The sequence below is a fragment of the Pseudomonas sp. LBUM1673 genome (assembly GCF_059695645.1).
Window position 1 is genome coordinate 1885148 of record NZ_CP166780.1, and the last position, 114902, is coordinate 2000049.

The 114902-nt window shown below is 57.8% G+C and carries 108 protein-coding genes (2 of these 108 running past the window's edge); 81 read left to right on the forward strand and 27 right to left on the reverse strand.

All coding sequences use genetic code 11. The annotated features are described in order from the left end of the window. On the reverse strand, positions 1 to 444 hold the start of the coding sequence (locus ACA044_RS08590; RefSeq protein WP_497445975.1) for a HamA C-terminal domain-containing protein. The gene continues 1176 nt to the left of window position 1, outside the view; 444 of the gene's 1620 nt are visible here — the first part of the coding sequence; its start codon is at positions 442 to 444; the stop codon falls past the left edge of the window. Between the two features lie 374 nt (positions 445 to 818). Here ACA044_RS08590 and ACA044_RS08595 point away from each other — a divergent pair, with 374 nt between their 5' ends. The 6 genes from ACA044_RS08595 to ACA044_RS08620 all read left to right on the forward strand — a co-directional run bounded on the left by ACA044_RS08595 (position 819) and on the right by ACA044_RS08620 (position 5988). After that, positions 819 to 1961 (forward strand): HNH endonuclease signature motif containing protein, encoded by a 1143-nt coding sequence (locus ACA044_RS08595; protein ID WP_497445976.1) that lies wholly within the window; start codon positions 819 to 821, stop codon positions 1959 to 1961. Positions 1962 to 2513: 552 nt separating this feature from the next. Next, positions 2514 to 2675 carry a hypothetical protein gene (locus ACA044_RS08600; RefSeq protein WP_497445977.1) on the forward strand — a complete coding sequence of 54 codons (162 nt, stop codon included), beginning with the start codon at positions 2514 to 2516 and terminating at the stop codon, positions 2673 to 2675. A gap of 389 nt (positions 2676 to 3064) precedes the next feature. After that, a complete protein-coding gene (locus tag ACA044_RS08605; RefSeq protein WP_497445978.1) occupies positions 3065 to 3280 on the forward strand; it encodes a hypothetical protein in 216 nt (71 codons plus the stop codon). 155 nt (positions 3281 to 3435) lie between these two features. Beyond that, positions 3436 to 4197 (forward strand): competence protein CoiA family protein, encoded by a 762-nt coding sequence (locus ACA044_RS08610; protein ID WP_497445979.1) that lies wholly within the window; start codon positions 3436 to 3438, stop codon positions 4195 to 4197. 175 nt (positions 4198 to 4372) lie between these two features. Next, on the forward strand, positions 4373 to 5425 hold the full coding sequence (locus tag ACA044_RS08615) for a DUF4062 domain-containing protein (protein WP_497445980.1): 1053 nt from the start codon (positions 4373 to 4375) through the stop codon (positions 5423 to 5425). Between the two features lie 116 nt (positions 5426 to 5541). Next, complete coding sequence (locus ACA044_RS08620) at positions 5542 to 5988, forward strand: hypothetical protein (protein WP_497445981.1); 447 nt, start codon at positions 5542 to 5544, stop codon at positions 5986 to 5988. Between the two features lie 50 nt (positions 5989 to 6038). Here ACA044_RS08620 and ACA044_RS08625 read toward each other — a convergent pair whose 3' ends face one another. Together ACA044_RS08625 and ACA044_RS08630 are read right to left on the reverse strand one after the other, a co-directional pair. Continuing rightward, a complete protein-coding gene (locus ACA044_RS08625; RefSeq protein WP_497445982.1) occupies positions 6039 to 7220 on the reverse strand; it encodes a hypothetical protein in 1182 nt (393 codons plus the stop codon). A 55-nt stretch (positions 7221 to 7275) separates the two neighbouring features. Next, positions 7276 to 7974, reverse strand: coding sequence for a helix-turn-helix domain-containing protein (locus ACA044_RS08630; RefSeq protein WP_497445983.1), 699 nt, complete (start codon positions 7972 to 7974; stop codon positions 7276 to 7278). Positions 7975 to 8001: 27 nt separating this feature from the next. On the opposite strand from ACA044_RS08630, the gene ACA044_RS08635 reads away from it, so the two are divergent. The 3 genes from ACA044_RS08635 (at position 8002) to ACA044_RS08645 (ending at position 10110) form a co-directional block, all read left to right on the forward strand. Then, complete coding sequence (locus tag ACA044_RS08635) at positions 8002 to 8364, forward strand: hypothetical protein (protein ID WP_497445984.1); 363 nt, start codon at positions 8002 to 8004, stop codon at positions 8362 to 8364. A 26-nt stretch (positions 8365 to 8390) separates the two neighbouring features. Then, entirely contained in the window at positions 8391 to 9437 is a 1047-nt protein-coding gene (locus ACA044_RS08640; protein WP_497445985.1) for a hypothetical protein, read from the forward strand. Positions 9438 to 9543: 106 nt separating this feature from the next. After that, positions 9544 to 10110 carry a hypothetical protein gene (locus tag ACA044_RS08645; protein WP_497445986.1) on the forward strand — a complete coding sequence of 189 codons (567 nt, stop codon included), beginning with the start codon at positions 9544 to 9546 and terminating at the stop codon, positions 10108 to 10110. A gap of 194 nt (positions 10111 to 10304) precedes the next feature. Here ACA044_RS08645 and ACA044_RS08650 read toward each other — a convergent pair whose 3' ends face one another. The 5 genes from ACA044_RS08650 to ACA044_RS08670 all read right to left on the reverse strand — a co-directional run bounded on the left by ACA044_RS08650 (position 10305) and on the right by ACA044_RS08670 (position 15138). Next, positions 10305 to 11864 (reverse strand): hypothetical protein, encoded by a 1560-nt coding sequence (locus ACA044_RS08650; protein ID WP_497445987.1) that lies wholly within the window; start codon positions 11862 to 11864, stop codon positions 10305 to 10307. Positions 11865 to 11873: 9 nt separating this feature from the next. Further along, on the reverse strand, positions 11874 to 12161 hold the full coding sequence (locus tag ACA044_RS08655; protein WP_497445988.1) for a hypothetical protein: 288 nt from the start codon (positions 12159 to 12161) through the stop codon (positions 11874 to 11876). 487 nt (positions 12162 to 12648) lie between these two features. After that, positions 12649 to 13488 (reverse strand): hypothetical protein, encoded by an 840-nt coding sequence (locus tag ACA044_RS08660; RefSeq protein ID WP_497445989.1) that lies wholly within the window; start codon positions 13486 to 13488, stop codon positions 12649 to 12651. A 1-nt stretch (position 13489) separates the two neighbouring features. Further along, on the reverse strand, positions 13490 to 13915 hold the full coding sequence (locus tag ACA044_RS08665; RefSeq protein WP_497445990.1) for a hypothetical protein: 426 nt from the start codon (positions 13913 to 13915) through the stop codon (positions 13490 to 13492). 467 nt (positions 13916 to 14382) lie between these two features. Then, entirely contained in the window at positions 14383 to 15138 is a 756-nt protein-coding gene (locus ACA044_RS08670) for a bacteriophage abortive infection AbiH family protein (RefSeq protein WP_497445991.1), read from the reverse strand. 351 nt (positions 15139 to 15489) lie between these two features. Between ACA044_RS08670 and tmk the strand changes: the two genes are divergently transcribed. The 8 genes from tmk to ACA044_RS08710 all read left to right on the forward strand — a co-directional run bounded on the left by tmk (position 15490) and on the right by ACA044_RS08710 (position 21936). Further along, the gene (gene tmk, locus ACA044_RS08675) at positions 15490 to 16188 is read left to right on the forward strand and encodes a dTMP kinase (protein ID WP_497445992.1); all 699 of its coding nucleotides are present in this window, start codon (positions 15490 to 15492) and stop codon (positions 16186 to 16188) included. Next, the gene (locus ACA044_RS08680) at positions 16181 to 17167 is read left to right on the forward strand and encodes a DNA polymerase III subunit delta' (protein WP_497445993.1); all 987 of its coding nucleotides are present in this window, start codon (positions 16181 to 16183) and stop codon (positions 17165 to 17167) included. Before tmk ends, ACA044_RS08680 begins: the two co-directional genes overlap by 8 nt. 43 nt (positions 17168 to 17210) lie before the next feature. After that, complete coding sequence (locus ACA044_RS08685; protein ID WP_497445994.1) at positions 17211 to 17567, forward strand: PilZ domain-containing protein; 357 nt, start codon at positions 17211 to 17213, stop codon at positions 17565 to 17567. 15 nt (positions 17568 to 17582) lie between these two features. Continuing rightward, positions 17583 to 18374: a TatD family hydrolase gene (locus ACA044_RS08690; RefSeq protein WP_497445995.1), complete on the forward strand. Its 792-nt coding sequence runs from the start codon at positions 17583 to 17585 to the stop codon at positions 18372 to 18374. A 392-nt stretch (positions 18375 to 18766) separates the two neighbouring features. Further along, positions 18767 to 19405, forward strand: a complete 639-nt coding sequence (locus tag ACA044_RS08695) for a TetR/AcrR family transcriptional regulator (protein WP_007942012.1) — start codon at positions 18767 to 18769, stop codon at positions 19403 to 19405. Between the two features lie 139 nt (positions 19406 to 19544). Continuing rightward, entirely contained in the window at positions 19545 to 20513 is a 969-nt protein-coding gene (locus ACA044_RS08700) for a GTP 3',8-cyclase MoaA (protein ID WP_497445996.1), read from the forward strand. Between the two features lie 240 nt (positions 20514 to 20753). Further along, complete coding sequence (locus ACA044_RS08705; RefSeq protein ID WP_497445997.1) at positions 20754 to 21359, forward strand: DUF4823 domain-containing protein; 606 nt, start codon at positions 20754 to 20756, stop codon at positions 21357 to 21359. A 16-nt stretch (positions 21360 to 21375) separates the two neighbouring features. Next, complete coding sequence (locus ACA044_RS08710; RefSeq protein WP_008067797.1) at positions 21376 to 21936, forward strand: DUF1285 domain-containing protein; 561 nt, start codon at positions 21376 to 21378, stop codon at positions 21934 to 21936. Between the two features lie 58 nt (positions 21937 to 21994). On the opposite strand, the gene ACA044_RS08715 is transcribed toward ACA044_RS08710, so the two are convergent. Next, complete coding sequence (locus ACA044_RS08715; protein WP_497445998.1) at positions 21995 to 22867, reverse strand: lipase family alpha/beta hydrolase; 873 nt, start codon at positions 22865 to 22867, stop codon at positions 21995 to 21997. A 250-nt stretch (positions 22868 to 23117) separates the two neighbouring features. Here ACA044_RS08715 and ACA044_RS08720 point away from each other — a divergent pair, with 250 nt between their 5' ends. From ACA044_RS08720 to ACA044_RS08765, 10 genes are all read left to right on the forward strand, one after another. Continuing rightward, a complete protein-coding gene (locus tag ACA044_RS08720; protein WP_497445999.1) occupies positions 23118 to 23834 on the forward strand; it encodes a FadR/GntR family transcriptional regulator in 717 nt (238 codons plus the stop codon). Between the two features lie 132 nt (positions 23835 to 23966). Continuing rightward, a complete protein-coding gene (locus tag ACA044_RS08725; RefSeq protein WP_497446000.1) occupies positions 23967 to 24842 on the forward strand; it encodes an SMP-30/gluconolactonase/LRE family protein in 876 nt (291 codons plus the stop codon). A gap of 273 nt (positions 24843 to 25115) precedes the next feature. Next, complete coding sequence (locus tag ACA044_RS08730) at positions 25116 to 25934, forward strand: SDR family oxidoreductase (RefSeq protein WP_497446001.1); 819 nt, start codon at positions 25116 to 25118, stop codon at positions 25932 to 25934. A gap of 128 nt (positions 25935 to 26062) precedes the next feature. After that, a complete protein-coding gene (locus tag ACA044_RS08735) occupies positions 26063 to 27067 on the forward strand; it encodes a substrate-binding domain-containing protein (RefSeq protein ID WP_497446002.1) in 1005 nt (334 codons plus the stop codon). 64 nt (positions 27068 to 27131) lie between these two features. After that, a complete protein-coding gene (gene araG / locus ACA044_RS08740; protein WP_497446003.1) occupies positions 27132 to 28676 on the forward strand; it encodes an L-arabinose ABC transporter ATP-binding protein AraG in 1545 nt (514 codons plus the stop codon). A gap of 9 nt (positions 28677 to 28685) precedes the next feature. Beyond that, positions 28686 to 29654 (forward strand): L-arabinose ABC transporter permease AraH, encoded by a 969-nt coding sequence (gene araH, locus ACA044_RS08745; protein WP_497446004.1) that lies wholly within the window; start codon positions 28686 to 28688, stop codon positions 29652 to 29654. A 219-nt stretch (positions 29655 to 29873) separates the two neighbouring features. Then, on the forward strand, positions 29874 to 30590 hold the full coding sequence (locus tag ACA044_RS08750; RefSeq protein WP_497446005.1) for a GntR family transcriptional regulator: 717 nt from the start codon (positions 29874 to 29876) through the stop codon (positions 30588 to 30590). After that, positions 30587 to 31585, forward strand: coding sequence for an ADP-ribosylglycohydrolase family protein (locus ACA044_RS08755; RefSeq protein ID WP_497446006.1), 999 nt, complete (start codon positions 30587 to 30589; stop codon positions 31583 to 31585). The genes ACA044_RS08750 and ACA044_RS08755 overlap by 4 nt, the downstream gene beginning before the upstream one ends. A 220-nt stretch (positions 31586 to 31805) precedes the next feature. Further along, positions 31806 to 33272, forward strand: coding sequence for a purine-cytosine permease family protein (locus ACA044_RS08760; RefSeq protein ID WP_497446007.1), 1467 nt, complete (start codon positions 31806 to 31808; stop codon positions 33270 to 33272). Then, positions 33265 to 34194 carry a PfkB family carbohydrate kinase gene (locus tag ACA044_RS08765; RefSeq protein ID WP_497446008.1) on the forward strand — a complete coding sequence of 310 codons (930 nt, stop codon included), beginning with the start codon at positions 33265 to 33267 and terminating at the stop codon, positions 34192 to 34194. Before ACA044_RS08760 ends, ACA044_RS08765 begins: the two co-directional genes overlap by 8 nt. Positions 34195 to 34311: 117 nt before the next feature. Here the strand turns inward: ACA044_RS08765 and ACA044_RS08770 are convergent, their stop codons facing one another. After that, complete coding sequence (locus ACA044_RS08770; protein WP_497446009.1) at positions 34312 to 34692, reverse strand: Rho termination factor N-terminal domain-containing protein; 381 nt, start codon at positions 34690 to 34692, stop codon at positions 34312 to 34314. A gap of 98 nt (positions 34693 to 34790) precedes the next feature. Continuing rightward, positions 34791 to 35045, reverse strand: coding sequence for a hypothetical protein (locus ACA044_RS08775; protein ID WP_497446010.1), 255 nt, complete (start codon positions 35043 to 35045; stop codon positions 34791 to 34793). Positions 35046 to 35532: 487 nt separating this feature from the next. On the opposite strand from ACA044_RS08775, the gene ACA044_RS08780 reads away from it, so the two are divergent. The 6 genes from ACA044_RS08780 (at position 35533) to ACA044_RS08805 (ending at position 41379) form a co-directional block, all read left to right on the forward strand. Continuing rightward, positions 35533 to 36015, forward strand: a complete 483-nt coding sequence (locus tag ACA044_RS08780; RefSeq protein WP_497446011.1) for a GNAT family N-acetyltransferase — start codon at positions 35533 to 35535, stop codon at positions 36013 to 36015. Positions 36016 to 36206: 191 nt separating this feature from the next. Next, positions 36207 to 37199, forward strand: a complete 993-nt coding sequence (locus ACA044_RS08785) for a 2-dehydro-3-deoxygalactonokinase (protein ID WP_497446012.1) — start codon at positions 36207 to 36209, stop codon at positions 37197 to 37199. Between the two features lie 19 nt (positions 37200 to 37218). Then, on the forward strand, positions 37219 to 37839 hold the full coding sequence (locus tag ACA044_RS08790; RefSeq protein ID WP_497446013.1) for a 2-dehydro-3-deoxy-6-phosphogalactonate aldolase: 621 nt from the start codon (positions 37219 to 37221) through the stop codon (positions 37837 to 37839). 47 nt (positions 37840 to 37886) lie between these two features. Continuing rightward, the gene (gene dgoD, locus ACA044_RS08795; protein ID WP_007903915.1) at positions 37887 to 39035 is read left to right on the forward strand and encodes a galactonate dehydratase; all 1149 of its coding nucleotides are present in this window, start codon (positions 37887 to 37889) and stop codon (positions 39033 to 39035) included. 169 nt (positions 39036 to 39204) lie between these two features. Continuing rightward, on the forward strand, positions 39205 to 40515 hold the full coding sequence (locus ACA044_RS08800) for an MFS transporter (RefSeq protein ID WP_497446014.1): 1311 nt from the start codon (positions 39205 to 39207) through the stop codon (positions 40513 to 40515). 60 nt (positions 40516 to 40575) lie between these two features. Beyond that, entirely contained in the window at positions 40576 to 41379 is an 804-nt protein-coding gene (locus tag ACA044_RS08805; RefSeq protein WP_497446015.1) for an IclR family transcriptional regulator, read from the forward strand. 15 nt (positions 41380 to 41394) lie between these two features. Here ACA044_RS08805 and ACA044_RS08810 read toward each other — a convergent pair whose 3' ends face one another. Next, entirely contained in the window at positions 41395 to 42447 is a 1053-nt protein-coding gene (locus ACA044_RS08810) for an NAD(P)-dependent alcohol dehydrogenase (protein WP_497446016.1), read from the reverse strand. Between the two features lie 192 nt (positions 42448 to 42639). Here ACA044_RS08810 and ACA044_RS08815 point away from each other — a divergent pair, with 192 nt between their 5' ends. Next, positions 42640 to 43530, forward strand: coding sequence for an AraC family transcriptional regulator (locus tag ACA044_RS08815; protein WP_497446017.1), 891 nt, complete (start codon positions 42640 to 42642; stop codon positions 43528 to 43530). A 183-nt stretch (positions 43531 to 43713) separates the two neighbouring features. On the opposite strand, the gene ACA044_RS08820 is transcribed toward ACA044_RS08815, so the two are convergent. After that, positions 43714 to 45378, reverse strand: coding sequence for an electron transfer flavoprotein-ubiquinone oxidoreductase (locus ACA044_RS08820; protein WP_497446018.1), 1665 nt, complete (start codon positions 45376 to 45378; stop codon positions 43714 to 43716). Between the two features lie 547 nt (positions 45379 to 45925). Between ACA044_RS08820 and ACA044_RS08825 the strand changes: the two genes are divergently transcribed. The 10 genes from ACA044_RS08825 (at position 45926) to ACA044_RS08870 (ending at position 55757) form a co-directional block, all read left to right on the forward strand. Next, positions 45926 to 46675 carry an electron transfer flavoprotein subunit beta/FixA family protein gene (locus ACA044_RS08825; RefSeq protein WP_159994520.1) on the forward strand — a complete coding sequence of 250 codons (750 nt, stop codon included), beginning with the start codon at positions 45926 to 45928 and terminating at the stop codon, positions 46673 to 46675. A 15-nt stretch (positions 46676 to 46690) separates the two neighbouring features. Continuing rightward, complete coding sequence (locus tag ACA044_RS08830) at positions 46691 to 47620, forward strand: electron transfer flavoprotein subunit alpha/FixB family protein (RefSeq protein WP_497446019.1); 930 nt, start codon at positions 46691 to 46693, stop codon at positions 47618 to 47620. Positions 47621 to 47713: 93 nt separating this feature from the next. Then, complete coding sequence (locus ACA044_RS08835; RefSeq protein ID WP_497446020.1) at positions 47714 to 48520, forward strand: substrate-binding periplasmic protein; 807 nt, start codon at positions 47714 to 47716, stop codon at positions 48518 to 48520. A gap of 39 nt (positions 48521 to 48559) precedes the next feature. Continuing rightward, positions 48560 to 48916, forward strand: coding sequence for a DUF4398 domain-containing protein (locus ACA044_RS08840; protein ID WP_497446021.1), 357 nt, complete (start codon positions 48560 to 48562; stop codon positions 48914 to 48916). Continuing rightward, positions 48913 to 49725, forward strand: coding sequence for an OmpA family protein (locus tag ACA044_RS08845; RefSeq protein ID WP_497446022.1), 813 nt, complete (start codon positions 48913 to 48915; stop codon positions 49723 to 49725). Before ACA044_RS08840 ends, ACA044_RS08845 begins: the two co-directional genes overlap by 4 nt. 365 nt (positions 49726 to 50090) lie before the next feature. Beyond that, entirely contained in the window at positions 50091 to 51530 is a 1440-nt protein-coding gene (locus ACA044_RS08850; RefSeq protein ID WP_497446023.1) for an aminotransferase-like domain-containing protein, read from the forward strand. Between the two features lie 87 nt (positions 51531 to 51617). Next, on the forward strand, positions 51618 to 52091 hold the full coding sequence (locus ACA044_RS08855) for a translation initiation factor 2 (protein ID WP_497446024.1): 474 nt from the start codon (positions 51618 to 51620) through the stop codon (positions 52089 to 52091). A 166-nt stretch (positions 52092 to 52257) separates the two neighbouring features. Next, on the forward strand, positions 52258 to 52512 hold the full coding sequence (locus tag ACA044_RS08860) for a YkgJ family cysteine cluster protein (RefSeq protein WP_497446025.1): 255 nt from the start codon (positions 52258 to 52260) through the stop codon (positions 52510 to 52512). A gap of 41 nt (positions 52513 to 52553) precedes the next feature. Further along, positions 52554 to 53156, forward strand: coding sequence for an START domain-containing protein (locus ACA044_RS08865; protein ID WP_497446026.1), 603 nt, complete (start codon positions 52554 to 52556; stop codon positions 53154 to 53156). 507 nt (positions 53157 to 53663) lie between these two features. Continuing rightward, a complete protein-coding gene (locus tag ACA044_RS08870; protein ID WP_497446027.1) occupies positions 53664 to 55757 on the forward strand; it encodes an LTA synthase family protein in 2094 nt (697 codons plus the stop codon). A gap of 58 nt (positions 55758 to 55815) precedes the next feature. On the opposite strand, the gene ACA044_RS08875 is transcribed toward ACA044_RS08870, so the two are convergent. Next, complete coding sequence (locus ACA044_RS08875; protein ID WP_497447187.1) at positions 55816 to 55974, reverse strand: DUF3309 family protein; 159 nt, start codon at positions 55972 to 55974, stop codon at positions 55816 to 55818. 287 nt (positions 55975 to 56261) lie between these two features. Between ACA044_RS08875 and ACA044_RS08880 the strand changes: the two genes are divergently transcribed. From ACA044_RS08880 to csrA, 3 genes are all read left to right on the forward strand, one after another. Beyond that, positions 56262 to 57077 (forward strand): SDR family oxidoreductase, encoded by an 816-nt coding sequence (locus tag ACA044_RS08880; protein WP_497446028.1) that lies wholly within the window; start codon positions 56262 to 56264, stop codon positions 57075 to 57077. A 65-nt stretch (positions 57078 to 57142) separates the two neighbouring features. Further along, positions 57143 to 57475 (forward strand): YnfA family protein, encoded by a 333-nt coding sequence (locus ACA044_RS08885; RefSeq protein WP_497446029.1) that lies wholly within the window; start codon positions 57143 to 57145, stop codon positions 57473 to 57475. Between the two features lie 153 nt (positions 57476 to 57628). After that, on the forward strand, positions 57629 to 57814 hold the full coding sequence (csrA, locus tag ACA044_RS08890) for a carbon storage regulator CsrA (protein ID WP_497446030.1): 186 nt from the start codon (positions 57629 to 57631) through the stop codon (positions 57812 to 57814). Positions 57815 to 57819: 5 nt separating this feature from the next. Here csrA and ACA044_RS08895 read toward each other — a convergent pair whose 3' ends face one another. The 5 genes from ACA044_RS08895 to mnmC form a co-directional block, all read right to left on the reverse strand. Then, the gene (locus ACA044_RS08895) at positions 57820 to 58047 is read right to left on the reverse strand and encodes a YheU family protein (RefSeq protein ID WP_003199186.1); all 228 of its coding nucleotides are present in this window, start codon (positions 58045 to 58047) and stop codon (positions 57820 to 57822) included. Between the two features lie 184 nt (positions 58048 to 58231). Then, positions 58232 to 59422: an osmoprotectant NAGGN system M42 family peptidase gene (locus ACA044_RS08900; protein ID WP_497446031.1), complete on the reverse strand. Its 1191-nt coding sequence runs from the start codon at positions 59420 to 59422 to the stop codon at positions 58232 to 58234. A 164-nt stretch (positions 59423 to 59586) separates the two neighbouring features. Further along, entirely contained in the window at positions 59587 to 61335 is a 1749-nt protein-coding gene (gene ngg / locus ACA044_RS08905; RefSeq protein WP_497446032.1) for an N-acetylglutaminylglutamine synthetase, read from the reverse strand. Positions 61336 to 61338: 3 nt separating this feature from the next. Beyond that, on the reverse strand, positions 61339 to 63111 hold the full coding sequence (locus ACA044_RS08910; RefSeq protein ID WP_497446033.1) for an N-acetylglutaminylglutamine amidotransferase: 1773 nt from the start codon (positions 63109 to 63111) through the stop codon (positions 61339 to 61341). A gap of 122 nt (positions 63112 to 63233) precedes the next feature. Further along, the gene (mnmC, locus tag ACA044_RS08915) at positions 63234 to 65216 is read right to left on the reverse strand and encodes a bifunctional tRNA (5-methylaminomethyl-2-thiouridine)(34)-methyltransferase MnmC2/FAD-dependent 5-carboxymethylaminomethyl-2-thiouridine(34) oxidoreductase MnmC1 (RefSeq protein WP_497446034.1); all 1983 of its coding nucleotides are present in this window, start codon (positions 65214 to 65216) and stop codon (positions 63234 to 63236) included. A 327-nt stretch (positions 65217 to 65543) separates the two neighbouring features. Here mnmC and pap point away from each other — a divergent pair, with 327 nt between their 5' ends. Both pap and ACA044_RS08925 read left to right on the forward strand, forming a co-directional pair. Next, on the forward strand, positions 65544 to 67067 hold the full coding sequence (gene pap, locus ACA044_RS08920) for a polyphosphate:AMP phosphotransferase (protein ID WP_497446035.1): 1524 nt from the start codon (positions 65544 to 65546) through the stop codon (positions 67065 to 67067). 104 nt (positions 67068 to 67171) lie between these two features. Next, positions 67172 to 68356 carry a thiolase family protein gene (locus tag ACA044_RS08925; RefSeq protein WP_497447188.1) on the forward strand — a complete coding sequence of 395 codons (1185 nt, stop codon included), beginning with the start codon at positions 67172 to 67174 and terminating at the stop codon, positions 68354 to 68356. Positions 68357 to 68477: 121 nt separating this feature from the next. Here ACA044_RS08925 and ACA044_RS08930 read toward each other — a convergent pair whose 3' ends face one another. Beyond that, on the reverse strand, positions 68478 to 68672 hold the full coding sequence (locus tag ACA044_RS08930) for a DUF6316 family protein (protein ID WP_497446036.1): 195 nt from the start codon (positions 68670 to 68672) through the stop codon (positions 68478 to 68480). A 201-nt stretch (positions 68673 to 68873) separates the two neighbouring features. Here ACA044_RS08930 and ACA044_RS08935 point away from each other — a divergent pair, with 201 nt between their 5' ends. Next, positions 68874 to 69833, forward strand: coding sequence for a DMT family transporter (locus tag ACA044_RS08935; protein ID WP_497446037.1), 960 nt, complete (start codon positions 68874 to 68876; stop codon positions 69831 to 69833). A 130-nt stretch (positions 69834 to 69963) separates the two neighbouring features. Here ACA044_RS08935 and ACA044_RS08940 read toward each other — a convergent pair whose 3' ends face one another. After that, positions 69964 to 71358: a class II fumarate hydratase gene (locus tag ACA044_RS08940; RefSeq protein WP_497447189.1), complete on the reverse strand. Its 1395-nt coding sequence runs from the start codon at positions 71356 to 71358 to the stop codon at positions 69964 to 69966. 193 nt (positions 71359 to 71551) lie between these two features. Between ACA044_RS08940 and ACA044_RS08945 the strand changes: the two genes are divergently transcribed. From ACA044_RS08945 to ACA044_RS08975, 7 genes are all read left to right on the forward strand, one after another. After that, the gene (locus tag ACA044_RS08945; protein WP_497446038.1) at positions 71552 to 72076 is read left to right on the forward strand and encodes a DUF2059 domain-containing protein; all 525 of its coding nucleotides are present in this window, start codon (positions 71552 to 71554) and stop codon (positions 72074 to 72076) included. A gap of 12 nt (positions 72077 to 72088) precedes the next feature. After that, complete coding sequence (locus tag ACA044_RS08950; protein WP_497446039.1) at positions 72089 to 72385, forward strand: BolA family protein; 297 nt, start codon at positions 72089 to 72091, stop codon at positions 72383 to 72385. A 319-nt stretch (positions 72386 to 72704) separates the two neighbouring features. After that, entirely contained in the window at positions 72705 to 73646 is a 942-nt protein-coding gene (gene trhO / locus ACA044_RS08955; protein WP_497446040.1) for an oxygen-dependent tRNA uridine(34) hydroxylase TrhO, read from the forward strand. Positions 73647 to 73682: 36 nt separating this feature from the next. Next, entirely contained in the window at positions 73683 to 74285 is a 603-nt protein-coding gene (locus tag ACA044_RS08960) for a DsbA family protein (RefSeq protein ID WP_497447190.1), read from the forward strand. After that, a complete protein-coding gene (locus ACA044_RS08965) occupies positions 74278 to 76104 on the forward strand; it encodes an ABC transporter ATP-binding protein (RefSeq protein ID WP_497446041.1) in 1827 nt (608 codons plus the stop codon). Before ACA044_RS08960 ends, ACA044_RS08965 begins: the two co-directional genes overlap by 8 nt. A gap of 202 nt (positions 76105 to 76306) precedes the next feature. Beyond that, positions 76307 to 78766, forward strand: a complete 2460-nt coding sequence (locus tag ACA044_RS08970) for an EAL domain-containing protein (protein WP_497446042.1) — start codon at positions 76307 to 76309, stop codon at positions 78764 to 78766. Positions 78767 to 78843: 77 nt separating this feature from the next. Next, entirely contained in the window at positions 78844 to 79605 is a 762-nt protein-coding gene (locus ACA044_RS08975) for an iron-containing redox enzyme family protein (RefSeq protein ID WP_497446043.1), read from the forward strand. Positions 79606 to 79742: 137 nt separating this feature from the next. Here the strand turns inward: ACA044_RS08975 and ACA044_RS08980 are convergent, their stop codons facing one another. The 5 genes from ACA044_RS08980 to ACA044_RS09000 all read right to left on the reverse strand — a co-directional run bounded on the left by ACA044_RS08980 (position 79743) and on the right by ACA044_RS09000 (position 84758). After that, positions 79743 to 80669 (reverse strand): GGDEF domain-containing protein, encoded by a 927-nt coding sequence (locus ACA044_RS08980; RefSeq protein ID WP_497446044.1) that lies wholly within the window; start codon positions 80667 to 80669, stop codon positions 79743 to 79745. Positions 80670 to 81044: 375 nt separating this feature from the next. After that, positions 81045 to 81785 (reverse strand): YciK family oxidoreductase, encoded by a 741-nt coding sequence (locus tag ACA044_RS08985; protein ID WP_497446045.1) that lies wholly within the window; start codon positions 81783 to 81785, stop codon positions 81045 to 81047. A 206-nt stretch (positions 81786 to 81991) separates the two neighbouring features. Beyond that, positions 81992 to 82663, reverse strand: coding sequence for an N-acetylmuramic acid 6-phosphate phosphatase MupP (mupP, locus tag ACA044_RS08990; protein WP_497446046.1), 672 nt, complete (start codon positions 82661 to 82663; stop codon positions 81992 to 81994). Between the two features lie 4 nt (positions 82664 to 82667). Beyond that, positions 82668 to 83366, reverse strand: coding sequence for a bifunctional 2-polyprenyl-6-hydroxyphenol methylase/3-demethylubiquinol 3-O-methyltransferase UbiG (gene ubiG / locus ACA044_RS08995; RefSeq protein ID WP_497446047.1), 699 nt, complete (start codon positions 83364 to 83366; stop codon positions 82668 to 82670). Between the two features lie 57 nt (positions 83367 to 83423). After that, complete coding sequence (locus tag ACA044_RS09000) at positions 83424 to 84758, reverse strand: TRZ/ATZ family hydrolase (RefSeq protein WP_497446048.1); 1335 nt, start codon at positions 84756 to 84758, stop codon at positions 83424 to 83426. Positions 84759 to 84866: 108 nt separating this feature from the next. Here ACA044_RS09000 and mtnA point away from each other — a divergent pair, with 108 nt between their 5' ends. The 17 genes from mtnA (at position 84867) to ACA044_RS09085 (ending at position 104618) form a co-directional block, all read left to right on the forward strand. Continuing rightward, positions 84867 to 85943 carry an S-methyl-5-thioribose-1-phosphate isomerase gene (gene mtnA, locus ACA044_RS09005; RefSeq protein ID WP_497446049.1) on the forward strand — a complete coding sequence of 359 codons (1077 nt, stop codon included), beginning with the start codon at positions 84867 to 84869 and terminating at the stop codon, positions 85941 to 85943. Between the two features lie 426 nt (positions 85944 to 86369). Then, complete coding sequence (gyrA, locus tag ACA044_RS09010) at positions 86370 to 89039, forward strand: DNA gyrase subunit A (protein WP_497446050.1); 2670 nt, start codon at positions 86370 to 86372, stop codon at positions 89037 to 89039. 313 nt (positions 89040 to 89352) lie between these two features. Beyond that, positions 89353 to 90438: a 3-phosphoserine/phosphohydroxythreonine transaminase gene (serC, locus tag ACA044_RS09015; protein ID WP_497446051.1), complete on the forward strand. Its 1086-nt coding sequence runs from the start codon at positions 89353 to 89355 to the stop codon at positions 90436 to 90438. Beyond that, complete coding sequence (gene pheA, locus ACA044_RS09020; RefSeq protein WP_007899727.1) at positions 90438 to 91532, forward strand: prephenate dehydratase; 1095 nt, start codon at positions 90438 to 90440, stop codon at positions 91530 to 91532. Before serC ends, pheA begins: the two co-directional genes overlap by 1 nt. Positions 91533 to 91544: 12 nt before the next feature. Next, positions 91545 to 92657 (forward strand): histidinol-phosphate transaminase, encoded by a 1113-nt coding sequence (gene hisC / locus ACA044_RS09025; RefSeq protein ID WP_497446052.1) that lies wholly within the window; start codon positions 91545 to 91547, stop codon positions 92655 to 92657. A 28-nt stretch (positions 92658 to 92685) separates the two neighbouring features. Further along, positions 92686 to 94893 (forward strand): bifunctional prephenate dehydrogenase/3-phosphoshikimate 1-carboxyvinyltransferase, encoded by a 2208-nt coding sequence (locus ACA044_RS09030; protein ID WP_237886295.1) that lies wholly within the window; start codon positions 92686 to 92688, stop codon positions 94891 to 94893. Further along, entirely contained in the window at positions 94890 to 95579 is a 690-nt protein-coding gene (gene cmk, locus ACA044_RS09035; RefSeq protein WP_447793417.1) for a (d)CMP kinase, read from the forward strand. Before ACA044_RS09030 ends, cmk begins: the two co-directional genes overlap by 4 nt. 120 nt (positions 95580 to 95699) lie before the next feature. Continuing rightward, a complete protein-coding gene (rpsA, locus tag ACA044_RS09040) occupies positions 95700 to 97391 on the forward strand; it encodes a 30S ribosomal protein S1 (RefSeq protein WP_258699691.1) in 1692 nt (563 codons plus the stop codon). A gap of 215 nt (positions 97392 to 97606) precedes the next feature. Beyond that, positions 97607 to 97885, forward strand: a complete 279-nt coding sequence (locus ACA044_RS09045) for a hypothetical protein (RefSeq protein ID WP_497446053.1) — start codon at positions 97607 to 97609, stop codon at positions 97883 to 97885. A 150-nt stretch (positions 97886 to 98035) separates the two neighbouring features. After that, a complete protein-coding gene (gene ihfB / locus ACA044_RS09050) occupies positions 98036 to 98332 on the forward strand; it encodes an integration host factor subunit beta (RefSeq protein ID WP_007899751.1) in 297 nt (98 codons plus the stop codon). Between the two features lie 27 nt (positions 98333 to 98359). Next, on the forward strand, positions 98360 to 98599 hold the full coding sequence (locus tag ACA044_RS09055; protein WP_497446054.1) for a LapA family protein: 240 nt from the start codon (positions 98360 to 98362) through the stop codon (positions 98597 to 98599). Between the two features lie 228 nt (positions 98600 to 98827). After that, on the forward strand, positions 98828 to 99904 hold the full coding sequence (gene rfbB / locus ACA044_RS09060) for a dTDP-glucose 4,6-dehydratase (RefSeq protein WP_497446055.1): 1077 nt from the start codon (positions 98828 to 98830) through the stop codon (positions 99902 to 99904). Next, positions 99901 to 100794, forward strand: coding sequence for a dTDP-4-dehydrorhamnose reductase (gene rfbD / locus ACA044_RS09065; RefSeq protein WP_497446056.1), 894 nt, complete (start codon positions 99901 to 99903; stop codon positions 100792 to 100794). The genes rfbB and rfbD overlap by 4 nt, the downstream gene beginning before the upstream one ends. Then, on the forward strand, positions 100791 to 101681 hold the full coding sequence (rfbA, locus tag ACA044_RS09070; protein WP_497446057.1) for a glucose-1-phosphate thymidylyltransferase RfbA: 891 nt from the start codon (positions 100791 to 100793) through the stop codon (positions 101679 to 101681). Before rfbD ends, rfbA begins: the two co-directional genes overlap by 4 nt. A 56-nt stretch (positions 101682 to 101737) precedes the next feature. Further along, a complete protein-coding gene (locus ACA044_RS09075; protein ID WP_497446058.1) occupies positions 101738 to 102661 on the forward strand; it encodes a glycosyltransferase in 924 nt (307 codons plus the stop codon). Then, positions 102658 to 103620, forward strand: coding sequence for a UDP-glucose 4-epimerase family protein (locus ACA044_RS09080; protein WP_497446059.1), 963 nt, complete (start codon positions 102658 to 102660; stop codon positions 103618 to 103620). Before ACA044_RS09075 ends, ACA044_RS09080 begins: the two co-directional genes overlap by 4 nt. Continuing rightward, positions 103617 to 104618: an MraY family glycosyltransferase gene (locus tag ACA044_RS09085; RefSeq protein ID WP_497446060.1), complete on the forward strand. Its 1002-nt coding sequence runs from the start codon at positions 103617 to 103619 to the stop codon at positions 104616 to 104618. Before ACA044_RS09080 ends, ACA044_RS09085 begins: the two co-directional genes overlap by 4 nt. Before the next feature lie 80 nt (positions 104619 to 104698). On the opposite strand, the gene ACA044_RS09090 is transcribed toward ACA044_RS09085, so the two are convergent. Further along, the gene (locus ACA044_RS09090) at positions 104699 to 104926 is read right to left on the reverse strand and encodes a hypothetical protein (protein WP_497446061.1); all 228 of its coding nucleotides are present in this window, start codon (positions 104924 to 104926) and stop codon (positions 104699 to 104701) included. Between the two features lie 169 nt (positions 104927 to 105095). Between ACA044_RS09090 and ACA044_RS09095 the strand changes: the two genes are divergently transcribed. The 7 genes from ACA044_RS09095 to ACA044_RS09125 all read left to right on the forward strand — a co-directional run. Next, the gene (locus ACA044_RS09095; protein WP_497446062.1) at positions 105096 to 107546 is read left to right on the forward strand and encodes a glycosyltransferase; all 2451 of its coding nucleotides are present in this window, start codon (positions 105096 to 105098) and stop codon (positions 107544 to 107546) included. Then, positions 107543 to 108637 carry an NAD-dependent epimerase/dehydratase family protein gene (locus ACA044_RS09100; protein ID WP_497446063.1) on the forward strand — a complete coding sequence of 365 codons (1095 nt, stop codon included), beginning with the start codon at positions 107543 to 107545 and terminating at the stop codon, positions 108635 to 108637. Before ACA044_RS09095 ends, ACA044_RS09100 begins: the two co-directional genes overlap by 4 nt. A gap of 13 nt (positions 108638 to 108650) precedes the next feature. Next, entirely contained in the window at positions 108651 to 109598 is a 948-nt protein-coding gene (locus tag ACA044_RS09105) for a glycosyltransferase (protein WP_497446064.1), read from the forward strand. Then, positions 109595 to 110731 carry a glycosyltransferase gene (locus ACA044_RS09110; RefSeq protein WP_497446065.1) on the forward strand — a complete coding sequence of 379 codons (1137 nt, stop codon included), beginning with the start codon at positions 109595 to 109597 and terminating at the stop codon, positions 110729 to 110731. Before ACA044_RS09105 ends, ACA044_RS09110 begins: the two co-directional genes overlap by 4 nt. A 75-nt stretch (positions 110732 to 110806) precedes the next feature. Further along, on the forward strand, positions 110807 to 112207 hold the full coding sequence (locus ACA044_RS09115) for an MBOAT family O-acyltransferase (protein WP_497446066.1): 1401 nt from the start codon (positions 110807 to 110809) through the stop codon (positions 112205 to 112207). A 10-nt stretch (positions 112208 to 112217) separates the two neighbouring features. Next, the gene (locus tag ACA044_RS09120) at positions 112218 to 113414 is read left to right on the forward strand and encodes a hypothetical protein (RefSeq protein ID WP_497446067.1); all 1197 of its coding nucleotides are present in this window, start codon (positions 112218 to 112220) and stop codon (positions 113412 to 113414) included. Between the two features lie 97 nt (positions 113415 to 113511). After that, positions 113512 to 114902, forward strand: the 5' portion of a protein-coding gene (locus ACA044_RS09125; protein ID WP_497446068.1) for a capsular polysaccharide export protein, LipB/KpsS family. 637 nt of this gene lie beyond the right edge of the window; 1391 of the gene's 2028 nt are visible here — the first part of the coding sequence; the start codon lies at positions 113512 to 113514; its stop codon lies beyond the right edge, outside the window.

The window sequence follows — 114902 nt, forward strand, 5'->3', positions numbered from 1 at the left end:
GAATTTTTTGGCCAGTTTCTGGCCCCGATCAGTGGCAGCGTCAGGTTTGACCCGTTTGTCCAATGCCTTGGTGAAGTACTCCAGTGCTTTAGCGATGTCTCGCTTCGATACAATCCTGAAGCAGGCCAAACCAGGTCGGACGTCGCATTTCAATGATTTCTGGAAAAGTGAGGAGTCAGCCTTTTGCTTTTCCAAGGCAATGCTTTCCGTCAGGTTCCACTTTTTGTCATTTTCCGTGGTCTTGACCTGGATGTACTCGTTGACGGTCTCTCCCGCCTGTTGCGAGATCGCGACGATGTCATCGGCAGTCTCACACTCCACCTGCAGGTAGGTGCTGTCGCGAAGCATCTTCAATATAAAGGTTACGGCAACGTGATCCTGGTATTTGAAACCCTGCCGAGCCGCAGGCCCACCTTTGTTTGACGGGCTGGGAATACTCACCATGACATCCTTGTATCGACGGAGGAAGGTTGACGGCCTGGCTTTGCCGAGACGGCGCAGAAGCTTGCTGGCACATCGGCTGATGGCGCCAAGCTACCATTATTGGCAATTGTCCGACTATCCCCAGTTCGGTGAAGACAGAGCAGGTAAAGCTATTTTGCTCGGGGTCACGATGTTAGGCCCCCGAGCAAATTGGCCGTCGAACAGGAACGGGTATTTATGTGGCCGTCGTTGTCTCAAACGGCCCTGTCGTTATCTACCGCTAGTTCAACGTTACAATGCACGGACTCTGAGCGTAGATTCGTACCAATCTACCAAGGGGGGCACGCTATCTTTTTAGCCATAGCCGCAGATCTAACTCCCAGAGAGTGGCAGTCATGAATTCCAACCGAACAGAGCTCGCCCTCATTGCTCGTGGCATCAACAGCGAACTTGCAAAGCAGCTGCGCAAGACGGGCATGACGTTGTCAAAACTCAGGTCTTTGAAGGACGACGACTTCAAGGATTTGGGGCTAAGCGCGTTGGAAATTGCCTCTGTTCGAAAAGGCGCCAGGCCTCCTGTTCCGACTGCCGACCTGGTCAAGGTGCTTTTTGCCAATCGTTGGCTTTGTTGCGTCTGTCGGGACTCCAGTCTACCCATCGTCGTACACCATATTCGGCCTTGGGCAGAGAGCCGAGACCATTTCCCGGAGAACCTGGCAGTAGTTTGCTCTGTGCATCACAGCGAGGCGCATGCGGTGCGCTCCCTGGATATGGTGCTTTCGCCCGACCGTTTACGTAGTCTCAAGCTAGCTTGGGAGCAAAGAGTTGAGCACCTGGATCGGCTGGACGTTCACAAGTCCACACAGAGCCAAGGATGTCACTGGTGGTACTTCAATCATCTACGGCTTTTTGAGGTGGCCCAAGAGGCTGGAGTGAAGTTTTCGAAGCTTGCAGGCTTTCAGGAGGCGCGTAAGTCAGGATTCTGTGCGAAGGATGGTGCCGTGGTAAGGGAGCGAGGTGAGGGGGTACTGCACAGTGGTGCTAGCGCTCGGTACCTTTACCTTTACATGACTGAAATGCTGAGCGCCGCGCTCCAATCAAATGTCGTCAGGCACATCTCTGATGATCTAGACCGGGGCAAACTCACAGGCATGCTCATCGAGGGCGATCTCATCTTTGTTCAAGGCTGGTACTCCTTGACCGAGTTGGGCCCTGATGCACCCGGAACAGAGCCGGTAATGGGCAAGCGATCAGTGAACAATGTTGAAATCAGGTTCGTGTTTGATCGCAATGAAGGTACTTCTAACTCTGCCAGGGCTCTATGGCTACGGGGCTCGCAAGACTTGGGATGCCTCATACTGATCAATCGTTTAGAGCGATCAAAGGGGAAGGTGGTCATTTCCGGTACCGTATTGGCTATCCGCAACGCTCATCCTGATATCAAACAACGCAGGTACGATGCCGGGCTATACACCTCTGGGCTGATAGGCGGATTTGAGGTCGAATCCGAAGAAGATGACGTTGAGTGGATTACTTAACCGGAGGGCTAATTGATGGCCGCGGCAAGGTATCTGTGTCCGCAAGCAGCCATACGAGTCGGCAAATTGAGCTGTGTGATTTCAGTGGGTATTCATGCGCAATGCCTTTGCGATGAAACCCATTGATATTGCCATCCTCTTGACCCCGCGATAGGTGAGTGTCGGATTTGTCACGGGCAGGTGGCGTCATGGCGGTGATTTTTATGCATTCGTCACCGCTGCCAGGACTGAACCAGGTGTGCCCCCACTGACCAAAGTGCCACAGAGGGCTCCCGCCTAATCAGCGAATAGGAACGCATCCCGAGGGGGCTGCCCTACGAATACCGCTATCTTTAACTCAATAGGAACATTGAGTGTAGGTGGCAAGGTGGCGGCCCAACACCTGACCTCATCATCCCAGCCGGCCTCACAAAACGAAGTGTCTGGCCAAAAGTTATGAACTTCATGGTAGTCCAACTGCTTCGCAATGTTCCGTTCCGCCTCACCGATTAGGCACCACGCTGTGCTCATCCGGATCCTCCAGTTTGGAGACGACAATAAGTGCAAAGGGGCGTGATAATCAAAGCCGAGATTGTCAACATCGGCACCAAAATCCCGCAGCGCGTCGATCTTATCGACAACGTCTCCCTCAGCCATCAAATCAGCCAAGCGAAAAAGAGACCCAAGGGATTGAAATTTGCTGATCTCCCTGCTTTTAGTTCTTTGGCGGTGTAAGTAGTCCTTATAGGGTCTCTTTCTTTCAAAAGATCTGGGTAAGAAACGAAAACAAAATTTGACATTTGAGTGGCCTTTTTTATTGTTGTTTTAGGTCGGCGTACCGGTGGAGCAAACTCTGGCGCAACTGTGGATAAGAAGTTTCGGTAGGCTTATAAGTGATTGTCGAGAATTGGAGTCAGGCAGCTGACGAATCCACATCGATGTATTGAACTGGCCTGTAGAACTCCAGCCTAATGGGTTAATTAGGGTAATGTTTCTGAGCGCTTGGCAGAGGTTTGTGTGCTTTTTTTGCTGCGGTGATGGAAAGTCTGGTCTTGCTATTGCTCAATAGAAATCTCGCTCAACATAATAAAAGTAAGAGCTAAGGCGCAACATGGAATAGCGTTATGGGTATCAGAGATGTTGAACAACTGAATGCTGACCTGCTTAGAATATTCGGATGGCAGGTTGAGATTGCAGAGCAGCAAAATGCTTTCGAGGGGCCGGGGAAGCATTTAAAGCTTTATCGGGTATCCCGGCCTGGCCAACCTGATTGCAAGAAGGTGTACATCGGCCCGATGCCAATCGAAATGCCCGGCTTCGCAATCCATAACGCCGGGTAGCTTTGCCGCGATTTCTATCTCCTTGGCTACAAACAAGGGCGGCGTGATGAGGGTCGATTCAGGCGGCAAAAGCGCAACCGTCGTCAATAAGGATTGAGGTTGCCAACGGTCGATGTGACTGGCAGGATTTTGGATCCATCCTGTCGGAGTTTCCGATGTTTAAAGCACTGCACCCAACTCAGTCTTCGCCTATCTCCATCCGTGACTACATCCATTTGTCTCGATCTTCACCGTCCATTGGCGATGCACGTTGTCCAGCCTGTGAGCAGCCGCTGCTCGTTAAAGGGGATACTGACCCTAAGACGGCCATAAAAACCCATTTTGCGCACCGGCGAGATCCGAACGCACCCATCTGCCCCATTAAAAGCGAAGGCGCTATCCGTTATGAGGTACTGACTGACGCTTTACCGGACACCGAGTCTTCCGCCGCTCTACGCACTCGTTTCTTCGAAAATTGGACGTATCATTGGCACCAGTTCAAAAAATATGTCCGCACCGTAGACATCAAGGACTTTGCCTCAGCACTAAGGGCTGTCGATACAAAAGGGGTCTGGAAGTACCGAGATATTGAAGAGCATGAGGTGATCATTGCCATGCTAGCCACCATGGACTTCGAGCCTGTTACAGACAAGAAGGGCAATGTGCTCAGGTCGCGCTGGGTACGCTTCTGGTTTCGCAGCGACGTGGCAAATCTCCAGGAATTCTGGAACTTGGGGGATGGGCAGAAGGTGATGATCCGAGCTGAGTACGAACTCCCGGCGAAAGCCAAAATGATCAGTGAAGACAAATTCCGGGATTTCAGCGTGCTGGAGGTTGATTCTGACTATCTAGAAAACGAGGCGTACGCGCAGGTACCTGAGTTCGTCAAAATCGTGATGTCGGAGCGTTTCCCGAGAATGATCGCTGCCTCTGCCTGACGAGTTCGGCATCAGTGTCTTTGCGGAGGCGTCTGACCGGGCCGAGGGTAGACGCGGAGCAGGGGCATCGCGGTCATGCGCGGGGGGATGCGGCGCTGACACTGCACGCTGGCCAAACGGTATGATGAACGGTGCTCTAAAAATCTGAACGCGCAAGCATTGATCGGGGATCCCTATGAAGGTGTTCGTCAGCTCCGTTGTACGCAATTTTGAGCCATATCGCGCGGCAGCCAGGAAGGCTGTCTCACTGCTCGGTCATACTCCAGTGATGTGCGAGGACTTCGGCGCAAGGCCTTATTCCTCCCAGGAGGCCTGCATGACCGAGGTCGACCAGGCAGATGTGGTAGTGCTCATTCTTGGATCGGATTTTGGCTTTCAAACCAGCAGTGGGGAGTCGGTAACGCAGCAAGAATTTCGCCGAGCCAAAGCTGGCGGGAAGCGGATTCTGGCATTTCTGCAGGACGCTCCTGCCGAAGGCCCCCAAGCAGACTTCCGCTGGGAAGTTTCCGACTATGTTGATGGTTTGTTTCGAGCAACCTTTACGAACGAACATGAGCTTTCGGACTCAATCATTTGGGCCCTCAATCAGCTGACTGTCAGCCGTCAAGCCATTACAGAGCAAGACTTCGTCCAGCGGTTACAGCAGAAAAATGGTGACGGGCGCAGGAGCTACCGTAATGAAGAGGCGCGCCTTGAACTTGCCTTTCTGCCGCAACCCGCAACGACGGGAACTTTGCGCATCGTACATACCCAGCATGACGCCTTCTTTTTGAAGCTCTGCCAAGCTGGACTGAGCACGCTCAAGGCAGGTTATGAAGATTTTGATAACGCCGAACTTACGGGCCTGGACACGAAAGGAGTGGTGTGGAGGCACCATGATACCGGCATGAGCTGGTTGTCGATTTCCCTGGTCAACCCCGATACATCCAGCAACCCCTTCAACTCCTACTACATCTCTCCCTCTTTTGTGAGGAAGGCGGCGCAGGCAGCTTTTGATGTTTTAAACGAAGGGAAGGGCGGGTGGTTCCAGCTCGGTTTGTATGGTGTGGCCCATAAGCAGTTTGCTGAGCCACCAACGGGCTCCAGCAGAAGCTTTTCGATGCCCCATCGTCCAGAGCAGAGCCTTGAGGAGCGCCAGTTAATGATTCCGGCTTCACAGGCCGCCTACAGTCGCTGGCTTGAGGATGTTACGTTCCAGTTCGGGCGAAAGCTTAACTCCTCTACATGAGAGACTTGAGTCATAACGTTGGCACCGTGGCGATTTTCTAGCACTGTTTTTGACTTGGCCCTCTGCGAGGTATCTGTAATTCTTTCAATCGACCATTCATAGGGGGCGAAACAAAGATGATCAAATACCATCCGTTCAGCCAGGCGCTCATTGGTGTGCCGGGGAGGGCGCAATTCGTCGTTGCCTGCGCCTCAATGCCCGTCATATCGCTTCTCGCACTCAATCACCAGGGGATTTTGACAGTCGACACCGCGTGTCTCGCTCTGCAGGTCAATTTAGGCGTTTTGGCCGTCATGCCGTTTGTTCACGCCATGCTCCGCGATAAGTGGAAAGCGCAATACGAAGAACGTCGTTTGGACGTTACCCTCAAGCTACTCAACCCTGACTTGAACGAGAGGACTCGTCGGAGACTGGAGGGGTACAGTGAGAATCTTAAGCATCAATACCATTTGGCGCTGGACTGGGTACCGACATACAAGGCCATTGATAAGATCAAGTGGAGTCTAGGCTTGGCGATATCGGGCTTGCGAGGAAGCCACCCCACAGCGCTGGCGAAAGAGTGAGCGGGTCGAACTAGCTACCCACTAGTTGTTCGCCATCTTCGAATCTTTGGTTAAGGCTGCCGAGTTTCCAACGCCTTAATCAAAGATCCCGTTGATGAATGAACCTGTGTCCCAAAGCGCTTGGCGAGCGGCTGCAGTATGCTGGCCATGTACGCATCAGCTCGGAAGAATGAAACGTAGGGCACGTAAAGCGCGTGGATAACATCGACGAAATCGCTGTGCTTCATTACTCGGGTTCCCGTTCCGAAGGAGTTGCGAACCGAGCTGTAGAGCCCTCGCAGGCATGTCGACAAACCCGGACAGTACTCGTCGACAAGGGAAATATCTTTGCAGGGTGGAGCGTCTGGTAGCCAAGTTGAGAGCAGTTGATTGACGATATCAAGAATGCCCTCATTCTGAGCTTTGACCCAGAAGCTATTATTGAAACTGCTCAATGTGGTTGCTCGCTCGTCTGCAGGCATACTGGTCAGCACGGTGCGTAGCTTTTCAAAGTTCGTCTCCATCGTCGTGATCAAGTTTTGCGCCGGGCGCCTCACCCACTCACCAATTGCTCCCAGCTTATGGTGGTGCTCCCGAAACCACTGTGCCATGTAGGTCGGGTCACGGAGGCTTTCCAGAAGTGCCTCATCAGCTTTTTTCCGGCTTGCTTTCCCCATCACAAAATTATGAAGCACTTGAGCGTCCTTTGGCCGCATCGGAAACGTTTCAACAAACTCATCAAGATTTGGCTTTCCGAAGTGGTTCAAATTCGATCGAAAATTGCCTGACTTGCTCAATGTGGTCGCCCTGAGAGCGCGGCGCCCCTTTCGATTGAGCGATGCGTCTTGAGCCTGTTTATCCAAGGTGCCAGCGACATCAAGACTGTCCAGCGGACTTACTAGTGCACCAAACTCGGGGAACCATTGGCCGTTTGCGTCCATGGCCTGGATCCGGTCGGCACGATGGGCCACCAGACTCTCAAGTTCTGCCTTGATCAATCGGTCGAACGAGATCATTGCGTTTCGTTCACATAGATCTCTCAAGAGTCCCGTACGCCGAATGGCGGCATCGGCATACGCCTGATCCATCGGCGCCATTTCTGAAATATGTGCTCCTGAAAAAGCGAAGACAGCATTGCCTGACGCTTTGAGCGACAGGAGTTTTAAGCGAACCTGTGCTTCTGACTCCGTCAGATGCATTTTGCTGAGCGCTGAATAGTCATTGCTGTCCAGATAAATGATGCTTTCAGGCATGGCACGTCTCTTTTTTGACTTCGGGATAACGATTTAGGCCCCGGAACGTAGCAAGTTAGCCAGGAAAATTCATTTTTTTCGACACTGCGAATTCTGCTGGGGCACTGCCCCACTCGAAAGCTATCAAGTACGACACGTTGACGTTCAACGGCTTTGCGTCTTTCTGATCTGCGGCGAACTTTAGACGCACCTCGCGAGTTGCGTACTGGAGTGAAACCTGGAGTCGTTGCAGCTCATCGAGCAAAGTTTGCATCTCGTCGTAAATTGCAAACTTGCTGCTTTCCGAATACTCGCTTGCACAATCTCGATAATCACGAAAGTAGTCTACGAGCGATGCGAAAACCTCGTGCGCCTCACGCTTCATCTCAAATCCAGGCTGGGAAATGTCCATCTTGGAAGTTTCTGCGAGCTTCGCTAGTTGATGCCCCGTAGTCAGGGGGAGCGCTGGCAGCGTGACGTAGTCGCGTTCGAATTTGTCCTTCTCTTTCTTGATTTCTTCTTCAGTGGGAATGATGAAAGGCTTGTTGAACGCGTCGATATCTACTATTTCGAAAGCTCTAGCCAGTGCGCGGCGCGTGTCGAAGCTTGCGGATTTTGCGTTTTCAACACGCTGGATAGTCCGTACATTGAGGCCCGCCAGCTCCGCGAGAGTCTCCTGTGACCATTGAAAAATCTCCCGCATTTTCCGGATGAGGGCAGCAAACTCGTCAAGGTTCAGCATGCGTGGTTGGCCGGTGGTGTTGGTGGTATCCATGGTTTAGCTCCATCAGGTTGTCGGTGGGTGGATGATGAAGAAACGGTGAATGACGCAACACGACAGGTGCCCGACAAGGCAGTGGTCGTGCGTGACTTCATCCCTGACCTTGATGACGGTTTCCAGTTATCAAGGAGCTGGCTAAAAAGGATCGGAAAATCTTTATTGGCCGTTGGGTCTTTGCGTGATTCCAGTCAGAATGCCTGCCGCAGCGGGTCTGAGCCAGCATTACGCTTCAGCGCCGGTAGAGAGCTGCGGGACGATTGGAACGGATTGAAATACGCAAGCGATACCCCAAACGCCTTAACGCGTAAGCGGCCTGATCTTTCAGTTGCCAGTGTGCGCTGGGCTTTGTTGTCTATGCGTATGATTTGCAGAGATTGTGCCTAGTTAACCATGTGTTGGAGAGTCTCCTGATGTCGGCGATGCAGCGTACAAAATTCAAACTCCTCGTGCATGAGGCTGACGGACAGAAATACGAAGATCTCTTCGTCAAAATAATGAGCTATAGCGATCCTGGATTTAAAGCGGTTAAACCACATGGGAATATAGGCGATCGGGGTAATGATGGTTGGGTGTCGGGAGGCGGGCGATATTATCAGTGTTACGCGCCGGAGGATCTTCCCAACAACACTGAAAATGCTATCGCTAAAATGAAGCACGACTTCGCGACCCTTAAGGGGTATTGGGAGAAAACGTCTTCAGTCAAAGAATTTTTCTTTGTGCTCAATGACAAATTTCGCGGAGCGCCGCCGTACATATATACAGCTGTTCAGGAGCTGAAAACAGCTCATGGATTAACACATGCTGAAGTGTACGTCGCCAGTCAGCTCGAAGCGAAGTTGTTCTCTCTACCTGATGACGTAATCGAGCTTTTACTCGGGGCCTTGGGGGAGGTTAAGAGTGCTGCCGATACTATTTATTCCCACTTGCTCGATCAAGCCACAGGACGGCTGTATTTGCATTATTGGATGAACGTCAGTGACAACCTGATCGCGGGCAGTATTGAGGGGCAACTTATTGACGATTTCTCTGAATTCACCAGTCTTGTTTTTCGAACGGATTTTCCGGGGGCGGACGTTGGACTGGAGAGTGCAATTACTGAGTTAGCTAAGAGGGTTGATGCGCTCGTGGAACACTTTACAAATTCTAATCATGCTGCGCTAAGTCCTGACCAAAAATGGTGGTATCAGGATAAAAGTTGGAAGCAGACTTGGCGCTCTCAAGAGGTATATCAATTGATGTATGAAGAGAGCGATGCATGGCGCAGTGACTTGTTCAAGGTTCACTGTAACATGGTTTATGCGCTTAACTTGTTTGCTGTTGAAGTCAGAAAACGTTTGCTTCCAAGCTATTTGTTAGGAGGAAAGTTTGTGGTTAATGATTCGATGGGTACCTATAATAATCTGATGGGCTATCAATACATGCCTGCATCATTCGATGAGGTGGAAGAGAAAGATTAATGTGCTTGGGGAGCGGCGCCCCCGCTCTAAAAGTGTCCTCGCATTAAGGTGGTTAGGTGCGAAGGTGTCTGCGAAGCTTCACGGCGGCTGTTAAAGGAGAGTAATTGTGGGTATTTCTCGGAAGGTTTTGTACGAACTTTTCACTGCCGCTTTCGAGCAGTTCTTGATAAAGGACGCGTCGAGTATTAGCAACAGTGCTTCCGAACGACACCTCTGCGCACGTTTAGGCATTCAGTTCGAAATGTTGCTGGCCAGCTATAACCTTCAGGCGTATTACGCTGATGCGGAATACAACCGAAAACAGAATGGTCGAATCAAGACTATTCTGTCCGGCGAGCTTGAAGTTATCCCCGTTACCTGCGACCTCATATTGCACAGTCGTGGGGAGCAGGGTAGAGACAATCTCATTGCCATCGAAATGGCAAAACCCGATAAAACGGCTGAGCGGGTACGCTCGGACAGGCTGCGACTCATGGCGCTGACCAAAAGGAGCTTTGATGATGTGTGGTCATACGATGGCAAGGTTCAGCCTGAACACGTGTGCGGTTATCTGTTGGGAGCGTTCATCCTGATCGATGGCTCAAAAAATCGGGCCTCTGTTGAGTTTTTCGAAGACGGCGTACCAATGGCTCTGCGAAGCGAATTTTCGTTGGGTCGTGCCTCGCTCGACTGAGACCTTTGGGGCGATCTTTGCGCCAGCCTTGTCGCCGGGTGGGTTTCTCGCCTTTGTCGAGATCGACCGGCCCCACCTGCCCTGCCGGAAAGATGAATCGTAACCGTCCGGGCAGCACACGTTGCCGAGACCATCGCCCTCAAAGCTGGGGTTCTGTAGATGGGGTCGCCGCACGCTTATGCCGGGCTCGCGGATTAGCCTTGTAACGTGAGCCGTATCTCTTCTCGCGGGCCGGCAATGTCGGGCACGTAGTCAAAATAGGTATTGAGCATTTTGGCCGCAGTGAAAATGTCATAGGTATCAAGCACTGCGGCGATACGCTCACCCTCGAATTGTTCGAGGTCGTTCTGATGGCGCCAGAGATCCTCTCGCCCGACGAGCCTGCATACCATCAGCGTGTACCGCCGGAACCAGAACTCAAGGTAGTGCTCAGGAATCCGGTCGATGCTTTGAAAATCCTTTACCTGATCGAGATAAAGAAGGGGGTTGTTCGAGCTGGTTGTTTTTCCGTACCAATAAGCCTTGGTGCGTACCGATTCGACATTTTTCCCTAAGCATGTGATGAAGGCTGCCAATGTTTCCAGACAGTTAAAGGTGGGATCCTCGTCCCAAGGGCTTTTAACGATCCAGGTCAATTTCAAGTGCCGATCCCAGGCGCAGTTAAGCTCTGCGTCGGAGTAGTTGTGACCCAGCAGCCTGGCGATCCTGAGTCGGAAGCCGTCCCAGTCCCGCGCTCGGAGGGCCATGATCACTTCCATTAGCGTTTCCGGCGACCAATCGACACATTTTGGCAAGTGCGCGTCGCCGTGTATTAAAAGCTTATTGAGCGACGCTTTACCTAGGATGCGAAGCTTAACCTCCCTTAGAACGAGGCCTACATACAGATCAATATCGAGTCTGTTCGCTCGTCTACTGCTGCCCAGTGGTAGGTGGGAAGCCAGGTCATCTTGCTTGATTGTCAGGTGATTCATGCCTGGATTGCCCGGATACAACAACAGCACTTGCGTGGAGGCAAACCCGCTTTGCGCAAAACGGTTAGCAACACGCTCCATTGTGGGCAGGATGCTGCTCACCTCCTGACTGCTCATGCCGAAAGTCAGGCTCTGTTTCAAGTCCGAGTAGAGCGCCACGCCAGTTCGGGCGGTATCGTCATCCCACTTCAGCGGGGAGAGGTCGCGCAATTCTAAATTCCATCGGTCGGCTGCCTCCGCAATGGCGTAGCGACTGTAGATCTTGGGTTCCCACATGCGGTAGCGATACAGCGTGCACAAAGCTTTGGTTGCAAACGAATGGTTCGCTTGGCTGTCAGGAAAGGCTGGCGAGGCCTCAGTGAAGGCCTGGAACTCGCGTCTAGTCAGATCCTTAATCACGCGTTTGAGCGCTTTGACGACACTGTCTATGTTCTGAATCACTGCGCCAGACGCCAAGGGTTTGATTGTCTCAAGGTGAGCAATCAGAGAGCTTTGACGCACCGATTTACCATCGAGCAGCTCCGAATTTCCAAGATCATACGGGGAGGCAAAAATCCTTGTCTTATCGGTATCATCGAGCAGGTGGTGGACGATGTGCTCCGCCACACCTTTGCAGGCACCAGCAAGCGGGTAGCGCCAAGTCAGCGTGCGAAATTCCAGCTCCTCAAAGCTAAGCAGGGCGTCGGAGCTCAAGGGATCGGACGCATGCTTTAGAGACTTTTTCAGCTCGGCCAACTCAGCTTTCTGCAGCTCGTTCAGAAGCTCATCTGATTGCTCTTTCATTGTGACGTCTCAGGCTGGCAGTGGAGTGGGGTGTACCGAGTTGGCACGAGTGAGGTCTTCGCTGAGTGCTTTGTACTCTGCGCCCTTTTCCGAAAGGTTCATGATCTCTTCGTGACGGGTCGCGGCGGTCGTAACAGCTTCGCCGTAGCCAACACCGGTGTTATCTCTGATCCGCCTAGCCATCTCGTTGATGACAGTCTCTTCGCCGTGCTGGTAGGTTGCTTTGACTATGTGGTAAACGGCGCTGGTCGAGCGAAGGGCTTTCTCAGCGCATCGGGTGGATAGCAAAATGCTCATCGGTGTGTCCTCTGATAGTGCCAAAGTGGCGCGATCAAAAGTACAAAATCATGGGGGAAAAACCAGGGTAGGCAGATTTAATGACTGCTTCGCTCCCTTCATGCTAACGCGCAGAGCCTGTAGAGTAGGCTTGGTACAGCTGTGAACAATGCGCTGGTGATGCGGGATGGTCGAGGAGGGCGCAAACCCTGTGATGAGCAGTCGGAGCTACGCAAGCATGAAATTCTCTCGTAGGGGTGCACGTCACGCCGCGATCGTGTAACCTATGGGTAGGTTATCTACTAACCTCTTCGCCCAGACTGGGATCCATGAAAAACTGGAGGCTGGTCAGGCACCGTGGATGTCCGTAGCCGGGAACGTCACCAGAACTTAGGTTTAGCGTGGCTATCACTTGTTACCGCGTTCAGCGAAGGGTATGCGTAGCTAGATATCGCGAGAAAAGCGGGCCCCCATTCGTATATGCTGGGCCCGCTTTTTCGTTCTAGTCCTAAGCCGTCCAGTAATCGTTTGAAAAGATGTTGACGTGCGACTTCTCCCTTACTTCCACTATCCTGTCATGGCAATCTCTAAAGTGCCCGGATATTGTCCCGTTCCGTCCCTTATCCTTTGACACGTTATAGTGTTCGTTGGTGACGATTTTGTAGCCGAATCTGAAGTTTCCATTGAGCACGCACAGTGGCTGATGTGGAGCGCCGGACTCTAATTCGGAATGATGCTCTTTTCCGTAGGAAAAAAAGCTGTCGTTGTCATCTACATAGTACTTGTCTGGGTAGTCCTCTTTGCGTTTGGGCATCCTGCGCCGATTCAAGTCGCTGATGGCTTGATCAAGAGTCTGGACAAATTCCGAGGCCAGCGTGCTGTGGGCGAACAGCTCCTGCAGCGTCATCAATTCCTTCGCAATGAAGTTCCTAAACGGAAGCTGCAATGCATTGCGGCTGCCGGCATCACGCATGTGCGTATAGACGTGAGCCAGGTTTTTAACCATGCGGGTGATGGCGGCCTGAATTATGTTTTTGTAGCTGCTCACTTCGGAATTTAGCTCCACTTTTGTCACGAAGCAGGCGTTGGAAACCGATGCGGCTAGGTGGTGATATCGGCTGTCACACAGGACAGCGACGCCTTGAGCTTTTTTTGCGACATGAAGCACATGCTGATCAAGCGGGAATTTTGCGGTCGAGGGGTTATAAATGTTGGTGGAGAAATCGAAGCCGACTGCTTTGACTCTCTCAATGTCACGTAGCGAGCGCGGGATCAATGCTTCCTTTTCCCTGTCGAACAGCCCGCACGCACCCGGGTCATCTGAGACCAAAATGATTGTGCAGCGCATATCACTTGATCATTTTTACGAGTACAGAGACGGGGATAATGACCCGGTCAAGCTCTTGGTCAGACAAGGACGTGAGCGAGTGGAGAAGCGTGAGCACTGCTTTGTCGCCTTTCAGGGCTGAGCGAGGTGTCTTGTGAGTTTTGCTCTCTCCCGCGCTTTCGGTGGGGAAATCAAAGCTTGCATTCGAAGGGGCAACCGCCACTTTTGCCCTGTGAGTGGCATGCTCGATCAGCCTGACATCCATTTCCGCCGCGTAGTCTTTGATGAACGACTTGATGTTTTGTGGGCCGATGATGGATTTGAAGTTCGGTGCCATGGCTTCGAGCACGGCAGGAAGGTTGCTCAGTAGCAGCGGCTTTTTATGAGTCTCCCAGTACTCCTTCGCAACGACTTTAATCGACTCTTTGACTTGCTGCAGATCGGTCACGTTGTATCCCTATCAGTGGTTCGAACGAGTGCGGATTATGGCACATTGCCGTGACCTGCAAACCTCTTGAGGGCGTCTTACCAGAGGCGCAATCTCGCCAGGTTTCTTGGATTCCAGCTTTCTTGCTATTGCGTGTTGCCGAGCGCATGGGAAGACAAAAGTCAGCAGCGATGCTGGCGCCTTTGCTGTCCTGGTGCGGCTCGCTGGACGATGACCCGATGCCTACCTGAACGAACACCACAGATCAGATGCTCAGGGGGGGGTACCTGCAGGCTGTACTTGCCGGCGCAACTTCGTAAAGGATCAGGCCGGCGTTAATAGCTAGCACTGAGACCAAAGCACTCGGCTAATCAGGTCATGAGATACGCCCATTCGCTTCAGGTTATCCATGAGTTCCCCGCCATCGCTGTCGGGACGCAGCGCTATCGTCCAGCGAACCTCCCTGCCATTGAACGCTTCGATCAGTCTTAGGAAGTGGCGCTATCGACCGGCGAGATCGAATGCCCGAGCACGACCACCTGCTCGATCGCATCGAGGTTGTCGAAGAAACTCAGATTGTCAGAAATGATCTTTGTACTGGGCTTGAAAGTGCTACTGAAAAAATCATCCAGTGTCGAAAATGCTTCAAGCAGCCGATGGTCTGCCGACTCCGGGTCGACACTGTCATAAAGCAGTGGCCGTTCTTCGGCAGACCACGCATGCCCCAAGACGATTTTTGCATCAGGATCGGCGGACTCACCGTGTATGTGCAGGATGTTCTCTGCTGAAACATCGTAAAGCTGGGTCAGCGTGCTGGTGTAATTGAATGTAAGGAAGGTGGCGTTTACATCCAGGGTTTGCAGCAGGCCACTGATATTGGATCGGTCAGGCATCGTGATAGATCGCACCCAGTCCGCAAACCGCCCCTGCAATGTCTTGGAAAGCCCCTCAGCAACCCGATCGACCTGATACTGAAAGTCATGGTGGCCCGCATCGCTCCACTCATCATCTGCGTACGACCCCAGAAAACACTCCATGTCGGACACGATGTTGTCGATGTCCAACTCAGCCAGGGCCTGCTCCAGATTTGCCCATTTCCCGTCGGCAGGTATATAGCTTTGCACCCAGTCATGGGTTTCATGATCGGCCACTTCCAGGTATGCCTTGAAGTCTGAGTAGCTTGTGGGCAATCCGTGATGAAGGTCGAACCCGTTGCCAATGATGTATAGGGTCGTAGCGTCCATGCGTGGCATCTTGGGCATTCCTGCGGGGGGGGGGGGGCGAGAGAACTTCAGTTGGGGATCTTTACAAACTTCACTCCAGGCAGCGAAAGCTTTCGCGAAAATAATCAGATTGGATGCGAAATATTAGGAGGGGCAAGGGAATGCGCCTATCGAGTAGAATGCTGCGCTCGCTCGAAGTGATGAGGTTCTCAGTAACCTCCCGATTCCATTTTTGGTGTAGGTTTACATTTGTCGCCGACGAGGAAGCATGAATCGGACGGCGATTCGGTTGTCAGGTTTACATTTCACCTGTGATTTTTGCCGATATCTGGCTAGGTTTACATTTTTCGTATTTTTCACGGATTACTTTTCTTGAGTCGATTTTTCAACCTAATGTTTGCGGTGTTTTTTCCGTTTTCGGCTTTCCGAAAATGGAAGGAGCGTCGGTTTACATCTTCCCCCATAGCGTTTTTCGGCGCCGGCAAGAGCACCAATCGCGAATACCTGGCCGAGCGTCTGCGCGCTGCCGGGATCGAGGTGGTGTTGACCCGGGAGCCCGGTGGCACGGCCCTGGCCGAGCGGATCCGCGACGTGCTGTTGGCACCGGTCGATGAGGTCATGAACCCCGATACCGAGCTATTGCTGGTGTTCGCCGCGCGAGCCCAGCATCTGGCCGAGGTGATCCGCCCGGCGCTGGCCCGTGGCGCGGTGGTGCTGTGCGATCGTTTTACCGATTCGACCTATGCCTATCAGGGCGGTGGTCGCGGTTTGTCGCTGGAGCGCATCGCGACCCTCGAAACGTTTGTCCAGGGCGATCTGCGCCCGGACTTGACGCTGATCTTCGATCTGCCTGTAGAAGTGGGCCTGGCCCGCGCCAGCGCCCGTGGTCGCCTGGACCGCTTCGAGCTGGAAGGGCGAACGTTCTTCGATGCCGTGCGTAGCGCCTTCCTCGAGCGTGCTAAAGCGGATCCTGCGCGTTATGTCCTGGTGGATGCCGCTCAGCCGCTGGCGCAGGTTCAGCAGTCTCTGGATGCCTTGCTGCCACGTCTGCTGGAGTTGACCCGTGGCTGAAGCCTATCCGTGGCAGGACAGTCTCTGGCAGCAATTGGCCGGTCGTGCCCAGCACGCTCACGCCTATTTGCTGCATGGCCCGGCCGGGATCGGCAAGCGTGCGCTGGCCGAGCGGTTGATGGCTAGTTTGTTGTGCCAGCGTCCGACCGCACAGGGCGCTTGCGGTGAGTGCAAATCCTGCCTGCTGCTGAAGGCTGGCAGTCACCCCGACAATTACATTCTGGAGCCGGAAGAGGCGGACAAGGCGATCAAGGTCGATCAGGTGCGTGATCTGGTCAGCTTCGTGGTCCAGACCGCACAGATGGGCGGTCGCAAAGTGGTGCTGATCGAGCCGGTCGAATCGATGAACATCAACGCCGCCAACGCCTTGCTCAAAAGCCTTGAAGAGCCGTCCGGCGATACCGTATTGCTGTTGGTCAGCCACCAGACCAGCCGTCTGCTGCCGACCATCAAGAGCCGCTGCGTGCAGCAGGCCTGTCCGTTGCCGAGCGAGGCCATGAGCCTGGCGTGGCTGGTCAAGGCGTTGCCGGACTGTTCGGAAGAAGAGCGCATAGAGCTGCTGACCCTCGCCGCCGGTTCGCCACTGGCCGCAGTCAAATTGCAGGCCCAGGGCGTGCGCGAGCAGCGGGCGCTGGTAGTCGAGGGCGTGAAGAAGTTGCTCAAGCAGCAGCAATCGCCCACGCAACTGGCCGAAGAGTGGAAAACCATTCCCATGCTGCTGCTGTTCGACTGGTTCTGCGACTGGTCGAGCCTGATCCTGCGTTATCAGTTGACTCAGGATGAGGCAGGGCTGGGGCTGGCGGACATGCGCAAGGTGATTCAATACCTGGCGCAGAAAGCTGCTCAGGATAAAGTCCTGAATATCCAGGACTGGATTCTCGCCCAGCGTCAGAAAGTGATGAGCAAAGCCAATCTCAATCCGGCGCTGTTGCTGGAGGCGCTGTTGGTACAATGGGTATCCTTGCCTACCCAGAAGTGACTGTCTGTGCCTAGACTCTGATCATCAGACAGTGGAGGTCAGCATGAACGAACCCGTCAGTCCGGGGCCGCGCAATGGCATTTTGTCTTTGACCATCAAGGACAGGTCCGTGCTCTACGCAGCCTACATGCCGTTCATCAAGAATGGTGGCCTGTTTATCCCGACCAACAAGAGTTACAAGTTGGGCGATGAGGTCTTCATGCTGCTGCACCTGATGGACGAACCGGAAAAAATCCCGGTCGCCGGCAAGGTCACCTGGATCACCCCCAAAGGTGCCCAGGGCAACCGCGCCGCCGGGGTCGGCGTGCAGTTCAACGAAGGCGACAACACCGCGCGCAGTCGAATCGAAACCCATCTGGCCGGAGCCCTGAAGTCCGACCGTCCCACTCATACGATGTAAGTTGCAGCCCTTTTTATGCTCGTAGATTCCCATTGCCACCTTGATCGCCTCGACCTCACCGCCCACGACGGCTCCCTGGATGCCGCGCTCGACGCGGCCCGTGAGCGCGGGGTAGGGCACTTTCTGTGCATTGGCGTCAGCGTCGAGAACGCCGCCGACGTCAAAGCCCTGGCCGAACGTTATGACGATGTCGATTGCTCGGTTGGTGTGCATCCACTCGATGTGCAACCGGGTGCCGCTCCGGCGCTGGATTGGCTGTTGCGCGAACTCAATCATCCGCGGGTGGTGGCGATCGGTGAAACCGGCCTGGATTACCACTACGAGCCGGAAGCGGCAGCGTTGCAGCAGGAATCGTTCCGTCTGCACCTGCACGCGGCTCAGCAGACCGGAAAACCGGTGATCATCCATACCCGTGGTGCTCGGGCCGACACCCTTGAACTGTTACGCGATGCGGCGCTGCCTCAAGCGGGCGTGCTGCATTGCTTCACCGAAGACTGGGAGATGGCCAAGGCTGCTCTGGACATGGGGTATTACATATCCTTGTCCGGTATTGTCACTTTTCGCAATGCCGATGCCCTGCGTGATGTGGCCAGCAAGGTGCCGGCTGACCGATTGCTGGTGGAAACCGACTCTCCGTACCTGGCGCCGATCCCTTATCGCGGCAAACCGAACCTGCCGCAGTATGTGCGTGAGGTAGCGGAATTTCTGGCAATGTTGCGAGGTGAGTCCTACGAGCGATTTGCCGAGCAAACTACTGAGAATTTCAGGCGGTTGTTTCCGTTGGCGCATGTCAGGACATCGGCGTAACGTTGGAAAGGATCGCAACCTGCGGCAGCTCCCACGGGTTTTTCCCCTGAATCGCAGGCAAAAAAAACCCGGGTTCTGGGGGGTGAATCCGGGTTAAGACCATTAGGAGTAAAACAAAGGTACGCGGTCCTTCGCTACCTTCATCGGCGCGACACTTGGGGGAGATGCCTCGCCGACAGTTGAAGTATTGATCAGTATTGCGCCGAGTCCAGTTTAGCCGGTCGGGTTTTTAAACAAATTTGGAATACGCGCGCTTCGGTTGAGTTCTCATCAGCAAGCGAGCTGGTGCGAATTCATCAAGAAACACATATATGGTCGGATGATCCGTGCATTTTGGCGTAAGTTAGGCATAATACGCGGCTTCGAATTTTGACCCCTACAGACCTTTTCTTATGCATAAAGAACCTCGTAAGGTCCGTGAGTTTCGTCGCCGCGAGCAAGAAATTCTCGATACCGCGCTCAAGCTGTTCCTCGAACAAGGTGAAGACAGTGTCACCGTCGAGATGATTGCTGATGCCGTAGGTATCGGCAAAGGCACGATCTACAAGCACTTCAAATCCAAGGCGGAGATTTATCTGCGCCTGATGCTCGATTACGAGCGCGATTTGAACGAGCTGTTGCATTCCGCCGATGTCGATAAGGACAAGGAAGCCCTGTCCCGGGCCTACTTCGAATTCCGCATGCGCGATCCGCAACGCTACCGGTTGTTTGATCGCCTGGAAGAAAAGGTGGTCAAGGGCAATCAGGTGCCGGAGATGGTCGAGGAACTGCACAAGATCCGCGCCTCGAACTTCGAACGCCTGACCCTGCTGATCAAGGGCCGGATCAGCGAAGGCAAGCTCGAAGACGTGCCGCCTTACTTCCATTACTGTGCGGCCTGGGCGCTGGTACACGGCGCCGTGGCGCTGTATCACTCGCCGTTCTGGAGCAACGTGCTGGAAGATCAGGAAGGTTTCTTCCAGTTCCTGATGGACATCGGCGTGCGCATGGGCAACAAGCGCAAACGCGACACCGACACGCCGAGCAGCTGAACCATTCAGTTGCCTTATTGCGCCATGATTTAGCTACATGGCGCAGTACCGCAGGAATATACTCAGGCATAGGGCTTGCTAAAACTTGATTTGTAAGTCAAGTTTTGCGCGTCCGAATCTTCTTTCGCCGGAGTGATCCATGATCGTTGACCGTCAAGGCAGGCGTTTCCGCAATTTGCGGATCAGTCTGACCTCAGCTTGTAACTACGCTTGTACCTACTGCGTGCCTAACGGCAAGCGGCTGGTGGCTGCGCAGGATGAGTTGTCGGCCGAGGCCATGGCACGCGGCGTAGCCTATCTGATCGAGGCGGCGGGCATCGAGCGTTTGCGCATTACCGGTGGCGAGCCATTGGTCAGTCCCAAACTCGAAGCCTTCATGACCGCCGTCGGGCAGATGGGCCTGGCGGACATCAGCCTGACCACCAATGGTCAGTTGCTGGCCAAGAAGCTGCCGCTGCTGGTGGATGCCGGTATTCGGCGCATCAACGTTTCCCTCGACACCCTGGATGCCAGCGCTTTTCGCAGCATTGCCCGCGGCGGTGATCTGGCGACCGTCCTCGACGGCATGGACCAGGCCGCAGCGGCCGGCATGAAGATCAAGGTCAATATGGTGCCGCTGCGTGGGCAGAACCTCGATCAGGTGATGCCGTTGCTCGATTATTGCCTGGAGCGCGGCTATGAGTTGCGCTTCATCGAGTTGATGCGCATGGGCCACCTGGCCAGCGACTCCAACGCCTTTGTGCAGCAGTTCGTCAGCCTTCAGCAGTTGCTGAGCCTGATCGGCGAGCGCTACGAGTACCTTCAGGCCGATGCACCCGTTGATGCCACGGCGGTGCGTTACCAGATTCCGGGGCTGGGTCACTTCGGCGTGATCGCCAACGAAAGCGTCCCGTTTTGCCGCACCTGCTCGCGTCTACGCTTGTCGTCCACTGGCTGGCTGCATGGTTGCCTGTCTTCGAGCAATCGCCACTATGTCGGCGACTTGCTGGACAAACCTCGTCATCAGGCGCTGCCGGCCTTGCAGCGACTGCTGGTCAAAGCCCTGGGGGACAAACAGGACGTGGCGTTCTCCGGTGGCGCGACCATTATGAAAATCATCGGCGGCTGATCGGGCTCTGTGGCGAGGGGGCTTGCCCCCGTTGGGGCGCGAAGCGACCCCCAAAACCATTCTCTCCATTTGTGTCAGAAGCACCGCATGTATCGGTTTTACGACTGCTGCGCAGCCGAACGGGGGCAAGCCCCCTCGCCACAGTTCACGCTTGAAATGATATGAGTTCCAGGGACTGGCGCGGAAGCTGCATCCCATGGCCATTCGCCGGTTTTCCGTCACCGGCTTCTGGAGGGTAGGATGCGTAGCCTGGTTTTGCTGCTGGCCGTTTTGGTGCTTGGTGGCTGCATGAATGTCAGCGATATGGCTGAAGGGACTCGCTACCACATGAGCGATGCGGGGCTGCTGGACCACAGCGACAGTCGTCGTGTGAACAACTTCCGCATTCAGCCGGACTCGTTCATCTACATTGCTCAGGGCGCCTTCGCGCCGCCGGGCAGTGCCTACCCACGACCTAACGTGGTGGCCGAAGAAGCCTTCAACGGCTTTATCGAATATTTCCCGATGGTCCGCCGCGCCCGCGCGCCGGAAGGCCTCGACGCTGCCATGGGCGAAGCCCGTGCCGCCGGTGCCCATTACCTGCTTTACACCCGTTTTGCCAAGGCCGACGACCGCATCGGCAACTCGGACGAATGGCTCGACCAGGAACACGTGGATCGTCTCGGGATCGACAGCGGCGTGATTCAGATCATGTTGATCGAGACCAGCACCCAGTATTTGATCGATACTGCACGTATCAAGAGTCGTGGCGGTTTACTGACGTTCCACGACAACAAACCAGAAGACTTGCTGGGCCCGCCGCTGGAGCAATACGCTCGTAGCCTGCTGGGGCTCAGCGACCAGTAATTCAAAGGAGAACGCCATGAGTGGCCCGCAAAAAGCCAACGACCTGTTGGGGCAAATCCCCAAAACCAAAGGCTTGCCGCCGGTCCACTTGTGGAACCCCGACTTCTGCGGCGACATCGACATGCGCATCGCCCGCGACGGCACCTGGTATTACCTGGGTACGCCGATCGGGCGCAAGCCGATGGTCAAGCTGTTCTCCACCATCATTCGCCGCGACGGCGATGATTACTTTCTGATTACCCCGGTCGAAAAGGTTGGCATCAAGGTCGACGACGCACCGTTCGTGGCGATTGCCGTGGAGGTCGAAGGCGAGGGTGAAGCCCAGGTCTTGCGCTTTACCACCAACGTCGATGAAACGGCCGATGCCGGCGCCGAGCACCCTATGCGGGTAGTGATCGATCCGGTAACTCAGGAACCCGCGCCGTACGTGCATGTACGCACCAACCTTGAAGCGCTGATTCACCGCAATGTGTTCTACCAACTGGTGGAGCTGGCAGTGAGTCGTGAAATCGACGGGCAGCGTTGGCTCGGCGTCTGGAGCGGTGGCGAGTTTTTCCCTATTGGACTTGAGCCATAGTGGATTGAACTTTGGAAACGAAACGGCCCGTTATTTCGACGGGCCGTTTTTTTGGGGCTTACAAACCCTTGCTCTTGAGTCGCTCGGCATGTTCCAGGTAGAGCCTGACCGGGCTCACGTTCCAGCTGGTGATCCCGGCCATCTGATTGACTGCATCAAAGTGGTCCATCGGATAATCCGAGCGAATCACTTTGCCCAGATGCGAGCTGTAGCGGCCGACCAGCCCATCATTGGCGCGCTTCTCTTTGTAAAATAACTTCGACAGCACGACAGTGTTCAAATGACTCGGGTCGAGTGGTTGCAGGCTTTGGAAGTTCTGCACGATCCCGCTCCAGGAGTAGTAATACACGCCGTTTTCAACTTCGTTTCCTTCGCCGCCCCAAACCTTTGGCACCCCTTGCGGGTACTTGCGATTGAAAGCGGCCAATCCTGCGCTGGTCAGCGACTCGAAAGCCGCTTCAGCGTCCACCGGGTTTTCTGGGTGGCCGCTGATCAACGAAATAAAGGTGCCGACTGCTCCCAGCAGGGCCAGTACCAACGCTTCGGGCAATTCTCCGGGTGTCAGTGCCTTGTGCAGTTGGTCGGCAATCTCGGAGCCGTGATTGGGGCAGCTGACCGACGTGACCGACGCGACCTTTTCCGGGTGCAGGGCTGCTACGTAGCGTGCGGCCAGGGGACCTTGGCTATGGCCGATCAGATTGACCTTGGCAGCTCCCGTTTCGCGCAAAATGCGGTCAACGTGTTCGAGCAGTTTTTCACCGCGTTCCTCATTGCCGTTGACGGTTGGAATATTGACGGCAAACACCTGGGCGCCAGCGCGTTCCAGGGCTTCCTCGATTTCGAAGAAGTAGGGATAACCGGCGATTTTATCGAAACCGAAAAGGCCGTGAACCAACACAATGGGGTATTTCGTAGACGCATCCATGTCCATGTTTCTTACCTGTCGATAGGGGATTTTAGTGGAGCAGAGGCGACTGACTGCCTGATCTGTTGCGGCTAACCGTAGTTTACAAAGTGGATAGGTCAAAGCGCTTCGAGCAGGATTCGGACGAACAGTCATGTCCGTATTGGCAGGGCTGCTGAAAATCCAATTGACACCCAATCATATGATGATTAGCGTGGGTACCCATCGCGAACGGCTTTGTGTCGTTTCTTTTTTATCAGCGGTCGACGAGGTGCCCATGTCCAGCAGTTTTCATGCGTCGACGGTCGATTGGCTGGGTTGTTGGATTGCTGCTGGCCAGGTAAAGCCCGGCGAAACCATCAAGGTCGAAGCCGATCTGGGCGAGCAGCTCGGGGTCAGCCGCACGGTCATCCGCGAAGCCATCAAAACCCTGGTCGCCAAAGGCATGCTCGAAGTCGGGCCGAAGGTGGGTACGCGGGTGTTACCGGTGCGACGCTGGAACCTCTTCGATCCGCAAGTCGTCGGCTGGCTGTCGCGCAGTGGTTTGCCGGAAAACTTCGTCGACGACTTGCTCGACCTGCGTCGTACCATCGAACCGATGGCCGTGCGCTGGGCTTGCGAGCGGGCGACGGTGGAGCAAGTGCAAGCGGTGCTGCAGGCCTATAACGCACTGGAACGGGCCGTGGACAGCGGTATCGATTACAACCACGCCGACCAGTTCTTTCACGAGTGCATCCTCGCCGCCAGCCACAATCAATTCATTGAACAAATGGTCCCGGCCCTTGGCGCGCTGCTGGCGGTGTCTTTCGAAGTGTCTGCCGCCGACCCGGACGAACTGCGCCGAACCCTGCCGATTCACAAAGACATGGCCGACGCCATCGCGGCCCGGGATGCTGCGCGGGGTGTGTGGGCCTGCATGACCCTGATCGATAACGCCGACCTGGCGATCAAGCGCTTCTACCCCCAAGTCATGGCCGACAAGAAGGCCAGCTAACAACAAAGAACCCTGTGGGAGCGGGCTTGCTCGCGAAGGCTGTGTGTCAGGCAACAGTGAGGGTGAATGTCATGACCTCTTCGCGAGCAAGCCCGCTCCCACATAAAAGATAAAGGCAAAAAAGGAGGCTTCATGACGTGGACTGCGGTTACCGGACACCGTGCGCAACTCGGCGAAGGCCCGTTCTGGGATGCTCCGACCCAGGCGTTGTATTGGGTAGACATCGCGGGTCAACAAGCGCTGAGGCTGATCGGCGCCAATGTGGAAATCTGGCAGATGCCGGAACACGTGTCCGCGTTCATCCCCTGCGAAAGCGGCGATGCCCTGGTGACATTGAGCAGTGGGGTTTATCGGCTGGATCTGGATTCGCCAGGCCTTGAACCTCGGCTGACCTTGTTCTGCGTGGCTGATCCGCAACCCGGCAATCGCGCCAACGAAGCCCGCTGCGATGCCCAGGGCCGGCTCTGGCTCGGTACCATGCAAAACAACATCGGTGAGCTGGGCGAAGACTTGCCCATCGTGCGCCGCTCCGGTGGCTTGTTTCGCATCGACCGCGATGCTCGGGTCATGCCGCTGCTTCGAGGATTAGGCATCCCCAACACGTTGTTATGGAGCGATGACGGGACGACCCTGTATTTCGCCGACAGCCTCGACGGCACGTTGTACCGGCATTTCATCCATGCCGACGGCAACCTGGACACCGCGTATGTCTGGTTTGGCCCCCATGAACGTGGCGGTCCCGACGGTTCGGCGATGGATGCCGAAGGCTATATATGGAACGCGCGCTGGGACGGCAGTTGTCTGCTCAGGCTGACTCCGGACGGTCATGTTGATCGAGTGATCGAACTGCCCATCAGCCGTCCCACCAGTTGTGTGTTCGGTGGCGAAGACTTCAAAACCCTGTACATCACCAGTGCCGCGAGCCCGCTTGATCACCCGTTAGACGGCGCGCTGTTATCGATTCGAGTCGATGTACCCGGAAAAGCCTGTCAGCGGTTTGCAGGATAAATCCCAGAATATGGGATGTAAAATTATATATTGAGATTGTTTGGCGGCCGGGTTTATAGTCGGCTCCATCAGTTACACGCACTCACACTTAAAAAAACAAAACAGGTGAAGTGATGCAGCGATATTCCACCGCACTCCCTTATGGAGTCAGCGCTTCAGGCCGTCTCTGCGCCCGGGCGTTTTCGCGCCTGCCTGCCCATTCCCAAACGCTATTTGACCGGACATCGACAGAGGTCCGGTTTTTGTCGTGCCTTCGAACAGGAGTGTTGATCCATGGCTGAACCTCTTTCCTTGCCTCCGGTGCCCGAACCGCCCAAGGGTGAGCGCCTGAAAAACAAGGTCGTGCTGTTGACCGGCGCCGCCCAGGGTATCGGCGAAGCGATTGTCGCGACCTTCGCCTCTCAGCAGGCCAAACTGGTCATCAGCGATATCCAGGCCGAGAAAGTCGAAAAAGTCGCGGCGCACTGGCGCGAACAAGGCGCGGATGTCGTGGCGATCAAGGCCGACGTGTCGCTCCAGCAAGACCTGCACGCCATGGCCAAATTGGCCATTGAGCTTCACGGTCGGATCGACGTGCTGGTCAACTGCGCCGGGGTCAACGTGTTCCGCGACCCGTTGCAAATGACCGAGGAAGACTGGCGCCGCTGCTTCGCCATCGACCTGGACGGCGCCTGGTATGGCTGCAAAGCCGTGCTGCCGCAGATGATCGAACAGGGCATCGGCAGCATCATCAACATTGCCTCGACTCACTCCACCCACATCATTCCCGGCTGCTTCCCGTACCCGGTGGCCAAACATGGCTTGCTCGGGCTGACTCGTGCGCTGGGCATCGAGTACGCACCCAAAGGCATTCGCGTCAACGCCATCGCACCGGGCTACATCGAAACCCAGCTGAACGTTGATTACTGGAACGGTTTTGCCGACCCCCACGCCGAACGTCAGCGGGCTTTCGATCTGCATCCGCCGCGGCGCATCGGTCAGCCGATTGAAGTGGCGATGACTGCCGTGTTCCTGGCCAGCGATGAAGCGCCGTTCATTAACGCTTCATGCATCACCGTCGATGGTGGTCGTTCGGTGATGTACCACGATTGAATATCGGGTTTCAGGTGCGAAACTACGCTTGAAATACAATCATCATATGATATGACTATTGGTTACATGGCTTGACCGCTGTATTGGCTTTCAAATAACGCTCAAAAAAAATAACAAGGAGTCAGCTTATGAAACGTCGTCGTGGGATCCGTTCCCTGTGCTGTGCCGCTTTGGCGGTCACCGCGGTCAGCCTGAGCAGTACGTTGCTGGCGGCCGAGGAAGTGAAGATCGGTTTTCTGGTCAAGCAAGCGGAAGAGCCCTGGTTCCAGACCGAATGGGCCTTCGCCGAAAAGGCCGGTAAAGACAAAGGCTTCACTGTCATCAAGATCGCCGTGCCTGACGGTGAGAAAACCCTTTCGGCCATCGATAGCCTGGCGGCCAACGGCGCCAAGGGCTTCGTGATCTGCCCGCCGGACGTGTCCCTCGGCCCGGCAATCATGGCCAAGGCCAAGCTCAACGGCTTGAAAGTGATTGCCGTCGATGACCGGTTCGTCGATGCCAGCGGCAAGTTCATGGAGGACGTGCCGTACCTCGGCATGGCCGCCTTCGAAGTCGGCCAGAAACAGGGCGCCGCCATGGCCGCCGAAGCGAAAAAACGCGGCTGGGACTGGAAAGACACGTACGCGGTAATCAACACCTACAACGAACTCGACACCGGCAAAAAACGCACCGACGGTTCGGTCAAGGCCCTTCAAGACGCCGGTATGCCGAAAGACCACATCCTCTTCTCGGCGCTGAAAACCCTCGACGTACCGGGGAGCATGGATGCCACCAACTCGGCGCTGGTGAAACTGCCAGGCGCGGCGAAAAACCTGATCATCGGCGGCATGAACGACAACACCGTGCTGGGTGGTGTGCGCGCCACCGAAAGCGCCGGTTTTGCCGCGACCAACGTGATTGGCATCGGTATCAACGGCACCGATGCCATCGGCGAGCTGAAGAAACCCAACAGCGGCTTCTTCGGCTCGATGCTGCCGAGCCCGCACATCGAGGGCTACAACACCGCGAGCATGATGTACGAGTGGGTCACCACCGGCAAAGAACCGCCGAAATACACCGCGATGGACGACGTGACGCTGATCACGCGTGACAACTTCAAGCAGGAACTGGAAAAGATCGGCCTGTGGAACTGAGGCGCGGTTGATTTCATCGGCGGCCCTGGCGACGGGGCTGCCTGGTCTGTGTGATGAGGTGGTTATGCACGCGCAAACACAAGTACAACAACACAATGCCGGCGGCAGCTTGCGCTTCAAGGGGATCGGCAAAACCTTTCCCGGGGTGAAGGCGCTGGACGGCATCAGCTTCGTCGCCCATCCGGGGCAGGTTCACGCCTTGATGGGCGAGAACGGCGCCGGTAAATCCACGCTGCTGAAAATCCTTGGCGGTGCTTACACGCCGAGCAGCGGCGACCTGCAGATCGGCGAGCAGACGATGGCTTTCAAGTCCACCGCCGATAGCATCGGCTGCGGCGTCGCGGTGATCCATCAGGAGCTGCACCTGGTGCCGGAAATGACTGTGGCCGAGAACCTGTTTCTCGGCCATCTGCCGGCGAATTTCGGCCTGATCAATCGCGGTGCTTTGCGACAACAGGCGCTGGCCTGCCTTAAAGGCCTGGCCGATGAAATCGACCCGCAAGAGAAAGTCGGGCGCTTGTCCCTCGGCCAGCGGCAACTGGTGGAAATCGCCAAGGCGTTGTCCCGTGGCGCGCATGTGATTGCGTTCGACGAACCCACCAGCAGCCTGTCGGCGCGGGAGATCGATCGCTTGATGGCGATCATCGGGCGCCTGCGGGACGAAGGGAAAGTGGTGCTTTACGTCTCCCATCGCATGGAAGAAGTGTTCCGCATCTGCAACGCGGTGACGGTGTTCAAGGACGGTCGTTTCGTGCGCACCTTCGAGGACATGAGCACGCTGACCCATGACCAGTTGGTGACTTGCATGGTCGGTCGCGACATTCAGGATATCTACGATTACCGCAGTCGTCCGCGTGGCGCGGTGGCGCTCAAGGTCGACGGATTACTGGGACCGGGCTTGCGTGAGCCAGTGAGTTTCGAGGCGCACAAGGGAGAAATTCTCGGGCTGTTCGGCCTGGTCGGGGCTGGCCGCACCGAGCTGTTCCGGATGCTCAGCGGGCTTACCCGCAACACCGCCGGGCGCCTGGAGCTGCGCGGTCATGAGTTGAAACTGCGTTCGCCACGCGATGCCATTGCGGCGGGAATTCTGCTGTGCCCCGAGGACCGCAAGAAGGAGGGCATCATGCCGCTCGCAAGCGTAGCCGAGAACATCAACATCAGCGCCCGGAGCGCCCACTCCACCCTTGGTTGCCTATTGCGCGGTGTGTGGGAGCGGGGCAACGCCGACAAGCAGATCAAGGCGCTGAAAGTGAAGACGCCCAACGCTGCGCAGAAAATCATGTACCTGTCCGGTGGTAATCAGCAGAAGGCGATTCTTGGTCGCTGGCTGTCGATGCCGATGAAAGTCTTGCTGCTTGACGAGCCCACTCGGGGCATCGACATCGGTGCCAAAGCCGAGATCTACCAGATCATTCATAACCTGGCCGCCAGCGGCATCGCGGTGATTGTGGTGTCCAGCGACCTGATGGAAGTCATGGGCATTTCCGACCGCATCCTGGTGCTCTGCGAAGGCGCAATGCGCGGCGAACTGAGCCGCGAACAAGCCAATGAATCCAACCTGCTGCAACTGGCGTTGCCACGCCAACGTGCTGCCGACGTGGCGAACTGAGAGGTGACTATGACCATCCAAAACAACGCTCTGCCAACCCCGCGCAAACCTCTGGATCTGCGGCGCTTTCTCGATGACTGGGTGATGTTGCTGGCGGCTGTCGGGATCTTCGTGCTTTGCACTTTGCTGATCGACAACTTCCTGTCGCCGCTGAACATGCGTGGCCTGGGCCTGGCGATTTCCACCACCGGGATTGCCGCGTGCACGATGTTGTATTGCCTGGCGTCCGGGCATTTCGACTTGTCGGTGGGTTCGGTGATTGCCTGTGCCGGCGTGGTGGCAGCGGTGGTGATGCGTGACACCGACAGCGTGTTCCTCGGTGTGAGTGCGGCGCTGGTGATGGGGCTGATTGTCGGGCTGATCAATGGCATCGTGATCGCCAAGCTGCGGGTCAATGCGTTGATCACCACGCTGGCGACCATGCAGATCGTTCGTGGCCTGGCTTACATTTTCGCCAATGGCAAAGCGGTGGGTGTGTCTCAGGAGCAGTTCTTTGTCTTCGGCAACGGCCAGTTGTTTGGTGTGCCGGTGCCGATTTTGATCACCATTGTCTGCTTCCTGTTTTTCGGCTGGTTGCTGAATTACACCACCTACGGGCGCAACACCATGGCCATCGGCGGCAACCAGGAAGCGGCATTGCTGGCCGGGGTGAACGTTGATCGGACCAAGATCATCATCTTCGCCGTGCATGGCCTGATTGGTGCGTTGGCCGGGGTGATCCTGGCGTCGCGCATGACGTCCGGTCAGCCGATGATTGGCCAGGGTTTCGAGCTGACGGTGATCTCCGCTTGCGTGCTGGGTGGGGTGTCGCTGAGCGGCGGGATCGGGATGATTCGGCATGTGATTGCCGGGGTGCTGATTCTGGCGATCATCGAGAACGCAATGAATCTGAAGAACATCGATACCTTCTACCAGTACGTGATTCGCGGTTCGATCCTGCTACTGGCCGTGGTGATTGACCGACTGAAACAGCGCTGATTTTCCTTGTGGGAGTGGGTTGCCACTGATCGTTCCCACGCTCTGCGTGGGAATGCAGCCCGGGACGCTCCGCGTCCCAGAAACGGACGCAGAGCGTCCATTGAGGCATTCCCACGCGGAGCATGGGAACGATCATTTGAAGGATTCTTCAGCTACCTGCCAAAAATATTTCTTGCCCGCCCCAACCTGTTTCAGCTATGACGGTACACCGAGGTGTACATGATCAGACCGCTACGAATTGACAAGAAACAACAGGTGGTCGACGAGCTCGTCCGGCGCATCGAAAACGACCTCATGGAGGACGGCGCGCCATTGTCCGACGAACGTCAGTTGGCTCAAGCATTCAAGGTCAGCCGTGGCACGCTGCGTGAAGCCCTGGCCGAACTGAAACGGCGCCAATACGTCGCTACGCAAAGCGGAGTGGGGTCCATCGTCACGTTCGACGGTGTGGTGCTCGATCAGCGCAGCGGCTGGGCTCAGGCGCTGGCCGACAGTGGGGCGTTGATCAATACCGAAGTGCTGCGGCTGGAGGCTGTCACCCGTCCAGACCTGCTGTCGCGTTTCGGCACCGATCAGTTTATTACCCTCGACCGTCGCCGTCGTGGGACCGATGGCACGCTGGTGTCTCTTGAGCGCTCATTGATGCCCGCCACCGGAGACCTGGAAAGCCTGCCGCGAGTCGGTCTGATTGATGATTCCCTGACCATCACCCTGGCCGCCTATGGCTACATCGGCGAACGTGGCGATCAGTGGATCGGCGCCGAACCCTTGAACGCCGAAGACGCCGAATTGCTCGGGCGCCCGGTGGGAACAGTGTTCCTCAAGGCCTTGCGCACCACTTACGACCGTCAGGATCGATTCATGGAACAGGTCGAAAGCCTGCTCGATCCGGTGCATTTTCGTCTGCACCTGCAAATTGGAACTTCAAAAAAATGACCGCGCTCAACCGTGCCCTCGGCGCGTTCTACGGACTGGCCCTGGGCGATGCATTGGGCATGCCGACACAATCCCTGAGCCGCGCCGAGATCAAGGCGCGCTTCGGCGAGATCACCGATCTGCAAGACGCTGGCCCGGATCAACCGATCGCCGCGAACATGCCAAAGGGCTCGATCACTGACGATACGGAACAGGCGATTCTGGTCGCTCAGTTGGTGATTGAAGGCGAGGGCCGGATCGAACCGGCGGTGCTTGCTCAACGCTTGATCGAATGGGAAGCGGGGATGCAGGCCAAGGGCTCGCAGGATTTGCTCGGCCCCTCGACCAAACGCGCGATCGAGATGATCCTCGCCGGCCACTCGCTGGAAGAGGCGGGGCGCTACGGCACCACCAATGGCGCGGCGATGCGCATCACCCCGGTGGGGATTGCAGCCGATGTTGCCAATCCCGAGCGTTTCATCCGTGCTGTGGTGCAGGCCTGTCAGGTGACCCACAACACCACGTTGGGGATTGCCAGTGCGGCGGCGGTGGCGGCGGTGGTTTCTGCCGGGATCAACGGCATGGACCTGGGCGAGGCGTTGAACCTCGGCCAGCAAATCGCGCAGCAAGCTGAAGGGCATGGCCACTGGGTCGCTGGCGGGCGTATTGCCTCGCGCATCAGTTGGGCGCGGAGCATCAGCGTCGACAGCGACAAGGCGTTGCTGGCGGACTTGCTGTACGACGTGATCGGCACTTCGGTGGCCTCACAGGAGTCGGTGGTGGTGTCGTTTGCGCTGGCTCAGCAAGTGGCTGTCGGGGAGATGACGGCCTTCGAAGCGCTGTGCATGGCCGCGAGTCTGGGCGGTGATACCGACACTATCGCGGCGATTCTCGGTGCAATGCTTGGGGCCTGTCTGGGGCTTGAGAGTTGGCCGGTGGCGATGATCGAGCAGGTTAAAGTGGTAAATGATTTGCAGCTGGAACCGTTGGTGCAGGGGCTGTTGGCCTTGCGTTGACTGTACTGACGCCATCGCGGGCAAGCCCGCTCCCACAGGAATAGTACAAACCTTGAGATGCACGCCGTACCTGTGGGAGCGGGCTTGCCCGCGATAGGCGCGCCGCATACTAGAATTTTTCACCCGCAATGGAGCGCACTGATATGGCCAGGACCGCCGGAACGTTATGTCGACTTCCGAAATTGCCCATAACCACAACAATGGCAACAGGAGTTTTTTCATGAGTTCATCGAACACCGGGCAGAGTGCCGGGCAACTGGAGACCCGTGGTATCGAACCGGTGCCGGAAGGGGAGTGCAACGGTCATCCGCTGCAACTGTTCTGGGTCTGGTTTGCGGCCAACATTTCCATCCTCGGCTTACCATTGGGTGCCACGTTGGTGGCCTTCCGCGGCCTGGCGATCTGGCAGGCGGTCATCGTCGCCATCCTCGGTGCCGCCGGTTCTTTCGCGGTGGTGGGGATCATCTCCATTGCCGGTCGTCGTGGTCGCGCACCGAGCCTGACGCTGTCGCGAGCGATCTTCGGTGTACGCGGCAATATCGGCCCGACGCTGGTCTCGCTGATGTCGCGTCTGGGGTGGGAAACCGTCAACACCACCACCGCCGCGTTCGTCTTGCTGTCGCTGTGCTCGATACTGTTCGGCTCGCCGGTGGAGGCCAAAAGCGCGCCGCTGCTGACCCTGGTGTTCATCGCGATTTTCGTGCTGCTGACGTTGTCGGTGTCCGGCCTCGGCCACGCCACGTTGCTGGTGATCCAGAAATGGGCGACCTACGTGTTCGGCGCGTTGAACATCCTGGTGGGTGGTTTCCTCTGCGCGACCATCGACTGGAGCGCTGTGTTCAACGCCACGCCAGCGCCCCTGAGCGCGATGATCATCGGCATCGGCACCATGGCCGCCGGCACCGGGATCGGTTGGGCCAACGCCGGTGCGGACATGTCGCGCTATCAGCACCGCAGTGTCAAAGCTGTGCGTCTGGTGGCGTCGGCGGCGTTCGGTGCAGGGATTCCGTTGGTGCTGTTGATCACCCTCGGCGGGCTGCTATCGGTGGGCAACAATGATCTGGCCTCAGCCACTGACCCGATCGTTGCGATCCGCGACATGCTGCCGACCTGGATGGCGGTGCCGTACTTGATCACTGCATTCGGTGGGCTGCTGCTGTCGAACAACCTGTCGGTGTACTCCGCCGGTTTGACCACCTTGACCCTCGGCCTGAAGGTCAAGCGCGTGTATGCGGTGGTGCTCGATATCATTGCGATCTTCGCCGGTTCGATCTACTTCATGCTGATCGCCGAGAGTTTTTACGGTCCGTTCATCACCTTCATTTCCTTGCTGGCCGTGCCGATCACGGCGTGGGTCGGGATCTTCGTGGTCGACTTGATTCATCGTCATTACTACAGCCCCAAGGACCTGCTGGACGTCAGCCCGAGCAGCGCCTATTGGTATCGCGGTGGCGTCGAGTGGCGCGCCTTCGGTGCGTGGGCGGTGGCAATTGTGCTGGGTTTCAGTTTCACCACCATTGGTACTACTGAACAAGATGTCTGGTTTCGGGGCTTTTTGTCCGACTCCTGGCTGGGCCACAACGGCCTGGGCTGGATCGTGACGTTCCTGCTGGCCGGTGGCATTTACTGGGTACTCGGCGGTGCCAAGGACCGTCGCACTGCGTTGATCGAGCCGGCTCATGCCTAGGTTGTTGCACACCGGCCAGGTCATGATCGATCTGGTCATGGCCGTGGATAAACTGCCTCAATCGGGCGGTGACGTGCTGGCGCAATCCGCCCGTTTCGAGGCCGGCGGTGGCTTCAATGTGATGGCTGCGGCCCGGCGAAACGGCTTGCCGGTGGTCTATCTCGGGCGCCATGGCAAGGGCCGTTTCGGCGACCTGGCTCGGGAAGCGATGACGGCTGAAGGCATTCGGATTGGCGTCGATCAGCGCTCCGAGCGCGACACCGGACTGTGCGTCGCGCTGACCGAAGCCTCGGCTGAGCGCACGTTCATTTCCTACATCGGTGCCGAAGGCGAATTGACCGCCGAAGACTTGGCGAGTGTGCCAGCCGAGGCGGGCGACTTTGTCTATGTCAGTGGCTACAGCCTGCTGCATGGCGGCAAGGCTCAGGCGCTGGTGGATTGGGTGCTGGGTTTGCCGGACGGGATCAAGGTGGTGTTCGATCCGGGGCCGTTGGTGGATTCGCCGGACGCGCCACTGATGAAGGCCTTGTTGCCCCGCATCGATCTGTGGACCAGCAACAGTGCCGAGGCGCTGCGGTTTACCGGGGCGCCGGACATTGGCGAGGCGTTGGATGGCCTGGCGGACCATTTGCCGACGGACGCCTTGATGGTGCTTCGCGATGGACCGCAGGGGTGCTGGATCAGCCAGAATGGCGAGCGTCAGCATGTGCCGGGGTTCAAGGTCACGGCCGTCGACAGCAATGGTGCGGGGGATGCCCATGCCGGGGTGTTTGTAGCCGGGTTGGCGCGGGGCTTGCCGGCGATGGAAGCGGCACGGCGGGCAAATGCGGCGGCTGCTTTGGCCGTCACTCGTTGGGGGCCGGCGACTTCGCCGGGGGCGGCTGAGGTGGATACGTTGATCCGTGAGACTTTCGGCGACTGACCCACCGCTTTCGCGAGCAAGCCCGCTCCCACATGGGATCTGTTAACGACACAAATCCCATGTGGGAGCGGGCTTGCTCGCGAAGAGGCCCTCAAACTTACCCTCAAATCCGGCCTCTTACCCAGCCTTGCGCAACGCCTCGATCAACGCTTGCTTGCGCATGCCCGAGCGCCCCGGAATCTTCTTCGCCCGGGCTTCTTTCATCAGGCTGTCCACCGTCTGCGTATCGCGCGAAGCCCTGCTGTTGCGCGGTTTGCCTTCACGGGTGGCCACCGCACGTCGGGCTGATTCCTTGCGATCTGCAGACTTGGCGCTGGCGGGCTTCTTGCGCCCGGAGCCGCCGGCGCGTTCACCTCCACCCGACTGCTTGTTCACTGTGGCCCAGGCGCGAGCTTCGGCTTCATCTTTCGACACACCTTTGTGCTCGTAGCTTTCTTCGATGTGTTCGGCCTTGTGTTTCTGCTCGGCGGTGTATTTGTCTTTGCTTCCACGAGGCATGGGATTTCTCCAGGCTTGAGGATGTATATCCGTAGGAGCCTGCGATCTTTTGATTCTCAAGCATTCACAGGCAAAAGCTCACGGCAGCTCCTGCGCGGTCAGGTATCCAGCTTGCGCGCCGCCTCAACCCCAGCGGCGCTGAGTTTGATCGGCAGGTTCAGCGTGTGCTCGCCGGCTTCGTTGCTGATCACATGACCGTGCTGGATCAGCCCGCGCTCCTGCAAAGTGGCAAGGGTGCTGGCCACGACTCTCTCCCCCCGGTAATTGTCCAGAACCTCCTTGCCCAAGCCGCTTGGGTGGGCGTGCAGCAGGCGGGTCAGGACTTCTTTTTCCAGGTTTTTATCGACGTTCATGGGTGACCTCTTGGTTGGAATGGACAGGTATTGCGCGTCTCTTGCGTCGCGAGTCCTTACCCGATATTGGTCTGTCCCTGATCTGGATTGGTGCCTGATGAACGACGAACGGTGCCGTCGAAGCCTATTGGTCGGGGCCTATTCCAGAAGCCAGATTGTGCAGAGGCGCGAAAGCGATGGTGGCCATGGAATTCCTTGGGTTCGACTCGGTTTTTGTGATCGATGAGCACCCTGTGGGAGCGGGCTTGCTCGCGAAGACGGCGGCACAGTCAACATCGATGTCGCCTGATCCACCGCTTTCGCGAGCAAGCCCGCTCCCACAGGTTCCGCACCTTGACTGACTGACACAGCCACACTGATTTCCCAGACCGGCCCGTCACACAAAGCGCCACAAAACATCAATGCTACATGACGTTTTGCTTTCAAATGTGACGAGCGCCGCGCGCGGACTTAGTATGGCGTTTTCAACTTTTCACAAGGCACGTTCATGACGATCGAAATCCGCCCGGCAACCCCCAGCGATGCTCCGCAAATCCTCGCGTTCATCACTGAACTGGCCGACTTCGAACGTGCCCGCCACGAAGTCATCGCCAGCGTCGCCGACATCGAGCGCAGCCTGTTCAGCGAAGGCGCCACCGCCCATGGCCTGATCTGCCTGCGCGATGGCTTGCCGATCGGCTTTGCGGTGTTCTTTTTCAGCTATTCCACCTGGTTGGGCAGCAACTGCCTGTACCTCGAAGACCTCTACATCACGCCCGAACAACGGGGCGGCGGCGCCGGTAAAACCTTGCTGCGCCACCTGGCGAAAATCGCCTGCGCCAATGACTGCGGCCGTTTCGAATGGAGCGTGCTGGACTGGAACAAACCGGCGATCGAGTTCTACAAATCCTTGGGTGCTCAGCCGCAGGAAGAGTGGGTTCGGTATCGGATGGATGGGGTGGTGTTGAGGGAGTTTGCCGAGGGTAATTGATCGCACGCGGCATCAATTAAAGATCGCAGCCTTCGGCAGCTCCTGCACCGATCCGTAGGAGCTGGCGAAGGCTGCGATCTTTTTTTGGGTTTGTCTCAATATGTGGGATTGATATTTATATATTGAGATTTGTCTGCGTCCGGGTTTATAGTCCAGCTCACTCACTGCCAATAAACAAAACAGGTGAAGCGATGCTGGCGCAATTGATCGCGCTCGATTGGGGGACAACCTCATTACGTGCTTACAAACTCGGCTTCGGTGGCCAGGTGCTGGAACAGCGTGCGCTGTCGTCCGGGATCATGCAGCTGCCCAAGACGCCGCGAATGATCGCCGGCCAGGAATGCGCCGACGGTTTTGAGTTGGCCTTCGATGAGGCGTGCGGTGACTGGCTCGACGCGCAGCCTGATTTGCCGGTGATTGCCTGTGGCATGGTCGGCAGTGCTCAGGGCTGGCGCGAAGCGGCCTACTGCGACACGCCAGCGAACGTCGCCAATCTCGGAACCTCCCTACAAACCGTTCGCAGTCTTCGCGGTGTCGATGTGCACATCGTGCCGGGCGTGATTCAGCGTTCGCGTTTGCCGAACGTGATGCGCGGCGAGGAAACCCAGGTCCTCGGCGTGTTGCAGGATCTGCCGAGCGGGGCGGGCAACGATCTGTTGATCGGCTTGCCGGGCAGCCATTCGAAATGGGTGGAAGTGGCTGATGGCTGCATCGTGCATTTCGATACTTTCATGACCGGCGAAGTCTTCGCTGTCCTCAGTGAGCACAGCATTCTCGGACGCACTCAGCAGCGCGGCGCGTCCTTTGATGGCGAAGCGTTTGATCGTGGCGTGCGGGTGGCCCTGTCGGTGGACGGCGAGATCGGGCCGCTGTCGACGCTGTTCAGTGCCCGCAGTCTGGGGCTGACCGGCGAACTCAGCACCGTCGCGCAACCGGACTATCTGTCCGGTCTGTTGATCGGCCATGAACTGTCGGCCCTGGCCAACGTTCAGCGGCGCCGGCGCAACAGCGTGCACCTGCCCTCGATCATCCTCATCGGCAATACCCAACTCTGCGCCCGCTACAGCCGGGCGCTCGACGCCTGCGGTTTTGCCCGGGTGACCCTGGCCGAGCAGGCCACCGAACGCGGATTGTGGCAGTTGGCGGTCGCCGCCGGACTGACCACCGCAAACCCATCCCGTTAAACCTGACTGGAGGCCTGACATGCTCAAGCAAGCACTGGCACAAAACGGTCTGATCGCGATTCTGCGTGGCCTGCGCCCGCAAGAGGCGGCAGCCGTCGGCGAAGTCCTGTACTCGGCCGGATTTCGCGTCATCGAAGTGCCGCTCAATTCCCCCGAGCCGTACGAAAGTATCCGCATCCTGCGCAGCACGTTACCCACCGATTGCCTGATCGGCGCGGGCACAGTGTTGACGCCGGAACAGGTCGAGCAAGTGAAAGCGGCGGGCGGTCAGGTGATCGTCATGCCCCACAGCGATGCCAAGGTGTTGCGCGCAGCGAAGGCCGCGGGGCTGTTCCTGTCGCCGGGTGTCGCGACGCCGACCGAAGCCTTTGCGGCATTGGCCGAAGGGGCGGATGTGCTGAAGATGTTCCCGGCCGAACAGATGGGGCCGGCCGTTGTGAAAGCCTGGCTGGCGGTGTTGCCGGCAGGGACGGTGCTGGTGCCGGTGGGCGGGATTACGCCGGACAACATGCAGGTGTTTGTCGAGGCCGGCGTCAAGGGTTTCGGCCTCGGTTCCGGGTTGTTCAAACCGGGCATGACGGCTGACGAAGTAGCGGTGCGCGCCAAGGCGTATGTCGCTGCCTGGAATGCTTTGCGTTAAGACTTTTTGGCGCTGTGGGCGCTGCATCTACAAGAGAGACAATAGAGATGAAAATCACCAAACTCACCACCTTCATCGTTCCGCCGCGCTGGTGCTTCCTCAAAGTTGAAACCGACGAGGGCGTGACCGGTTGGGGCGAGCCCGTGGTCGAAGGCCGCGCGCACACCGTCGCCGCCGCAGTTGAAGAGTTGTCCGACTACCTGATCGGCAAAGACCCACGCAACATCGAAGACATCTGGACCGTGCTTTACCGTGGCGGCTTCTACCGGGGCGGCGCGATCCACATGAGCGCTCTGGCCGGCATCGACCAGGCGTTGTGGGACATCAAGGGCAAGGCCCTGGGGGTGTCGGTCAGCGATCTGTTGGGGGGCCAGGTGCGGGACAAGATCCGCGTTTATTCGTGGATCGGTGGTGATCGTCCGGCGGACACCGCTCGCGCCGCGAAAGAAGCGGTCAGCCGTGGTTTTACTGCGGTGAAAATGAACGGCACCGAAGAACTGCAATTTCTCGATTCCTTCGAAAAAGTCGACCTGGCGCTGGCCAATGTTGCTGCCGTACGCGATGCGGTCGGCCCGAATGTCGGCATCGGCGTGGACTTCCATGGTCGGGTGCACAAGCCCATGGCCAAGGTGCTGATGAAGGAACTCGACCCGTACAAACTGATGTTCATCGAAGAGCCGGTGCTCAGCGAAAACTACGAAGCGCTGAAAGAACTGGCGCCGCTCACCAGCACGCCGATTGCCCTCGGCGAGCGGTTGTTCTCGCGCTGGGACTTCAAGCGTGTTCTCAGCGAAGGCTACGTCGACATCATCCAGCCTGATGCCTCCCACGCGGGCGGCATCACCGAAACCCGCAAGATCGCCAACATGGCCGAAGCCTACGACGTGGCGCTGGCGCTGCATTGCCCGCTGGGCCCGATTGCCCTGGCCGCGTGCCTGCAACTGGATGCGGTTTGCTACAACGCGTTCATCCAGGAACAGAGCCTGGGCATCCATTACAACGAGAGCAATGACCTGCTCGATTATGTGAAAGATCCGCGGGTGTTCGACTACGACAAGGGCTTCGTGAAAATCCCCAACGGGCCTGGCCTGGGCATCGAGATCAACGAGGAATACGTCATCGAACGTGCGGCGGTGGGCCACCGCTGGCGCAACCCGATCTGGCGTCATGCCGATGGCAGTTTTGCCGAGTGGTGAGTCACTGACACACCACCGTCCGTTGTGGGAGCGAGCCTGCTCGCGATGATGGCGGCACATCCGATATTGATGTAACTGACAAGACGCCATCGCGAGCAGGCTCGCTCCCACAAGGGTGCAGCGCAAGTCTTCATTACGACCTCAATAAACATAAGAAGAGGCACCTCTCATGCAACCGCAAACCCTCACCGGGCAGGCGTCGTTGGTGGCGCCGAGCCGCAAGCGGTTTTTCATCATGGTCCTGTTGTTCATCACGGTGGTGATCAACTACCTGGACCGCAGCAACCTGTCCATTGCCGCTCCGGCGCTGACCAGCGATCTGGGCATCGATCCGATCCATGTCGGGCTGATTTTTTCCGCGTTCGGCTGGACCTACGCCGCCATGCAAATCCCCGGCGGCTGGTTGGTGGATCGGGTACCGCCGCGCATTCTGTACAGCGTCGCGCTGTTGCTATGGTCACTGGCCACGGTGATGCTTGGCTTCGCTGCCAGTTTCATCGCGCTGTTCGTGCTGCGCATGGCTGTCGGTGCCCTGGAGGCACCGGCATACCCAATCAATAGCCGCGTGGTGACGACCTGGTTTCCCGAGCGCGAGCGCGCCACGGCCATCGGTTTCTACACCTCCGGGCAGTTCGTCGGCCTGGCGTTTCTCACGCCGGTACTCGCCTGGCTGCAACACCAATATGGCTGGCATATGGTGTTTGTCAGCACCGGCGTGGTGGGCATTATCTGGGCGGTGATCTGGTACGCGGTGTATCGCGAACCACGGGATTTCAAAGGCGCCAATGACGCTGAAATCGAGCTGATCCGCGAGGGCGGCGCTCTGGTGGATATCCAGGCTGAAACCGCGAAGGCCAAGGCGAAATTCAGCTGGATCGACCTCGGGATTGTCCTGAGCAAACGCAAGTTGTGGGGCATTTATCTCGGTCAGTTTTGCCTCAATTCGACGTTGTGGTTTTTTCTGACCTGGTTCCCGACCTACCTGGTGAAATATCGCGGCATGGACTTCATCAAGTCTGGCTTGCTGGCGTCGTTGCCGTTTCTCGCAGCCTTCGTCGGTGTGCTGTGTTCGGGGTTCTTCTCGGACTTTTTAATCCGTCGCGGTTACACGGTGGGTTTCGCCCGCAAATTGCCGATCATTGGCGGACTGCTGATTTCTACCTCGATCATCGGCGCCAACTTCGTCGAGTCGACGCCGCTGGTGATTGCCTTCCTCGCGCTCGCCTTCTTCGGCAATGGCCTGGCTTCGATTACCTGGTCGCTGGTGTCGACCCTGGCCCCGGCACGGTTGCTTGGCCTGACCGGTGGGGTGTTCAATTTCATCGGCAATCTGGCGGCGATTACCACGCCAATCGTCATCGGTTTCCTCGCCTCCGGCGATTCGTTTGCCCCGGCGATCACCTACATCTCGGTTCTGGCATTGATGGGTGCGCTTTCCTACGTGTTGCTGGTGGGCAAGGTCGAGCGTATCAAGTTGTAGTCGCAGCCGTCGGGCGACCATAATGCCGCCCGTTCACTCGCTCAACGGTAAAGGCTGGATATGCAGGAAGACGCCCCAAAAATCACCAAGGACGCCGCGCCGACCGGCACCCAGACACTGCTTCGTGGCCTGGGTGTGGTGCAGGCGGTGGCCAGTGGTGCCCGCGATCTCAAGGAAATCGCCCGGTTGATCGGCACGACGCGCAGCACCACCCATCGTCTGGCCAGTTGCCTGGTGGACGAGCGTTATCTGCGGGTGGTGCCGCAAGTCGGTTATCTGCTGGGGCCGAAACTGATCGAGCTGGGTTTCCAGGCACGTGAAGAGCTGCCGCTGGTGACGCTGGCTGGGCCTTACCTGGATGAGTTGTCGGCGTTGACCGGCGACACCATTCACCTGGCGATTCGTGAAGGCGACGAGGTGCTGTACCTGCTCAAAAATCCGGGGCGCAACGGTCCGGAAATGCGTTCGCGGGTGGGGCATCGCATGCCATTGGTGCGTACCGGGATCGGTAAGGCGCTGATGCTCGATGACACGCAGGAAGAATGGCAACGGCTGTACGAAATCAGCTTGCCAGTGGGTGGGAAAAACCAGTTCTGGCCGCAGCACCCGGAGCAATCCTGGGAGCAGTTTCAGCAGCGCATGCTCGAGTACGTGGCCGGTGGGTACGCCTTCGATCTGGAAGACAACGAACCGTCGATCCGTTGTGTGGCGGCGCCTATCCGCGATGCCAGCAAGCGCATTGTTGCCGGCATCAGCATCGCCAGCACCGTGCCGTACATGCCGCTGGAAAAAATGGCCGAGCTGATTCCCCTGATCAAAGGGGTCACGGCTCGGCTGTCGGCAGAGCTCGGCTTGAAGGTATAAGTCGAGCGGGTCTGATCAGACCTTCAGCGTCGCCATGTCGATCACGAAGCGGTACTTCACGTCACCGGCAATCATGCGGGTGTAGGCCTCGTTGATATGGCGGATGTCGAGCATCTCGATGTCACAGGTGATGCCGTGCTCGGCGCAGAAATCCAGCACTTCCTGGGTTTCTGCGATGCCGCCGATCAGGGAGCCTGCCAATACACGACGGCTCATCACCAGTTTGCCTGCATGTACCGGCGGATCGACCGGCTCGATCAAGCCCACCAGAATGTGCACGCCGTCGAAACGCAGCGTATCGAGGTAGGGATTGAGGTCGTGTTGCACCGGAATGGTGTCCAGCAGGAAGTCGAAATGTCCTGCGGCGGCTTTCATCTGCTCCGCATCGGTGGACACGATCACGTAGTCCGCGCCCTGACGATGACCTTCTTCAGCCTTGCTCGCCGAGCGGGTGAACAACGTCACTTCAGCGCCCATCGCCTTGGCGAACTTGATCCCCATGTGGCCGAGGCCACCCATGCCGAGAATCCCGACCTTATCACCAGCCTTCACGCCGTAGTGCTTGAGCGGCGAGTAGGTGGTGATGCCGGCGCATAGAATCGGTGCGGCGCTGGCCAGGTCGAGTTTCTCCGGGATACGCACGACAAAGTGTTCGCTGACCACGATGCTGTCGGAGTAACCGCCCATGGTGTTGCTGCCATCGACCCGGTCCGGGGTGGCGTAAGTCATGGTCGGACCTTCGAGGCAGTATTGCTCCAGGTCAGCCTGGCAGGCTTCGCAGTGACGGCACGAATCGACCATGCAGCCGACCCCGACCAGATCGCCGACTTTGTGTCGGGTAACGTTCGCACCGACGGCGGTTACTTTTCCGACGATCTCATGGCCGGGCATCAGCGGGTAAACAGCAATGCCCCACTCGTTGCGCGCTTGGTGGATGTCGGAATGGCAGACGCCGCAGTAGAGAATATCGATCGCAACATCGTCGGCTCGCGGGCTGCGGCGCTCGAACTTCATCGGGGCGAGGGGAGTGGTGGCCGACTGAGCGGCGTATCCGATGGCGGTGTACATGGTGAACCTCGCAAGAGCAATGACAGGGGAGGCGGGCCATTCTGGGCGTCGCACGGGTCACCGGCCATGGCGATTCCTCCGGGTGTCATGCCTAATCCTCCGGTATGCGCGTTTGATGGGGCGCATTGGCGTTCAGACCTGCGATGATGTTTTCATCCCTTTTTTCGCGACTTTTTTTGTGAAGAGCTCCCCATGTTGTTGACCCGTCATCTCGATGCCAATGCCGCGCTGGTTTCGCTGATCCAGCCGCTGACCACCCGCGACGGTTTTGCTCCTACCGCGTTGCCGGGCGTGCAGGTTTTGCGAGCCAGTTGTGATATCGCCCGTGGCCCGCAAATTTACGAGCCAAGCCTGGTCATCATCGCCCAGGGCAGCAAGTTGGCGTATCTGGGCCCGCGTACTCTGGAATATGGTGCCGGGCATTACCTGATTCAGGCGTTACCGGTGCCCTTCGAATGCGAGACGTTTTCGGCTCCAGATGGCCCGATGCTGGGCGTTTCCATCGCCATTGACCGAGTGTTGCTCAGTGAGTTGGTATTGGCCATGGGGCTGGCGCCGGGACGCACTATTGCCGCGCAGACACCCGAATCCATGACCTCGGCGGTGCTCGACGAAGCCATGCGCGGTTGTGTGGAGCGGTTATTGCGCTGCCTGCACGATCCGCTGGAATGCCAGATCATGGGCCAGGCGCGCTTGCGGGAGTTGTTGTTCGTGGCGTTGCGTGGGCCGCAAGCCGATGTATTGCGAGCGCTGGTGGAACAACAGGGGCAGCTCGCCCGGATCGCGGCGTCCCTGAGTCATCTGCATGCGCATTACACCGAGCCGCTGAACGTCGAAACCCTGGCCAGTTGCGCGAACATGAGTGCGTCGACGTTTCATGAGCATTTCAAACGCAGCACCTTGTTGTCGCCGGTGCAATATTTGAAGCGTTTGCGTTTGCTCAGGGCCCAGCAGTTACTGCTGGGCGAAGGCTTGGGTGTGGCTCAGGTGGCGCATCGGGTGGGGTATCAGAGCACGTCGCAGTTCAGCCGCGAGTACAAGCGTTACTTCGAACGCAACCCCGGAGATGAACGCGCGGCTTGATCCAGTGAGGGCTCATGTGGGAGCGAGCCTGCTCGCGATTGCGGTTTATCATCCAGCATAGATGTCGACTGACACACCGCTATCGCGAGCAGGCTCGCTCCCACATTGGTTTAGTGTTGATGCCTGGATTTCGGGCAACAAAAAGGCCCCCATTTCGGGAGCCTCTATGTTCATGCGTTCAACTTACATGTTCGGGTAAGTCGGGCCGCCGGAACCTTCCGGCGCCACCCAGGTGATGTTCTGTGCAGGGTCCTTGATGTCGCAGGTCTTGCAGTGAACACAGTTCTGGGCGTTGATCTGGAAGCGCTTCTCGCCGTCTTCCTGGGTGACCACTTCGTACACACCGGCCGGGCAGTAACGCTGGGCGGGTTCATCGTACATCGGCAGGTTCTTGGCGATCGGAATGCTCGGATCGGTCAGCTTCAAGTGGCAAGGCTGCTCTTCTTCGTGGTTGGTACCGGAGATGAACACCGAGCTGAGTTTGTCGAAGCTGATCTTGCCGTCCGGTTTCGGGTAGTCGATCTTCTTGCAGTCGGCCGCCAGTTTCAGGCAAGCGTAATCCGGCTTGGTGTCGTGCAGGGTGAACGGCAGTTTGCCGCCGAAGATGTTCTGGTCGATCCAGTTGAAACCGGCACCGACGATCGGGCCGAACTTGTGCATCGCCGGGCCGAAGTTGCGACTGGCGAACAGTTCATCGTAGAGCCAGCTCTTCTTGAACGCGTCGACGTAAGTGGTCAGCTCTTGCGTGCCGTCCAGATCGGCGAACAGCGCGTCGGCCACTGCGTCAGCGGCGAGCATGCCGGACTTCATCGCCGTGTGGCTGCCTTTGATCTTGGCGAAGTTCAGGGTGCCGAGGTCGCAACCGATCAGCGCGCCGCCCTTGAAGACCATTTTCGGCAGCGAGTTCAGGCCACCTTTGGAGATAGCACGCGCACCGTAGCTGATGCGCTTGCCGCCTTCCAGGTATTGCTTGAGCACCGGGTGATGCTTGAGGCGCTGGAACTCGTCGAATGGCGACAGAAAGGTGTTGCTGTAGGAAAGATCGACGATCAGGCCGACCACCACCTGGTTGTTTTCCAGGTGATAGAGGAACGAGCCACCGGTGTTCTCGGTACCCATGATGTCCAGCGGCCAACCGGCGGTGTGGACCACCAGGCCTGGCTGGTGCTTGGCCGGGTCGATTTCCCAGATTTCTTTCAGGCCGATGCCGTAGTGCTGGGCGTCGGCCTCGCTGTCGAGGTTGAAACGCTTGATCAGCTGCTTGCCGATGTGGCCGCGGCAACCTTCGGCGAACAGCGTGTACTTGGCACGCAGTTCCATGCCCGGGGTGTACAGGCCTTCTTTCGGATTGCCTTCGCGATCGACACCCAGGTCGCCGGTGATGATCCCGCGAACCACGCCGTTCTCGTCGAACAGCGCTTCCTGAGCGGCGAAGCCCGGGTAGATTTCCACGCCCAGGTTCTCGGCCTGTTGGGCCAGCCAGCGGCACAGGTTGCCCAGGGAGATGATGTAGTTGCCTTCGTTGTGCATGGTCTTGGGCACAAAGAAGTCAGGAATCTTCTGCGCGCTGTCGGCGTTTTTCAGAACGAAGATGTCATCGCGGGTGACTGGCGTATTCAGCGGCGCGCCGAGTTCTTTCCAGTCCGGGAACAGTTCGTTCAGGGCCCGTGGTTCGAACACGGCACCGGACAGGATATGAGCGCCGACTTCGGAGCCTTTTTCGACCACGCAGACGCTGATTTCCTTACCGGCTTCGGCGGCCTTCTGCTTCAAACGGCAGGCGGCGGACAGGCCAGCGGGGCCGGCACCGACGATGACCACGTCGAATTCCATGTATTCGCGTTCCACAGGCTATCTCCTACTCAAGGCTCAACAGTTTTTTTCTAATTGGAGGTTTGGCGTTGCATCCATTATTTCCTCCGGCAAACGCCGAAAGGGGACAATGGATGACCCACCTTTCTCTCTGGGTGGCGCATTATATCTACACCACTCCTAGCGTCCAATACAAACGTTTGTTTGAATTGGCTCGAAGCCAGAGAAATCAAAGTCACGCGGCTTATGACTGGCCATTTTGCCGTATTGACCGGAATAGGTGTTCCGGTCAAGATACGGGCGGTTTTGCGCTCGCCGTAGGCTGACTGTTGGTTTCAAGAGCACCTCTAAAGACAGGGCGATGGCAGTACAAGGTGATATGCAGCGCAGGTTTGGCGCACAGTTTACACGCCGCGATAATGAATGACTCGTCGGTCACCACTGACGAACGGTTATCAGCCTCGTGAGCAATGTTCACCCGATACACCTGCCAGCGTTTTTAGAGGTGCCCTTGCGCCGATGAGCATCAACCGCCAGGTTCGCCTAGGCGACTTTCTTTTCACCGGAGAGTAACGAGGAATCCATGAAGGTTCTTGTAGCTGTCAAACGCGTTGTGGATTACAACGTCAAGGTTCGTGTCAAGGCGGACAATTCCGGCGTCGACCTCGCTAACGTCAAGATGTCGATGAACCCGTTCTGCGAAATCGCAGTGGAAGAAGCCGTACGTCTGAAAGAGAAAGGCGTTGCGACTGAAATCGTCGTCGTCTCCATCGGCCCGTCCACCGCTCAAGAGCAACTGCGCACCGCGCTGGCTCTGGGTGCCGACCGCGCCATCCTCGTCGAATCCGCTGAAGACCTGACTTCCCTGGCTGTTGCCAAATTGTTGAAAGCGGTTGTCGACAAGGAACAGCCTCAGCTGGTGATCCTCGGCAAACAAGCCATCGATAGCGACAACAACCAGACTGGCCAGATGCTCGCGGCATTGAGTGGCTACGGTCAGGGCACGTTCGCGTCCAAAGTCGAAGTCAGCGGCGACAGCGTTGCCGTGACCCGCGAAATCGACGGCGGCGCACAGACGGTTTCTTTGAAACTGCCGGCCATCGTCACCACCGACCTGCGTTTGAACGAGCCGCGCTACGCGTCCCTGCCAAACATCATGAAAGCCAAGAAGAAGCCTCTCGAAGTGCTGACTCCGGACGCTTTGGGCGTTTCCACCGCCTCCACCAACAAGACCCTGAAAGTCGAAGCGCCGGCTGCACGCAGCGCGGGCATCAAGGTCAAGTCGGTGGCTGAACTGGTCGAGAAACTGAAAAACGAAGCGAAGGTGCTTTGAGTTAAGGAGCCAGAAATGACTATCTTGGTTATTGCAGAACACGACAACAAAGTACTGGCCCCGGCCACGCTGAACACTGTGGCTGCTGCTGCCAAAATCGGTGGTGACATCCACGTTCTGGTTGCAGGTCAAGGCGCTGGCGCCGTGGCTGAAGCCGCTGCGAAAATCGCTGGCGTGGCCAAAGTGCTGGTGGCCGATAACGCCGCCTACGCTCACCAACTGCCGGAAAACGTAGCGCCACTGGTTGCAGAATTGGGTAAGGGCTACAGCCACATCCTGGCTGCCGCTACTTCGAACGGCAAAAACATCCTGCCGCGCGTTGCCGCGTCCCTGGACGTTGATCAGATCTCCGAGATTATCTCGGTCGAAAGCGCTGATACCTTCAAGCGCCCGATCTACGCCGGTAACGCCATTGCTACCGTACAGTCCAACGCTACGGTCAAAGTGATCACCGTGCGTGCCACCGGTTTCGACCCGGTTGCCGCTGAAGGTGGTTCGGCGTCGGTTGAAGCCGTTGCTGCTGCTCACGACGCTGGCACTTCGAGCTTCGTCGGCGAAGAACTGGCCAAGTCCGATCGTCCGGAACTGACCGCTGCCAAAATCGTCGTTTCCGGCGGCCGTGGCATGCAGAACGGCGACAACTTCAAACACCTGTACGCCCTGGCTGACAAGCTGGGCGCTGCCGTCGGTGCTTCCCGCGCTGCGGTCGACGCAGGTTTCGTACCCAACGACATGCAGGTCGGTCAGACCGGCAAGATCGTGGCGCCACAGCTGTACATCGCCGTCGGTATCTCCGGCGCGATCCAGCACCTGGCCGGCATGAAAGACTCCAAAGTGATCGTGGCGATCAACAAGGACGAAGAAGCGCCGATCTTCCAGGTGGCTGATTATGGCCTGGTGGCAGACCTGTTCGAAGCCATCCCCGAGTTCGAGAAGCTGGTCTAATCCGGCGGCTTGACTTATAAAGAGCCCGGCCTTTTGGTCGGGCTTTTTTTTGTTCTTTGTCGATAGAACCGGGTTTGAGTGGAGAGTGTCGCCATGGATTTACGCCGCGTGTGTGGCTGGTCATTACTGCTGGGGCTGACGATGTTGCCGGGGCTGTCCGTAGCCGCGGGCAAATGCGAGCGCCTGGTGGTGACCGGCAGCCCGGACGCGCCGCCGTACCTGTGGCAAGACCCGCAAAACCCCAAGCACCTGATTGGCGCCAGCGCTGACCTGCTGCAGCAAGTGGCGGGGGAGTTGGGCATCAAGGTCGAGCTGCTTTACGCCGGCAAACGCTCCCAGGCCCTGGATGAAGTGCGCAGCGGGCGCATGGACATGCTGGCCGACGCGCCAATAACGGTCAGTGAGCTGGAAAATCTGGATTACATCCATCCACCGCTGCTGGAAAACGATTACCTGGTCTGGACCCGCAACGACTCGCTCCTGGTCTACAACGAAGCGCAGGACCTTCGCGGCCATCCCGGTGCGTTGTCGGAAAAGGCTCGAGTGACCCCCTCATTTGGGACTTTCGCCGAGCAGCAATTGACCCTCGTGCGCACGCCCAATCTGACCCAGGCCTTTCAGAAATTGCTGCTGGGCGAGGTGGAATTTGTCCTCGCCGGACGCTACTCGGGCATGGCCATGGCGCAAACATTGGGGATGGCCAATGATTTGATGGCCCACCTGCAACCCATCGACAAACCCGGCCTGTACCTCGCGGTTTCCCATAACTCTGTCTGCAACGATCCTTGGTTGCGCGGACAGCTGGCCAAAAAGATGACAGAATTGCCCGCGTCCGGACTGACGGAAGCCGCGTTGCTGCGCAATATCGAGCGTTGGAAAGCGCAATCCTCGCAACCGTAGCAACAACCTGTCAGTACCCCAAAACAGTAGGGATTTTTAGTGAGTATTCGACCTCTTTTCGCTGCCCTGGCCGTTCTGGCTCTGGCGGGTTGTGCAGCCGATCCTGCGCCGAATGAACAAATACGCCTGACCGAACAGGCCCTCGAACAAGCCAAGGCCGTGGGCGCTACCGCCGACGAAGTGCCGGAGTTGAAACTGGCCCAGGACAAGTTCAACCGTGCCAAGGGCAACATGGCCGACCAGTCCTTCAAGAATGCGCGCATGCGGGCCGAGCAGGCCGAGTTGGACGCGCGCCTGGCCGAAGCCCGGGTCCTGACCCTCAAGAGCGAGGAGCAGTTGAACGTGCTTAATACCCGCATCACTCGCCTGCGCAAGCAACTGGGAGATGCCCAATGAGCCTCAAGACCAAAGCACTCGGCGGCTTGATCCTGGCTGGCTGCGCAAGCCTTTATGGCTGCGCCGGTCAACACAGCGAAGCCGCGTTGCAGCAGGCCGGCACCGACTTCCAGAAGGTCAAGGAAGACTCCAACGTGCTGCGCATCGCGCCTAAAGACGTGATCCGTGCCGGCGAATCCCTGGCCCGCGCCGATCGTCTGTCCAGCTACTGGGGCAGCGGTTCGGACGTGTTGCATTACGCCTACCTGAGCCGGCGCTACAGCGAAATCGCCCGGGAACACACCAATCAGGTGCTCAACGAGGAGCGCGCAGCGAAGCTCGAACTCGAGCGTCAACGCCTGCAACTGGCACTGCGTGAGTCCAAGTTGCTCAGTGTGCAGCAACAGGGCAAGTGGCTCGAAGAGCAGATCGTGGCGCTGGCGACCACCCAGACCGACCGTGGTCTGGTGATGACCCTGGGCGATGTGTTGTTCGATACCGGTGAAGCGGAGCTGAAAAACTCGGCAAACCGTGTGGTGCTGAAGATCGTCCAGTTCTTGCAGCTCAACCCCAAACGCGTAGTGCGGATCGAGGGTTACACCGACAGCACCGGCGGTAAACAGGACAACCTCAAGCTGTCCCGCGACCGTGCGCAATCGGTGGCCGACGTGCTGATGGACCTGGGCATCGACGACAAACGCATCCAGGTCGAAGGTTACGGCGATGAATACCCGGTGGACGTGAACGCTTCCGAGCGTGGTCGTGCACAGAACCGTCGGGTGGAAATTGTGTTCTCCGACGAAAAAGGCCAGCTCGGCGCCGCCCGCTAGGGCTGCGTCACTGGAAAACCCGGCCTGTTCAACAGTGCCGGGTTTTTTTTGCCTGCGGATCAACCTCTGTAGCAGCTGGCGAAGCCTGCGTTCGGCTGCGAAGCAGTCGCCAATTCTGGGTACGCGGCTCTCCAGAATAATCGAGGGGACCCCAGACGAGGACTTCGTCCTCGAACGCGGCCTTCGGCAGCTGCTACAAGGTTTCGCCGATCAATTGCATTGCATCTTCGCAAAAAAGCAGTACAGATTTTGCTGACACTGCACTGTATGGTCGACTATTGTGGTAACTGTCCCAGTACACTTCTAAACTGTTCCGGTATTGTTTCACACAAGAATAAAATGCCCGTGAAATCGAGTGCTGCGTCATGACCAATCTCTTGCTCTATCAACGAATTGCTCAGCAACTGGCCGAAGACATCCGTCGTGGTGTCTATCAACCGGGGGAGCGCGTGCCTTCGGTGCGCAAGATGAGCTCGCAGCTCAACGTCAGCCATGCGACGGTGTTGCAGGCCTACGCCAACCTTGAGGATCAGGGGCTGATCCGTGCCCGGCCGCAATCCGGTTACTACGTGCACCAGACGCCGGCGCTCACGGCGCCAACTCCGGACATCGCCCGGGTCGAGCGCCCCGGCCTTGTCACCCGCAGCAGCATCATTCAGCAAGTACTGGTCGAATCTCGCCGCGAAGGCGTTTTCCCGTTGGGTGCGGCCGTACCGAGCGTCGATTATCTGCCGGTGCGGGCACTGCATCAGCAACTGGCCAAAGTCACCCGTTTCCATAGTCCGCGGGCGTTCAGCTACATGTTCAGCCCCGGTTTCGAGCCGTTGCGTCGGCAAGTGGCGATCCGCATGCGCGATGCCGGCGTGGTGGTCGATCCGTCGGAAGTAGTGATCACTCACGGCTGCGTCGATGCGTTGCAGATGTCTTTGCGCGTATTGACCCAGCCGGGCGACCTGATCGCCGCCGAGTCACCGACTTATTACGGTCTTCTGCAACTGGCCGACTTGCTGGGCCTCAAGGTCATCGAGATCCCCAGCGATCCGGCCACCGGCATGAGCCTCGAAGCCCTGCAACTGGCGGCCAACCAGTGGTCGATCAAGGCGCTGGTACTGACAACCCGCCTGAGCAATCCCTTGGGCGGCACCATGCCCGAAGAGCGGCAGAAACAACTGCTGCGCCTGGCCTCGGATTTCGATATCCAGGTCGTCGAAGACGATATTTACGGCGAACTGATGTTCGAGCAGGGCCGTACCAAATCGCTCAAGGCCTATGACCGGCTGGATCGAGTGATCTATTGCTCCAGCTTCTCCAAAACTCTGTCGCCCGGTGTGCGGATCGGCTGGATGATTGCCGGTAAGTACCAGCAGGAAATCCAGCGTTTGCAGACCTTCAGCACCCATTCGGCCTGCAGCGTCACGCAAATGGGCATCGCGGCTTACCTGGAAAATGGCGGTTACGACCGGCATTTGCGTTACATCCGCCAGGAGTACCGCAAGAATCTCAGCGCTTTCCAGCTGGCGGTGCAGCAGTACTTTCCGGAAGGTACACAGATGAGCCGGCCCACTGGCGGTTTCATTCTGTGGGTCAGCCTGCCGGGGCGGGTCAACACGCAGGAACTGCATGTGCGTGCGTTGCAACAGGGCATCAGCATTGCGCCGGGGCTGATTTTCAGTAATACCGAACAGTTCAATCACTGCATTCGCCTGAACTGTGGTATCCCCTGGAACCGTGAGGCCGAGCGGGCATTGATGACGCTGGGGTTGCTGGCGACGCAACTTTGTCAGGAAACAGCGAGCGGTTTTTGACCCGCCGGGCAGTTGTGAACGGCCCGCTTGTCTTGTCGCCTCCAACAGGCGAGCATAGGGGCTTCTGCCGTTCACACCGTTGGGTCCATGAAGCCGATTTTTCCTGCCGCCTGGCTGTTGATCTGCCTGTCGATGACCTTTCACGCGCAAGGCGTCATGGCGGCTTCCGTCCAGGAAAAACCGACAGCCAGCACAACCGCGAAAAAAGCGGCTCCGGTCAAAAAGTCCACGCCGGCCAAAAAGAAGGCTGCACCGGTCAAAAAGCGTGCCCCCATTGCCTCTAAATCGAAACCGGCCAGTGAAGTGGTGAAAACCACACTCCCTCCCGCTACGCTCGACTTGAGCTTGCCCAAGGACATGGTCGAAGAACTGAAACCGGTCGGCACGGTACCGTTGCCCCGACACGATGGGGTGTTGCCGAAAATGTTCGGTGACAAGGCGGGCAGTAGCCCATTCCAGCTCAACGGTCGCCTGCTCAGCAACGAAATGAAGTTGCAGTTGCGCAATGAAGAGCGCCGGGAAGTTGAAGGCGCGGCGCTGGAATTTGAGTTCAAGCAGTAAATCGCCCCCGTTCGTGACCTGCAGGCCAGACGCTTTGTCGGAGACTGGTCAGTCACGTTCGTTTGAGCGAAAAAACCCAGGCTCAGGTAATTTCAAACAGCCGTTTTAGCCGTTACTCTGTGCCCCGTCCCTTTAACACATTGCCCGTCGCGAGGAGCTTGTCGTCATGAGATGCCGTGAAGGCTGTGGCGCCTGTTGCATTGCCCCTTCCATCAGTTCGCCGATTCCCGGCATGCCCAATGGCAAAGCCGCAGGAGAACGTTGCGTACAACTGTCTGTCGATAATCTGTGCAGCATTTTCGGCAAACCGGAACGTCCTGCAGTGTGTTCGGCGTTTGAAGCCGATGTCGAGGTCTGCGGCAGCAGTCGCGACGAAGCGATCAAACTGCTGGGCTGGTGGGAGCAAATGACGGCCGCGTGATGTGTTCAACGAACGGAACTTCAACAATAAGGAATAAGACTATGGGTTCGCTGCATCGTATGGCTGTGCTGTGTGGTTTGACGGTTTTGCTGGCCTCCACGGCTCAGGCCGAAGACTGGAAAACCGCCAAGGATGAAGACGGTATCAAGGTGTCCTTGAGTGAAGTGGCCGGTTCCCAATACAAGGCTTACCGTGGCGTGACCGTCATGAAGACCACCATGGCCAAACTGCGTGCACTGCAGGAAGACGTTCCAGGTGCCTGCGCCTGGATTCACGAGTGCAAGACCCAGAAACTGCTCAAGCACGAAGGCAATCAGAGCTGGACCTACACCCAGTTCAATACACCCTGGCCGGTCACTGCTCGCGATTCGGTGTTGCATGTCACCACCGTTGAAGGCGCCGATGGCAGCCTGACCCGCGAGCTGGAAGGGCAGCCGAAGTACGTTCCGCAAGAAAATGGTTTTGTACGGGTCGCCCAGGTCAAAGGTTTCTGGAAACTCGTACCTAAAGGCGATCAAGTTGAAGTGATTTATCAGGTTCACACCGATCCAGGCGGCAGCGTGCCGTCGTGGTTGGCCAACAAGTTCGTGGTCGACGCGCCGTTCAATACCCTCAAAGCCCTGAAAGAACGCGCCGAGAAGTAACCGCGTATTTTGTCGATACGGCCCGTTCAACAACGCCCCGACTGGTTCGGGGCGTTTGCGTTTCTTACCAAGGGCGGGGCTTTATTTTGTTTCTGGATATGCGTTGCACGAAATTTTCACAAAGCCTCCAAGACAATTCGCCCGCGCCCCAACGAGTCAACCCCGCAACTTTGCGCCACGCTTCTTGTCCCAGAGCGCAACAAGCGACCGTTGCGCAGCCGGGCAGTAATCAATGGCAATGCCGCGATTGATCGTGCAACATTTGCGCACCGCGCACGCCCCGGGGCCGAGGATGGCCAACAGAGGGCGAGACAGCTGATGCCGGTCAGTTAAACGCAATCCATGTGGGAGCGGGCTTGCTCGCGAAAGCGGTGTGTCAGACGACATCAATGTTGACTGGGCCGCCGCCTTCGCGAGCAAGCCCGCTCCCACAGGTTAACCGGCCAGCATCAGGCAAGGCGCCGCTGTATTTTTGAAACTTCAACTTCCAATGGGTCCTAAAACGACATGGCAAACCCGGACGCCCTGAGTCAGCAGCGAGCTTCTAGTCGCCTGCTGCAACCGACCGTCAAATCGCATCTGGCCTACACACTGTTGTGTGCCCTGGTCATGATGGTCATGTTCAGCCTGCTGCGCGTGGCGCTGCTGGTCTACAACAGCTCGATGATCCTCGACACACCGGCTTCGACCTTTCTGGAAGCCTTCGCCAACGGCCTGCGTTTCGACTTGCGTCTGGTGGTTTACCTCAGCATTCCGCTGCTGCTGGCATTGTTCAGCGCTCGGGCCATGGCCGCCCGCGGGTTCTTCCGGCTGTGGTTGACCGTTGTCTCGAGCATCGCGTTGTTCCTCGGCTTGATGGAGATGGACTTCTACCGCGAGTTCCATCAGCGCCTCAACGGCCTGGTTTTCCAGTACGTGAAAGAAGACCCGAAAACCGTGATGAGCATGCTCTGGTACGGTTTTCCGGTGGTTCGTTACCTGTTGGCCTGGGCCTTGGGTACGTTGATTCTGACCCTCGCGTTCAAGGGGGCCGACCGCGCCACGCGTCCTCGCGGGCCGTTCAGCGGTGGCAGCATTGGTACGCGTCAGGTCGCTCCATGGTATGCGCGCGGCGTGGTGTTCGTGGTCTGCCTGCTGGTCTGCGTGGTCGCTGCTCGTGGCACCCTGCGTCAGGGCCCGCCGCTGCGTTGGGGGGACGTTTACACCACCGACTCGAACTTCGCCAACCAGTTGGGTCTCAACGGCACGCTGTCACTGATCGCGGCGGCCAAGAGCCGGATGTCCGAAGATCGCGACAACATCTGGAAAGCCACACTGCCACAGCCCCTGGCCCAGCAGACCGTGCGCGATTTGTTGCTGACCCCGAGCGACAAGCTGGTCGATCCCGAGACCGCCGCGGTGCGCCGCAACTACACGCCCGACACCAACAAGACACTGCCGATCAAGAACGTCGTGGTGATCCTGATGGAAAGCTTTGCCGGTCACTCGGTGGGTGCTCTGGGGCGTCCGGGTGAAATCACGCCGTACTTCGACAAACTGTCGAAAGAAGGCCTGTTGTTCGACCGTTTCTTCTCCAGCGGCACTCATACCCATCAGGGCATGTTCGCCACCATGGCCTGCTTCCCGAACCTGCCGGGTTTCGAATACCTGATGCAGACCCCGGAAGGCAGCCACAAACTGTCCGGCCTGCCGCAGTTGCTCAGCGTGCGTGACTATGACGATGTGTACGTCTACAACGGTGACTTCGCCTGGGACAACCAGTCGGGTTTCTTCAGCAACCAGGGCATGACCAACTTCATCGGGCGTAATGACTTCGTCAACCCGGTGTTCTCCGATCCGACCTGGGGCGTGTCCGACCAGGACATGTTCAACCGTGGCCTGGAAGAGTTGAAGGCCCGCGATGGCAAGGACAAGAAGCCGTTCTATGCCTTGCTGCAGACCTTGTCCAACCACACGCCGTACGCCTTGCCGACGCCATTGCCGGTGGAGCGTGTGACCGACCGTGGCAGCCTCAACGAACACTTGACCGCCATGCGCTACTCCGACTGGGCGTTGGGTCAGTTCTTTGAAAAGGCTCGCAAAGAGCCGTACTTCAAGGAAACCCTGTTCGTGGTCGTCGGCGACCACGGTTTTGGCAACGAACAGCAAATCACCGAAATGGACCTGGGTCGCTTCAACGTGCCGATGCTGTTGATCGGGCCGGGCGTCCAGGAAAAATTCGGTCAGGTCGACCATACCGTCGGCACCCAGATCGACATCGTGCCAACCATCATGGGCCGCGTCGGTGGCGACGTGATTCATCAATGCTGGGGTCGCGACTTGTTGAACCTGCCGGAAGGCGACAAGGGCTTCGGCGTCATCAAACCGTCGGGCAGCGATCAGACAGTCGCGTTGCTCACCGCCGATCGCGTGCTGGTACTGCCCAAAGAGATGCCGCCGAAGTTGTATCAATACGAACTGGGCGCCCACCCTAAAGGTGAACTAATCCCGGCATCGGCTGACGAAGCGGCGCTCAAGCAGAAGCTTGAGTCGTTCATTCAGACGGCCACCAAAAGCCTGATCGATAACACCGCCGGTGTGGTTGACGGCAAGCCGGACTAAGTTTTTGCGCAATAGAAAAGAGGCCCTTCGCAGGGCCTCTTTTTTTTGCCGGCAACCTTTATATCTTGCCAAGCAGCAGCAGGATCAACAGCACCACCAACACCGCGCCGATGATACCGGACGGGCCGTAACCCCAACTTCTGGAGTGCGGGAAGACCGGCAAGCCACCTATCAACAACAGAATAAGAATAACGATAAGAATTGTGCCCATGTCTATTTCCTTGTTGGAAGCGTTGTGGATTGACCTAGGGGTTTAGCCATCAGCTGGACTTGTATTAATCCTAGCTGCTTACAAAATCCGACTCATGGATATGAGAAAAAATTCCAATTTTTTTTAATGTATTTGGAAAGCACGCTTATTTCTTTTACTGCGTCTCAATGTTGAAACAGCCGGACCGCGCCGTGGTTCATCGCTGGCCATTCAGCACTCTGATGGAGCGTGGGTCGCGCATTATCCTTCGCTACACTCGGTGCATCTTTCCCGGAACAACAAGGCTGTTTGCTATGCAAAATCGCATGATGATCACTGGCGCGGGCTCAGGCCTGGGTCGCGAAATCGCGCTGCGCTGGGCGCGTGAAGGCTGGCAGCTGGCCTTGTCGGATGTCAGCGAACCCGGCTTGCAAGAAACCCTGAAGCTGGTTCGCGACGCCGGCGGCGATGGCTTCATCCAGCGTTGCGATGTGCGCGACTACAGTCAGCTGACGGCCTTCGCCCAAGCCTGTGAAGAAAAACTCGACGGCATCGACGTCATCGTCAACAACGCTGGCGTTGCCTCGGGCGGGTTCTTCAGTGAGCTGTCGCTGGAGGACTGGGATTGGCAGATCGCGATCAACCTGATGGGCGTCGTCAAGGGCTGCAAGGCCTTCCTGCCGCTGCTGGAGAAAAGCAAAGGCAAGATCATCAACATCGCCTCGATGGCGGCGCTGATGCAAGGCCCGGCCATGAGCAACTACAACGTGGCCAAGGCGGGTGTGGTGGCCTTGTCCGAAAGTTTGTTGATCGAACTGGCCCACGAGAAAGTCAGCGTGCATGTGGTCTGCCCGTCGTTCTTCCAGACCAATCTGCTGGACTCTTTCCGTGGCCCGACCCCGGCCATGAAAGCCCAGGTCGGTAAACTGCTGGAAAGTTCGCCAATCTCCGCGGCCGACATTGCCGACTACATCTATCAGCAGGTCGCTGCCGGCGAATTCTTGATTCTGCCTCACGAACAGGGGCGCATGGCCTGGGCGCTCAAACAGAAAAACCCGCAATTGCTCTACAACGAAATGACCGTGATGGCCGACAAAATGCGCGCCAAGGCCAAACAAAACGCAGGCTGAACTTGCCCGTGCGCAACACCGTCGTTAGGGTGGCCGCAAACCGGCCATCCTCACGAGACGTCTGCATGCTCAATTACCTGTGGTTTTTCCTCGCCGCGCTGTTTGAAATCGCCGGCTGCTTCGCCTTCTGGATGTGGCTGCGCCAAGGTAAAAGCGTCTTGTGGGTCGTCCCGGCGTTGCTCAGCCTGATCCTGTTCGCGGTGCTGCTGACCCGGGTCGAAGCGAGCTACGCCGGCCGTGCCTATGCCGCCTACGGTGGCATCTACATCATTGCGTCGATCGGCTGGCTGGCGGTGGTCGAGCGGATTCGTCCACTGGGCTCGGACTGGATCGGCGTGGCGCTGTGTGTGATCGGGGCGAGTGTCATCCTGTTTGGCCCGCGCTTTTCCGTTTCCTGAAGGATCGGTCCTTCAGGAAGCCGGTTTGTCGGACGCGTCTGTCAGGCCGCTGCATCCCGCGCCGTAGGGCGAGACTGTTTTGCTGCTGTTGCATTGAAGACCCGCTACGCGCCGGGCATCTTCAAGGGCCGGTAACCCTGAAGGATGAATGCCATGCTTGTACTCAGTCGCGTTGTGGGCGAGTTGATATCCATTGGTGACAACATTTCCGTGCGGGTTCTTGCCGTCGACGGAAGCAGTGTGCGCTTCGGTATTGAGGCGCCGCAGCAGGTCGACATACATCGCGCCGAAGTCTATGAGCGCATCCAGATCAAACAGGCAAAAGCCAAAGCCCGTTAAGAACCTCAGTCAAACAGATGCTTGGGCACGTCGTGCTTGAGCATCAACTGACATTGCTCGCTTTCCGGATCGAAGACGATCAACGCCTGGCCTTTGGTCAATGCCTGACGAACACGCAATACACGGGTTTCCAGCGGTGTGTCATCACCGTTATCGGTGCCGTCACGGGTCACGAAATCCTCGATCAGACGGGTCAGGGTGTCGACTTCAAGTTGGTCGTGGGGAATCAGCATAAGGCACCTCGGCTAAACAATGGCGCGATGCTACGGCGAATGAAGGGAGGCGGCTAGCCTTGACCTGATGTGGTGCCTGATCTGTCCTCATCGCGGGCAAGCCCGCTCCCACAGTTGACCGCATTTCCCTGTGGGAGCGGGCTTGCCCGCGATGGCAATCTTTCATGCGAAGAAAATGCCAAGGTCAGCTCTCCGAGCGCTGCCCAATCAAACTATCCACCGACGGCACCCGCGTATCGCTTTCCATCTGCGTCTCGTGCTCGATCTGATGACTGAACCGGTCCAGCGATCCTTTGGCCGGTTGAGCATCGCTGGCGAACACCGGCGGGCTGAGGATGTAGGCGCCAAGCAGGCGGCTGAGGGCGGCGAGGCTGTCGATGTGGGTACGTTCGTAGCCGTGGGTGGCGTCGCAACCGAAGGCCAGCAGGGCGGTGCGAATGTCGTGGCCGGCGGTGACGGCCGAGTGAGCATCGCTGAAGTAGTAGCGGAACAGGTCCCGGCGTGCTGGCAGTTCGTTGTCGCTGGCCAGGCGCAGCAGGTGCCGCGACAGGTGATAGTCATAAGGCCCGCCGGAATCCTGCATCGCCACGCTCACCGCGTGTTCGCTGGAGTGTTGGCCGGGCGCGACCGGCGCGATGTCGATGCCGACGAATTCGCTGACGTCCCAGGGCAGGGCGGCCGCTGCACCGCTGCCGGTTTCTTCGGTGATAGTGAACAGCGGATGGCAGTCGATCATCAGTTCTTCACCGCTGTCGACAATCGCTTTCAGCGCCGCCAGCAGGGCGGCAACGCCGGCCTTGTCGTCGAGGTGGCGGGCGCTGATGTGGCCGCTTTCGGTGAACTCTGGCAACGGGTCGAAGGCGACGAAATCGCCGACGCTGATCCCCAGCGAATCACAATCGGCGCGGGTGGCGCAGTAGGCGTCCAGGCGCAACTCGATGTGATCCCAGCTGATCGGCATTTCATCCACGGCAGTATTGAACGCGTGCCCGGAAGCCATCAGCGGCAATACGCTGCCGCGAATCACGCCGTTGTCGGTGAACAAACTGACGCGGCTGCCTTCGGCAAAGCGGCTGGACCAGCAACCGACCGGCGCCAGGGTCAGGCGGCCGTTGTCCTTGATTGCGCGAACTGCTGCGCCAATGGTGTCCAGGTGAGCGGAGACCGCGCGGTCCGGGCTGTTTTTCTTGCCCTTGAGGGTGGCGCGGATGGTGCCGCGACGAGTCATCTCAAAGGGAATGCCCAACTCTTCGAGGCGCTCGGCGACGTAACGCACGATGGTGTCGGTGAACCCGGTGGGGCTGGGAATGGCGAGCATTTCCAGCAGGACTTTTTGCAGGTAATTGAGGTCCGGTTCGGGAATTTTGCTGGTCATGGAAACTCCTGATGGGTTGAGAACATCGATGGTTTCGATGAGGGAAGGGGATTTTTGGCGCCTGTTCGGCCGTCTTCGCGGGCAAGCCTCGCTCCTACATTTGACCGCGCTGCCCTGTAGGAGCGAGGCTTGCCCGCGAAGGCGCCCGTCCAGGCACTACATCACTAAGAGGCCGCCGGCTGACTATGCGGAAACAACAAATCCACAAACCGCTCAGCCGTCGGCTGCGGCTCATGGTTGGCCAGCCCCGCGCGTTCGTTGGCTTCGATAAACACATACTCCGGCTGGTCGGCGGCCGGCACCATCAGGTCGAGCCCGACCATCGGAATATCCAGCGCCCGCGCCGCGCGCACCGCCGCATCCACCAGGGTTGGATGCAGAATCGCCGTGACGTCTTCAAGAATGCCGCCGGTATGAAGATTCGCCGTGCGCCGTACGAACAGATGTTCGCCGGCCGGCAAAATGCTGCTGTAGTCGTAACCCGCAGCCTGCAGCGTGCGCTGGGTCTCATGGTCCAGCGGGATTTTGCTTTCCCCGCTGGTCGCCGCCTGACGGCGACGGCTCTGGGACTCGATCAGCGCGCCGATGGAGTGCTGACCATCGCCCACCACCTCCGCCGGCCGGCGAATGGCGGCCGCGACCACTTCGAAACCGATCACCAGAATCCGCAGGTCGAGGCCTTCATGAAAGCTTTCCAGCAGCACTCGACTGTCGAACGTGCGGGCGTTTTCAATGGCTTGCTGGACTTCTTCGATGGTGCGTAAATCCACCGCCACCCCTTGGCCCTGTTCACCGTCCAGCGGTTTGACCACCACCCGTTGGTGCTCGTCGAGAAACGCCAGATTGTCGTCCGCGCTCCCTGCCAGTTGTTGGGCTGGCAGTTTAAGGCCGGCGTTTTTCAGCACCTTGTGGGTCAGGCTTTTGTCCTGACACAAGGTCATGCTGATGGCACTCGTCAGATCGCTCAGGGATTCGCGGCAACGTACCCGACGACTGCCGTGAATCAAGGTGAACAGACCGGCTTGCGCGTCGTCCACCTGCACATCAATGCCGCGCCGATGAGCCTCCTCGACGATGATTCGCGCATACGGATTGAATTCGCCTTCCGGGCCGGGGCCGAGAAATAGCGGCTGGTTGATGCCGTTCTTGCGCTTGATGGCGAAGGTCGACAAGTTGCGAAAACCCAGCTTGGCGTAAAGACTTTTCGCCTGACGGTTATCGTGCAGTACGGACAGGTCCAGGTAACTCAGCCCGCGGCTCATGTAGTGTTCGATCAAGTGTCGCACCAGTACTTCGCCGACGCCCGGGCGGGAACATTGCGGATCGACCGCCAGACACCACAGGCTGCTGCCGTTTTCCGGGTCGTTGAAGGCCTTGTGATGATTCAGGCCCATGACGCTGCCGATGATCGCGCCGCTGTCCTCATCTTCGGCCAGCCAGTAGACCGGGCCGCCCTGGTGATGGGGTGTCAGCAAACTCGCATCAATCGGCAACATACCGCGGGCCTGATACAGCTGATTGGTCGCCTGCCAGTCCGCTTCGCTTTGCGCCCGACGGATGCGAAAACCGCGAAACACTCGGGTGGCCTGACGGTAATCGCTGAACCACAGGCGCAAGGTGTCGGACGGGTCGAGAAACAGCTGAGCCGGTTCCAGCCCCAACACTTGCTGGGGCGCGGCAACGTACAAGGCAATGTCCCGCTCTCCGGGCTGCTCATTGAGCAACTCTTGGGCGAGGCTTACCGCATCGGGAAACGTATGGCCGATCAGCAACCGGCCCCAGCCGCAATGCACGGCAATCGGCGCGGCGCCCAATTCACTGCCGTCTTCGGCCAGGCGTGCCTGCAAGCGTTCGTAGGAGGGCGCCTGACCGCGCAACAAGCGTTGGCTGTAAGCCGTGGCGTGGGGTTTCATCGATCAGATTCCTTGTTCACTGAGCCACAGGTTCAGGGCTGCCAATTGCCACAGCTTGGAGCCGCGCAACGGGGTCAGTTGACCTTGCGGATCGGTCAGCAGGCGGTCGAGCATGGCCGGGTTGAACAGGCCGCGATCCTGACTCGGATCGAGCAACAGTTCGCGAACCCAGTTCAGCGTGTCACCCTGCAAATGCTTGAGGCCGGGGACCGGGAAGTAACCCTTTTTGCGGTCGATCACTTCACTCGGTATGACCAGCCGCGCCGCTTCTTTCAAGACTTGCTTGCCGCCATCCGGCAGTTTGAATTTACCCGGCACCCGCGCCGACAACTCCACCAGGCGATAGTCGAGAAACGGCGTGCGTGCTTCCAGGCCCCAGGCCATGGTCATGTTGTCGACTCGTTTGACCGGGTCGTCCACCAACATCACGGTGCTGTCCAGACGCAGCGCTTTGTCCACCGCTGCATCAGCACCAGGTTGGGCGAAATGTTCCCTCACGAAGTCGCCGGCCGCGTCGTTGGCCGTCAGCCATTTCGGCTGCACCGTGGCCGCGTAGTCGGCGTAGCTGCGGTCGAAAAACGCATCGCGATACGCCGCATACGGATCGCTCGCGCCGTCCACCTGCGGATACCAGTGATACCCGGCGAACAACTCGTCCGCGCCCTGGCCGCTTTGCACCACTTTGCAGTGCTTGGCCACTTCGCGAGACAGCAGATAGAACGCGATGCAGTCATGGCTGACCATCGGCTCGCTCATGGCGCGGAACGCCGCGGGCAGTTGCTCGATGATTTCTTTTTCGTCGATGCGCAGTTGGTGATGTTGGGTGCCGTAGTGCTTGGCGATCAGGTCCGAATAGTGGAACTCGTCGCCGCGCTCTCCGCCTGCATCCTGAAAACCGATGGAAAAGGTCGACAGGTTTTCAACGCCGACTTCGCGCAACAGCCCTACCAACAAGCTCGAATCGACGCCACCGGAAAGCAGCACACCGACATCCACCGCCGCCCGTTGACGGATCGCCACCGCGTCACGGGTGCTGTCGAGCACGCGGTCGCGCCAGTCTTCGAGGGTCAGGTTCAGCTCGTCGGCGTGTGGGCCGTAGGGCAGGGTCCACCAGGTTTTCTGCTCGGTGGTGCCGTCTGCTTCGATGCGCATCCAGCTCGCCGGGGGCAGTTTCTCGATGCCTGCCAGCAAGGTGCGCGGCGCCGGGACCACCGCATGGAAGTTCAGATAGTGATTGAGCGCCACCGGATCGAGAATCGGGTTGATGTCGCCGCCCTTGAGCAATGCCGGCAGGGCCGAGGCGAAGCGCAGGCGTTGGCCGGTGCGCGACAGGTACAAGGGTTTTACGCCGAGACGGTCGCGGGCAATGAACAGTCGCTTGGCGTCGCGCTCCCAAATGGCGAAGGCGAACATGCCGTTGAGTTTGGGCAACAGGGCTTCGCCCCAGGCGTGATAGCCCTTGAGCAGCACTTCGGTGTCACCACCGGAGTAGAAGGCGTAGCCAAGGCTTTCCAGCTCGGTGCGCAGTTCCGGGAAGTTGTAGATCGCGCCGTTGAAGGCCAGGGACAGGCCCAGTTGGTTGTCGATCATCGGCTGGGCCGAGCCGTCCGACAGGTCCATGATTTTCAGGCGCCGATGGCCCAGGGCAATCGGCCCCTGGCTGTAGAAGCCCCACGCATCAGGGCCGCGAGGGGCCAGATGATGGGTGATCCGTTCAATGGCTGCGAGGTCCGCAGGTTGATGGTCGAAACGTAATTCTCCAGCTAATCCGCACATAAGTCCTTACCGGTTTTTCCGTTGGGGAGGGTCAATCGATACCCGCCAAAAACGGCGGGTACTCAGAAACTGACCCAGGTGAATCCCTGGAGTTTTAGACCGATAAGTTATAAGTCGATGGGTCAGACTTTTCCTCGGATCAACTGGCGCAAGGCAAAGCGGTTGGGATGGCAGGCCTCGGCCACCGCTTTGGGCAAGGGTAGCGGCTCATTCTCAAGCCATGCCGCCAACAGCTCGCCAGACAATGGCGCGGTGATCAAACCGCGAGAACCATGGCCGCTGTTGACGTAAAACCCATCGAGCCACGGGCAGGGAATATCGGGCACTTGCCGGGCATCTTTGCTCAGCGCGGCATAGGCATCGGCGAAGGCAGCCTGTTCGGCCAAGGGGCCGACGATCGGCAGATAGTCCGGGCTGGTGCAGCGGAACGCAGCGCGTCCTTCAAGCTGTTGCGGATCCAGGTCCTGTACATGCAGACGGGCGACCAGGTCCGTGGAGATTTCTTCGAGCAATGCCAGGTTGCCGAGGTGTTCGGCAGCGGTCGGGGTCAGATCTTCGCTTTTGAAGTCGAAGCTGGCGCCGAGTGTGTGTTCGCCCAGGCGTGCGGGTGCCACATAGCCTTCGGCGCAGACGACGGTCGCCAGGCTCTGGCTTTCAGGGGTTTGCGCCAGTCGGGTGATCTGGCCGCGAATGCGTTTGAGGGGCAGGTCGGCGCTCTGGGGAAAACGCTTGATCTCGGCGGCGCCGGCCAGAATCACCACGGGTGCGCTGGCCAGCAGCGCATCGCCATCCCAGGCCTGCCAGTGATCATCGACCTTGCGCAGTTCCAGCACCTCGCGATGAGGCAGCCACTGGATGTTCGTTGAGGACGCCTGCCACTGGCACAACGCGGGCGGATGAACCCAGCCGCCTTCAGGGTAGAACAAACCGCCGTGCTCCAGGTCGATGCCGGCTCGGGCCTGAGCCTGGGGTTGATCGACCAGGTGCACCAGGCTCGGTGAAAAGGCCGAGGCCAATTGCGCCTGACGCTCGGCTTCCTTGGCATTGAAGGCCAGTTGCAAGACCCCGCAATCGTCCCAGTCGACGCCACGCTGCAGCTGTTCGAGCAGACGGCGGGTGTAGCCAAAACCGCTGACGATCAATTGCGACAACGCCGTGCCATGGGCCGAAAGCTTGAGGTACAGCACGCCCTGAGGATTGCCCGAGGCTTCCTGCGCCAGTGCTTCGTGGCGGTCCAGCAGGCTTACTTGCCAACCCCGCGCGGCGAGGCTGGCGGCACTAGCGCAACCGGCCAGCCCGGCGCCGATCACCAAGGCGCGGCGTTCTTCGGTCAGCGGTTGTGGGCGAGCGAACCATGGTTTTGTCGCGGCAGGCAGTGCTACGTCTTCAGGCCAGCCGAGGAACGTGCCCCGCAGAATTTCCCATTTATGGCCGATGCCAGGCGTGCGTTTCATCTTGAAGCCCGCCGCGTTCAACAGGCGGCGCACCCAGCCGGTGCTGGTGAAGGTGCTGATGGTCGAGCCGGGTGCCGCGAGGCGAGCCAGTTCGGCAAACAATTCGGTGGTCCACATGTCGGGGTTTTTCGCCGGGGCGAAACCGTCGAGAAACCAGGCGTCGATCTGCGCATCCAGTTGTGGCAACTGCTCCAGCGCATCGCCGATCAGCAGGGTCAGGGTGACGCGACCGTTGCCCAGCACCAAGCGCTGAAAGCCTTGATGGATCGCTACGTATTGCGCCAGCAATTGATCGGCAAACGGCTTGAGTTCCGGCCATAACGCCAAGGCCCGTTGCAGATCTGGCGCGCTCAGCGGGTATTTTTCGACACTGACAAAATGCAGTCGCGCACCGGCCACCGCGTGCTGTTCGAACAACTGCCAGGCACAGAGAAAATTCAGCCCGGTGCCGAAACCGGTTTCGCCAATCACCAGTCGCCCGCTTGCCGGCAATGCAGCGAAGCGGTCGCGCAAATCGTTTTGCTCCAGAAACACATAGCGGGTTTCTTCAAGGCCCGACTGGTCGGAAAAATACACATCATCGAACACCCGTGAGCGCGGGCGACCTTGGTCGTCCCAGTCGAGCTGGGCGTGGGGCAATACAGGTTTCATGGCAGGCTCGGCAACGGCAAGGTGGCCATTCTAGCCGATTGCCGCAGCGGCGCTTGATCCATGGCAAGGCGCAAGAACGATGGGGCAACGAAAATTTGCCGTCGGATGGAGGGCTTTTGTGGCGAGGGGGCTTGCCCCCGTTGGGTTGCGAAGCGGCCCTAAAACCAGGCGACGCGGTTTGTCAGGTAAATCGAGTTTGCTGATTTTACGACTGCTTCGCAGCCGAACGGGGGCAAGCCCCCTCGCCACAAAAGCTCCTCAGGGAATTTCTCTGATGACCACCTGCCCAATCCGCTAGTCTTGCTCAATTCTGGAAGGAGCCGCTCCATGTTCGAATCTGCCGAAATCGGTCATGCCATCGACAAAGAAACCTATGACGCCGAAGTGCCGGCCCTGCGTGGGGCCTTGCTCGAAGCGCAGTTCGAACTTCGGCAGCAACACCGCTTTCCGGTCATCATTTTGATCAACGGCATCGAAGGGGCCGGCAAGGGCGAGACGGTCAAGTTGCTCAACGAATGGATGGACCCGCGCTCGATCGAGGTCCGCACGTTCGACCAGCAGACAGACGAAGAGCTGGCGCGACCGCCGGCCTGGCGTTACTGGCGGATGCTCCCGGCCAAGGGCCGCATGGGGATTTTCTTCGGCAACTGGTACAGCCAGATGCTGCAAGGCCGGGTCCATGGTTTGTTCAAGGATCCGCGCCTCGATCAAGGCATTAACGCGGCCGAGCGGCTGGAGAAGATGTTGTGCGACGAAGGCGCATTGATCTTCAAATTCTGGTTTCACCTCTCCAAAAAACAAATGAAAGCACGGCTCAAGACGCTGGCCGACGACCCGCTGCACAGCTGGCGCATCAGCCCGCTGGACTGGCAGCAATCCGAGACCTACGACAAATTCGTGAAGTACGGTGAACGGGTGCTGCGCCGCACCAGCCGCGACTATGCGCCATGGCATGTGATCGCCGGCGTGGATGCGCGTTATCGGAGCCTGGCGGTCGGCAAGATCCTGCTCGATGGCCTGCAGAGCGCGCTGAAGCGACCCAGGATTCACCCGGACAAAGTCAGCGCCGCACCCTTGTCCCCCAGCGTCGATCAGGTGAATCTGCTCGACAGCCTGGACCTGACCCTGCACCTGGACAAGGACGATTACGAAGAACAACTGATAACCGAGCAGGCGCGGTTTTCCGGGCTGATGCGTGACAAGCGCATGCGTCGCCACGCGTTGATCGCGGTGTTCGAAGGCAACGACGCGGCGGGCAAGGGCGGGGCGATCCGTCGAGTGGCTGCGGCGCTCGACCCACGCCAGTACAACATCGTGCCGATCGCCGCGCCCACCGAGGAAGAACGGGCGCAACCGTATCTCTGGCGGTTCTGGCGGCATATTCCGGCGCGGGGCAAATTCACCGTGTTCGACCGTTCCTGGTATGGCCGGGTGCTGGTGGAGCGCATCGAAGGCTATTGCAGCAAGGCGGACTGGTTGCGTGCCTACGGCGAGATTAATGACTTCGAAGAACAGATCGCCGATGCCGGAGTGATCGTGGTCAAGTTCTGGCTGGCCATCGACAAACAGACTCAGATGGAGCGCTTCCAGGAGCGCGAACAGATCCCCTTCAAACGCTTCAAGATCACTGAAGACGATTGGCGCAATCGCGACAAGTGGGACGATTACCGCGCCGCCGTTGGCGATATGGTCGATCGCACCAGCACCGAGATATCACCCTGGACCCTGGTGGAAGCCAACGACAAGCGCTGGGCGCGGGTCAAGGTCTTGCGCACCATCAACCACGCGCTGGAAGAGGCGTTCGAAAAGTCCGACAAACGCGAGAGGAAACTGCAAAAACGCAAGCGCTGAACCGATGGCTACGCATACGCGGGGTGAATGATTGTCGCGGTCAGTCATGGGCTGGACTTATGCTCGATCCAACTCTGACTGACAACAACAATGAGGTGTATGCCATGCGTGAAGTGGTGATCGTCGACAGCGTACGGACCGGCCTGGCCAAATCCTTTCGCGGCAAGTTCAACATGACCCGTCCGGACGACATGGCGGCCCACTGTGTCAACGCGCTGCTCACGCGCAATGACGTCGACCCGGCCAGCGTCGAGGATTGCATCGTCGGCGCCGGCTCCAACGAAGGCGCCCAGGGTTACAACATCGGTCGCAACGTGGCGGTGCTCTCGCACTTGGGCATCGGCACGGGGGGCATGACCCTTAACCGCTTCTGTTCGTCGGGCTTGCAGGCCATCGCTATCGCCGCCAACCAAATCGCTGCAGGTTGCAGCGACATCATCGTCGCCGGTGGCGTCGAGTCGATCAGCCTGACCATGAAAAGTGTCAACACCGACAACCTGATCAATCCGCTACTGAAAGAGCAGGTGCCGGGCATCTATTTCCCCATGGGCCAGACCGCCGAGATCGTCGCTCGTCGTTACAACGTCAGCCGCGAAGAACAGGATGTGTATGCCCTGCAAAGTCAGCAGCGTACCGCCCTGGCGCAGGCCGCCGGGTTGTTCAACGATGAAATCGTGCCGATGGCGGTGAAGTATCGCGTTGAAGACAAGGCCACCGGCCAGGTGCAGATCCTTGACGGCATCGTCGATCACGACGACTGCAACCGCCCTGACACCACCTTGCAAAGTCTGGCCGGGTTGAAACCGGTGTTTGCCGAGGACGGCTCGGTGACCGCCGGCAACTCGTCACAACTGTCCGATGGCGCGTCCATGACCCTGGTGATGAGTCTGGAAAAAGCCCTGGCACTGGGGCTCAAGCCCAAAGCCTTCTTTCGCGGTTTTGCCGTGGCTGGTTGCCAGCCGGACGAGATGGGCATCGGCCCGGTGTTCTCGGTGCCGAAGTTGCTCAAGGCCAAGGGTTTGCAGGTTGCCGACATTGATCTGTGGGAGCTCAACGAAGCCTTCGCCTCGCAATGCCTGTACAGCCGCAATCGGTTGGAAATCGACAACGACAAGTACAACGTCAATGGTGGTTCGATTTCCATAGGTCATCCGTTCGGCATGACCGGTTCGCGTCAGGTCGGGCACATCGTGCGTGAGTTGCAGCGGCGTAACCTGCGTTATGGCATTGTCACCATGTGCGTGGGCGGCGGGATGGGGGCTACGGGGTTGTTTGAGGCGGTGCGTTAAATCTGCAAGTTCTTGCTACCTGATTGACCGCTATCGCGAGCAGGCTCGCTCCCACATTGGATCTATGTCACACACAAGATCCCTGTGGGAGCGAGCCTGCTCGCGATGAGGGCGCCACAGTTTACCGGTGCATACACAAGAACTGCATCCGCTCGATATACGCCTGAATCTCACGCACCGCTGCCTCCCGGTTTTCAAACGGACCCTCCAGCGTGTGTTCCCGGGTGGTGAAATACAACTCTCCATTCACACGACACAACCGGTCACAACGAAAGTGGGTGGCGGGGGCGCTGTCCTGGGCGCGCATGCAGTACATGGGCGATCTCCTGCGGATGACGGTTTCAATGAGCTTATGCATGAACCACTGGCAGCGCCTGGCCAGCTGATCGACGGCATATCGTCAACTTTAGAGTGCGACCTGCACAGTTTCATTCGCGGCCCATCGGCAACTGTCCCTGTGTCGCGCTCCGGTCTGAGCCTAGAATGACCGTTTTCGCCAATCGGCTTCGGGGTCAGCATGCATATTTCATCGGGTCGCTGGGTTTACGGTCTGTTCCTGGCCTTGCTGACCGCGTTGCTGTGGGGAATCCTGCCGATCAAGCTCAAACAAGTGCTGCTGGTGATGGACCCGGTGACGGTGACCTGGTTTCGCTTGCTGGTGTCTGGCGGTTGCCTGTTCATTTATCTGGCGGCAACCAAACGCCTGCCGAGTCGCGAAGTCCTCGGCCCGCGCGGTGGCTGGCTGGTGTTGATGGCGGTACTGGGTCTGGTGGGAAACTACGTGTTGTACCTGATGGGCCTGAATCTGCTCAGCCCCGGCACCGCGCAACTGGTGGTGCAAATGGGGCCGATCATGTTGCTGATCGCCAGTCTGTTCGTATTCAAGGAACGGTTCAGCGTGGGGCAGGGGATTGGCCTGTTGGTGCTGTTGATCGGCTTTGCGCTGTTCTTCAATCAGCGCCTGAGTGAGTTGCTCACCTCCCTGACCGATTACACCGCCGGGGTGCTGATGGTGCTATTGGCGTCCACGGTCTGGACCTTCTATGCCTTGGGCCAGAAGCAGTTGCTCACAGTGTGGAATTCGTTGCAGGTGATGATGGTGATTTACCTGTTCTGTGCGGTGTTGCTGACGCCATGGGTGCATCCGCTGGAAGCGCTGCAACTGAGTCCGTTGCAAGGCTGGCTGCTGCTGGCGTGCTGTTTGAACACGTTGATCGCTTATGGCGCCTTCGCCGAAGCCCTGGCCCATTGGGAAGCCTCGCGGGTCAGCGCGACGCTGGCAATCACGCCGCTGGTGACCTTTGCCGCCGTGGCCGTGGCTGCGTGGTTATGGCCGCAGTACGTGCATGCCGAGCAGATCAATGGTCTGGGGTATGGCGGGGCGGTGCTGGTGGTGCTCGGGTCGGCGCTGGTGGCGTTGGGGCCATCGTTGATGGCGGGGCTCAGGGCCCGGCGGGTGCGGATGGCGGCCAGTTAGACCGCGTTATCGTTCATCGCGGGCAAGCCGCGCTCCCACAGGTTTTGCGTCGATCACAATACTCGTGAGCGATCCAAAACCTGTGGGAGCGGGCTTGCCCGCGATGACTGACTGTCGGGCGCCAGAGATCTCAGCCTTTGGCACCTGCCTCCAGCATATTCTCCGGCCTCACCCACGCATCGAACTCTTCATTGGTCAGATACCCCAACTGCAACGCCGCCTCGCGCAGTGTCAGTCCCTCGCTGTAAGCCTTCTTGGCAATCTCTGCCGATTTGTCGTAGCCGATATGCGGGTTCAGCGCCGTCACCAGCATCAAACCTTGCTCCAGATGCTCAGCCATTTTCTCGGCATCCGGTTCCAGCCCGGCGATGCAATGCTGCTGGAAGTTGCTGCAGCCATCGCCCAGCAATCGGATCGATTGCAGCAGGTTGTGGATGATCACCGGTTTGAACACGTTCAATTGCAGGTGGCCCTGACTGGCGGCAAAACCGATGGCGACGTCATTGCCCAATACCTGGCAGGCCAGCATCGATAGGGCTTCGCACTGAGTCGGGTTGACCTTGCCGGGCATGATCGAGCTGCCTGGCTCGTTGGCCGGCAGTTTCACTTCGGCAAACCCTGCTCGCGGTCCGGAGCCCAGCAGGCGTAGATCGTTGGCGATTTTCATCAGCGTCACGGCGAGGGTTTTCAGTGCGCCGGAGAGGGTGACCAACGGCTCATGACCGGCCAGGGCGGCGAATTTGTTGTGGGCGGTGACGAACGGCAGGCCGGAGAGGGCGGCCAATTCGGCGGCGATTGCTTCGCCAAAACCATGGGGTGAGTTCAACCCGGTACCCACCGCGGTGCCACCCTGAGCCAGTTCACAGACAGCCGGCAACGCGCTACGGATCGCCCGCTCGGCGTAATCGAGTTGTGCGATGAACGCCGAGAGTTCCTGACCGAAGGTAATCGGCGTGGCATCCATCATGTGGGTACGACCGGTCTTGACCAGTTTCATGTGCCGCGCGGACAGCTCCGCCAACCCGCCAGACAACTCACCGATCGCCGGGAGCAAATGCTGCTGCACCGCCTGAGCCGTCGCAATGTGCATGGCCGTGGGGAAGCAGTCGTTGGAGCTCTGGGAGCGATTGACGTGATCGTTGGGATGCACCGGGGTCTTGCCGCCACGCGGGTTGCCAGCCAGTTCGTTGGCGCGACCGGCGATCACTTCGTTGACGTTCATGTTGCTCTGGGTGCCGCTGCCGGTCTGCCAGACCACCAACGGGAACTGCTCGTCGTGGTCGCCGTCGAGGACTTCGTCGGCGGCCTGTTCGATCAGGCGGGCGATGTCGGCGGGCAGGTCGCCATTGCGATCATTGACGCGCGCCGCGGCTTTCTTGATCAGGGCCAGGGCGTGCAGCACCGCCAGCGGCATGCGTTCGTTGCCGATGGCGAAGTTGATCAGCGAGCGTTGTGTCTGAGCGCCCCAGTAAGCGTCATCCGGGACTTCCACCTGGCCCAGGCTGTCGGTTTCGATACGGCTCATCATGCACACCCCTGTAGGTCTGATAGCGCAGTTTAGGCCGTGATCGCCGGCCATGGTTCCATCAGTCGATAATTCGACCGTTCAGCCCCTCTAAATCAGGCGCGACAAGGCTTGGGGGTTGAGTGACACACTTTTTTAGGCGCAGAATGGTCGCCCTTGGGGTTATACCTCGCCTGCTAGAAAAGGAAACTCGATGACTCGTCTTCGTGCCATCTGTACCGCGGTTGTACTGGTTTGCGCCAGCGGCCAGGTTTTTGCCGATACCGCCAGCCACAACGCCAGTGCCGAAGCTTTCCTGACCCTGGCGCACGCTGACAAATTGGGCACTCCGGTGTACATGCAAGTGCAGCAAATGTTCGCTCAGCGCTTTGCTCAGACCAAAGCCCCGGAATCGAAAAAAGCCGTTCTGGAAACGTATCAGGCCAAGGCCAACGCAGCGCTGGACCAAGCCATTGGCTGGAACAAGCTGAAGCCGGACATGGTCAAGCTCTACACCACCAATTTCAGCGAATCCGAGCTCAAGGATCTGGTTGCGTTCTACCAGTCTCCACTGGGCAAGAAAGTCCTGGAAAAAATGCCGCAGCTGACTCAGCAATCGGCCCAGATGACTCAAGCCAAGCTGGAAAGCGCGGTGCCTGTGGTCAACAAATTGCTGGCGGACATGACGGCCGAGCTGGAGCCTAAAGGCGCCGCCGCTCCTGCCAAGAAAAAGCCTTAAGCGGAGTTCGGGATGACCATGCAACAACGCATCGAATCGACGCTGGGGCTGCTACAGCCCGAGCATCTGCAAGTGCTGGATGAAAGCCACATGCACAGCCGTGGGTTACAGACCCACTTCAAGGCGGTGGTGGTCAGCCAGCAGTTCGAAGGCCTCAATCGCGTCAAGCGTCACCAGAAGGTGTACGGCACTTTGGGTGAACTGATGGGCGAGTTCCATGCGTTGGCGCTGCATACCTACACGCCGGAAGAATGGGCACAGATCGACGCGGCTCCGGCTTCGCCGACCTGTGCTGGCGGCAGTCATTGATCTGATGGTCTGGGGCTGTTGTGGCGAGGGGGCTTGCTTGTGGCGAGGGGGCTTGCCCCCGTTGGGGCGCGAAGCGGCCCCTAAAAAACAGACGCCACCTCGGTGTATCAGACAAACCGAGCGTGCCGGTTTTACGACTGCTTCGCAGCCCAACGGGGGCAAGCCCCCTCGCAACAAGCAAGCCCCCTCGCCACAAAGGCATCTCGCAGTCCTAAAATCACACCGTTTTTGCTAGAATCCGCAACGCGCCGCTCACCCGGCGCGTTTTTTTTTGCATCCGGTTCACCCCTTACGAGGGTAGCCACCTGGAGAATTACCCATGACACAACAGATTGTCGTGGCGGCACTTTATAAGTTCGTCACCCTGGAAGATTACGTCACCCTGCGCGAGCCGCTGCTGCAAGCAATGGTCGACAACGGCATCAAAGGCACCCTGCTGATCGCCGAAGAAGGCATCAACGGCACCGTGTCCGGCAGCCGCGAAGGCATCGATGGGCTGATGGCCTGGCTCAAGAACGATCCACGCATGGACGACATCGACCATAAGGAATCGTACTGCGACGAACAGCCGTTCTATCGCACGAAAGTCAAACTCAAAAAAGAAATCGTCACCTTGGGCGTTGAGGGTGTGGACCCCAACAAAAAGGTCGGCACCTATGTGGATCCACAGAACTGGAACGCGCTGATCAGCGATCCGGAAGTTTTGTTGATCGACACCCGCAACGACTATGAAGTCTCGATCGGCACCTTCGAAGGCGCCATCGATCCGAAGACCACCAGCTTTCGCGAATTCCCCGATTACATCAAAGCCAACTTCGACCCGGCCGTGCACAAGAAAGTCGCGATGTTTTGCACCGGTGGCATTCGCTGCGAGAAGGCCTCGAGCTACATGCTCAGCCAGGGTTTCGATGAGGTCTATCACCTCAAGGGCGGCATTCTGAAGTACCTCGAAGAGGTGCCGCAGGAAGAAACCAAATGGCAGGGCGACTGCTTCGTGTTCGATAACCGCGTGACCGTTCGTCACGATCTCAGCGAAGGCGACTACGATCAATGTCATGCCTGTCGTACGCCTGTCAGCGTGGAAGACCGCGCATCCGAGCACTATGTGGCCGGCATCAGTTGCCCGCATTGCTGGGATAAGCTGAGCGAGAAAACCCGTCGCAGTGCCATCGATCGACAAAAGCAGATCGAACTGGCCAAGGCGCGCAACATGCCGCACCCGATCGGTTACAACTACAAGCAATCCGCTTCCGAGGTCTGAACCATGTCTGCGCGCCTGCTCTATGTGATGGATCCGATGTGTTCCTGGTGCTGGGGCTTCGCTCCGGTGGCCAACGCGTTAGTTGAGCAGGCGCAGGCAGCGGGTGTGGAATTGCATCTGATAGTGGGTGGTTTGCGCACCGGCAGTGGTGCGGCGCTGGAGCCGACCACCCGGCGCTACATCCTTGAGCACTGGCAGGCGGTCAGCGAGGCCACTGGCCAACCATTCAAGTTTGAAGGCGCGTTGTCCGACGGTTTTGTCTACGACACCGAGCCTGCGTGTCGGGCGCTGGTAACGGCGCGCAGCCTGGCGCCGGATTGCGCCTGGACACTGCTGGGGCTCATCCAGCATGCGTTCTATGCCGAAGGTCGCGACGTTACCCTCGCCAGCGTGTTGGTGGAGCTGGCGGAGCAGGCCGGTTTGCCGCGCATCGAGTTCGCCGCCGCGTTCGACCGTGCCGATCAGCACGCCGCGACCGCCGCCGATTTCACCTGGGTCCAGGACCTGGGCATTGCCGGATTCCCGACTTTGCTGGCAGAGCGTGATGGTCAATTGGCCCTGCTGACCAATGGTTATCAGCCCTTGAGTGAGTTGTCACCGTTGCTCGGCCGCTGGCTGGAGCGCGCTGCCTGTGCATGACCTGCCCGACGATGCTACAAACCCTGCACGTGTCGACCGTCTGAGCTGGGCGGAAATCCGTCGCCTGGCCCTTCACCATAAAAAATCCCTGTGGATCGCCAACGGCGTCGCGGTATTGGCAACGCTGTGCAGCGTTCCGATCCCCTTGCTGTTGCCGTTGCTGGTGGACGAAGTGCTGCTGGGCCACGGCGACGCCGCGCTGAAAATCATGAACCACGCGTTGCCCGAAGGCTGGCAGAAAGCCGCGGGCTACATTGGGCTGATGTTGCTGGTGACCCTGGCTCTGCGTTGCGCCGCTTTGCTGTTCAACGTGGTGCAGGCGAAATTGTTTGCGGCGCAGGCCAAGGACATCGTGTATCGGATTCGGGTGCGGCTGATCGAACGGCTCAAGCGCATCTCGCTGGGGGAATACGAAAGCCTTGGCAGCGGCACGGTGACCACGCACCTGGTCACCGACCTGGACACGCTGGACAAATTCGTCGGCGAAACCCTCAGTCGTTTCCTCGTGGCCATGCTGACGCTGGTGGGCACCGCGTCCATCCTGATGTGGATGCACTGGAAACTCGCGCTGTTGATTCTGCTCTTCAACCCGCTGGTGATCTACGCCACGGTGCAGTTGGGCAAGCGGGTCAAGCATCTGAAGAAACTCGAGAACGACAGTACCTCGCGCTTCACCCAGGCCTTGACCGAAACCCTGGAGGCCATCCAGGAAGTGCGCGCCGGTAACCGTCAGGGTTTTTTCCTCGGACGGCTAGGCCAACGAGCGCGTGAAGTACGCGATTACGCGGTGAACTCGCAATGGAAAACCGATGCATCGAACCGTGCCAGCGGCTTGCTGTTCCAGTTCGGCATCGATATTTTTCGCGCCGCGGCCATGCTCACCGTGCTGTTTTCCGACCTGTCCATCGGCCAGATGCTGGCCGTGTTCAGTTACCTGTGGTTCATGATCGGTCCGGTGGAACAACTGCTCAACCTGCAGTACGCCTTTTACGCCGCCGGCGGTGCGTTGTCGCGGATCAACGAGTTGCTGGCCCGTGCCGACGAGCCGCAATACACCGGCAGTGTCGACCCGTTTCAGGGACGCGACACGGTGGGCATCGAAGTTCAGGGGTTGAGTTTCGGCTACGGCGACGAGCTGGTGTTGAATCAAATGAATCTGTCGATTGCCCCCGGTGAAAAAGTCGCGATTGTCGGCGCCAGCGGGGGTGGTAAAAGCACTCTGGTGCAACTGCTGCTGGGCTTGTACACGCCGCTGGCCGGCACCATCCGTTTCGGTGGTTCGACTCAGCAAGAGATCGGCCTGGAAACCGTGCGTGAAAATGTCGCCGTGGTCTTGCAACATCCGGCACTGTTCAATGACACCGTGCGCGCCAACCTGACCATGGGCCGCGAACGCAGCGACGAAGCCTGCTGGCAGGCACTGGAGATCGCTCAGCTGCACCATACGGTACGTGAGTTGCCCAATGGCCTGGACAGTATTGTCGGGCGATCCGGCGTGCGTTTATCCGGCGGGCAGCGTCAGCGCCTGGCGATTGCGCGAATGGTACTGGCCGAACCCAAGGTGGTGATCCTCGACGAGGCCACGTCCGCCCTGGACGCGGCCACCGAGTACAACCTGCACCAGGCGCTGACGCGGTTCTTGAGCAACCGCACCACGTTGATCATTGCGCACCGTTTGTCGGCGGTGAAACAGGCCGACCGTGTTCTGGTATTCGACGGTGGGCAGGTTGCCGAGGATGGCGACCATCAGCAATTGATTGCTGACGGTGGTTTGTACGCCAAGCTTTATGGGCATTTGCAGCAAATTCAACGACCTTGAACTTCGTACGATTTTCCGTACTTAGTGTTTGAATGGTCTCAGGGAAAATCCAGTATTGGCGTTTTCGCGCCCTGCCTGACCAGGCAATCGGATTTTAGCGACGTGCCCGATCATTCGAAGTGTCGAAAATTAGCCTAGTCTGTGCTGTCGGGTGCGGGACTTATTCGGGTGTTCATCTGGCTGTGCTTATGCAAGGGACCTCATGAAGCAAAAGCGGACTCTCGGAACGCCACGGCTGTTGGGCATTGTCTGGCCTTTTATCGCCGTCGTGTTATTTCAGGCACTGTTGGGAGGCGTCAGCCTTTACGTTCTTTCGGCGGTTCGCAGCTATGTTGGCGGGGAAAGCCTGTGGTCCAAGGGTCAGAAAGACGCTATCTATTACCTCAATCTTTACGCCGACAGTCGCGACGAGACGATTTTTCTCAAATACCAGAACGCGATTGCGGTACCTCAGGGTGGCCATGAGTTACGCCTGGCGCTGGATCACCAGCCGCCGAACATCGAGGCGGCACGGTTGGCGATCCTCAAAGGCGGGAACCATCCGGACGATGTCCCCAGCGTCATTTGGCTATACCTCAATTTCCGACATTTCAGCTACCTTGAGAAAGCCATCGATCGCTGGACGGTCGGTGACGCGTACCTGGTGCGGCTCGATGACGTTGCGCGCGAGATGCATCAGCGCATTACCGATAGCCAGGCCACCGATGCGGATATCAAACACTGGAAAGAGCAGATTATCGCCATCAATGATGGGGTGACGCCGGCCGCCAAAGCGTTCAGCGATGCCTTGGGCGAGGGCTCGCGCATGATTCTGCGGCTGCTGCTGGTGACGAACCTCGCCACCGCGCTGGGCCTGATCGTGCTGGCCTTGCTGCGTACCCACAAGTTGCTCAAGCAACGCCATGCCTTCGCCGACGCACTGCAGTTGGAGAAAGACCGGGCGCAGATCACCCTGCAATCGATTGGCGATGGGGTGATTACCACGGACGTCGAAGGCGCGATCGCCTACATGAACCCGGCCGCCGAGGCCTTGACTCACTGGAAAGCCGAACAGGCATCGGGGTTGCCATTGGCGGCACTGTTCAACCTGCTGGACGAGGACGCTCAGGCCGACGGTTTTACCTTGATCGAGCATATTTTGAGCGGCCAGCTTAGCGGGGGCAGTGAGCATTCCAAACTGATCCAGCGTCTGGATGGCAGCACGGTCTCGGTGACCCTGGTCGGCGCGCCGATCCGCAATACAGGCAAGGTCAGTGGCACCGTGCTAGTGCTGCATGACATGACTCAGGAACGGCAGTACATCGCCAATCTGTCCTGGCAGGCGAGCCATGATGCCTTGACCGGGCTGGCCAACCGTCGCGAGTTCGAATATCGCCTGGAGCAAGCGCTGCATAACCTGACGCGACAGGTGGGGCGTCACGCCTTGATGTTCCTCGATCTGGATCAATTCAAACTGGTCAACGATACCTGCGGTCATGCGGCGGGCGACGAGCTGTTGCGCCATATCTGCGCGTTGCTGCAATCAGGTTTGCGCGAAGGCGACACCCTGGCACGGCTGGGTGGTGATGAGTTCGGTATTCTGCTGGAAAACTGTGCGCCGGAAGCGGCTGAGAAAATCGCCGAAGGCCTGCGCCAGACCGTGCAAAACCTGCACTTTGTCTGGAAAGGCCGGCCGTTTGTGACCACTGTGAGCATTGGTCTGGTGTATGTCGCTCAGGGCCCGGCCACCCTCGAAGCGTCTCTGCGTGCCGCTGATATGGCCTGTTATATGGCCAAGGAAAAGGGCCGCAACCGGGTACAGGTCTATCACGCCGACGACTCGGAGCTGTCTCTGCGTTTTGGCGAGATGGCCTGGGTACAGCGCCTGCACATGGCATTGGAAGAAGACCGCTTTTGCCTGTACGCCCAGGAAATCGCGCCCCTTGGCCATGTCGAGCGGGGCGGCGGCCATATAGAAATCCTGCTGCGCCTGCATGACGAAGCCGGGCGCATGATTCTGCCGGACAGTTTCATTCCGGCTGCCGAACGTTATGGTTTGATGACTTCGCTTGACCGCTGGGTAGTGGAGAACGTTTTCAAGGTCATTGCCCAATGCATCGCTGAAGAACGCGAAGGGCCGTTGGCCATGTGTGCGATAAATCTGTCAGGTATTACTATCGGAGATGAGGCGTTTCTGGACTTTCTTCGTGAACAGTTTGTTGCATATTCAATTCCCCCTGAAATGATTTGTTTTGAAATCACAGAAACCAGCGCGATTTCCAATTTAGGAAGTGCAATTAGATTTATCAATGAACTCAAAGGTTTAGGTTGTCACTTTTCATTAGATGACTTCTGCGCCGGGATGTCCTCATTCGCTTATCTGAAACATTTACCTGTAGACTTCCTGAAGATCGACGGGAGTTTCGTAAAGGATATGCTGGACGACCCGATTAACCGCGCCATGGTCGAAGTGATCAACCACATCGGTCATGTCATGGGTAAGCGTACGATTGCCGAGTTCGTTGAAACACCTCAGATCGAGCAGGCATTGCTGGAGATCGGGGTGGATTACGCTCAAGGGTATGTGATTGAACGCCCGCATCTGTTTACCTGCGATAGTTTGCAAAGTCGTCCTGCCAGGCCCCAACCTTTGTTATTCAAGGCGCCCGGCACGTTCCGTTGAAACCTCTTGTTGATCTTAAAATCACAATCAAAAGGAGCGCGACAGTGATCGACACATTCAACAGAACCGGACCACTCATGGAAGCTGCAAGTTACCCCGCCTGGGCCCAGCAATTGATTCAGGATTGCTGTGAGAGCAAGCGCCGGGTTGTCGAACACGAACTGTATCAACGCATGCGCGATAACAAACTCAGCGCAAAAACCATGCGTCAGTACCTTATTGGTGGCTGGCCGGTGGTCGAACAGTTCGCGTTATACATGGCACAGAACCTGACAAAGACCCGATTTGCGCGTCACTCTGGCGAAGACATGGCGCGTCGCTGGCTGATGCGCAACATTCGTGTCGAATTGAACCATGCCGATTACTGGGTGCACTGGAGCCGTGCTCACGGTATCAGCCTGGAAGATCTGCAAGCGCAACATGTGGCCCCGGAGCTTCACGCCTTGAGCCACTGGTGCTGGCACACCAGTTCGTCGGATTCGCTGATCGTGGCCATCGCCGCGACCAACTACGCCATCGAAGGGGCGACCGGGGAGTGGTCGGCTGTGGTTTGCTCCAATGGCGTCTACGCGGCATCGTTCCCCGAGGAAGATCGCAAGCGGGCCATGAAGTGGTTGAAGATGCATGCCCAGTACGACGATGCCCATCCTTGGGAAGCGCTGGAAATCATCTGCACCCTGGCGGGGATGAACCCGAGCAAATCCCTGCAAGTGGAATTGCGCCAGGCTGTCTGCAAGAGCTATGACTACATGTACCTGTTCCTGGAACGTTGCATGCAGTTGGAACTGGCAGGGAAAACCCCGGTAGCTCGTGAGCGGATGGCGTTGGCCGAAAGCTGATCCTCTGAAAGCAACACAAACCAAATGTGGGAGCGGGCTTGCTCGCGAAAGCGGCTTAACAGTCGACAGAGATGTTGAATGTTGGTCAGTCTTCGCGAGCAAGCCCGCTCCCACATTGGTTATGGGGGGCTGATAATTTAACCCGCCATCGCAAGGCGGTTACGCCCCTCGCGCTTGGCCACATACAAGGCACTGTCGGCCCGTCGTAACAGGCTCTCGGCAGACTCGCCGGGCAGCAGGGTCGAGCAACCCAGGCTGACCGTCAGCTCGATCACCTTGCCTTCGGCCTCATAGTCCTGAGCTTGCGCCGCAAACCGCAGTCGTTCCCCGACCATGGCCGCGGCTTCCCGGCTGGTGTTGGACAGCAGGATCAAAAACTCTTCGCCACCAAACCGGAACACCATGTCCACGTTACGCAACTGGTTTTTGATCGAGGCTGCGACAGCCTTGAGCACCTCATCGCCGGCACTGTGTCCGTAGGTGTCGTTGATGTGTTTGAAGTGATCGATGTCCAGCATCAGCAGCGACAGGGGTTGCGAGTGTCGCCGCGACATCTCGATTTCCCGTTGCAGGGTCTGATCCATAGCGATGCGGTTGCCCGTGTCGGTCAGCGGGTCGCGCAGGGCGCTTTGGGTGGCTGCACGGTAGAGCAAGGCATTGCGCATCGGAAAGAGAAGCGCTGACAGCAGTGACTCCAGATGGCCTTGCTCTTCATCGCTGAAACGCTGATTGCGACGGAACACCAGCTCACCCAATTGCTCGCCTTCATGACTGAGGCTGTAGCTGATCGAGTGATGACCCCGCAGGCCGAATTGCAGGCGCAGGTCGCTCGGCTGATGCTCATAACTCAAGGCATCCAGCGGCACAAGGCGCTGAATTTCGCGGAAGAAAAGTCCGAGAATGCGTTGCGGCTCAAGACTGGTTTGCAGTTGCAGGCCCAGTTCCTGGCGTAATTGCGCAAGACTGAGGGGCCGCTCCAGGAGGGGAGGCTGCTGACCAAAGCCCAGGCGTTGCAATTTGGCACTGTCGAAGTCAATTGCGTTGGTCTGGGAAGGTGATTTCATATGGCATGAGCCCCTAAGCAGTAAGGCTGTCTTACAGGCTGGGTGAGAGCGGCTTTGGGCTGCGCGTCATACTGGTCCATCAGTCCCGTAGGACATTTGGCACGAGTTTAGTCCGCTTTGCCGAAGATTAGTAACCTCTCGGCTCCAGCTCCGCTCCGTCTGCTTTCACACGGCATGTCTGAACAAAATTAGAGCGAAAGTCGTGCCATTCGGTTCAGTCGGATAATAAAGCTTTAAAAATCAAAATACTGGAAGGTTTTGTGATAGAGGTTTCGCAGGGTAGTGACTTTTATTTGACTTTAGGTGGCGGCAGTTACCGCCGATTTCAGGTGCCGCGGCGGAAAGCCGTCGCGGCACAAAAGCGACGCACGGGCATTACTGAGCGTCAAACGCCTGGCCATTGATGCCGGTACTGTCCGGCCCCATCAGGTAAAGGTAGACCGGCATGATCTCCTCGGGCGTCGGGTTGTTCAGCGGGTTTTCACCCGGGTAGGCCTGGGCGCGCATGCTAGTGCGGGTGGCGCCCGGGTTGATGCTGTTGGAGCGCACCGGCGCCACGGTATCCACTTCGTCGGCCAGGGTTTGCATCAGGCCTTCGGTAGCAAATTTTGAAACGCCGTAAGCGCCCCAATACGCACGACCCTTGCGGCCGACGCTGCTGGAGGTGAATACCACCGAGGCATCCTGAGACAGCTTGAGCAGTGGCAGCAAGGTGCTGGTGAGCATGAACATGGCGTTGACGTTGACCTGCATGACGCGCATGAAGTTCTCGCCGGACAACTGTTCGATCGGTGTCCGGGGACCGATGATCGACGCGTTGTGCAGCAAGCCGTCGAGGTGGCCGAATTCGGTTTCGACCATTGCCGCCAGTTCATCGTATTGATGGGGCAGGGCGGTTTCCAGATTGAACGGGATCACGACCGGTTGTGGATGGCCAGCCGCTTCGATGTCGTCGTAGACCTGCGTCAGGTTGGCTTCGGTCTTGCCCAGCAACAGCACGGTGGCGCCGTGGGCGGCGTAGGCTTTTGCAGCGGCAGCACCGATACCACGGCCAGCACCGGTGACCAGGATGACCCGGTCCTTGAGCAATTCAGGGCGGGCGGAATAATCAAACATAAAAACCTCACAACAATTCGGCAGTAGGCAGGCATCGCGTCTGTGGCAAGAGAGCTTATTGTGGCGAGGGGGCTTGCCCCCGTTGGAGCGCGAAGCGGCCCTCCATTCGCTACCTTCAGCCAGGCGGTATTCTCTGGATTTACGACTGCTTCGCAGCCGAACGGGGGCAAGTCCCCTCGCCACAAATGCTTCCGCTGTCAGTTAGATCAGCAGCTGCACAAAGCGCTATCGAGCACCTTGCGCAACTCCAGCGGATGATCGACCACCACATCCGCGCCCCAATGCCGCGGGTTATCGTCCGGATGAATATAGCCATAGGTCACGGCAGCCGTTTTGGTGCCCGCATCGCGGCCGGACTCGATATCGCGCAGGTCATCACCCACAAACAGCACGCTGGCCGGGTCCAGGTCGAGCATCTTGCACGCCAGGATCAACGGCTCCGGGTCCGGTTTGCTGTTCTTCACATGATCCGGGCAGATCAGCAGCGCCGAACGTTCGGCCAGCCCCAGCTGCTGCATGATCGGCTCGGCGAAGCGCAGCGGCTTGTTGGTGACCACGCCCCAGATCAGGTTGGCCTTCTCGATGTCGGCCAGCAATTCGCCCATGCCGTCGAAGAGCTTGCTGTGAACCGCACAACCTTTGACATAGCGCTCCAGAAACTCCAGGCGCAGCTCCTCGAAACCCGGTGATTCCGGGTCCATGGAAAAGGTCACCGCGACCATCGCCTTGGCGCCGCCGGAGATCTCGTCACGGATGTGTTTGTCGTTCATCGGCGGCAAACCACGGTCAGCACGCATCGCCTGGCAGATGGCAATGAAGTCCGGCGCGGTGTCGAGCAGGGTGCCGTCCATGTCGAAAAGAACTGCTCTGATACGCATCGGCTTACTCCTCGCGCAGGGTCTGGATCATGTAGTTGACGTCGACATCGGCCGCCAGTTTGTAGTGCTTGGTCAGCGGGTTGTAGGTCAGCCCGATGATGTCCTTGACGGTCAGGCCGGCCATGCGGCTCCAGGCGCCCAGCTCAGAGGGGCGGATGAATTTCTTGAAGTCGTGGGTGCCACGTGGCAGCAGCTTCATGATGTATTCGGCGCCAACGATGGCAAACAGATAGGCCTTCGGATTGCGGTTGATGGTGGAGAAGAACACCTGGCCGCCCGGTTTGACCATGCGGAAACAGGCGCGGATCACCGAGGACGGATCCGGCACGTGTTCGAGCATTTCCAGGCAGGTGACCACGTCGAACTGTTCAGGCATTTCTTCAGCCAGTGCTTCGGCGGTGATCTGCCGGTACTCGACATTCACCCCGGATTCCAGCTGATGCAACTGCGCGACCGCCAGTGGCGCTTCGCCCATGTCGATGCCCATGACGGTGGCGCCGCGCTGGGCCATGGCTTCGCTGAGGATGCCACCGCCACAACCGACGTCGAGGACTTTCTTGCCGGCCAGATGGACGCGTTCGTCGATCCAGTTGACCCGCAGCGGGTTGATGTCGTGCAGCGGTTTGAACTCGCTTTCGCGGTCCCACCAGCGATGGGCCAGGGCTTCGAATTTGGCGATTTCGGCGTGGTCGACGTTGCTCATGGTGTCAGTCCTCTAAAACTTGAAAAATCCTGTTGCCCCGGTTTCGGTCCGGGGGGCTTACGATTCGGTATGGCCGCTGATGCGCTGGCCCCAGGCCTTGGCGGTGGCGCACAGTTGCGCCTCATCCAGGCGAGTCAGGCGGCGGTCATCGAGCAATTGCTTGCCGGCGACCCAAAGGTGTTTCACGCAGTCGCGGCCAGTGGCATAGATCAGTTGCGAAACCGGGTCGTAGACCGGTTGCTGCGTCAGGCCCGACAGGTCGAACGCAACGATGTCTGCGGCTTTGCCGACTTCCAGCGAGCCCGTTTCAGCTTCGATTCCCAGCGCGCGGGCGCCATTGAGCGTGGCCATGCGCAGGGCGCGATGGGCGTCCAGTGCAGTGGCCGAGCCGGCGACAGCCTTGGCCAGCAACGCGGCAGTGCGGGTTTCGCCGAGCAGGTCCAGGTCATTATTGCTGGCTGCGCCATCGGTGCCGACCGCCACATTGACCCCGGCCTGCCACAAGCGCTCGACCGGGCAGAAACCGCTGGCCAGCTTCAGGTTCGATTCCGGGCAATGAATCACATTGGTGTTACTTTCTACCAGCAGCACCAGGTCTTCATCGCTGATCTGGGTCATGTGAACGGCCTGGAGGCGTGGCCCGAGCAAGCCCAGACGGCCGAGGCGGGCCAACGGGCGCTCGCCGCGCTGTTCCACCGACTGCTGCACTTCGAAAGCGGTTTCGTGGACGTGCATGTGAATCGAGGCGTCCAGCTCTTCGGCAATCACCCGGATTTTTTCCAGGGTTTCGTCGCCTACGGTGTAGGGTGCATGGGGGCCGAAGGTGATTTTTATCCGCTCGTGATGCTTGAGATCGCCGAATAATTCGACGCCCTGACGAATGGCATCATCCGCCGTGCCGGCGCCTGGAATGGGGAAATCGAGGATCGGAATGGCGATCTGGGCGCGAATGCCGCTGTTATGTACGCGTTCGCTGGCAACCTTCGGGAAGAAATACATGTCGGAGAAACAGGTGATGCCGCCTTTGATCTGCTCGGCGATGGCCAGGTCAGTGCCATCGCGCACGAAAGCCTCGTCGACCCACTTGGCTTCGGCCGGCCAGATGTGGTTTTCCAGCCAGGTCATCAGCGGCAGATCGTCGGCCAGGCCGCGGAACAGCGTCATTGCCGCATGCCCGTGGGCATTGATCAGGCCGGGGCTGAGCAGCATGTCCGGCAATTCGCGGACTTCGGTTGCATCAAGCTTCAAGGCTGCCGCGCGCGGGCCGATGAATACGATACGACCGTCGCGAATGCCCAAGGCATGCTCTTTAAGGACCACACCAGCCGGTTCGACGGGTACCAGCCAGGTCGGCAGCAATAATAGGTCGAGCGCAGCGGTGGGGGTCGGCATCGAGAGTCGGTTCCAGTGCTTTTGTAGAGGATGGCGAAGTATACCCGAGCGTCTTCGCGGGGGGATCGCTATAATCGGCGGCTTTTGTTCATGAGTGCGGGGTGTGGGATGCGCGATCGACTGTTGGCTGCGGAGAAGGTGAAGGCCATCGATTGGCGTGATGGCGCCCTATACCTGCTGGATCAACGTATTTTGCCGTTCGAGGAAACCTGGATTGCCTACACCAGCGCTGCGGGTGTGGCCGAAGCCATTCGCTCGATGGTGGTGCGCGGCGCGCCAGCGATTGGCATCAGTGCGGCGTATGCCATGGTGCTGTCAGCCCGCGTCCGAATTGCCGAGGGCGGTGACTGGCAGGCAGCGTGGGAGGAGGATTACGCGTTACTGGCCGATTCCCGTCCAACAGCGGTTAATCTGTTCTGGGCCTTGAGTCGCATGCGTGATCGCCTGGACCGCCTCAAGGACGACGCAGACCCTCTGGCGGCGCTGGAGGCGGAGGCCATCGCCATTCATGAAAGTGATCGCGAAGCCAACCTGACCATGGCCCAATTGGGTGTGGACCTGATCCGCAAGCATCAGGGCAACGCCCAGGCGATCCTCACGCACTGCAACACCGGCGCACTGGCCACCGGCGGCTTCGGCACGGCGCTGGGGGTGATTCGCGGGGCTTTCATCGAGGGTATGGTCGAGCGTGTCTACGCCGACGAAACCCGGCCATGGCTGCAAGGTTCGCGATTGACCGCATGGGAATTGGCCAATGAAGGCATTCCGGTGACCCTCAATGCCGATTCCGCCGCCGCGCACATCATGAAAACCAAGGGTGTGACCTGGGTGATCGTCGGCGCCGACCGCATCACCGCCAATGGCGATGTGGCGAACAAGATCGGCACCTATCAGCTGGCGGTCAACGCCATGCACCACGGTGTGCGCTTCATGGTGGTGGCGCCGAGTTCGACCATCGACATGAACCTGGCCAGTGGCGATGAAATTCCCATCGAAGAGCGCGATGGCCGTGAATTGCTGGAAGTAGGCGGCAAACGGGTGGGGGCGGAGGTGGAAGCGTTCAACCCGGTGTTCGACGTGACCCCGGCCGACCTGATCGATGCGATCGTCACTGAAAAAGGCATCGTCGAACGGCCGGATACGGCGAAAATGGCGCAGTTGATGTGCCGTAAGCGTCTGCATTGAAGATATCTGGCGCCTGATCGATCGCTATCGCGGGCAAGCCCGCTCCCACAGGTTTTGTGAGTGCTACAGAACCCTGTGGGAGCGGGCTTGCCCGCGATTAGGTCCTGAAAATCAATGAAGCAAGCCGAATCAGCCCTGAATTCTCCATTCAACACGGCTCTAAGCCCCTCTCGTCCCCTTTAAGCCTGTCACCGGTCAACTAACTATGCTCCATGCGCATCTGGGGGATAGGTGCGTGGCGGCTCTTGTGATAACATCCGGCGGTTTCCAGGGTAGCCTGATGTGGCTGCCTTTACTGCGCAGATCCATGGCATAACTCGTTGATTTGTCGTAAGTCGGTGCATGGCACTCAGTCTGCATCGGCGAGCTTCGTTCGTCCCATATGGATGTGACGAAGTTTCACCAGAAAAAGGAATCAGGCTTCTCATGGGCGAACTGGCCAAAGAAATCCTCCCGGTCAATATCGAAGACGAGCTGAAGCAGTCCTACCTCGACTACGCGATGAGCGTAATTGTCGGGCGGGCACTGCCGGATGCGCGCGATGGCTTGAAGCCCGTGCACCGGCGTGTGCTGTTCGCGATGAGCGAGCTGGGCAACGACTTCAACAAGCCGTACAAGAAATCTGCCCGTGTTGTCGGTGATGTGATCGGTAAGTATCACCCTCACGGTGATACCGCGGTGTACGACACCATCGTTCGGATGGCGCAGCCATTCTCGCTGCGTTACCTGTTGGTAGACGGTCAGGGCAACTTCGGTTCGGTGGACGGCGACAACGCCGCGGCCATGCGATACACCGAAGTGCGCATGACCAAGCTGGCGCACGAGCTGCTGGCTGACCTGCATAAAGAAACCGTGGACTGGGTGCCGAACTACGACGGCACCGAAATGATCCCGGCGGTCATGCCGACCCGCATTCCCAACCTGCTGGTCAACGGCTCCAGCGGTATCGCCGTGGGCATGGCGACCAACATCCCGCCGCACAACCTCGGTGAAGTCATCGACGGTTGCCTGGCACTTATCGACAACCCGGAACTGACCGTCGATGAGCTGATGCAATACATCCCTGGTCCGGACTTCCCGACCGCCGCGATCATCAACGGTCGCGCCGGCATCATCGAAGCCTACCGCACCGGTCGCGGGCGCATTTACATGCGCGCCCGCTCGATGATCGAAGACATCGACAAGGTCGGTGGTCGTCAGCAGATCGTCATCACCGAACTCCCTTACCAGCTGAACAAGGCACGTCTGATCGAGAAGATCGCCGAGCTGGTCAAAGAGAAGAAGCTCGAAGGCATCACCGAGCTGCGTGACGAGTCCGACAAGGACGGTATGCGCGTCGTAATCGAACTGCGTCGCGGCGAAGTGCCTGAGGTGATCCTCAACAACCTCTACGCCCAGACCCAGCTGCAAGCGGTGTTCGGTATCAACATCGTCGCGCTGATCGACGGCCGTCCGCGGATCCTGAACCTCAAGGACCTGCTGGAAGCTTTCGTTCGTCACCGTCGCGAAGTGGTGACCCGCCGTACCGTGTTTGAGCTGCGTAAAGCGCGCGAGCGTGGCCACATTCTGGAAGGTCAAGCGGTTGCCCTGTCGAACATCGACCCGGTCATCGCCCTGATCAAGGCCTCGCCAACGCCATCGGAAGCCAAGGAAGCGCTGATCAGCACGGCCTGGGAATCTTCCGCCGTGGTCGCGATGGTTGAACGTGCCGGCGCCGACTCTTGCCGTCCAGAGACCCTGGACCCGCAATACGGTCTGCGCGACGGCAAGTACTTCCTGTCACCGGAACAGGCGCAAGCCATTCTGGAACTGCGTCTGCACCGTCTGACCGGTCTGGAGCACGAAAAGCTGCTGGCCGAGTATCAAGAGATCCTCAACCAGATCGGCGAGCTGATCCGCATCCTCAACAGCGCCACGCGCCTGATGGAAGTGATCCGCGAAGAGCTGGAAGTGATCCGCGCCGAGTACGGCGATGTGCGTCGCACCGAGATTCTCGATGCCCGTCTCGACCTGACCCTGGGCGACATGATCCCGGAAGAAGAGCGCGTCGTGACCATTTCCCACGGTGGCTACGCCAAGACCCAACCGTTGGCTGCGTACCAGGCTCAGCGTCGTGGCGGTAAAGGCAAGTCGGCCACCGGCGTCAAGGATGAGGACTACATCGCTCACCTGCTGGTCGCCAACAGCCATACCACGCTGCTGCTGTTCTCCAGCAAAGGTAAAGTGTACTGGCTGAAAACCTACGAAATTCCGGAAGCGTCCCGCGCGGCCCGTGGTCGTCCGCTGGTCAACCTGCTGCCGCTGGACAGTGATGAATACATCACCACCATGCTGCCGGTCGAGGAATACACCGAAGGTCACTTCATCTTCATGGCCACTGCTAAAGGCACCGTGAAGAAGACCCCGCTGGAATCCTTCAGTCGTCAACGCAGCGTGGGTCTGATCGCGCTGGAGCTGGATGAAGGTGACGTACTGATCTCTGCCGCCATTACCGATGGCGAGCGTGAAGTCATGCTGTTCTCTGACGGTGGCAAGGTCACTCGCTTCAAGGAAACCGACGTTCGCGCCATGGGCCGTACCGCTCGCGGTGTCCGCGGTATGCGTCTGCCGGAAGGCCAGAAGCTGATTTCCATGCTGATCCCGGAAGAAGGCAGCCAGATCCTCACCGCTTCGGCGCGTGGTTTCGGCAAGCGCACCGCGATCACCGAGTTCCCTGAGTACAAACGTGGCGGTCAGGGCGTTATCGCCATGGTCAGCAACGACCGTAACGGCCGTCTGGTCGGCGCGGTTCAGGTGCTCGATGGCGAGGAAATCATGCTGATTTCCGACCAGGGTACTTTGGTTCGTACCCGTGTCGACGAAGTGTCCAGCCTGGGTCGTAACACTCAGGGCGTGACCCTGATCAAGCTGGCCAGCGATGAAACGCTGGTGGGCCTGGAGCGGGTTCAAGAGCCATCGGAAGTCGAAGGCGAAGAGCTGGAAGGCGAAGGTCTTGAAGGTGAAGAGGGTGCAGTATTCGACGGTGAAGTCGTGATCGACGACGTTGCCGAAGACCAGCAACTCGACGCCGCCGCTGACGAAGAACCGCAGGAGTAAGCGGGCAAGCAGGGGGCGGATGAAGATTCGCCCCCTTGTTATTTGTCCCTTGAGAATATTTCGACACCCACGAAGATCAAAATGTGGGAGCGGGCTTATGTGGCGAGGGGGCTTGCCCCCGTTGGGGTGCGAAGCGCCCCTGAAACCAGTCGCCGCCATCTTGCATTAGAACGCGGTGACCGGTTTGCGATTGCTTCGCAATCGAACGGGGGCAAGCCCCCTCGCCACAGGCAAGCCCGCTCCCACATGAGTTCCGTGTCGATTGATGTTGTGATTTATTGCGTGATACCACCAAATCAGAGCGAGATTGGATGTGAGCAAGAGAGCCTATAACTTCTGTGCCGGTCCTGCGGCGCTTCCCGAAGCTGTCCTGAAGCGCGCCCAGGGTGAACTCCTTGATTGGCACGGCAAGGGCCTGTCGGTCATGGAAATGAGCCATCGCAGCGATGAGTTCGTGTCCATTGCCACCAAGGCCGAGCAGGATCTGCGTGATCTGCTGAATATCCCCTCGAACTATAAAGTGCTGTTTCTGCAAGGTGGCGCCAGCCAGCAATTTGCTCAGATTCCTCTGAACCTGTTGCCGGAAAGCGGCACCGCCGACTATATCGACACCGGTATCTGGTCGCAGAAAGCTATCGAAGAAGCCTCGCGCTACGGCCACGTCAACGTTGCCGCGACCGCCAAGCCTTACGACTATTTCGCTATTCCCGGTCAGAACGAATGGAGCCTGTCGAAAGATGCGGCCTACGTTCACTACGCACCGAACGAAACCATTGGCGGCCTGGAATTTCAGTGGATCCCGGAAACCGGTGATGTACCGCTGGTCGCCGACATGTCCTCGGACATTCTCTCGCGTCCGGTGGATGTTTCGCGCTTCGGCATGATCTACGCCGGCGCCCAGAAAAACATCGGCCCGAGCGGCGTCGTCGTGAGCATCATTCGCGAAGACCTGCTGGGTCACGCCCGCTCCATTTGCCCGACCATGCTCAACTACAAGGTCGCGGCCGATAACGGCTCGATGTACAACACCCCGCCAACCCTGGCCTGGTACTTGTCCGGTCTGGTGTTCGAGTGGCTGAAAGAGCAGGGTGGTGTCGAAGCCATCGGCAAGCTCAATGAAGTGAAGCAGCGCACGCTGTATGACTTCATCGACGCCAGTGGCTTGTACAGCAACCCGATCAACAAGTCGGACCGCTCGTGGATGAACGTGCCGTTCCGTCTGGCCGATGATCGTCTCGACAAGCCGTTCCTGGCCGGTGCCGACGAACGTGGCCTGCTGAACCTCAAGGGCCACCGTTCCGTGGGCGGCATGCGTGCCTCCATCTATAACGCCGTCGATATCGTTGCGGTCAACGCACTGATTTCGTACATGGCAGAGTTCGAGAAGGAACACGGTTAATGTCTGAGCAAGAACTCAAGGCACTGCGCCTGCGCATTGACGCTCTGGACGAAAAAGTCCTGGAGCTGATCAGTGAGCGCGCACGCTGCGCCCAGGAAGTTGCGCGAGTAAAGATGGCCTCGCTGGCCGAAGGCGAAGTGCCGGTGTTCTATCGTCCCGAGCGTGAAGCTCAGGTGCTCAAACGCGTGATGGAGCGTAACCAGGGGCCGCTGGGCAACGAAGAGATGGCGCGGCTGTTCCGCGAAATCATGTCCTCGTGCCTGGCCCTCGAGCAGCCGCTGAAAGTGGCTTACCTCGGCCCTGAAGGCACCTTCACCCAGGCCGCGGCCATGAAACACTTCGGTCACGCGGTGATCAGCAAGCCGATGGCGGCGATCGATGAGGTGTTCCGTGAAGTCGCGGCCGGTGCGGTGAATTTTGGCGTGGTCCCGGTGGAAAACTCCACCGAAGGCGCGGTCAACCACACCCTCGACAGCTTCCTCGAGCACGACATGGTGATCTGTGGCGAAGTCGAGCTGCGCATTCACCATCACCTGTTGGTCGGTGAAAACACCAAGACCGACAGCATCAGCCGTATCTATTCCCACGCCCAGTCCCTGGCCCAGTGCCGCAAGTGGCTGGACGCCCATTACCCGAATGTCGAGCGCGTGGCGGTTTCGAGCAACGCCGAAGCGGCCAAGCGGGTCAAGGGTGAGTGGAACTCGGCGGCGATTGCCGGCGACATGGCGGCAGGCTTGTACGGGTTGACCCGTCTGGCCGAGAAAATCGAGGATCGCCCGGACAACTCCACGCGATTCCTGATGATCGGCAGTCAGGAAGTGCCGCCGACCGGCGACGACAAGACCTCGATCATCGTGTCCATGAGCAACAAACCCGGCGCGCTCCACGAGTTGCTGGTGCCGTTCCATGACAACGGCATCGACCTGACACGGATCGAGACCCGTCCGTCGCGCAGCGGTAAATGGACCTACGTGTTCTTCATCGACTTCGTCGGCCACCACCGCGACCCGCTGGTCAAGGGCGTGCTGGAAAAGATCAGTCAGGAAGCAGTGGCACTCAAAGTGCTGGGTTCCTACCCGAAAGCAGTTCTCTAAGGGCGGTAGCAAATGAGTGGCAACTTCCTCGCTCTGGCACAGCCGGGCGTGCAACAACTTTCGCCTTACGTTCCGGGCAAGCCCGTGGACGAACTGGCCCGTGAGCTGAACCTCGATCCGGCCAATATCGTCAAACTGGCGAGCAACGAAAACCCGTTGGGCGCTAGCCCCAAGGCGTTGACAGCGATTCACGAAGCGCTGGTCGAGCTGACCCGCTATCCGGACGGCAACGGTTTTGCGCTCAAGACCCTGCTGGCCGATCAGTGCCGTGTCGACCTGAACCAGGTGACACTGGGCAATGGCTCCAACGACATTCTGGAGTTGGTGGCGCGCGCCTATCTGGCCCCGGGCCTGAACGCGGTGTTCAGCGCTCATGCGTTTGCGGTCTACCCGATCGTGACTCAGGCCGTTGGTGCTCAGGCGAAAGTGATCCCGGCCAAAGGCTGGGGGCATGATCTGTCGGCCATGCTGGCTGCGATCGATGCCGACACCCGCGTGGTGTTCATCGCCAACCCGAACAACCCGACCGGGACCTGGTTCGACGCCCAAGCGCTGGATGAATTCCTGCAGGACGTACCGGCCCATGTGCTGGTGGTGCTGGACGAGGCCTACATCGAATACGCCGAAGGCAGCGACTTGCCGGATGGCCTGGACTATCTGGCGGCCTATCCGAATCTGCTGGTTTCGCGCACCTTCTCCAAGGCCTATGGTCTGGCGTCGCTGCGGGTCGGCTATGGTTTGTCTTCGGCCATCGTCGCCGATGTGCTGAATCGCGTGCGTCAGCCGTTCAACGTCAACAGCCTCGCACTGGCCGCCGCCTGTGCTGCGCTGCAAGACGTCGAGTACCTGGCCGAAAGCCGTCGCTTGAACGAGTCCGGCATGCAACAGCTGCAAGCGGGTTTCCGTGAGCTGGGGCTGAGCTGGATTCCATCCAAAGGCAATTTCATCTGTGTCGATCTGGGTCGTATTGCTGCCCCGGTGTTCGAGGGGTTGCTGCGCGAAGGCGTGATCGTGCGCCCGGTGGCCAACTACGGCATGCCGAACCACCTGCGTATCACCATCGGTTTGCCGGCAGAAAACAGCCGCTTCCTCGAGGCGCTGACCAAGGTTATGGCCCGTGGTTGATGTCACTGCACTGCAATCTGCGCAACCTATGATCGGTCGCCTGGTGGTGGTCGGTCTGGGCTTGATCGGCGGTTCGTTTGCCAAAGGCTTGCGTGAAAGCGGTCTGTGCCGCGAAGTGGTCGGGGTCGATCTCGACCCGCAGTCGCGCAAGCTGGCGGTCGAGTTGGGCGTGGTGGATCGCTGCGAAGAAGACCTGGCGGCGGCTTGCCAGGGCGCTGACGTGATTCAGCTGGCGGTGCCGATCCTGGCCATGGAGAAATTGCTCGCGCTGTTGGCGGGCATGGACCTGGGGCAAGCGATTCTGACCGACGTCGGCAGCGCCAAGGGCAATGTGGTGCGCGCGGCGACCGAGGCGTTTGGCGGCATGCCGGCGCGTTTCGTGCCGGGGCATCCGATTGCCGGTTCCGAGCAGAGCGGGGTGGAAGCCTCCAATGCCGAACTGTTCCGTCGCCATAAAGTGATTCTGACGCCGCTGGATCAGACCGACCCGGCCGCATTGGCAGTGGTTGACCGGTTGTGGCGTGAATTGGGCGCCGATGTCGAGCACATGCAGGTCGAGCGCCACGACGAAGTGTTGGCGGCGACCAGCCATTTGCCGCACTTGCTGGCGTTCGGTTTGGTCGATTCGTTGGCCAAACGCAATGAAAATCTTGAGATCTTCCGTTACGCTGCGGGCGGTTTCCGCGATTTCACAAGAATCGCCGGTAGCGACCCGGTCATGTGGCACGACATCTTCCTCGCCAACCGCGAAGCTGTCCTGCGCACACTCGATACATTTCGCAGCGACCTCGACGCCTTGCGCGACGCGGTCGATGCAGGGGATGGGCACCAATTGTTGGGCGTGTTCACGCGCGCCCGGGTTGCCCGCGAGCATTTCAGTAAAATCCTGGCCCGCCGGGCCTATGTGGACGCTATGAATTCCAACGATCTGATTTTCCTGGCACAACCTGGTGGCCGCCTGACTGGGCGGATTCGTGTACCGGGCGACAAATCGATTTCCCACCGTTCGATCATGCTCGGTTCCCTGGCCGAAGGCGTTACCGAAGTGGAGGGTTTCCTCGAAGGCGAAGACGCCCTGGCGACCCTGCAAGCTTTCCGCGACATGGGCGTCGTCATCGAAGGTCCGCACCACGGTCGTGTGACCATTCATGGCGTCGGCCTGCATGGCCTGAAGCCAGCGCCGGGCCCGATCTATCTGGGCAACTCCGGCACTTCGATGCGTCTGCTGTCTGGCCTGTTGGCTGCGCAGAACTTCGACAGTACGCTGACCGGCGACGCTTCGCTGTCCAAGCGTCCAATGAATCGCGTGGCCAATCCACTGCGTGAAATGGGCGCCGTGATCGAGACCGCCGCCGAAGGTCGTCCACCGATGACCATTCGTGGCGGCAACAAGCTCAAGGGTCTGACTTACACCATGCCGATGGCCAGCGCCCAGGTTAAATCCTGCTTGCTGCTGGCGGGTCTGTACGCCGAAGGCAAGACCACTGTCACCGAGCCGGCACCGACTCGCGACCACACCGAGCGCATGCTGCGCGGCTTCGGCTACCCGGTGACCGTCAACGGCGCGACCGCATCGGTGGAGTCTGGCCACAAGTTGACCGCGACCCACATTGAAGTGCCGGGCGATATCTCGTCGTCAGCGTTCTTCCTGGTGGCAGCATCGATCGCTGAAGGCTCCGAGCTGGTGCTCGAGCACGTCGGCATCAACCCGACCCGTACCGGCGTGATCGACATCCTGCGCCTGATGGGCGCTGACATCACCCTGGAAAACCAGCGTGAAGTCGGCGGTGAACCGGTAGCGGATCTGCGTGTACGGGCAGCTAAACTCAAAGGTATCGAGATCCCTGAGGCGCTGGTTCCGCTGGCGATCGACGAGTTCCCGGTGCTGTTCGTGGCTGCTGCATGTGCCGAAGGGCGCACGGTGCTGCGTGGTGCCGAAGAACTGCGCGTGAAGGAGTCGGACCGAATCCAGGTCATGGCGGACGGTCTGCTGGCGCTGGGCGTCAAGTGCGAGCCAACTCCGGACGGTCTCATCATCGACGGTGGCCAGATCGGCGGCGGCGAAGTGCACGGTCACGGCGATCATCGGATTGCCATGGCCTTCAGCGTGGCTTCGCTGCGCGCCACCGCACCGATCCGCATCCATGATTGCGCCAACGTCGCGACCTCGTTCCCGAACTTCCTCGCGCTGTGCGCGCAGGTCGGTATTCGTGTTGCACAAGAGGCTCAGTCGTGAACAGCATCGCACCGGTCATCACCATTGATGGGCCAAGCGGCTCCGGCAAGGGTACTGTCGCCGGCATGCTGGCCAAACGCCTGGGCTGGAATCTGCTGGATTCCGGTGCGCTTTATCGATTGCTGGCTTTCGCGGCGCATAACCATGGCGTCGATCTGACGAATGAGGAATTGCTCAAGAAGCTCGCCGCTCATCTGGATGTGCAGTTCATCGCGGCGACCGACGGTCAGCTGCAGCGCATCATTCTGGAAGGTGATGAAGTCAGCGATGTCATTCGTACCGAAAGTATCGGCTCGGGTGCCTCGCAGGTCGCCGCGTTGCCCGCAGTTCGTGAGGCGTTGCTGCAGCGCCAGCGGGCCTTTCAGGAGTCGCCGGGTCTGGTGGCCGATGGTCGTGACATGGGCACGGTGGTATTTCCCGACGCGCCATTGAAGATTTTCCTCACTGCCAGTGCCGAGGAGCGTGCGCGCCGACGTTACTTGCAGTTGAAGGGCAAAGTCGATGGTGTTAGTCTGTCGAGTCTGCTAGATGAGATACGTGCGCGCGATGAGCGTGACACCCAGCGAGCGGTAGCCCCGCTCAAGCCGGCGGCTGACGCCATACAGCTGGATTCCACGGAATTGTCCATCGACCAGGTGCTGGAACGCATCATGAGCGAGATCGCCATTCGCGATATCGCCGGGTGACCAAGAAACGACCCAGGGGACCAGTCATAGTCCTGCGTTGTTTCTTTAAATGAACGTAACCCACATCGTCTGGGATGTGGAGATGGGCGTATCCTTCGCCCTTATTCAACAGGAATTAAAATGAGCGAAAGCTTTGCGGAACTCTTTGAAGAAAGCCTAAAAACCCTGAACCTTCAGGCAGGCTCCATCATCACCGGTGTTATCGTTGATATCGATTACCAAGCTCGCTGGGTAACCGTTCACGCTGGCCTGAAGTCTGAAGCACTCATCCCGCTTGAGCAGTTCTACAACGATGCTGGCGATCTGACTATCAATGTCGGTGACGAAGTTCACGTTGCGCTGGACTCGGTTGAAGACGGCTTTGGTGAAACCAAGCTGTCCCGTGAAAAAGCCAAGCGCGCTGAATGCTGGATTGTTCTGGAAGCAGCCTTCGCAGCCGAAGAAGTGGTCAAGGGCGTTATCAACGGTAAGGTTAAAGGCGGCTTCACTGTCGACGTTAACGGCATCCGTGCGTTCCTGCCAGGTTCTCTGGTTGACGTCCGTCCAGTGCGCGACACCACGCACCTGGAAGGCAAAGAGCTGGAATTCAAGGTCATCAAACTCGACCAGAAACGCAACAACGTTGTCGTTTCCCGTCGCAGCGTCCTCGAAGCCGAGAACTCCGCCGAGCGTGAAGCTCTGCTGGAATCCCTGCAGGAAGGCCAACAAGTCAAAGGTATCGTCAAGAACCTCACCGATTACGGCGCATTCGTCGATCTGGGTGGCGTCGATGGCCTGCTGCACATTACCGACATGGCTTGGAAGCGTATCAAGCATCCTTCCGAAATCGTCAACGTTGGCGACGAGATCGATGTCAAGGTTCTGAAGTACGATCGCGAGCGCAATCGTGTTTCCCTGGGCCTCAAGCAACTGGGCGAAGATCCATGGGTTGCTATCAAAGCCCGTTACCCAGAAAGCACTCGCGTTACCGCTCGTGTAACCAACCTGACCGACTACGGCTGCTTCGCTGAGCTGGAAGAAGGCGTTGAAGGCCTGGTACACGTTTCCGAAATGGACTGGACCAACAAGAACATCCACCCTTCGAAAGTCGTACAAGTCGGCGACGAAGTGGAAGTCATGGTTCTGGACATCGACGAAGAGCGTCGTCGTATCTCCCTCGGCATCAAACAGTGCAAATCCAACCCATGGGAAGATTTCTCTGGCCAGTTCAACAAGGGCGATAAAATCTCCGGCACCATCAAGTCGATCACCGATTTCGGTATCTTCATTGGTCTGGACGGCGGCATCGACGGTCTGGTTCACCTGTCCGATATCTCCTGGAACGAAGTGGGCGAAGAAGCCGTTCGCCGCTTCAAGAAGGGTGACGAGCTGGACACCGTTATCCTGTCGGTTGACCCAGAGCGCGAGCGCATCTCCCTGGGTATCAAGCAACTGGAAAGCGATCCGTTCTCCGAGTACGTTCAAGAGAACGACAAAGGCGCCATCGTTAAAGGCATCGTGAAAGAAGTTGACGCCAAAGGCGCCATCATCACTCTGGCCGACGATATCGAAGCGACTCTGAAAGCCTCCGAAATCAGCCGTGACCGCGTTGAAGACGCGCGCAACGTTCTGAAAGAAGGCGAAGAAGTAGAAGCCAAGATCATCAGCGTTGACCGCAAGAGCCGCGTAATCCAGCTCTCGATCAAGTCGAAAGACGTTGAAGACGAGAAAGAAGCCATCCAGAGCTTGAAAGACAAGCCTTCGGATAGCATCGCTGCTGGTCCTACCACTCTGGGCGACCTGTTGCGTGCACAAATGGAAAAACAGAACTAAGTTCTGTCAGACCATAGAAAAAGGGCGACTTCGGTCGCCCTTTTTTGTGTCTGCGATTTGGTGAATGCCAAGCGTGATGACGTCGCCATTGCTTTCGTGAAACCAATGATCTGCATGAGCTGTCTGTTTCTTTATACGGGGCAATCGTCTATTCAAGGCTAGGCTTAGTCTGAAGTGAACGACCGCCGGGCAGTGCGCTCGGCATAAGGAAGTGAATGAACAAGCTCATTGTCGTGATAGCAGTACTGACATTGGTGGGCTGTACAACCAGCGCCAAGACTCATGCGGTGCGCGGAGTCAGTGGCATAGAAATCGATTGCTCAGGATTGGGCTCGGGATGGGAGAGGTGCCACAAGCGAGCTGCCAGGGAGTGCAAGGGCGCAGGCTATAAAGTCGTCGTAAGGTCTGATGACGCGAAGGAAGAAGACGAATTCCCTTTCGGCTTCAATCCGGCGGGTTATCTGACGCGCACCATGTTGGTTATCTGTAGATGAATGTAGGGGTTGAGCAATGTTCCGGTGCTCTGAAATCGGGCATCTCATTGCCGGGAAAGATATGTCAAGAACTCGGGCTGTTCAAATTCCTCCGGGCATGCTAAAACCTTTGAAGCGCTGATCTAGCTGCTTGAAAAAGAAGGGAAAAATATGACGAAGTCGGAGTTGATCGAACGAATTGTCACCCATCAAGGGCTGCTCTCATCCAAGGATGTGGAGCTGGCCATCAAGACCATGCTTGAGCAAATGTCCCAATGTCTGGCCACCGGTGATCGAATCGAGATCCGTGGTTTTGGCAGCTTCTCCCTGCACTATCGCGCGCCGCGCGTAGGTCGCAATCCGAAAACCGGTCAGTCCGTCAGCCTTGACGGCAAATTCGTTCCGCATTTCAAGCCAGGCAAAGAACTGCGCGATCGTGTGAACGAGGAAGAGGAGGAGGGGCTTTGACAGCTGCTGCACTTCAAGGAACCGCTGATGCGTAACCTCAAGCGCGTACTTCTCGCTGTATTTGTCCTGTTGCTCGTTCTGGCGATTCTGGCGTTCGTTCTGGAGAACCAGCAAGGCGTGTCATTGCTGTTCCTGGGTTGGGCGGGCCCTCAGTTGCCAGTGTCGCTGATCATGGTGATTGTGCTGTTGGTCGGCATGGTGATCGGGCCGATTCTGGGCTGGTTTCTGGGACGCACGTCCAGAGCCTCACGCAAGCGCCTTGTCTGATTGCGATAAACCCGTTGTACGCGTTGAATTTGCGTCACAGCTTGTCCATATCCATTAGTAAAACCTTCATTAAGCTGTAAAATGCTGCGGTTGGCCGATAGGGGCAATTCCCTCATCGGCTCAGGCTGATTTTGTCAGAAGCCACGGCGAACTTGATGGCTTTTGCATTCATGGATTAGACAGTGCGCGGTTGGCGGCCCTGTCAGCAACTTAAGGGTATGGTTTCGCGTGAAAATTCTAGTAACCGGCGGCGCCGGGTTTATCGGCTCGGCAGTCATTCGTCATATCATCTCCAACACTAGCGACTCTGTCGTTAACGTCGATAAGCTGACTTATGCCGGTAACCTTGAGTCGCTGGCCGAAGTCAGCCAGAACTCGCGTTACGTATTTGAACGCGTCGACATATGCGACCGTGATCAAGTGGACCGTGTCCTGCGTGAACACCAACCGGATGCCATCATGCACCTGGCCGCAGAGTCCCACGTTGACCGCTCGATCTCCGGTCCGTCTGAATTCATCCAGACCAACATCATCGGTACTTACACTTTGCTGGAAGCTGCACGCCATTATTGGGCGGCACTGGATGATGCGCGTAAAGCCAACTTCCGCTTCCATCATATTTCCACCGACGAAGTCTACGGAGACCTCGAAGGTCCGGAAGATCTCTTCACCGAAACCACGCCGTATCAACCAAGTTCGCCGTATTCGGCCAGCAAGGCCAGTTCCGATCACCTGGTTCGCGCCTGGAGCCGTACTTACGGCCTGCCGACCCTGGTTACCAACTGCTCGAACAACTACGGTCCGTGCCATTTCCCTGAGAAGTTGATCCCGCTGATCATTCTCAACGCACTGGAAGGCAAGCCGCTGCCGGTCTACGGTAAAGGCAATCAGGTCCGTGACTGGCTCTACGTCGAAGACCACGCCCGCGCGCTCTACAAAGTCGTGACTGAAGGCGTGATCGGCGAGACTTACAACATCGGCGGCCATAACGAGAAGCAAAACATCGAAGTGGTGCATACCCTGTGCGCACTGCTCGACGAACTGCGTCCAGACTCCGCTCATCGCCCACATGCCAGCCTGATCACCTACGTTCAGGATCGTCCGGGCCACGACCAGCGTTACGCAATCGACGCCAGCAAAATCCAGCGCGAGCTGGGTTGGACGCCGGAAGAAACCTTTGACACCGGTATCCGCAAGACTGTCGAGTGGTATCTCAACAACACTGAGTGGGTGGCTCACGTGAAGAGCGGTAGCTACCAGCAATGGATCGACCAGAACTACACGGATCGGTCGGACAAAGCATGAAAATTCTCCTGTTGGGAAAAAACGGCCAGGTGGGTTGGGAGCTGCAACGCTCCCTTGCGCCGCTTGGCGAGTTGATCGCCCTGGACCGTCACTCGGTTGATGGTTTGAGTGGCGACCTGTCTGACCTCGATGCACTGCGTGCCACGATCCGTCAGGTCAAGCCCGATGTCATCGTCAACGCAGCGGCCTACACCGCCGTCGATAAAGCTGAATCCGAGACTGAGCTGGCCGACCGCGTGAATGGCCAGGCGAGTCAGGTCATGGCTGAAGAGGCTGCATTCCTGGGTGCCTGGCTGATTCATTACTCGACCGACTACGTGTTCAGTGGTGAAGGCCTGAAGCCATGGCAAGAGACAGATGCCGTCGCCCCGGTGAATCACTACGGCGCCAGCAAACTGGCCGGCGAGCAAGCGATTACCGCCTCGGGCTGCAAGCACCTGATCTTCCGCACCAGTTGGGTCTATGGCGCGCGTGGCAACAACTTTGCCAAGACCATGCTGCGCCTGGCCAAGGACCGCGAGACCTTGAGCGTCATCGCCGACCAGATCGGAGCCCCGACCGGCGCAGATTTGATTGCCGACGTGACGGCATTGGCCATTCAGCAAGTCTTGCAGCGTCCTGAACTGGCGGGCCTGTATCACCTGGCGGCCGCTGGTGAAGTGTCCTGGCATGGCTATGCCAGTCATGTGATCGGTTTTGCCAAGGCCAGCGGTGAAGAGCTTGCCGTCACGGCGATCAATCCGATAGACACAACTGCCTACCCAACGCCGGCGCGCCGCCCTCTGAATTCCCGGTTGAATACTCAGAAGCTGCGCGACAATTTTTCTCTACACTTGCCGGATTGGCAAAGTGGTGTCACCCGAATGCTTATGGAAGTTCTGAATAAATGACCACGACAAATCGTAAAGGCATCATCCTCGCTGGTGGCTCGGGCACGCGTCTGCACCCGTTGACCCTCGGCGTGTCCAAGCAGATGCTGCCGATCTACGACAAGCCGATGATCTTCTATCCGCTGTCGGTGCTGATGCTCGCCGGTATGCGCGAAATCCTGATTATCTCCACCCCTGAAGACCTGCCATGCTTTCGCAAGTTGCTGGGTGATGGCAGTCTGTACGGCATCAAGCTGACTTATGCCGAGCAGCCTAGCCCGGATGGCTTGGCGCAAGCCTTCATCATTGGCGAAGAGTTCATCGGCAAAGACCCTTGCTGCCTGATCCTGGGCGACAACATCTTTTATGGTCAGCACTTCTCGGACAACCTGCGCTCCGCCAGTACTCAGGAGCACGGCGCGACCGTATTCGGCTATCACGTGTCGGATCCGGAGCGTTTCGGTGTGGTCGAGTTCGACGCAGCCGGCCGTGCCTTGAGCATCGAGGAAAAGCCGCTGAACCCAAAATCCAGCTACGCGGTGACGGGTCTGTACTTCTACGACAACCAGGTCGTCGAAATCGCCAAGAACATCAAGCCATCCGAACGTGGCGAGCTGGAAATCACTGACGTTAACCGTGCCTACCTCGAGCAGAAGACCCTCAACGTCGAAATGCTCGGCCGTGGCTTCGCCTGGCTGGATACCGGCACCCATGATTCGTTGCTGGAAGCCAGTCACTTCGTGCACACCATTGAGCAGCGCCAAGGCCTGAAAGTGGCGTGCCTGGAAGAGATTGCCTACCACAATGGCTGGATTACTGCCGAGCAGCTGGGTACACAGGCCGATGCCCTGAAGAAGACGGGCTACGGTCAGTACCTGCAGAAACTGCTGGACTCGCCTTCCCACTGATTCGAAAGCTCAAACCTTTCGAACAGTAGCGATCAACCGGTCCAGTCAGGAATGGCATGCCAGTAAAACATCCCAAGGTTGCGGTTTTGCTGGCTGCCTACAATGGCATGCAGTGGATCGAAGAGCAGTTAGCCTCGATCCTCGGCCAGTCAGCTGTCGACGTAACCGTTCATATCAGTATCGACCCCTCCACCGATGGTACAGAGGCTTGGTGCGCGGCTTACGCCGCACAGCACCCAAGCGTTATCGTGCTGCCTGCTGCTGGCACCTTCGGTGGTGCTTCACGCAACTTCTTCAGGTTGATCCGCGATGTTGATTTGGATGAGTACGAGTTTGTCGCCTTTGCCGATCAGGACGACGTATGGCACATGGATAAGCTTCAGCGCGCGACCCGTGCGATTCAGGCCCGTAAAGTAGACGCCTACTCCAGCAACGTCACCGCTTTTTGGCCGAGCGGCAGGACACAATTGCTGGACAAGGCTCAACCTCAGGTCGCCTGGGATTTCTTGTTTGAAGCGGCTGGACCCGGTTGCACGTATGTGATGAGTCAGAAAATGGTGGTGCCTTTAAAGGCGTCCATGTTGGTTAATTGGGCTGACTTGCAAGGTGTCAGCTTGCATGACTGGTACTGCTACGCTTTTGCGCGCAGACATGGCTTCAAGTGGTTTATCGATCCGCAGCCGTCCATGCAATATCGTCAGCACGAGAGAAATCAGGTTGGGGCCAACACGGGCCTCAATCCGTTGATCGCGCGTTACAAGACGATTCATGACGGCTGGTGGTTCTCCCAGGTCCGGCTAATTGCGTGTCAGGTGGGGCTAGGTGCTGATCCTTTCGTTCGCAGCTGGCTACGTCTGGGGCGCAGGCAGCTATTGAGGCTCTCTTTAAGTGCCTGGAAATGTCGTCGACGCGCGCGGGATAAAGTTTTCTTCTTTTTGATTTGTTGGGTCACTGCATTGATCGGAAGTAAATCCAGATGAAAGGTCCGCGGGTTTTAGTGACGGGGGCGACAGGGTTTGTCGGCGAGGCCGTGGTCTTCAGGTTGTTGCTCGATAAGAAATTCACCCCCGTCGCCGCTGTTCGCGCAAGTACACGATTGAACGGTTTGTGTCGGGTCGTTCCGTTCGATCTCGATCTGCCGACTGGCCTGCCTGTGCTGGAGGGCGTTGCCGTCGTCATTCATTGTGCAGCCAGAGTGCACGTCATGAACGAAACGGCTGCGGACAGCCTCGCAGCGTTTCGTAAAGCCAATGTCGAGGGCACTGTCCGGCTTGCCAGGCGTGCGGCAGAGTCTGGCGTGAAACGTTTTATTTTTATCAGCTCGATCAAGGTGAATGGCGAAAGCACGGGCCGCAACATGCCGTTCAAGGCGACGGATTCGCCTGCGCCAATCGATCCTTATGGGGTGTCCAAGCACGAGGCAGAGATTGCGTTACGGCAAATCAGCCTGGAAACCGGGATGGAGGTTGTTGTTATCCGTCCGCCCCTCGTTTATGGGCCGGGTGTCAAAGCCAATTTCCTCAGCATGATGCGTTGGCTGGATCGCGGCGTGCCTTTGCCCTTGGGTGCCATTGATAATCAGCGCAGTCTGGTTGCGCTCGGAAATCTCACGGACTTGGTGGTCACCTGCATCGACAGTCCAGCCGCCGCCGGTCAGGTCTTTCTGGTCAGCGATGGCGAGGATCTTTCCACTACCCAGTTGCTGCGCCGTATGGCGCTTGCCTTGGGCAAGGTCGCGAGGCTGCTGCCAGTGCCGGCGGGGTTGTTGAGAGTGGTGGCCTCGATGATGGGCAAGTCAGGCGTTGTCGAGCGGCTGTGTGGTTCTTTGCAGGTGGATATCAGGCACACGCGTGAGGTGCTTGGGTGGCATCCGCCTGTCAGTACGGAAAGGGCTTTGCGTCAGGCGGCCGACCATTATCGGGATAAACAGACAAGATGATTTTTGCGCTATTGGTGGTGGTGTTTGCCGTTTCATGGGGGTTGACCCGGGTTTTGCGCCGGTATGCCTTGTCCCGAAGCCTGATGGATATTCCAAACGAGCGTAGTGCTCATACGGTTCCAACGCCACGCGGTGGTGGCGTATCAATCGTTGTCGCTTTTTTGCTCGCGCTCCCAGTCCTTTCGTTGTTGGGGGTGTTGCCCCTGTCTGCACTGATAGCGTTAGTTGGGTCGGGCGTTCTGGTGGCGGTGATTGGCTTCGCCGACGACCATGGTCATATCGCCGCGAGGTGGCGGTTGCTGGGGCACTTTATCGCCGCTGCCTGGGTGTTGTTCTGGCTCAATGGGCTCGCGCCCATTGCTTTGTTGGGTGTTTCGCTGGATCTGGGGTGGATCGGTTCCGTCCTCGGGGCGGTTTATCTGGTCTGGATGCTCAATCTCTATAACTTCATGGATGGCATCGATGGTTTGGCCAGTGTTGAAGCCATCACTGTGTGCCTGGGAATATGCCTGGTTTATGGGGTTGATGGCACGACTGAACTGGTATGGGCGCCGTTGATGCTGGTTGTGGCCGTTGCAGGCTTTCTGTGCTGGAATTTTCCACCTGCCCGGATTTTCATGGGGGATGCAGGGAGCGGTTTTCTCGGCATCATTCTCGGGGCAATGGCGCTTCAGGCGGCCTGGAGCAAGCCGGAGCTGATCTGGAGCTGGTTGATTCTGCTGGGGGTTTTTATTGTTGATGCGACATGGACACTCGTTCGGCGCCTGATCGGCGGAGATAAGGTGTATCAGGCCCATAGCAGTCATGCTTATCAGAAAGCGGCACGCCGCTGGGGTCATAAAAAGGTGACGATAAGTGTGGCTGTCATCAATGTTGTTTTTTTGCTGCCGCTCGCGATCCTGGTTGTGCTCGGTCATTTGAATGTCGTGGCGGGGATGTGTGTGGCGTATGCGCCACTTGTTTGTGCTGCCTATTTGTTAAAGGCGGGCAGGTCATAAGGTCGAGTCAAGTTGACTTTGCTTCATAGGTGTTTCTGGTTTGCTCATTCGGCGGTGACAAACCTGGATGCGCCCATCCGTCAGTCCTTTGGGCTGGTGTGTCGCAGGACGGTGAATGGGGAGGCAGTGATCTGGCTGGCGATCGTATTGCAGCTCGCCGTATTCAATTTAGTGCGTTTGATGCACGTCATGGTCTTCTCGCTAATATCGTCCAAAATGTCCTGCGTCGAAAAAAAGCCCCGCGAATCGGTATGTGTTCGGTAGAATGTGCGGTTATGACTCGCGTCCGGATTGAGCTTGCGCTGCATGCGCAGGACCTTCTGATTCAACTCGTGAGCGCGGCACCGCGGGCCTGTATTTATGCATGGGCGCGGATCGCTATGTCTCTTTTTCATCTTTTTTGTTTTATTTATTGGCCGGTCCGTTTGTTTTTGCATTGACCGAAGGGCGGGGAAGTGTTCAGAGATGGGAAGTCTTATGGATAGACGTCAGATAAATGTAGGCTGGTGCGTCGCCTCACTGTCGCTCGACATGGCCAGTGTGCGCTACCGCGCATTACTTCCATTGCTGGCACTTGAAGCGCAAGGCTGTATCTGCAGTTTGTTTAGCAGTCGAGGCCCTGTCAATCTTGAAAGCCTCGATGCCCTTGTCATCGTCAAAGCCTTTTCTGTTGAAAGCCTGGCATTGGTTCAGCGTGCCCGAGCACTGAACATACCCGTCATTATTGATCTGTGTGACAACATTTTTGTGCCTGGTTATGGAAGGGGGGCGTTGGGCACGCATAGCGAAATATTCACCAGAATGGCGCAACTCGCAACGGCCGTTGTGACAACCACCGAACCTTTGTCAGACGTCATAAAGGCCCATGTGCCGGGCGTTGTCGTGCACGTCATTCCTGATGGTCTGGCTTCGGAAACGGTAACGGACGCAGGCAGCAAGCTTATCGAAGACGCCAGGACGATTGAAAAATCCATGGCGCCATCCTTGTGGCGCAGCCGGTGGAAGAAGTTGTCGAATGAGATCAAGGATTCAGGGGGCATCTACACGCTCAAGCGCTTGCTGAGCATGTTCAAGCGCTTGCTGAAAAAGCAATTGCAACGCCTCAGGAAAAAGCGTGGCAGGGATGGTTCGATCGCGACGGTCATGGCCATTCCGGGAGCGCTCTTGCGCCCGCTCCGCAAACAAGTTGCCAGCTTGAAAAAGGCACCGGTCGTCGCCGTTCCCGCGATCACCCCTGTCATTTCAAATGCCCCGGCCCGCGATCCGTCGAAAACCATGTATTTGCTGTGGTTCGGTAATCACGGTGCCGATTACGCTAACTTCGGCATGCTGGACTTGCTTCTCATCCAGAATGCACTGGAAGCGATCGCGCTGGAGTATCCGGTTGAGCTTGTAGTGATCAGCAACAATGCTGCCAAGTACGAGCGCTTTATCAAGCCGATGGCCATTGCATCGCGCTATGTGGAATGGTCGATCAACGTTGTAGACGATTGGATGGCTGTTTCACGGGTTGTTCTGATCCCCAACTCCTGCGATCCGTTCAGCGTCTGCAAGTCCGCCAATCGAACGGTTCATGCCCTGACCCAAGGCATTCCCGTCGTCGCTACCGCAACGCCTGCACTGTCGCCGCTGGCTGGCAGCATCATGACCGGTGATTTTTTGCAGGGGCTGCGTCGTTATCTGTCGAGCACCGAAAATGGTCGCCAGGACGTAGCACTCGCCAGGACGCTGATCGAGCAGCACTTCAGCTCTGCTGTCATTGGTTCTCTGTGGCGAGAGGCGCTGCAATCGGTCATCGCTCAACGCTCCGGCGTAGAAGATGTCCACGAAGCGGAGGTCCTCGTGGTACTGCACCTGGTCCAGGATCTGGATCTTGCGCTGCCCATTATCCTTGAACTCAAACAGCGCGAGATAGCAGTGCAAGTGGTGTGCAGTCACGCATTGCTCAAGGCGTCTCCGCGAGTGATGAAAACCCTGTCACTTCATCAGATCGATGTCCGGGTGGTGCCAGCCATCGAGCCATTGGCTTCATTCCGTTTCGGTTCCCGGACCAGAGCGCTGCTGACAGTGTCGGAAACCAATCTCAGTCCTCATCGATTCAGTCGCACGCTTACCGAAGCGGCGAAGGTCGCCGGCATCATGACCGCGACCTTGCAACATGGCCTGGAGAATGTGGGGTTGACCTACAGCGACAAGATCCATTCGATAGACCGGATCAATTTCGCCGCCGACAGGATCTACCTTTGGGGCGGGCTGGACACCTTGCACGCAGATATCAGCGCAGCCACTCGCGCAAAATGCGTTGCGATAGGTTGCTCCAAGGTTGGCCGGGATGAAAGCGCCGATCTGGATGCGTTGATCGCTCCCGAGGCGTGTGTGGTCGGTGTCTTCGAAAACCTGCACTGGCATCGTTACTCCGAAGGGTATAGGCAGTTTTTTCTTGAAGGGGTGACCGCGCTGGCGGAGCAGTTCCCTTGCGTCACCTTTTTGATCAAGCCTCATCACGCGGGCCTGTGGCTGACTTCCCGTTACAAAGGAGACAAGCCCGTCGCCTCGAACCTGATCATCGCCGATCCCAAGCAAGCCGAATGGGAGCGTTATACCGCTGGAGGCCTGTTGGGTCGAATGAAAGCGGTCATCACCAGCCCTTCTACCGTAGCCCTCGATGCTGCGGCACGCGGGTTGCCGGTTGCGGTGGTCAAGGGCGATCTGGACACTGAGACCTATGCCCCACTTTATGCCATCGAGCAGATGGCGAACTGGTCCGCGTTCATCGAGCGCGTTCTGGATGAAAGCCAAGCGCCAGAGCTCAAGCACCTTTCCGAGCGCTTTGTAAACCGTATGGTCTTGGAAGGCGATGCCGCCGCCCGAATAGTTGACGACTTGGTTTGCTCAACATCACTACATGCCCAGGTAACAAATCAATGACACAGCGTATTTTCATCACCGGCGGTGCCGGCTTCATCGGTAGTCGTCTGGTCAAGGCCCTGCTCAAGCAAGATGCTTCTCGCTCCATTTGGGTCTTCGACAACCTGCACCCTCAGGTCCATGGCGCCGACGCTGTCGATCCGATTCTGCCGCAGAATGTACGTTTTGTTCGCGGCGATGTCGCCGATGCCCAGGCGCTCATGCAAGCCGTAAGCGACGCTGATCCGGAGTTGGTGTATCACCTGGCAGCAGAAACCGGTACCGGCCAGTCTTACGATGAGCCGTCTCGTTATTGTTCGGTCAACGTATTGGGGACAACCCACCTGATCGAAGCGCTTCGCAAGCAGAACAATGTGCGCAAGGTCGTACTGGCTGCATCGCGGGCAGTATACGGTGAGGGCGGTTACGCCGATGCCCGGGGTGTGGAGTATGTGGGCTTGCCACGCCAGCCACAGGCGATGACCGCCGGTGACTTCACGGTGCCGTTGCCGGCAGGGGCGGTGCTGCCGGCTCGGCCTATCGCCAGCCATGCGGGTTTGCCACCGGCACCGGCTTCGGTTTACGCCTCAACCAAATTGATGCAGGAATACCTGCTGTGCCAGGCCGGTGACGGCGCACCGTGGGATGCGACCATTCTGCGCTTCCAGAATGTTTACGGCCCGGGCCAGTCCCTGCGTAACCCCTATACCGGCGTATTGTCGATCTTCGCTCGTCAACTGCTTGCCGGTGGCGAGCTGGCGATTTTCGAAGACGGCGATATTGCCCGTGATTTCGTTTTTGTAGATGACATCGTGGACGCGCTGGTCAAGGCAAACAACGCCGACGTTGCCCATGGCACCATTCTCGATATTGGTAGCGGCGAGCCGGTCTCGATCCTTGAAATGGCCAGAATGCTGATGCGCAATCTGGGCGTGAGCGACACCTCTTATAAAATCACCGGCCAGTTCCGGATCGGTGATATTCGCTATGCGTGCGCCAACATTACCGCCGCCCAGGCCGCTTTGAACTGGAACCCGAATGTCAGCATTCAGTCGGGCGTAGAGCGTCTAGCCGAGTGGGCGAAGGTAGAATTCAAGAACGCTAACGTTTAAGAGGGATTTTCGAATGGTTCATGAAGATGAAGTGATACGGGTATATGTGGGTGTTGATCGCTCGCAGCTATTAGCCGTTCCCGTCCTCGAGTATTCGATCAAGCGACATACCACGGCCAAGGTTGAAGTTATCCCTATGCTTGACCTTCCGGTGCCTGAGCCGTTGGACCCGCGTAACGGGCAGCGAACCGGGTTTTCCTTCAGTCGTTTCTGCATTCCCAAGCTCAGTGGCTATAAGGGCAAGGCGATCTATATGGACGCCGACATGCTGGTGTTTCGCGATATTCGCGAGCTGTGGAACATTCCGTTCGATGGCGCGAAGATCATCATCCAGCAGGAAGTGAAGTTCACTGACGAGTCGACCCAGAAAGTCGGCGCACCGAAAACCCGCAAGAAGCAGTGCGCCGTGATGCTGCTCGATTGTGAGCGCCTGGACTGGGACGTTGAAACCATCGTGGGTGGCATGGATGAAGGGCGTTATGACTACGACCAGCTCATGTCGCAGCTGATCATTCTGGACGAGGAACACGTCAAATACGGTGTGCCGTTCGAATGGAACAGCCTGGAGCACTGGGACACGGACACTCGGTTGATTCACTACACCGACGTCTACACCCAGCCTTGGTCCGCTTGTGGCAACAAGAACGCCTGGCCATGGTTTGCCGAAGTGCGGATGATGCTGGCGGACGGGACATTGACCGAAGCAGCTATCCAGAAAGAAATCGACCTCGGTTACTTCAGGCCTTCACTGCTGCGCGACATCAAATATCGCCATTTTATTCCATCATTCCTGCACGGTCTGTGGGACAAGAAAAATGCGGCTACTGACAAACTGTCGGGCTACATTCCCCACAAGGCTGTTTATGAAGCCAAACGCCATCGTCAACAAGTGATCAAGGCGTATGAGGCCAAACTCCAGGCTGAACAGGGATTGGGCGATCAGAAGGCTTCCAACGCATGATTGCGTTTCTCAAGTCGCTGTTCAGTCCGCGTGCTACCGGGACGTCGAGTGAGTTCGACGTTTTCCAGGCGGGTAACCCGAATGGCCGGAACATTCTGATTTTTACCGAGAATGTGAACGCCACCTATTTCATCAGTTTCGATCTTCCCCTGCGCGAGATGCATCGCCGGGGGGAGGTGAATTTTGCAGTTGTTTCCCAGAACCTGGTCGCCCATAAGGGGGAGGGGTGCTGGAAGCAATGGAGTGATTCGTTCAAGCCGGATCTGGTCGTCATTACTCGATACGGTCAACCATTTGGCGCCAATATTGTCGATTACTTCAAAGCGCAGAACATTCCGGTTGTCTATCACATCGACGATAACCTGTTGGAAATCCCCCATTCGCTGGGAGCGGAGATCCAGAAACGCCAGGGCGCCCAGGACGTTGTCGATGCACGTCGATATCTGCTCGCCCATTGTGATCTTATCTACGCATCCACTTCTCATCTGGCAGGTCTGCTGGGCGGATTGTTTCCCCACCAACCCATTTATCACGGCATGTATGCGCCGTTCATGGGGGAGCGGGTCACTATTGTCCGTCAGGAGCGTCCGTATCAGACGATAGGTTACATGGGGTCCAAGGGGCATCAGGAAGACCTGGACCTGGTTGTGCCGGCGCTTGAGCGCCTGCTTGACGAAAGGCCCGAGTTGCACTTTGAGGTGTTCGGTACCATCCAGATGCCAGAGGGCCTTGTGCGCTTCGGCGACAGGGTTAAAAGCCACAAGGTCAATAAAGCTTACGCGGAGTTTCTTTCCGTGCTGGCCGGTTTGAACTGGGACATTGGCTTGGCACCTCTGGTCAACGAAGACTTTAACCTGTGCAAGGCACCGACAAAGTTCATCGAATATACGGCGGCAGGGATTCCTGTCATGGCATCCGACATCCCGGTGTACAGCAAGGTAATTCCGGACGGTGGCGGAGTGCTGGTGAATGAGCAATGGCATGATGCGTTGATACAGTCTCTTGATTCGCCGCAGTCGCGGGAGCAGGCGCTGAAGATTGCTCAAACCTACTGTGCTGAACAGTTCTCGATCGACAAGCTTGAAAGGCAGCTGGTCCAGGTTTTTGACATGGCCCATAGCGGTAGGCGTTAGTGTCTGTAAGGCGTGCACAGGCGTTGTGAATACGGCTGTTCAAAAAATAAATAGATGATGTGGAATTAACTGGCGATGTTATTCAACTCCATAGAATATGTAATTTTGCTGGGGATCACCCTGGCTTTCTACTGGTTGTGCCCATCATTGCGCGGCAGGCAATGGATCGTGCTGCTGTCCAGCTTGTATTTCTACATGAGTTGGAGCAAAGAGTTCGGCTTCATGTTGCTGGGGGTTATCGCCGTCAACTGGCTTATTGCCGGCAAGGTCTCGGCCACCAAAACGCGTGCTTGGCTGATTCTTTCGTGTGTGCTGAATCTCGCATTACTGTGTTACTTCAAGTACATGAATTTCTTTCTGGAGAATATTGAGTACGTCGCCAGGCTCAAGGACCCTTCGTTTGAAATAGGTTTGCTGAAGGTGATTCTGCCGCTCGGCATTTCGTTCTATGTTTTCGAATTGATTTCCTATCAGGTCGATGTCTACCAGGGAAAATTCAAGCACGAGAAAAATCCGGTCGTTTTCGCCATTTTCGTGTTGTTTTTTCCACACCTCATCGCCGGCCCTATCTGTCGGGCAAGCCAGTTCATGCCTCAGATACACGTGAAGCAACGACTGGATGGCGCTCATTGCTACAACGGCCTCTACTATTTTATCGCCGGCCTGGCACTCAAGTGCGGGATCGCTGACGGGATAGCTCCTTTTATCAACGTCATATTCAAGGCGCCAGACCAGTACTCCGGGCTTGACAATCTTTTCGCGGTTATCGGGTTTGGCGTACAGATCCTGTGCGACTTCTGGGGCTACTCGCTCATGGCCTTGGGAGCGGCGTTGCTTTTCGGTTATGTGCTGCCTTACAACTTCAATGCCCCCTATTCATCGCTGTCCATCAAGGACTTCTGGCGCCGTTGGCACATCACCCTGAGCAACTGGTTGAGAGATTACCTTTACATTGCGCTAGGTGGCTCGCGCACCCAGGCCAAATGGAAAATTCAACGAAACCTGATCCTGACTATGTTGCTGGGTGGATTGTGGCATGGCGCCAGCTGGAATTTCATCATCTGGGGTGGTTTGCACGGTGGTGCGTTGGCCATTAATCGCTGGTTCGAGAATAGCGGTTTGCCCTTGTCGTTGAAGCGAGTGCTGCAATGGGTACCGGTTGCGTGGTTGTTGACCATGACGGTGGTTTTTGTGGCGTGGATATTTTTCCGTGCAGCCAATGCCGGTGACGCAATGATGATGCTCGAGCGTATCGTTATTCCCGCCTCGGGCTGGGCTCAAACGAAGCTCGCGCCGTTGTTCTTCGAGTTGCTGCTCCTTTACTTGCCATTGCAATGGTTTGTTCACCGGACGACCTACCAGCGTGATATTACGAACGCCTTTCCCTGGCAGGCGGCATTCGGCTTTGCCTCGTTGGTTCTTTTCTCTTACATCTATTATGTAGACGGCAATGACTTCATATACTTTCAATTCTAGAAGCTTGAGGTTGACGCGATCCAGTCTGCTCAAGTTATACGTACTGACGGCTGTGTTGGTGGTCGTTGGGTTTATTGGCCTGGAAGTTGCCGTTCGTTATCGTGAATCCCTCAAACAACCGGATGTCATGCAAAGTGCTTCGGCATTGATGACGGCGTTGCCGAACATGACGATATCGGGGCGTGAACTGGGTAATCAGTTGCTGATTCAGAACGTTGCCTTGTTTAGCCAGTACCCCGATCCGGCCGAGGTGACCTCTGGCTATGTCGGTACTTCACGCAGCAAGGTGCTGCGCCCCAGCAAGTTCGGTGTGCCGGATGCGGTCGTGGGGGCCGGAAACACGTACAACGAAATTACTTATGGGTTGTTGCTTCAGGCAGAAATCCTGCGCTTGAAATTTCCAAATTTGAAGCGGGTTTACGTTGAAGCTTCTTTTTTGTTGCGACGCCCCGGCAGGTTGGTTGTCGAGCCTGACCATCTTAAGTACTTCCCGCTATTTAAAACTCTGGCGCCCTTGTGCTCAAGCGATGTGCCTGGTTGCCAGCAGGTGTTTGCTGAGGCGGGCAAGCTGACCAACGCGTCAATGGCAAGCTGGAAGCCGGAGATGCGTCGGCACAGAAGTGAATTTCGATTCTCGTCCTTATTGCCGGGGTCGCAGGAGTCGATGCCTGTCAAAGCTGATCCTTTGCTCGGAAAGCTTGAGGCAAACGGCGAGACGAAGGGGCAATTCAGGACGCTGACCGAAAAGGCTGAAATGCTGCCTGAAGTGACCAATGACAACATCAAGGTTCAACGCCTGAGGGATATTTCGAGTAACGCCCCGTGGGATGGTTTATTTGACATGTTTGCCTTGTGGGGACGTGATCATGGTATCCAGATCGTATTGTTTCAACCTCCGGTGCGCTCGGATCTCTATGCATTCCAGGTCAAGTATGGCCTTCAACAGCATGTTGAGGACTTGTTACGTGTTTCCACGAAGTATCAGATTCCCTTTATCGATCTTGACAAACCGGAGCTGGGTTACATGAACGACTGGAGCCTGTTCAGTGACGAGGATCATATGGGAACGTGTGTCGGCAGCGGTTTACTTGTATTGGCGCTTGAGGCCGGCGCCAATCGGTTTGAACAGCAGCATGATCTCTATCCTGTGCTGGAGCGGTCTGCTTTGGAGCGTGACAACGAACGTCTGAATGTGTGCAAAAAGTAGAGGCTCGTCATGGTTCAGGCGTCGAGAAATTGTAGTGAGTGTTCGATGCTATATTGTATTGGATTTTTAAAATGTGTTTTGGCAAGGTGTTGTGAGAATGGTTAATCGGACTGTGCAGTGGTTCATCGCTCCGGAAGTAAGCGGTGATGAGCCCCTTTTACTGTTTTCTGCCTGTGATGCGGGTTATCTCGGTTATGCCATCTCTTTGATCAAAAGTGTAGATCTGTATTCTCCAGGTGCTACCTTCTTTTTACACGTCATCAATCCCGGTGCGGACACCGTAAGCCGTATCGGAATCCTGTCTGGCTGTTTGGTGTCGACACGACTCAGCGTATCATTTGAAACCATTGATCTTTCAGCTCTGAATACAGATCAGCAGCGCGCTTATTACGCCAGTGCCCGCTTTCTGCAACTTTCTAATATATTGTCTACATTTTCTGTTCCTGTGTTCAGCATTGATGCTGATTCGTTGGTGGTTAATCCGTTTGATTTTGATTTTTCGAACAAAACAAACGCCGATGTCATTATTGTTCGGCGAAACCTGACCGAGGATCAGCCAGAGCATTTGGCTATTGCTACGGGGTCTATCTGGCTGGCTCCTTCGGAGCGGGTTATTCGGTTGCTGAGAGAAATCTCCAGCGAAATCGACAAGGGCGTTGTTGAACGCTCGCTAGAATGGTTTGTCGATCAAAGGTTGTTCTTCAGGCAGATGAACGCATATGCCGATCAGCTCAGGTTTTACAATTTGAAGCGTAAATATGCCGATTGGACATTTTCCACTTCCAGCATTCTCTGGGCCGGCAAAGGCGGTCTCAAACTTTATGATCTGCGTTTTTTTCTGCTTCAGAACCTGCTTTGTGACGACACGCAAAAACGTACCATTAGCCAACATCTGGCTGAAGAGTTTTTTACTGTAGACAACTCAATGGCCAATGAATGGATTCGTTCACGGATTGCCACGGCAGTGGAAGGGAAGTCCATCCAGAGCCTTGGTAATCGGTCCCTGAACCTGGAAGCCTCCACTCGGACTATTGCCTTTTACATTCCCAGGCTCGACCTTCCCTGGGGAAAGATGTCAGCTGCATCTGCTCAGTTTCCTGTGGTTAGCGATGACGTTATCGACCTGCGTTTGCGCTGGAAGGAGTTTGCCGTGCGCATGGCCAATGCGCTTGAACGTGCCGGTCTCACCGTCAACGTTATCGAATTACCAGGTTGGGAAATCGATCGTGAAAGAATTGATGCCGATGGGGCGGCTCTCGCGTTTGTTCCCCATCGATGTCACCTGAATTTTTTGGATGGCAAGACTCCGGTGTTGTTTTACATGCAAGAGTTCTTTCGATGGGCCTTTATTGTCGATGGGCGAGGCTGGAGTGCAGCTTCCAGCGTTTATCCTGTTGCACGAAATATTAACTCTGACAAGGCCCAAACCTCTTTTGAGGAATATCGATCGCGTCTCGCGGATGGCCGCTTGGTAAGCAAGTTTGCCCA

Bases quoted from the DNA above. Each gene is read 5' to 3' on its own strand.
- ACA044_RS08595 (WP_497445976.1), top strand. From the start codon at position 819: ATGAATTCCAACCGAACAGAGCTCGCCCTCATTGCTCGTGGCATCAAC.
- ACA044_RS08605 (WP_497445978.1), top strand. From the start codon at position 3,065: ATGGGTATCAGAGATGTTGAACAACTGAATGCTGACCTGCTTAGAATA.
- ACA044_RS08610 (WP_497445979.1), top strand. From the start codon at position 3,436: ATGTTTAAAGCACTGCACCCAACTCAGTCTTCGCCTATCTCCATCCGT.
- ACA044_RS08615 (WP_497445980.1), top strand. From the start codon at position 4,373: ATGAAGGTGTTCGTCAGCTCCGTTGTACGCAATTTTGAGCCATATCGC.
- ACA044_RS08620 (WP_497445981.1), top strand. From the start codon at position 5,542: ATGATCAAATACCATCCGTTCAGCCAGGCGCTCATTGGTGTGCCGGGG.
- ACA044_RS08625 (WP_497445982.1), bottom strand. From the start codon at position 7,220: ATGCCTGAAAGCATCATTTATCTGGACAGCAATGACTATTCAGCGCTC.
- ACA044_RS08630 (WP_497445983.1), bottom strand. From the start codon at position 7,974: ATGGATACCACCAACACCACCGGCCAACCACGCATGCTGAACCTTGAC.
- ACA044_RS08640 (WP_497445985.1), top strand. From the start codon at position 8,391: ATGTCGGCGATGCAGCGTACAAAATTCAAACTCCTCGTGCATGAGGCT.
- ACA044_RS08650 (WP_497445987.1), bottom strand. From the start codon at position 11,864: ATGAAAGAGCAATCAGATGAGCTTCTGAACGAGCTGCAGAAAGCTGAG.
- ACA044_RS08655 (WP_497445988.1), bottom strand. From the start codon at position 12,161: ATGAGCATTTTGCTATCCACCCGATGCGCTGAGAAAGCCCTTCGCTCG.
- ACA044_RS08660 (WP_497445989.1), bottom strand. From the start codon at position 13,488: ATGCGCTGCACAATCATTTTGGTCTCAGATGACCCGGGTGCGTGCGGG.
- ACA044_RS08670 (WP_497445991.1), bottom strand. From the start codon at position 15,138: ATGGACGCTACGACCCTATACATCATTGGCAACGGGTTCGACCTTCAT.
- ACA044_RS08685 (WP_497445994.1), top strand. From the start codon at position 17,211: ATGAACGAACCCGTCAGTCCGGGGCCGCGCAATGGCATTTTGTCTTTG.
- ACA044_RS08690 (WP_497445995.1), top strand. From the start codon at position 17,583: ATGCTCGTAGATTCCCATTGCCACCTTGATCGCCTCGACCTCACCGCC.
- ACA044_RS08695 (WP_007942012.1), top strand. From the start codon at position 18,767: ATGCATAAAGAACCTCGTAAGGTCCGTGAGTTTCGTCGCCGCGAGCAA.
- ACA044_RS08700 (WP_497445996.1), top strand. From the start codon at position 19,545: ATGATCGTTGACCGTCAAGGCAGGCGTTTCCGCAATTTGCGGATCAGT.
- ACA044_RS08705 (WP_497445997.1), top strand. From the start codon at position 20,754: ATGCGTAGCCTGGTTTTGCTGCTGGCCGTTTTGGTGCTTGGTGGCTGC.
- ACA044_RS08710 (WP_008067797.1), top strand. From the start codon at position 21,376: ATGAGTGGCCCGCAAAAAGCCAACGACCTGTTGGGGCAAATCCCCAAA.
- ACA044_RS08715 (WP_497445998.1), bottom strand. From the start codon at position 22,867: ATGGACATGGATGCGTCTACGAAATACCCCATTGTGTTGGTTCACGGC.
- ACA044_RS08720 (WP_497445999.1), top strand. From the start codon at position 23,118: ATGTCCAGCAGTTTTCATGCGTCGACGGTCGATTGGCTGGGTTGTTGG.
- ACA044_RS08725 (WP_497446000.1), top strand. From the start codon at position 23,967: ATGACGTGGACTGCGGTTACCGGACACCGTGCGCAACTCGGCGAAGGC.
- ACA044_RS08730 (WP_497446001.1), top strand. From the start codon at position 25,116: ATGGCTGAACCTCTTTCCTTGCCTCCGGTGCCCGAACCGCCCAAGGGT.
- ACA044_RS08735 (WP_497446002.1), top strand. From the start codon at position 26,063: ATGAAACGTCGTCGTGGGATCCGTTCCCTGTGCTGTGCCGCTTTGGCG.
- araG (WP_497446003.1), top strand. From the start codon at position 27,132: ATGCACGCGCAAACACAAGTACAACAACACAATGCCGGCGGCAGCTTG.
- araH (WP_497446004.1), top strand. From the start codon at position 28,686: ATGACCATCCAAAACAACGCTCTGCCAACCCCGCGCAAACCTCTGGAT.
- ACA044_RS08750 (WP_497446005.1), top strand. From the start codon at position 29,874: ATGATCAGACCGCTACGAATTGACAAGAAACAACAGGTGGTCGACGAG.
- ACA044_RS08755 (WP_497446006.1), top strand. From the start codon at position 30,587: ATGACCGCGCTCAACCGTGCCCTCGGCGCGTTCTACGGACTGGCCCTG.
- ACA044_RS08760 (WP_497446007.1), top strand. From the start codon at position 31,806: ATGAGTTCATCGAACACCGGGCAGAGTGCCGGGCAACTGGAGACCCGT.
- ACA044_RS08765 (WP_497446008.1), top strand. From the start codon at position 33,265: ATGCCTAGGTTGTTGCACACCGGCCAGGTCATGATCGATCTGGTCATG.
- ACA044_RS08770 (WP_497446009.1), bottom strand. From the start codon at position 34,692: ATGCCTCGTGGAAGCAAAGACAAATACACCGCCGAGCAGAAACACAAG.
- ACA044_RS08775 (WP_497446010.1), bottom strand. From the start codon at position 35,045: ATGAACGTCGATAAAAACCTGGAAAAAGAAGTCCTGACCCGCCTGCTG.
- ACA044_RS08780 (WP_497446011.1), top strand. From the start codon at position 35,533: ATGACGATCGAAATCCGCCCGGCAACCCCCAGCGATGCTCCGCAAATC.
- ACA044_RS08785 (WP_497446012.1), top strand. From the start codon at position 36,207: ATGCTGGCGCAATTGATCGCGCTCGATTGGGGGACAACCTCATTACGT.
- ACA044_RS08790 (WP_497446013.1), top strand. From the start codon at position 37,219: ATGCTCAAGCAAGCACTGGCACAAAACGGTCTGATCGCGATTCTGCGT.
- dgoD (WP_007903915.1), top strand. From the start codon at position 37,887: ATGAAAATCACCAAACTCACCACCTTCATCGTTCCGCCGCGCTGGTGC.
- ACA044_RS08800 (WP_497446014.1), top strand. From the start codon at position 39,205: ATGCAACCGCAAACCCTCACCGGGCAGGCGTCGTTGGTGGCGCCGAGC.
- ACA044_RS08805 (WP_497446015.1), top strand. From the start codon at position 40,576: ATGCAGGAAGACGCCCCAAAAATCACCAAGGACGCCGCGCCGACCGGC.
- ACA044_RS08810 (WP_497446016.1), bottom strand. From the start codon at position 42,447: ATGTACACCGCCATCGGATACGCCGCTCAGTCGGCCACCACTCCCCTC.
- ACA044_RS08815 (WP_497446017.1), top strand. From the start codon at position 42,640: ATGTTGTTGACCCGTCATCTCGATGCCAATGCCGCGCTGGTTTCGCTG.
- ACA044_RS08825 (WP_159994520.1), top strand. From the start codon at position 45,926: ATGAAGGTTCTTGTAGCTGTCAAACGCGTTGTGGATTACAACGTCAAG.
- ACA044_RS08830 (WP_497446019.1), top strand. From the start codon at position 46,691: ATGACTATCTTGGTTATTGCAGAACACGACAACAAAGTACTGGCCCCG.
- ACA044_RS08835 (WP_497446020.1), top strand. From the start codon at position 47,714: ATGGATTTACGCCGCGTGTGTGGCTGGTCATTACTGCTGGGGCTGACG.
- ACA044_RS08845 (WP_497446022.1), top strand. From the start codon at position 48,913: ATGAGCCTCAAGACCAAAGCACTCGGCGGCTTGATCCTGGCTGGCTGC.
- ACA044_RS08850 (WP_497446023.1), top strand. From the start codon at position 50,091: ATGACCAATCTCTTGCTCTATCAACGAATTGCTCAGCAACTGGCCGAA.
- ACA044_RS08855 (WP_497446024.1), top strand. From the start codon at position 51,618: ATGAAGCCGATTTTTCCTGCCGCCTGGCTGTTGATCTGCCTGTCGATG.
- ACA044_RS08860 (WP_497446025.1), top strand. From the start codon at position 52,258: ATGAGATGCCGTGAAGGCTGTGGCGCCTGTTGCATTGCCCCTTCCATC.
- ACA044_RS08865 (WP_497446026.1), top strand. From the start codon at position 52,554: ATGGGTTCGCTGCATCGTATGGCTGTGCTGTGTGGTTTGACGGTTTTG.
- ACA044_RS08870 (WP_497446027.1), top strand. From the start codon at position 53,664: ATGGCAAACCCGGACGCCCTGAGTCAGCAGCGAGCTTCTAGTCGCCTG.
- ACA044_RS08880 (WP_497446028.1), top strand. From the start codon at position 56,262: ATGCAAAATCGCATGATGATCACTGGCGCGGGCTCAGGCCTGGGTCGC.
- ACA044_RS08885 (WP_497446029.1), top strand. From the start codon at position 57,143: ATGCTCAATTACCTGTGGTTTTTCCTCGCCGCGCTGTTTGAAATCGCC.
- csrA (WP_497446030.1), top strand. From the start codon at position 57,629: ATGCTTGTACTCAGTCGCGTTGTGGGCGAGTTGATATCCATTGGTGAC.
- ACA044_RS08895 (WP_003199186.1), bottom strand. From the start codon at position 58,047: ATGCTGATTCCCCACGACCAACTTGAAGTCGACACCCTGACCCGTCTG.
- ACA044_RS08900 (WP_497446031.1), bottom strand. From the start codon at position 59,422: ATGACCAGCAAAATTCCCGAACCGGACCTCAATTACCTGCAAAAAGTC.
- ngg (WP_497446032.1), bottom strand. From the start codon at position 61,335: ATGAAACCCCACGCCACGGCTTACAGCCAACGCTTGTTGCGCGGTCAG.
- ACA044_RS08910 (WP_497446033.1), bottom strand. From the start codon at position 63,111: ATGTGCGGATTAGCTGGAGAATTACGTTTCGACCATCAACCTGCGGAC.
- mnmC (WP_497446034.1), bottom strand. From the start codon at position 65,216: ATGAAACCTGTATTGCCCCACGCCCAGCTCGACTGGGACGACCAAGGT.
- pap (WP_497446035.1), top strand. From the start codon at position 65,544: ATGTTCGAATCTGCCGAAATCGGTCATGCCATCGACAAAGAAACCTAT.
- ACA044_RS08925 (WP_497447188.1), top strand. From the start codon at position 67,172: ATGCGTGAAGTGGTGATCGTCGACAGCGTACGGACCGGCCTGGCCAAA.
- ACA044_RS08930 (WP_497446036.1), bottom strand. From the start codon at position 68,672: ATGTACTGCATGCGCGCCCAGGACAGCGCCCCCGCCACCCACTTTCGT.
- ACA044_RS08935 (WP_497446037.1), top strand. From the start codon at position 68,874: ATGCATATTTCATCGGGTCGCTGGGTTTACGGTCTGTTCCTGGCCTTG.
- ACA044_RS08940 (WP_497447189.1), bottom strand. From the start codon at position 71,358: ATGAGCCGTATCGAAACCGACAGCCTGGGCCAGGTGGAAGTCCCGGAT.
- ACA044_RS08945 (WP_497446038.1), top strand. From the start codon at position 71,552: ATGACTCGTCTTCGTGCCATCTGTACCGCGGTTGTACTGGTTTGCGCC.
- ACA044_RS08950 (WP_497446039.1), top strand. From the start codon at position 72,089: ATGACCATGCAACAACGCATCGAATCGACGCTGGGGCTGCTACAGCCC.
- trhO (WP_497446040.1), top strand. From the start codon at position 72,705: ATGACACAACAGATTGTCGTGGCGGCACTTTATAAGTTCGTCACCCTG.
- ACA044_RS08960 (WP_497447190.1), top strand. From the start codon at position 73,683: ATGTGTTCCTGGTGCTGGGGCTTCGCTCCGGTGGCCAACGCGTTAGTT.
- ACA044_RS08970 (WP_497446042.1), top strand. From the start codon at position 76,307: ATGAAGCAAAAGCGGACTCTCGGAACGCCACGGCTGTTGGGCATTGTC.
- ACA044_RS08975 (WP_497446043.1), top strand. From the start codon at position 78,844: ATGGAAGCTGCAAGTTACCCCGCCTGGGCCCAGCAATTGATTCAGGAT.
- ACA044_RS08980 (WP_497446044.1), bottom strand. From the start codon at position 80,669: ATGAAATCACCTTCCCAGACCAACGCAATTGACTTCGACAGTGCCAAA.
- ACA044_RS08985 (WP_497446045.1), bottom strand. From the start codon at position 81,785: ATGTTTGATTATTCCGCCCGCCCTGAATTGCTCAAGGACCGGGTCATC.
- mupP (WP_497446046.1), bottom strand. From the start codon at position 82,663: ATGCGTATCAGAGCAGTTCTTTTCGACATGGACGGCACCCTGCTCGAC.
- ubiG (WP_497446047.1), bottom strand. From the start codon at position 83,366: ATGAGCAACGTCGACCACGCCGAAATCGCCAAATTCGAAGCCCTGGCC.
- ACA044_RS09000 (WP_497446048.1), bottom strand. From the start codon at position 84,758: ATGCCGACCCCCACCGCTGCGCTCGACCTATTATTGCTGCCGACCTGG.
- mtnA (WP_497446049.1), top strand. From the start codon at position 84,867: ATGCGCGATCGACTGTTGGCTGCGGAGAAGGTGAAGGCCATCGATTGG.
- gyrA (WP_497446050.1), top strand. From the start codon at position 86,370: ATGGGCGAACTGGCCAAAGAAATCCTCCCGGTCAATATCGAAGACGAG.
- pheA (WP_007899727.1), top strand. From the start codon at position 90,438: ATGTCTGAGCAAGAACTCAAGGCACTGCGCCTGCGCATTGACGCTCTG.
- hisC (WP_497446052.1), top strand. From the start codon at position 91,545: ATGAGTGGCAACTTCCTCGCTCTGGCACAGCCGGGCGTGCAACAACTT.
- ACA044_RS09030 (WP_237886295.1), top strand. From the start codon at position 92,686: ATGATCGGTCGCCTGGTGGTGGTCGGTCTGGGCTTGATCGGCGGTTCG.
- rpsA (WP_258699691.1), top strand. From the start codon at position 95,700: ATGAGCGAAAGCTTTGCGGAACTCTTTGAAGAAAGCCTAAAAACCCTG.
- ACA044_RS09045 (WP_497446053.1), top strand. From the start codon at position 97,607: ATGAACAAGCTCATTGTCGTGATAGCAGTACTGACATTGGTGGGCTGT.
- ihfB (WP_007899751.1), top strand. From the start codon at position 98,036: ATGACGAAGTCGGAGTTGATCGAACGAATTGTCACCCATCAAGGGCTG.
- ACA044_RS09055 (WP_497446054.1), top strand. From the start codon at position 98,360: ATGCGTAACCTCAAGCGCGTACTTCTCGCTGTATTTGTCCTGTTGCTC.
- rfbD (WP_497446056.1), top strand. From the start codon at position 99,901: ATGAAAATTCTCCTGTTGGGAAAAAACGGCCAGGTGGGTTGGGAGCTG.
- rfbA (WP_497446057.1), top strand. From the start codon at position 100,791: ATGACCACGACAAATCGTAAAGGCATCATCCTCGCTGGTGGCTCGGGC.
- ACA044_RS09075 (WP_497446058.1), top strand. From the start codon at position 101,738: ATGCCAGTAAAACATCCCAAGGTTGCGGTTTTGCTGGCTGCCTACAAT.
- ACA044_RS09080 (WP_497446059.1), top strand. From the start codon at position 102,658: ATGAAAGGTCCGCGGGTTTTAGTGACGGGGGCGACAGGGTTTGTCGGC.
- ACA044_RS09085 (WP_497446060.1), top strand. From the start codon at position 103,617: ATGATTTTTGCGCTATTGGTGGTGGTGTTTGCCGTTTCATGGGGGTTG.
- ACA044_RS09090 (WP_497446061.1), bottom strand. From the start codon at position 104,926: ATGCAGCGCAAGCTCAATCCGGACGCGAGTCATAACCGCACATTCTAC.
- ACA044_RS09095 (WP_497446062.1), top strand. From the start codon at position 105,096: ATGGATAGACGTCAGATAAATGTAGGCTGGTGCGTCGCCTCACTGTCG.
- ACA044_RS09100 (WP_497446063.1), top strand. From the start codon at position 107,543: ATGACACAGCGTATTTTCATCACCGGCGGTGCCGGCTTCATCGGTAGT.
- ACA044_RS09105 (WP_497446064.1), top strand. From the start codon at position 108,651: ATGGTTCATGAAGATGAAGTGATACGGGTATATGTGGGTGTTGATCGC.
- ACA044_RS09110 (WP_497446065.1), top strand. From the start codon at position 109,595: ATGATTGCGTTTCTCAAGTCGCTGTTCAGTCCGCGTGCTACCGGGACG.
- ACA044_RS09115 (WP_497446066.1), top strand. From the start codon at position 110,807: ATGTTATTCAACTCCATAGAATATGTAATTTTGCTGGGGATCACCCTG.